At 68.1% G+C, this 112,063-nt stretch carries 109 protein-coding genes (1 of these 109 cut by a window edge); 64 read left to right on the plus strand and 45 right to left on the minus strand.

Translation table 11 applies throughout. The features are described 5' to 3' along the window. A partial coding sequence (locus ABD768_RS35990; RefSeq protein ID WP_344848383.1) for an HNH endonuclease signature motif containing protein occupies positions 1 to 715 on the plus strand: 715 nt, incomplete at its 5' end. 780 nt (positions 716 to 1,495) lie between these two features. Here the strand turns inward: ABD768_RS35990 and ABD768_RS35995 are convergent. Next, the gene (locus tag ABD768_RS35995) at positions 1,496 to 1,939 is read right to left on the minus strand and encodes a YdeI/OmpD-associated family protein (protein WP_344848386.1); all 444 of its coding nucleotides are present in this window, start codon (positions 1,937 to 1,939) and stop codon (positions 1,496 to 1,498) included. A gap of 72 nt (positions 1,940 to 2,011) precedes the next feature. Here ABD768_RS35995 and ABD768_RS36000 point away from each other — a divergent pair, with 72 nt between their 5' ends. Further along, complete coding sequence (locus ABD768_RS36000) at positions 2,012 to 2,902, plus strand: GNAT family N-acetyltransferase (RefSeq protein ID WP_344848389.1); 891 nt, start codon at positions 2,012 to 2,014, stop codon at positions 2,900 to 2,902. A 43-nt stretch (positions 2,903 to 2,945) separates the two neighbouring features. Here ABD768_RS36000 and ABD768_RS36005 read toward each other — a convergent pair whose 3' ends face one another. Then, positions 2,946 to 5,108, minus strand: coding sequence for an MMPL family transporter (locus ABD768_RS36005; RefSeq protein ID WP_343983202.1), 2,163 nt, complete (start codon positions 5,106 to 5,108; stop codon positions 2,946 to 2,948). A gap of 222 nt (positions 5,109 to 5,330) precedes the next feature. On the opposite strand from ABD768_RS36005, the gene ABD768_RS36010 reads away from it, so the two are divergent. The 7 genes from ABD768_RS36010 (at position 5,331) to ABD768_RS36040 (ending at position 12,768) form a co-directional block, all read left to right on the plus strand. Further along, on the plus strand, positions 5,331 to 6,713 hold the full coding sequence (locus tag ABD768_RS36010; protein ID WP_343983205.1) for an MFS transporter: 1,383 nt from the start codon (positions 5,331 to 5,333) through the stop codon (positions 6,711 to 6,713). Beyond that, positions 6,713 to 9,283: a nitrite reductase large subunit NirB gene (gene nirB, locus ABD768_RS36015; protein ID WP_344848393.1), complete on the plus strand. Its 2,571-nt coding sequence runs from the start codon at positions 6,713 to 6,715 to the stop codon at positions 9,281 to 9,283. The genes ABD768_RS36010 and nirB overlap by 1 nt, the downstream gene beginning before the upstream one ends. After that, positions 9,280 to 9,612, plus strand: coding sequence for a nitrite reductase small subunit NirD (gene nirD, locus ABD768_RS36020; RefSeq protein WP_343983211.1), 333 nt, complete (start codon positions 9,280 to 9,282; stop codon positions 9,610 to 9,612). Before nirB ends, nirD begins: the two co-directional genes overlap by 4 nt. Then, positions 9,605 to 10,729: a uroporphyrinogen-III synthase gene (locus tag ABD768_RS36025; protein ID WP_343983214.1), complete on the plus strand. Its 1,125-nt coding sequence runs from the start codon at positions 9,605 to 9,607 to the stop codon at positions 10,727 to 10,729. The genes nirD and ABD768_RS36025 overlap by 8 nt, the downstream gene beginning before the upstream one ends. Next, positions 10,726 to 11,436, plus strand: coding sequence for a sirohydrochlorin chelatase (locus ABD768_RS36030; protein WP_344848398.1), 711 nt, complete (start codon positions 10,726 to 10,728; stop codon positions 11,434 to 11,436). Before ABD768_RS36025 ends, ABD768_RS36030 begins: the two co-directional genes overlap by 4 nt. Before the next feature lie 9 nt (positions 11,437 to 11,445). After that, a complete protein-coding gene (locus tag ABD768_RS36035) occupies positions 11,446 to 12,117 on the plus strand; it encodes a DUF6891 domain-containing protein (RefSeq protein WP_344848401.1) in 672 nt (223 codons plus the stop codon). Positions 12,118 to 12,213: 96 nt separating this feature from the next. Continuing rightward, positions 12,214 to 12,768 (plus strand): RICIN domain-containing protein, encoded by a 555-nt coding sequence (locus ABD768_RS36040; protein ID WP_344848404.1) that lies wholly within the window; start codon positions 12,214 to 12,216, stop codon positions 12,766 to 12,768. Positions 12,769 to 12,824: 56 nt separating this feature from the next. Here ABD768_RS36040 and ABD768_RS36045 read toward each other — a convergent pair whose 3' ends face one another. Next, positions 12,825 to 13,589, minus strand: a complete 765-nt coding sequence (locus ABD768_RS36045) for a hypothetical protein (protein WP_344848406.1) — start codon at positions 13,587 to 13,589, stop codon at positions 12,825 to 12,827. Between the two features lie 90 nt (positions 13,590 to 13,679). On the opposite strand from ABD768_RS36045, the gene ABD768_RS36050 reads away from it, so the two are divergent. After that, the gene (locus ABD768_RS36050; protein WP_344848412.1) at positions 13,680 to 14,234 is read left to right on the plus strand and encodes a hypothetical protein; all 555 of its coding nucleotides are present in this window, start codon (positions 13,680 to 13,682) and stop codon (positions 14,232 to 14,234) included. A gap of 24 nt (positions 14,235 to 14,258) precedes the next feature. On the opposite strand, the gene ABD768_RS36055 is transcribed toward ABD768_RS36050, so the two are convergent. Together ABD768_RS36055 and ABD768_RS36060 are read right to left on the minus strand one after the other, a co-directional pair. After that, positions 14,259 to 15,533, minus strand: coding sequence for an exonuclease domain-containing protein (locus ABD768_RS36055; protein ID WP_344848415.1), 1,275 nt, complete (start codon positions 15,531 to 15,533; stop codon positions 14,259 to 14,261). 219 nt (positions 15,534 to 15,752) lie between these two features. After that, a complete protein-coding gene (locus ABD768_RS36060) occupies positions 15,753 to 16,145 on the minus strand; it encodes a MerR family transcriptional regulator (RefSeq protein ID WP_344848418.1) in 393 nt (130 codons plus the stop codon). A gap of 76 nt (positions 16,146 to 16,221) precedes the next feature. On the opposite strand from ABD768_RS36060, the gene ABD768_RS36065 reads away from it, so the two are divergent. The 3 genes from ABD768_RS36065 (at position 16,222) to ABD768_RS36075 (ending at position 19,802) form a co-directional block, all read left to right on the plus strand. After that, positions 16,222 to 17,388 carry an acyl-CoA dehydrogenase family protein gene (locus ABD768_RS36065; RefSeq protein WP_344848421.1) on the plus strand — a complete coding sequence of 389 codons (1,167 nt, stop codon included), beginning with the start codon at positions 16,222 to 16,224 and terminating at the stop codon, positions 17,386 to 17,388. Positions 17,389 to 17,429: 41 nt separating this feature from the next. Continuing rightward, positions 17,430 to 18,959 (plus strand): acyl-CoA carboxylase subunit beta, encoded by a 1,530-nt coding sequence (locus ABD768_RS36070; protein ID WP_344848424.1) that lies wholly within the window; start codon positions 17,430 to 17,432, stop codon positions 18,957 to 18,959. Between the two features lie 78 nt (positions 18,960 to 19,037). Then, on the plus strand, positions 19,038 to 19,802 hold the full coding sequence (locus ABD768_RS36075) for an HpcH/HpaI aldolase family protein (RefSeq protein ID WP_344848427.1): 765 nt from the start codon (positions 19,038 to 19,040) through the stop codon (positions 19,800 to 19,802). A gap of 110 nt (positions 19,803 to 19,912) precedes the next feature. On the opposite strand, the gene ABD768_RS36080 is transcribed toward ABD768_RS36075, so the two are convergent. The 6 genes from ABD768_RS36080 to ABD768_RS36105 all read right to left on the minus strand — a co-directional run bounded on the left by ABD768_RS36080 (position 19,913) and on the right by ABD768_RS36105 (position 25,840). Next, a complete protein-coding gene (locus ABD768_RS36080; protein WP_343983248.1) occupies positions 19,913 to 20,986 on the minus strand; it encodes a CobW family GTP-binding protein in 1,074 nt (357 codons plus the stop codon). A 188-nt stretch (positions 20,987 to 21,174) separates the two neighbouring features. Beyond that, on the minus strand, positions 21,175 to 22,368 hold the full coding sequence (locus tag ABD768_RS36085) for a serine hydrolase domain-containing protein (RefSeq protein WP_344848434.1): 1,194 nt from the start codon (positions 22,366 to 22,368) through the stop codon (positions 21,175 to 21,177). Positions 22,369 to 22,398: 30 nt separating this feature from the next. Continuing rightward, the gene (locus ABD768_RS36090; RefSeq protein WP_344848437.1) at positions 22,399 to 23,184 is read right to left on the minus strand and encodes an ABC transporter permease; all 786 of its coding nucleotides are present in this window, start codon (positions 23,182 to 23,184) and stop codon (positions 22,399 to 22,401) included. Between the two features lie 2 nt (positions 23,185 to 23,186). Continuing rightward, the gene (locus tag ABD768_RS36095; protein WP_344848440.1) at positions 23,187 to 23,975 is read right to left on the minus strand and encodes an ABC-2 family transporter protein; all 789 of its coding nucleotides are present in this window, start codon (positions 23,973 to 23,975) and stop codon (positions 23,187 to 23,189) included. Further along, entirely contained in the window at positions 23,972 to 24,739 is a 768-nt protein-coding gene (locus tag ABD768_RS36100) for an ATP-binding cassette domain-containing protein (protein WP_344848443.1), read from the minus strand. The genes ABD768_RS36095 and ABD768_RS36100 overlap by 4 nt, the downstream gene beginning before the upstream one ends. A gap of 111 nt (positions 24,740 to 24,850) precedes the next feature. Beyond that, positions 24,851 to 25,840 (minus strand): aldo/keto reductase, encoded by a 990-nt coding sequence (locus ABD768_RS36105; protein ID WP_344848445.1) that lies wholly within the window; start codon positions 25,838 to 25,840, stop codon positions 24,851 to 24,853. Between the two features lie 114 nt (positions 25,841 to 25,954). Between ABD768_RS36105 and ABD768_RS36110 the strand changes: the two genes are divergently transcribed. The 9 genes from ABD768_RS36110 (at position 25,955) to ABD768_RS36150 (ending at position 35,163) form a co-directional block, all read left to right on the plus strand. After that, positions 25,955 to 26,824 (plus strand): AraC family transcriptional regulator, encoded by an 870-nt coding sequence (locus ABD768_RS36110; protein WP_343983265.1) that lies wholly within the window; start codon positions 25,955 to 25,957, stop codon positions 26,822 to 26,824. Between the two features lie 75 nt (positions 26,825 to 26,899). Further along, positions 26,900 to 27,802 (plus strand): XRE family transcriptional regulator, encoded by a 903-nt coding sequence (locus tag ABD768_RS36115; RefSeq protein WP_343983267.1) that lies wholly within the window; start codon positions 26,900 to 26,902, stop codon positions 27,800 to 27,802. A gap of 121 nt (positions 27,803 to 27,923) precedes the next feature. Next, complete coding sequence (locus ABD768_RS36120; RefSeq protein WP_344848450.1) at positions 27,924 to 29,675, plus strand: proprotein convertase P-domain-containing protein; 1,752 nt, start codon at positions 27,924 to 27,926, stop codon at positions 29,673 to 29,675. Between the two features lie 100 nt (positions 29,676 to 29,775). Beyond that, on the plus strand, positions 29,776 to 30,984 hold the full coding sequence (locus tag ABD768_RS36125) for a GNAT family N-acetyltransferase (protein ID WP_344848453.1): 1,209 nt from the start codon (positions 29,776 to 29,778) through the stop codon (positions 30,982 to 30,984). A gap of 58 nt (positions 30,985 to 31,042) precedes the next feature. After that, positions 31,043 to 31,804: a DUF4129 domain-containing protein gene (locus tag ABD768_RS36130; RefSeq protein WP_344848455.1), complete on the plus strand. Its 762-nt coding sequence runs from the start codon at positions 31,043 to 31,045 to the stop codon at positions 31,802 to 31,804. Then, positions 31,801 to 32,334: a hypothetical protein gene (locus tag ABD768_RS36135; RefSeq protein WP_344848458.1), complete on the plus strand. Its 534-nt coding sequence runs from the start codon at positions 31,801 to 31,803 to the stop codon at positions 32,332 to 32,334. Before ABD768_RS36130 ends, ABD768_RS36135 begins: the two co-directional genes overlap by 4 nt. An 8-nt stretch (positions 32,335 to 32,342) precedes the next feature. Then, a complete protein-coding gene (locus tag ABD768_RS36140) occupies positions 32,343 to 33,320 on the plus strand; it encodes an AAA family ATPase (protein WP_343983279.1) in 978 nt (325 codons plus the stop codon). Next, on the plus strand, positions 33,317 to 34,618 hold the full coding sequence (locus ABD768_RS36145) for a DUF58 domain-containing protein (protein ID WP_344848461.1): 1,302 nt from the start codon (positions 33,317 to 33,319) through the stop codon (positions 34,616 to 34,618). The genes ABD768_RS36140 and ABD768_RS36145 overlap by 4 nt, the downstream gene beginning before the upstream one ends. Next, positions 34,615 to 35,163 (plus strand): hypothetical protein, encoded by a 549-nt coding sequence (locus ABD768_RS36150; RefSeq protein WP_344848464.1) that lies wholly within the window; start codon positions 34,615 to 34,617, stop codon positions 35,161 to 35,163. The genes ABD768_RS36145 and ABD768_RS36150 overlap by 4 nt, the downstream gene beginning before the upstream one ends. Here the strand turns inward: ABD768_RS36150 and ABD768_RS36155 are convergent. Beyond that, positions 35,160 to 35,702: a TetR/AcrR family transcriptional regulator gene (locus ABD768_RS36155; protein ID WP_343983285.1), complete on the minus strand. Its 543-nt coding sequence runs from the start codon at positions 35,700 to 35,702 to the stop codon at positions 35,160 to 35,162. The genes ABD768_RS36150 and ABD768_RS36155 overlap by 4 nt on opposite strands. Positions 35,703 to 35,796: 94 nt before the next feature. Here ABD768_RS36155 and ABD768_RS36160 point away from each other — a divergent pair, with 94 nt between their 5' ends. The 3 genes from ABD768_RS36160 to ABD768_RS36170 are packed head-to-tail and all read left to right on the plus strand — an operon-like array spanning position 35,797 to position 37,932. Further along, positions 35,797 to 37,212, plus strand: a complete 1,416-nt coding sequence (locus ABD768_RS36160; protein ID WP_344848467.1) for a DHA2 family efflux MFS transporter permease subunit — start codon at positions 35,797 to 35,799, stop codon at positions 37,210 to 37,212. 17 nt (positions 37,213 to 37,229) lie between these two features. After that, on the plus strand, positions 37,230 to 37,553 hold the full coding sequence (locus ABD768_RS36165; protein ID WP_344848470.1) for an MmcQ/YjbR family DNA-binding protein: 324 nt from the start codon (positions 37,230 to 37,232) through the stop codon (positions 37,551 to 37,553). A 28-nt stretch (positions 37,554 to 37,581) separates the two neighbouring features. Then, positions 37,582 to 37,932, plus strand: coding sequence for a hypothetical protein (locus ABD768_RS36170; protein ID WP_344848473.1), 351 nt, complete (start codon positions 37,582 to 37,584; stop codon positions 37,930 to 37,932). A gap of 76 nt (positions 37,933 to 38,008) precedes the next feature. On the opposite strand, the gene ABD768_RS36175 is transcribed toward ABD768_RS36170, so the two are convergent. Beyond that, on the minus strand, positions 38,009 to 39,367 hold the full coding sequence (locus tag ABD768_RS36175; RefSeq protein ID WP_344848476.1) for a neutral zinc metallopeptidase: 1,359 nt from the start codon (positions 39,365 to 39,367) through the stop codon (positions 38,009 to 38,011). Positions 39,368 to 39,452: 85 nt separating this feature from the next. Here ABD768_RS36175 and ABD768_RS36180 point away from each other — a divergent pair, with 85 nt between their 5' ends. Continuing rightward, on the plus strand, positions 39,453 to 41,144 hold the full coding sequence (locus ABD768_RS36180; protein WP_344848479.1) for a DUF885 domain-containing protein: 1,692 nt from the start codon (positions 39,453 to 39,455) through the stop codon (positions 41,142 to 41,144). Between the two features lie 8 nt (positions 41,145 to 41,152). Further along, positions 41,153 to 42,346: a Maf family nucleotide pyrophosphatase gene (locus ABD768_RS36185; protein ID WP_344848482.1), complete on the plus strand. Its 1,194-nt coding sequence runs from the start codon at positions 41,153 to 41,155 to the stop codon at positions 42,344 to 42,346. Positions 42,347 to 42,352: 6 nt separating this feature from the next. On the opposite strand, the gene ABD768_RS36190 is transcribed toward ABD768_RS36185, so the two are convergent. Further along, positions 42,353 to 42,565 carry an acyl-CoA carboxylase subunit epsilon gene (locus ABD768_RS36190; protein ID WP_344848485.1) on the minus strand — a complete coding sequence of 71 codons (213 nt, stop codon included), beginning with the start codon at positions 42,563 to 42,565 and terminating at the stop codon, positions 42,353 to 42,355. A gap of 11 nt (positions 42,566 to 42,576) precedes the next feature. Then, positions 42,577 to 44,166: an acyl-CoA carboxylase subunit beta gene (locus ABD768_RS36195; RefSeq protein WP_344848488.1), complete on the minus strand. Its 1,590-nt coding sequence runs from the start codon at positions 44,164 to 44,166 to the stop codon at positions 42,577 to 42,579. A gap of 83 nt (positions 44,167 to 44,249) precedes the next feature. On the opposite strand from ABD768_RS36195, the gene ABD768_RS36200 reads away from it, so the two are divergent. Both ABD768_RS36200 and ABD768_RS36205 read left to right on the plus strand, forming a co-directional pair. Continuing rightward, the gene (locus ABD768_RS36200; protein ID WP_343983309.1) at positions 44,250 to 44,660 is read left to right on the plus strand and encodes a hypothetical protein; all 411 of its coding nucleotides are present in this window, start codon (positions 44,250 to 44,252) and stop codon (positions 44,658 to 44,660) included. Position 44,661: 1 nt separating this feature from the next. Next, positions 44,662 to 45,870, plus strand: coding sequence for a hypothetical protein (locus ABD768_RS36205; RefSeq protein ID WP_344848491.1), 1,209 nt, complete (start codon positions 44,662 to 44,664; stop codon positions 45,868 to 45,870). Position 45,871: 1 nt separating this feature from the next. On the opposite strand, the gene ABD768_RS36210 is transcribed toward ABD768_RS36205, so the two are convergent. Continuing rightward, complete coding sequence (locus tag ABD768_RS36210; protein WP_343983316.1) at positions 45,872 to 46,339, minus strand: SCP2 sterol-binding domain-containing protein; 468 nt, start codon at positions 46,337 to 46,339, stop codon at positions 45,872 to 45,874. Between the two features lie 64 nt (positions 46,340 to 46,403). Here ABD768_RS36210 and ABD768_RS36215 point away from each other — a divergent pair, with 64 nt between their 5' ends. The 3 genes from ABD768_RS36215 to ABD768_RS36225 all read left to right on the plus strand — a co-directional run bounded on the left by ABD768_RS36215 (position 46,404) and on the right by ABD768_RS36225 (position 50,594). After that, positions 46,404 to 47,042, plus strand: coding sequence for a TetR/AcrR family transcriptional regulator (locus tag ABD768_RS36215; protein WP_343983319.1), 639 nt, complete (start codon positions 46,404 to 46,406; stop codon positions 47,040 to 47,042). Positions 47,043 to 47,145: 103 nt separating this feature from the next. Continuing rightward, positions 47,146 to 49,785: a phosphoenolpyruvate carboxylase gene (locus ABD768_RS36220; protein WP_343983321.1), complete on the plus strand. Its 2,640-nt coding sequence runs from the start codon at positions 47,146 to 47,148 to the stop codon at positions 49,783 to 49,785. Then, positions 49,785 to 50,594, plus strand: a complete 810-nt coding sequence (locus ABD768_RS36225) for a biotin--[acetyl-CoA-carboxylase] ligase (protein WP_344848496.1) — start codon at positions 49,785 to 49,787, stop codon at positions 50,592 to 50,594. Before ABD768_RS36220 ends, ABD768_RS36225 begins: the two co-directional genes overlap by 1 nt. On the opposite strand, the gene ABD768_RS43185 is transcribed toward ABD768_RS36225, so the two are convergent. Together ABD768_RS43185 and ABD768_RS36230 are read right to left on the minus strand one after the other, a co-directional pair. After that, on the minus strand, positions 50,584 to 50,691 hold the full coding sequence (locus tag ABD768_RS43185; RefSeq protein ID WP_425552256.1) for an MFS transporter small subunit: 108 nt from the start codon (positions 50,689 to 50,691) through the stop codon (positions 50,584 to 50,586). The genes ABD768_RS36225 and ABD768_RS43185 overlap by 11 nt on opposite strands. Next, the gene (locus ABD768_RS36230; protein ID WP_343983326.1) at positions 50,688 to 52,088 is read right to left on the minus strand and encodes an OFA family MFS transporter; all 1,401 of its coding nucleotides are present in this window, start codon (positions 52,086 to 52,088) and stop codon (positions 50,688 to 50,690) included. The genes ABD768_RS43185 and ABD768_RS36230 overlap by 4 nt, the downstream gene beginning before the upstream one ends. 148 nt (positions 52,089 to 52,236) lie before the next feature. On the opposite strand from ABD768_RS36230, the gene ABD768_RS36235 reads away from it, so the two are divergent. Beyond that, positions 52,237 to 52,857 (plus strand): PH domain-containing protein, encoded by a 621-nt coding sequence (locus tag ABD768_RS36235; protein WP_343983329.1) that lies wholly within the window; start codon positions 52,237 to 52,239, stop codon positions 52,855 to 52,857. Here ABD768_RS36235 and ABD768_RS36240 read toward each other — a convergent pair. Then, the gene (locus tag ABD768_RS36240) at positions 52,854 to 54,062 is read right to left on the minus strand and encodes a GNAT family N-acetyltransferase (protein ID WP_344848500.1); all 1,209 of its coding nucleotides are present in this window, start codon (positions 54,060 to 54,062) and stop codon (positions 52,854 to 52,856) included. The genes ABD768_RS36235 and ABD768_RS36240 overlap by 4 nt on opposite strands. A gap of 97 nt (positions 54,063 to 54,159) precedes the next feature. Next, the gene (locus ABD768_RS36245) at positions 54,160 to 56,736 is read right to left on the minus strand and encodes an NEW3 domain-containing protein (RefSeq protein WP_344848503.1); all 2,577 of its coding nucleotides are present in this window, start codon (positions 56,734 to 56,736) and stop codon (positions 54,160 to 54,162) included. A 165-nt stretch (positions 56,737 to 56,901) separates the two neighbouring features. On the opposite strand from ABD768_RS36245, the gene ABD768_RS36250 reads away from it, so the two are divergent. Then, the gene (locus ABD768_RS36250; protein ID WP_344848506.1) at positions 56,902 to 57,378 is read left to right on the plus strand and encodes a cupin domain-containing protein; all 477 of its coding nucleotides are present in this window, start codon (positions 56,902 to 56,904) and stop codon (positions 57,376 to 57,378) included. A 3-nt stretch (positions 57,379 to 57,381) separates the two neighbouring features. Here the strand turns inward: ABD768_RS36250 and ABD768_RS36255 are convergent, their stop codons facing one another. After that, positions 57,382 to 58,410 carry a phosphotransferase family protein gene (locus ABD768_RS36255; RefSeq protein WP_344848508.1) on the minus strand — a complete coding sequence of 343 codons (1,029 nt, stop codon included), beginning with the start codon at positions 58,408 to 58,410 and terminating at the stop codon, positions 57,382 to 57,384. A 91-nt stretch (positions 58,411 to 58,501) separates the two neighbouring features. On the opposite strand from ABD768_RS36255, the gene ABD768_RS36260 reads away from it, so the two are divergent. From ABD768_RS36260 to ABD768_RS36280, 5 genes are all read left to right on the plus strand, one after another. Further along, the gene (locus ABD768_RS36260) at positions 58,502 to 59,743 is read left to right on the plus strand and encodes a sensor histidine kinase (protein ID WP_344848510.1); all 1,242 of its coding nucleotides are present in this window, start codon (positions 58,502 to 58,504) and stop codon (positions 59,741 to 59,743) included. Then, on the plus strand, positions 59,731 to 60,381 hold the full coding sequence (locus ABD768_RS36265) for a response regulator transcription factor (RefSeq protein ID WP_343983343.1): 651 nt from the start codon (positions 59,731 to 59,733) through the stop codon (positions 60,379 to 60,381). The genes ABD768_RS36260 and ABD768_RS36265 overlap by 13 nt, the downstream gene beginning before the upstream one ends. 9 nt (positions 60,382 to 60,390) lie before the next feature. Beyond that, entirely contained in the window at positions 60,391 to 61,086 is a 696-nt protein-coding gene (locus ABD768_RS36270) for a hypothetical protein (protein WP_344848511.1), read from the plus strand. Between the two features lie 92 nt (positions 61,087 to 61,178). Then, complete coding sequence (locus ABD768_RS36275) at positions 61,179 to 61,790, plus strand: TIGR03086 family metal-binding protein (protein WP_344848512.1); 612 nt, start codon at positions 61,179 to 61,181, stop codon at positions 61,788 to 61,790. Continuing rightward, positions 61,787 to 62,224: a YybH family protein gene (locus tag ABD768_RS36280; RefSeq protein WP_344848513.1), complete on the plus strand. Its 438-nt coding sequence runs from the start codon at positions 61,787 to 61,789 to the stop codon at positions 62,222 to 62,224. The genes ABD768_RS36275 and ABD768_RS36280 overlap by 4 nt, the downstream gene beginning before the upstream one ends. A gap of 54 nt (positions 62,225 to 62,278) precedes the next feature. Here ABD768_RS36280 and ABD768_RS36285 read toward each other — a convergent pair whose 3' ends face one another. Both ABD768_RS36285 and ABD768_RS36290 read right to left on the minus strand, forming a co-directional pair. Next, the gene (locus ABD768_RS36285) at positions 62,279 to 62,815 is read right to left on the minus strand and encodes a hypothetical protein (RefSeq protein ID WP_344848514.1); all 537 of its coding nucleotides are present in this window, start codon (positions 62,813 to 62,815) and stop codon (positions 62,279 to 62,281) included. Between the two features lie 224 nt (positions 62,816 to 63,039). Next, entirely contained in the window at positions 63,040 to 63,606 is a 567-nt protein-coding gene (locus tag ABD768_RS36290; protein ID WP_343983355.1) for a GtrA family protein, read from the minus strand. A 163-nt stretch (positions 63,607 to 63,769) separates the two neighbouring features. Between ABD768_RS36290 and ABD768_RS36295 the strand changes: the two genes are divergently transcribed. The 3 genes from ABD768_RS36295 (at position 63,770) to ABD768_RS36305 (ending at position 66,751) form a co-directional block, all read left to right on the plus strand. Continuing rightward, positions 63,770 to 64,942: a 5-(carboxyamino)imidazole ribonucleotide synthase gene (locus ABD768_RS36295; protein ID WP_344848516.1), complete on the plus strand. Its 1,173-nt coding sequence runs from the start codon at positions 63,770 to 63,772 to the stop codon at positions 64,940 to 64,942. A 9-nt stretch (positions 64,943 to 64,951) separates the two neighbouring features. Beyond that, complete coding sequence (gene purE, locus ABD768_RS36300; protein WP_343983362.1) at positions 64,952 to 65,455, plus strand: 5-(carboxyamino)imidazole ribonucleotide mutase; 504 nt, start codon at positions 64,952 to 64,954, stop codon at positions 65,453 to 65,455. A gap of 75 nt (positions 65,456 to 65,530) precedes the next feature. Next, entirely contained in the window at positions 65,531 to 66,751 is a 1,221-nt protein-coding gene (locus ABD768_RS36305) for an MFS transporter (RefSeq protein WP_343983365.1), read from the plus strand. An 11-nt stretch (positions 66,752 to 66,762) separates the two neighbouring features. Here ABD768_RS36305 and ABD768_RS36310 read toward each other — a convergent pair whose 3' ends face one another. After that, positions 66,763 to 68,100 (minus strand): UDP-glucose dehydrogenase family protein, encoded by a 1,338-nt coding sequence (locus ABD768_RS36310; RefSeq protein WP_344848518.1) that lies wholly within the window; start codon positions 68,098 to 68,100, stop codon positions 66,763 to 66,765. A gap of 63 nt (positions 68,101 to 68,163) precedes the next feature. Between ABD768_RS36310 and ABD768_RS36315 the strand changes: the two genes are divergently transcribed. Further along, positions 68,164 to 69,327 carry an acyl-CoA dehydrogenase family protein gene (locus tag ABD768_RS36315; protein ID WP_343983371.1) on the plus strand — a complete coding sequence of 388 codons (1,164 nt, stop codon included), beginning with the start codon at positions 68,164 to 68,166 and terminating at the stop codon, positions 69,325 to 69,327. Between the two features lie 47 nt (positions 69,328 to 69,374). Here ABD768_RS36315 and ABD768_RS36320 read toward each other — a convergent pair whose 3' ends face one another. Both ABD768_RS36320 and ABD768_RS36325 read right to left on the minus strand, forming a co-directional pair. Then, positions 69,375 to 69,848 (minus strand): hypothetical protein, encoded by a 474-nt coding sequence (locus ABD768_RS36320; protein WP_344848519.1) that lies wholly within the window; start codon positions 69,846 to 69,848, stop codon positions 69,375 to 69,377. 145 nt (positions 69,849 to 69,993) lie between these two features. After that, positions 69,994 to 70,602, minus strand: a complete 609-nt coding sequence (locus tag ABD768_RS36325; RefSeq protein WP_344848522.1) for a TetR/AcrR family transcriptional regulator — start codon at positions 70,600 to 70,602, stop codon at positions 69,994 to 69,996. 130 nt (positions 70,603 to 70,732) lie between these two features. On the opposite strand from ABD768_RS36325, the gene ABD768_RS36330 reads away from it, so the two are divergent. After that, positions 70,733 to 71,500: a DUF6585 family protein gene (locus ABD768_RS36330; protein ID WP_344848525.1), complete on the plus strand. Its 768-nt coding sequence runs from the start codon at positions 70,733 to 70,735 to the stop codon at positions 71,498 to 71,500. Positions 71,501 to 71,566: 66 nt separating this feature from the next. Beyond that, positions 71,567 to 72,256 (plus strand): hypothetical protein, encoded by a 690-nt coding sequence (locus ABD768_RS36335; RefSeq protein ID WP_343983384.1) that lies wholly within the window; start codon positions 71,567 to 71,569, stop codon positions 72,254 to 72,256. A gap of 1 nt (position 72,257) precedes the next feature. Here ABD768_RS36335 and ABD768_RS36340 read toward each other — a convergent pair whose 3' ends face one another. The 3 genes from ABD768_RS36340 to ABD768_RS36350 form a co-directional block, all read right to left on the minus strand. After that, positions 72,258 to 72,809 carry a mycothiol transferase gene (locus tag ABD768_RS36340; RefSeq protein WP_343983387.1) on the minus strand — a complete coding sequence of 184 codons (552 nt, stop codon included), beginning with the start codon at positions 72,807 to 72,809 and terminating at the stop codon, positions 72,258 to 72,260. 44 nt (positions 72,810 to 72,853) lie between these two features. Beyond that, positions 72,854 to 74,443 carry an LCP family glycopolymer transferase gene (locus tag ABD768_RS36345; RefSeq protein ID WP_343983390.1) on the minus strand — a complete coding sequence of 530 codons (1,590 nt, stop codon included), beginning with the start codon at positions 74,441 to 74,443 and terminating at the stop codon, positions 72,854 to 72,856. 125 nt (positions 74,444 to 74,568) lie between these two features. Beyond that, positions 74,569 to 75,444 carry a helix-turn-helix domain-containing protein gene (locus tag ABD768_RS36350; protein ID WP_343983393.1) on the minus strand — a complete coding sequence of 292 codons (876 nt, stop codon included), beginning with the start codon at positions 75,442 to 75,444 and terminating at the stop codon, positions 74,569 to 74,571. A 165-nt stretch (positions 75,445 to 75,609) separates the two neighbouring features. Between ABD768_RS36350 and ABD768_RS36355 the strand changes: the two genes are divergently transcribed. Beyond that, the gene (locus ABD768_RS36355; protein ID WP_343983396.1) at positions 75,610 to 76,440 is read left to right on the plus strand and encodes an SAM-dependent methyltransferase; all 831 of its coding nucleotides are present in this window, start codon (positions 75,610 to 75,612) and stop codon (positions 76,438 to 76,440) included. On the opposite strand, the gene ABD768_RS36360 is transcribed toward ABD768_RS36355, so the two are convergent. After that, positions 76,437 to 76,991, minus strand: coding sequence for a helix-turn-helix domain-containing protein (locus tag ABD768_RS36360; protein WP_344848529.1), 555 nt, complete (start codon positions 76,989 to 76,991; stop codon positions 76,437 to 76,439). The two genes, ABD768_RS36355 and ABD768_RS36360, sit on opposite strands and share 4 nt — an antisense overlap. A 68-nt stretch (positions 76,992 to 77,059) precedes the next feature. Between ABD768_RS36360 and ABD768_RS36365 the strand changes: the two genes are divergently transcribed. The 5 genes from ABD768_RS36365 to ABD768_RS36385 are packed head-to-tail and all read left to right on the plus strand — an operon-like array spanning position 77,060 to position 80,091. Beyond that, entirely contained in the window at positions 77,060 to 77,746 is a 687-nt protein-coding gene (locus tag ABD768_RS36365) for an AzlC family ABC transporter permease (RefSeq protein ID WP_344848532.1), read from the plus strand. Next, entirely contained in the window at positions 77,743 to 78,054 is a 312-nt protein-coding gene (locus ABD768_RS36370) for an AzlD domain-containing protein (RefSeq protein WP_344848535.1), read from the plus strand. Before ABD768_RS36365 ends, ABD768_RS36370 begins: the two co-directional genes overlap by 4 nt. A 59-nt stretch (positions 78,055 to 78,113) precedes the next feature. Next, positions 78,114 to 78,842, plus strand: coding sequence for a hypothetical protein (locus ABD768_RS36375; RefSeq protein WP_344848538.1), 729 nt, complete (start codon positions 78,114 to 78,116; stop codon positions 78,840 to 78,842). 9 nt (positions 78,843 to 78,851) lie between these two features. Beyond that, positions 78,852 to 79,490, plus strand: a complete 639-nt coding sequence (locus ABD768_RS36380) for a hypothetical protein (protein WP_344848541.1) — start codon at positions 78,852 to 78,854, stop codon at positions 79,488 to 79,490. 10 nt (positions 79,491 to 79,500) lie between these two features. Then, entirely contained in the window at positions 79,501 to 80,091 is a 591-nt protein-coding gene (locus ABD768_RS36385) for a hypothetical protein (protein WP_343983414.1), read from the plus strand. A 2-nt stretch (positions 80,092 to 80,093) separates the two neighbouring features. Here the strand turns inward: ABD768_RS36385 and ABD768_RS36390 are convergent, their stop codons facing one another. From ABD768_RS36390 to ABD768_RS36415, 6 genes are all read right to left on the minus strand, one after another. Continuing rightward, on the minus strand, positions 80,094 to 81,200 hold the full coding sequence (locus ABD768_RS36390; protein WP_344848545.1) for a ricin-type beta-trefoil lectin domain protein: 1,107 nt from the start codon (positions 81,198 to 81,200) through the stop codon (positions 80,094 to 80,096). Positions 81,201 to 81,313: 113 nt separating this feature from the next. Next, positions 81,314 to 82,210, minus strand: a complete 897-nt coding sequence (locus ABD768_RS36395; protein ID WP_344848550.1) for a phosphotransferase family protein — start codon at positions 82,208 to 82,210, stop codon at positions 81,314 to 81,316. Beyond that, positions 82,203 to 84,218, minus strand: a complete 2,016-nt coding sequence (locus ABD768_RS36400; protein WP_344848552.1) for a spermine/spermidine synthase domain-containing protein — start codon at positions 84,216 to 84,218, stop codon at positions 82,203 to 82,205. Before ABD768_RS36400 ends, ABD768_RS36395 begins: the two co-directional genes overlap by 8 nt. Positions 84,219 to 84,470: 252 nt before the next feature. Then, a complete protein-coding gene (locus ABD768_RS36405) occupies positions 84,471 to 84,872 on the minus strand; it encodes a hypothetical protein (protein ID WP_344848555.1) in 402 nt (133 codons plus the stop codon). Next, positions 84,872 to 85,462, minus strand: a complete 591-nt coding sequence (locus tag ABD768_RS36410) for a nucleotidyltransferase family protein (RefSeq protein WP_343983431.1) — start codon at positions 85,460 to 85,462, stop codon at positions 84,872 to 84,874. The genes ABD768_RS36405 and ABD768_RS36410 overlap by 1 nt, the downstream gene beginning before the upstream one ends. 499 nt (positions 85,463 to 85,961) lie before the next feature. Next, entirely contained in the window at positions 85,962 to 86,828 is an 867-nt protein-coding gene (locus tag ABD768_RS36415) for a S1 family peptidase (protein ID WP_344848559.1), read from the minus strand. A 406-nt stretch (positions 86,829 to 87,234) separates the two neighbouring features. Between ABD768_RS36415 and ABD768_RS36420 the strand changes: the two genes are divergently transcribed. Both ABD768_RS36420 and ABD768_RS36425 read left to right on the plus strand, forming a co-directional pair. After that, positions 87,235 to 88,632: an LCP family protein gene (locus ABD768_RS36420; RefSeq protein ID WP_344848562.1), complete on the plus strand. Its 1,398-nt coding sequence runs from the start codon at positions 87,235 to 87,237 to the stop codon at positions 88,630 to 88,632. A gap of 7 nt (positions 88,633 to 88,639) precedes the next feature. Continuing rightward, positions 88,640 to 89,674, plus strand: coding sequence for a glycosyltransferase family 2 protein (locus tag ABD768_RS36425; RefSeq protein ID WP_343983440.1), 1,035 nt, complete (start codon positions 88,640 to 88,642; stop codon positions 89,672 to 89,674). Positions 89,675 to 89,724: 50 nt separating this feature from the next. Here ABD768_RS36425 and ABD768_RS36430 read toward each other — a convergent pair whose 3' ends face one another. Both ABD768_RS36430 and ABD768_RS36435 read right to left on the minus strand, forming a co-directional pair. Further along, a complete protein-coding gene (locus ABD768_RS36430) occupies positions 89,725 to 90,486 on the minus strand; it encodes an ABC transporter ATP-binding protein (RefSeq protein WP_344848566.1) in 762 nt (253 codons plus the stop codon). Then, on the minus strand, positions 90,479 to 91,369 hold the full coding sequence (locus ABD768_RS36435; RefSeq protein WP_343983445.1) for an ABC transporter permease: 891 nt from the start codon (positions 91,367 to 91,369) through the stop codon (positions 90,479 to 90,481). Before ABD768_RS36435 ends, ABD768_RS36430 begins: the two co-directional genes overlap by 8 nt. A gap of 91 nt (positions 91,370 to 91,460) precedes the next feature. On the opposite strand from ABD768_RS36435, the gene ABD768_RS36440 reads away from it, so the two are divergent. From ABD768_RS36440 to ABD768_RS36465, 6 genes are all read left to right on the plus strand, one after another. Further along, positions 91,461 to 93,164 (plus strand): metallophosphoesterase, encoded by a 1,704-nt coding sequence (locus ABD768_RS36440; protein WP_344848569.1) that lies wholly within the window; start codon positions 91,461 to 91,463, stop codon positions 93,162 to 93,164. 28 nt (positions 93,165 to 93,192) lie between these two features. After that, a complete protein-coding gene (locus tag ABD768_RS36445; protein WP_343983451.1) occupies positions 93,193 to 93,579 on the plus strand; it encodes a beta-class carbonic anhydrase in 387 nt (128 codons plus the stop codon). Between the two features lie 197 nt (positions 93,580 to 93,776). Then, a complete protein-coding gene (locus ABD768_RS36450; RefSeq protein WP_344848574.1) occupies positions 93,777 to 94,766 on the plus strand; it encodes an SdiA-regulated/phytase-like domain-containing protein in 990 nt (329 codons plus the stop codon). Between the two features lie 56 nt (positions 94,767 to 94,822). Beyond that, positions 94,823 to 96,046, plus strand: coding sequence for an alkaline phosphatase (locus ABD768_RS36455; protein ID WP_344848577.1), 1,224 nt, complete (start codon positions 94,823 to 94,825; stop codon positions 96,044 to 96,046). A gap of 83 nt (positions 96,047 to 96,129) precedes the next feature. After that, positions 96,130 to 96,417, plus strand: a complete 288-nt coding sequence (locus tag ABD768_RS36460) for a YiaA/YiaB family inner membrane protein (protein ID WP_343983461.1) — start codon at positions 96,130 to 96,132, stop codon at positions 96,415 to 96,417. Positions 96,418 to 96,447: 30 nt separating this feature from the next. Further along, on the plus strand, positions 96,448 to 97,455 hold the full coding sequence (locus tag ABD768_RS36465; protein WP_343983856.1) for a YihY/virulence factor BrkB family protein: 1,008 nt from the start codon (positions 96,448 to 96,450) through the stop codon (positions 97,453 to 97,455). A 274-nt stretch (positions 97,456 to 97,729) separates the two neighbouring features. Here the strand turns inward: ABD768_RS36465 and ABD768_RS36470 are convergent, their stop codons facing one another. The 4 genes from ABD768_RS36470 to ABD768_RS36485 form a co-directional block, all read right to left on the minus strand. After that, the gene (locus tag ABD768_RS36470; protein WP_344848580.1) at positions 97,730 to 99,679 is read right to left on the minus strand and encodes a glycosyl hydrolase family 8; all 1,950 of its coding nucleotides are present in this window, start codon (positions 99,677 to 99,679) and stop codon (positions 97,730 to 97,732) included. Between the two features lie 134 nt (positions 99,680 to 99,813). Next, positions 99,814 to 100,524 (minus strand): tyrosine-protein phosphatase, encoded by a 711-nt coding sequence (locus ABD768_RS36475; RefSeq protein ID WP_344848583.1) that lies wholly within the window; start codon positions 100,522 to 100,524, stop codon positions 99,814 to 99,816. 90 nt (positions 100,525 to 100,614) lie between these two features. Further along, the gene (locus tag ABD768_RS36480; protein WP_344848586.1) at positions 100,615 to 101,691 is read right to left on the minus strand and encodes an iron-containing alcohol dehydrogenase family protein; all 1,077 of its coding nucleotides are present in this window, start codon (positions 101,689 to 101,691) and stop codon (positions 100,615 to 100,617) included. A 5-nt stretch (positions 101,692 to 101,696) separates the two neighbouring features. Continuing rightward, positions 101,697 to 102,434: a phosphocholine cytidylyltransferase family protein gene (locus ABD768_RS36485; protein ID WP_344848589.1), complete on the minus strand. Its 738-nt coding sequence runs from the start codon at positions 102,432 to 102,434 to the stop codon at positions 101,697 to 101,699. A 132-nt stretch (positions 102,435 to 102,566) separates the two neighbouring features. Between ABD768_RS36485 and galE the strand changes: the two genes are divergently transcribed. The 3 genes from galE to ABD768_RS36500 all read left to right on the plus strand — a co-directional run bounded on the left by galE (position 102,567) and on the right by ABD768_RS36500 (position 107,280). Then, positions 102,567 to 103,520 carry a UDP-glucose 4-epimerase GalE gene (gene galE, locus ABD768_RS36490; protein WP_343983476.1) on the plus strand — a complete coding sequence of 318 codons (954 nt, stop codon included), beginning with the start codon at positions 102,567 to 102,569 and terminating at the stop codon, positions 103,518 to 103,520. Between the two features lie 173 nt (positions 103,521 to 103,693). After that, the gene (locus tag ABD768_RS36495; protein WP_343983479.1) at positions 103,694 to 104,110 is read left to right on the plus strand and encodes a cyclic nucleotide-binding domain-containing protein; all 417 of its coding nucleotides are present in this window, start codon (positions 103,694 to 103,696) and stop codon (positions 104,108 to 104,110) included. 11 nt (positions 104,111 to 104,121) lie between these two features. Then, on the plus strand, positions 104,122 to 107,280 hold the full coding sequence (locus ABD768_RS36500; RefSeq protein ID WP_344848593.1) for an ATP-binding protein: 3,159 nt from the start codon (positions 104,122 to 104,124) through the stop codon (positions 107,278 to 107,280). On the opposite strand, the gene metX is transcribed toward ABD768_RS36500, so the two are convergent. Both metX and ABD768_RS36510 read right to left on the minus strand, forming a co-directional pair. Beyond that, positions 107,233 to 108,441 (minus strand): homoserine O-acetyltransferase MetX, encoded by a 1,209-nt coding sequence (gene metX / locus ABD768_RS36505; protein WP_344848596.1) that lies wholly within the window; start codon positions 108,439 to 108,441, stop codon positions 107,233 to 107,235. The genes ABD768_RS36500 and metX overlap by 48 nt on opposite strands. Positions 108,442 to 108,450: 9 nt before the next feature. Then, positions 108,451 to 109,845 (minus strand): bifunctional o-acetylhomoserine/o-acetylserine sulfhydrylase, encoded by a 1,395-nt coding sequence (locus ABD768_RS36510; RefSeq protein WP_425558469.1) that lies wholly within the window; start codon positions 109,843 to 109,845, stop codon positions 108,451 to 108,453. Positions 109,846 to 110,257: 412 nt separating this feature from the next. Here ABD768_RS36510 and ABD768_RS36515 point away from each other — a divergent pair, with 412 nt between their 5' ends. After that, positions 110,258 to 110,587: a hypothetical protein gene (locus ABD768_RS36515; RefSeq protein ID WP_344848599.1), complete on the plus strand. Its 330-nt coding sequence runs from the start codon at positions 110,258 to 110,260 to the stop codon at positions 110,585 to 110,587. Between the two features lie 53 nt (positions 110,588 to 110,640). Next, positions 110,641 to 111,441 carry an alpha/beta fold hydrolase gene (locus tag ABD768_RS36520; RefSeq protein ID WP_344848601.1) on the plus strand — a complete coding sequence of 267 codons (801 nt, stop codon included), beginning with the start codon at positions 110,641 to 110,643 and terminating at the stop codon, positions 111,439 to 111,441. Here ABD768_RS36520 and ABD768_RS36525 read toward each other — a convergent pair. After that, positions 111,435 to 112,063, minus strand: the 3' portion of a protein-coding gene (locus ABD768_RS36525; RefSeq protein ID WP_344848604.1) for an SDR family NAD(P)-dependent oxidoreductase. The gene runs 148 nt beyond the window's last position; only the last 629 of its 777 coding nucleotides appear in the window; its start codon lies beyond the right edge, outside the window; its stop codon occupies positions 111,435 to 111,437. The two genes, ABD768_RS36520 and ABD768_RS36525, sit on opposite strands and share 7 nt — an antisense overlap.

A 112,063-nucleotide genomic window follows, 5' to 3' on the forward strand; every position in this document is an offset into this window, starting at 1 on the left:
GAACCAGCGCGACAAAGGCTGCGTCATCTGCCACGCCCCACCCATCTACTGCGACGCCCACCACCTCATCAGCTGGCAAGACGGCGGAGTCACCAGCCTCACCAACCTCGTCCTGCTCTGCCGGGTCGACCACAACTCACTCCACGACGGCCACTGGACCATCACCATCATCCACAACCAAGTCCACGTCACCCGCCCCACCTGGGCCAACCCACCACCCCGAAACACCAGCCAAAAACCCGACCAGCCCAGCACCACCCCCGCGACCGCACCCGCGCCGACGGCCACTACCCCCTGGCCTGCGCCGGCCCCCGCGGACATGGATCCCGCTGTGGTGGACACGCACACAGATCCGGCGGTTGTGGGTACGGGCGCAGATCCCGCGGTGGTGGATACGGGCGCAGATCTGGCGGTTGTGGGTGCGGGAGCGGATCCCGCGGTGGTGGATACGAGCGCGGATCCAGCGCTGGAGGATAGGGGCGCGGGTTCGGCGGTGGTGGATAGCAGCATCGATGCCGCGTCAGTAACCACACTCGGTCGGCCTGCGGCTTCGGGTCCTCTTCAGGTACCGAGGCTGAACCGGCCCAACAACGATGATGCTCCCTGGGGCGCCGCCGATGAGGCGGCCGGGCTCGACCCCTGGGGCGACAGATCCGCACGGGCAGCGTCTCCCGAACAGCCGGCGGTCTTCGATCCATGGGCCGACAGCGCGTAGTGATTCAACGGCCGCCAGAACGCGGTACAAGCCAACAGCTGAGCTGCCGTCTCCGGTAGTCCGCACGCATCGCCCACCGCATCGCTGTCCGCCCACTGCTGTCCGTATCACTATCCGCTGTCCGCTGTCCGCTGTCCGCCGGTCGATGTTCGCGGGTTGTTGTGTGGGTGGCTGTCTGCCTGCTGTTGTCTGGGTCGGTGCTCGCCGGCTGTTGTGCGTGTCGCTGTTCGCCCGCTGCTGTGCGCCGCTGTTCGCCTACTGCTGTCCGTATCGACGTTCGCGCCGCTGTCGCATCCGCCCAGCGCTGTCCGCACGTGGGATCCGGGCGCCGCTTTCATCGTGTGCCACTGTGCTTGCGGAGACTCAGGGTCTCTCGTCTCCGCTCGGGACCGGCTCGCCTCCGTTCGGGACCGGCTCGCCTCCGCTCGGGACCGGCTCGCCTCCGCTCGGGACCGGCTCGCCTGCGCTCGGGACCGGTTCGTCTCCGTTCGGGATCGGCTTTCGCGGGTCGTGTTCGGGGAGTTCTGCGGATGAGGGCGACAGGTGGGGGCCGCAGTTGGTCGGGTGGTTGCGATGGTGAGGCGTCGTTGCTCGACAGGATTCGCTTTGTCGGTCCGGTTGGGAGGGCGTTGGGAGGTGGATCGCGCCGATGGTGTCGATGTGCGAGCTGTGCGGCGCCTGGATGATCTGGTCGGGCGGGGCTCCGTCCAGGTCGGTGGCTTGGAGTCGGGTTTGGCTGCTACCTGGTTCAGGGGACTGAGGGGCCTAGGCGGCTCGGGGTCAGGTTTTGGGTGTTAGTAGCTCGACTGCTTTGGTGATGCGGCGGGTGCGGGTTTCTGGCTTCTTGGCTTCTTCTATTGCCTTGATGTGTTCTCGGCGGTGGCTGAAGCTCATTGCGTCGAAGGCTTCCTTCAGGCCTGCCGCCTCCAGGGCTTCCGCGAGGTCGGGCGGTACTTCGATAGTTCGTTCGGTCGTGTCGCGCTCGACTGTCACCGTCACCGGGTCGCCGATGCCCTTGGCCAGGTCAGCGCGGATTGTCTTCAGTACGCCGAGCGCCATGCAGCCGCCCATTGACGCGATCGAGCCGCGGTACACGATACCGTCGAAGGTCGCCAGGACCGGGATTCGGCCGCCGCCACCCAGGGCGGTGATTACCTCGGTCGGCACCTCGACGTAGGCGCCGCCGCCGCGGGCCTCTTCGATTACGGCCTCGAAGGTCTCCATGGTGGTCACACTAGCGCCGGGGCCGGACGAAAATCGTGGGCTCTTTGCGGCGGGCTGCGGCAGGCTGAGGGCATGACCACGAGCATTCGGACAGCGATCAGCGACGCCGACTACGAGGCCTGGCGGGCGATTCGGATCGCGGTACTGCCGTACGAGCGCTGCCCGACGGTGGCCGAGCTGCGGGACCTCGACCGGCCCGGGCGGCTGATGCTGCTGGCGGAGGTCGATGGTGCGCTGGCAGGCAGCGGACTGGCGGATCGCTCTGGCGACGGGGAGCGGGCGGCTCTGGTGCCGCGGGTTCATCCGGACTTCCGTCGTCGCGGCGTGGGGACCGAGCTGCTCCGGGTGCTGGCCGACCATGCCGTTGGCGAGGGCTATGACATGGCCGGAGCGAGTGTCGACGACGAGGAGTCCAGGCTCTTCGCTGAGCGGTTCGGGTTCGTGGAGACGAATCGGCAGGTCGAGCAGGTACGCCGGATCGGCGACGAGCCGCGGCCGGCGGGGCCGACGGAGTACCAGATCGTCTCTGTCGCCGAGCGGCCGGAGCTGTGGGCGCAGGCCTATCACCAGGTCGCGCTGCCGACGTTCCCGGACATGGATCATCCGGTCGCGCTGAAGGTCTCGGCGGACGACTGGGACAAGGAGTGGATCAACGACCCGGCCGCGATGTTCGTCGCCGTCGCTGGTGACGAGGTGATCGGTGTGGCCGGCCTGATGCTCGATAGCGATCGCCCGGAGCGTGCGGAGGTCGCCTACACCGCCGTACGCCGGGAGTGGCGGGGCAAGTCGGTCGCGTCGACCCTCAAGCGGACCAGCATGGCCTGGGCCGCCGAGCACGGCATCACCGAGATCTACACCTGGACGCAGCGCGGTAACGACTCGATGCGCCGCCTCAACGAACACCTCGGCTTCAGCTACGGCATCGTCAGCCTGACCCTGCGGGCGCCGCTTCCGCTGAGCTGAACACCTCGGGTTCAGCTACGGCATCGTCAGCCTGCGGGCGCCGCTACCCCTGCGCGGACTCCTTCGCTAGTTTGCTCGGCCACCAGATCTTGGCGCCGATGTCGTACGAGAGCGCCGGGACGAGCAGCGAGCGGACGATGGTCGTGTCGAGCAGGACGCCGAAGCCGACCATGAAGGCGATCTGGGCGAGGAAGAGGATCGGTACCACGCCCAGCGCCGAGAAGGTGGCCGCGAGGACGACGCCGGCGGACGTGATGACTCCGCCGGTGACCGCCAGGCCGGTGAGGATGCCTGGCCTGGTGCCCTGTTCGATCGACTCCTCGCGGACCCTGGTCATCAGGAAGATCGAGTAGTCGATGCCCAGGGCAACCAGGAAGACGAAGGCATAGAGCGGGATCGAGGCGTCCGCGCCGGGGAAGTCGAAGAGGTGGTTGAAGACGAGCGCGCTGATGCCGAGGGTCGCGCCGAACGACAACACGTTGCAGATCACCAGCAGAACGGCGGCGACGACCGAGCGGAGCAGCAGCATCAGGACGACGAAGATGACCGCGAGGATGGTCGGGATGATCACCTTGAGGTCGCGGTTGCTGGCGTCCATCACGTCGAGGTTGATCGCGGTGTTGCCGCCGACCAGGATGTCGGGGCTGACCGCGTCCAGTTCGGTGCGCAGGTGCTTGACGACCTTGGTCGCGTCGGGGGAGTCGGCGGCGACCTTCAGGGTCGCCTGGACCAGGACCTTGCCGTCGACGACCTTGGGCGGACTGAGCTTGTTTCCATCGGCCGGGGCCACGGAGGCAGTCGCCGTCGCGACGCCGTCGACCTTCATGGCTGTCTGGACGACTTTGTCCGCCTGGTCGACCGGGGTCAGGATCTGTACCGGCGTACCGGCTCCGGCGTCGAAGTGCTTGGCGAGTTCTTCCTGGCCGGTGACGGACTCGACCTTGTTGAGGAACAGGTCCTCCTGGGAGATGCCAGAGGCCTTGAAGGTGGGCAGGAAGAGGCCGCAGGCGATCAGGAAGAGCGCGCTGATCGCCCAGACCTTGCGTGGGCTGCGACCGACCAGGCCGGAGACGCGGCCCCACAGCTTGCGGCTGCCGACCTGGTCCTTGGCGTGCACGTGGTCGAGGCGGGGGATGGCCGGCCAGAAGATCCGGCGGCCGAAGGCGAGCAGGACCGCCGGCAGGAACGTCATCGCGGAGATCAGCGCGCCGGCGATCCCGATGGCGCCGACCGGGCCGAGGCCCTTCGTGCTGCCGAGCTGGGAGAGCAGCAGGCAGAGCAGGCCGAGGATGACGGTCGCGGCGCTGGCGGCGATCGGCTCGATGGCGGCTCGCCAGGCGACGCGCATCGCTTGGTACTTGCTCTCGTAGTCGTGCAGCTCTTCCTTGTACCGGGAGACGAGCAGCAAGGAGTAGTCGGTCGCGGCGCCGACGACGAGGATGAACAGGATGCCCTGGCTCTGGCCGTTGAGCTCGATCACGTTGTTCTTGGCGAGCGGGTAGACGACCGAGGCCGCCAGGGCCAGGCCGAAGACGGCGGTCAGCAGTACTGCGATCGGCAGTACCGGACTCCGGTACACGATCAGTAGGATCACGAACACGACGACCAGCGCGACGCCGAGCAGGATCCCGTCGATGCCACCGAAGGCGGTGACGAAGTCGGCGAACACGCCACCGGGACCGGTCACGTAGACCTGCAGGCCGGTCGGGGTGAGCGACTGTTTGATCTCGGTGCGCATCTCGTCGGCGACGGCGAACAGGGCTGTCTCACCCTGTTTGACCACGTCGTCGAGCTGGTCGCCGTTGAGTTCGAGGGTGATCAGCAGCGCCTTCTTGTCCGCCGACGGGATCACCGTCTTGGCGGGCGCGGCGAGGTACTGGCCGATGGTCTTGCCGTCGCCGAGGTCGAGCGAGGGGACCTTGGCGAGGAACTCGTTGGCCTTGGCGACGTCGGCGGGGGTGATTCCGCTGTCGCGCTCGATCAGGACGAAGTACGGCAGCGCCTTGGAGTCGACGAACTTGGCCGACTCGTTGTTGACCAGGGTGGACTCGGCCTGTTTGGGCAGGAAGTTGGCGTTGTCGTTCTCCTGGACCTCGCTCAGCTTGCCCACCGTGGGCCCGCCGATGGATCCCAGGATCAGCCAGGCGACCAGTACGGCGGCCACTCCCGCCCGCCAGGCCCACCGCTTGTTGTTCCGCCGCTCCACCGCAGTCCCCTCCCGAGTCAGACAGTTCAGTAGGCACAGTACCGAGACATCGCTCAACGGGAGGAAGGACGACCCGGGCTGGTGGAGGGGGACATCTCTCACCACTGCCCGGGAGGTGTGCGGGACCCGTTTCGACGGCGTAACAACGAGATGACCACTCGGAAACACCCCGGTCATAGCGTCCTGGCCTAATCAGTGAGGTCAGATGATCGGAGACGGAAGATGACGCTCGAGGCACGACCGGAGGTCGCTACTCTTCGCGACCGGGCCGGCGCGGTGGGTACGGTCGAGGCGCCCCGTCGTGGGCGGTGGATCGATGTCTGGGACCCCGAGGACGGCGGATTCTGGGCGGCGAAGGGGCGCCGGGTGGCCCGGCGGAACCTGTGGCCGTCGATCTTCGCCGAGTTCCTCGGCTTCTCCGTCTGGCAGCTGTGGAGCATCGTCGTCGTCTCGCTGCCGGCCGCCGGCTTCGGCTATACGACCGACCAGATGTTCTGGCTGGTCGCGCTGCCGAGCCTGGTCGGCGCCACCCTGCGGCTGCCCTACACGTTCGCGGTGCCGAAGTTCGGCGGCCGCAACTGGACGATCGTCTCCGCTCTCCTGCTGCTGATCCCGGCCTCGGGGCTGGCCTTCTTCGTCAGCCGGCCGGAGACGCCGTTCTGGCTGATGGCGCTGGTCGCGGCCACGGCGGGCGCCGGCGGTGGCAACTTCGCCAGCAGCATGACCAACATCTCCTTCTTCTTCCCCGAGCGGGACAAGGGCTTCGCGCTCGGCCTGAACGCGGCCGGCGGCAACCTCGGCGTCGCGGTGGTCCAGCTCTTCGTCCCGATCGTGATCGTGGCCGGCGCCGGGCTCACGCTCAACCGGGCCGGGCTGATGTGGATCCCGCTGATCCTGCTGGCCGCGATCCTGGCCTGGCGGCTGATGGACAACCTGTCGGCGGCCACCTCGTCCTTCCGGGCGTCGATCACGGCGGCCAAGCGGCCGCACACCTGGGTCATCTCGTTCCTCTACATCGGCACCTTCGGCTCGTTCATCGGCTTCGGCGCGGCCTTCCCGCTGCTGATCAAGACGACCTTCCCGGAGATCACGGTGGCGCACATCGCGTTCCTGGGCGCGCTCGTCGGCTCGGTCTCCCGGCCGTTCGGCGGCAAGCTGGCCGATATCGTCGGCGGCGCCTGGGTGACGGTCTGCGCGTTCGTGGTGATGGGCGCCGGGATCCTGTCGGCGATCGCGGCTCTGCACGCGGGCAGCTTCACCTGGTTCCTGCTCAGCTTCCTGGTGCTGTTCGTGGCGAGTGGCGCGGGCAACGGATCGACGTACCGGATGATCCCGGCGGTCTTCCGGCAGACGACACGGGACCTGGACGGCAAGCCTGAGCCGATCCGGGCCCGGCGCGAAGCGGCGGCCTGCATCGGGATCGCGTCGGCGGTCGGAGCGTACGGCGGGTTCCTGGTACCGCGCGGCTTCGCGATGTCGACCGGGCACTACGGCTCGCTCGTGCCGGCGCTCTACACCTTCTGCGGCTTCTATGTCGTCTGCCTGATCGTGACCTACGTCTGCTACCTGCGTCGCGGCGGCCCGCTCAGCCAGGAGCGTGTCTGATGTCCGGGCGGCATTTGGTGGTTGTCGGCGGCGGCATGGTCGCCCACCGGCTGGTCGAGGCGCTGCGGTCACGCGACACCGACGCCGCTTGGCGGATCACCGTGCTCGCCGAGGAACCGCGGATGCCGTACGACCGGGTCGCGCTGACCAGCTACTTCTCCGGCCGCGACCCTTCCGATCTCTCCCTCGGCGACCCGACGTTGTGGGACGACCCATCGGTGAGCCTGCGCAAGGGCGTCACGGTCGCTGCCGTCGACACCGCTGCCAAGACCGTACGGACCACGCGCGACGAGATCATCGGGTACGACGAACTGGTGCTCGCCACCGGCTCGTACGCGTTCGTCCCGCCGATCAAGAACAGCGACGCCGAAGGCTGCTTCGTCTACCGGACGATCGACGACGTCGCGGCGCTGCGGGTGTACGTCGAGCGGCTGCGGGCCGAGGGCAAGGACGTCAACGGGGTCGTGGTCGGTGGCGGCCTGCTCGGTCTGGAGGCCGCTGGGGCGCTGCGGGCTTTGGGTGCTGGGACCACTGTGGTCGAGTTCGCGCCGCGGTTGATGGCGCTGCAGGTCGACGAAGGCGGCGGTAGCGCGCTGGCCCGGTTGATTCGTGGGCTTGACATCGAGGTGCTGACGTCGACGCAGACGACGCGGGTCAAGACGACCTCGCAGGGTGCCGCGCGGGCGATGGCGGTTGCTGATGGCAAGGATTTGCCGGCCGATGTGGTGGTGTTCGCGACCGGTGTACGGCCTCGGGACGAGCTGGGGCGTGCTGCTGGGCTGGAGATCGGCGAGCGCGGCGGCGTTGTTGTCGATGAGGGGTGCCGGACCTCCGTGGATGGCGTCTGGGCGATCGGTGAGGTTGCGTGCATCGAGAGCAGGGTGTGGGGGTTGATCGCGCCGGGGTATGCGATGGCGGAGATCGTCGCGGACCGGCTGCTGGGTGGGTCGGCGACCTTCCCTGGTGCTGATACTTCCACCAAGCTGAAGCTGCTCGGGGTCGATGTCGCGAGCTTCGGCGATGCGTTCGGCGCGACTGAAGGCGCGCTCGACATCGTTTATGCGGATCCGGTCGCGGGCGTCTACAAGAAGCTCGTACTGTCCGACGACGCGCGCACGTTGCTCGGCGGCATCCTGGTCGGGGACGCTTCGGCGTACTCGGGATTGCGGCCGATGGTCGGGCGGCAACTCGGCGCCGACCCGGCGTCGTACCTGCTGCCCGAAGGGTCGGCGCCTGCTCAGCTGGAGCTGCCGGACGATGCGCCGGTGTGCTCCTGCAACAACGTTTCTGCGGGCACCATTCGATGCGCGGTGCGCGAAGAGGGCTGCGGCGATCTGAAGTCGGTGTGTGGCAAGACCCGGGCCGGTACGAGCTGTGGATCGTGTCTGCCGATCGTGAAGAACCTGCTCAACGCTGAGCTCGCGGCCGCTGGTGTCGAGGTAAGCAAGGCGCTTTGCGAGCACTTCGCGATGTCGCGGGCGGAGCTGTTCGACGTCGTTCGGGTGACCGGGTTGCGGACCTTCAGTTCGCTGGTCGAGCGGCACGGTACCGGGCGTGGTTGCGATATCTGCAAGCCGGTGGTCGCGTCGATCCTGGCCAGCCTCGACCCGGCCGGGCACGTGCTCGACGGTGAGCGGGCGACGTTGCAGGACACCAACGATCACGTGATGGCGAACATCCAGAAGGACGGGACGTACTCGGTCGTGCCACGGATCCCCGGTGGCGAGGTGACGCCCGAGGGGCTGATCGCGATCGGTGAGGTGGCACGCGACTTCGGGCTCTACACCAAGATCACCGGCGGGCAGCGGGTCGATCTGTTCGGAGCGCGGATCGAGCAGTTGCCGGCGATCTGGAAGCGGCTGGTCGAGGCCGGATTCGAGTCGGGGCACGCGTACGGGAAGGCTTTGCGGACCGTGAAGTCGTGCGTCGGGTCTACTTGGTGCCGGTACGGCGTACAGGACTCTGTCGGGATGGCGATCGCGCTGGAGCTGCGCTATCGCGGGCTGCGGTCGCCGCACAAGATCAAGCTCGGCGTCTCCGGATGTGCGCGTGAGTGTGCCGAGGCGCGGGGCAAGGACGTCGGTGTGATCGCGACCGAGAACGGCTGGAACCTGTACGTCGGTGGCAACGGCGGGATGACCCCTCGGCATGCTCAGTTGCTGGCGTCGGATCTGTCCGACGAGCAGTTGCTGCAGGCGATCGACCGGTTCCTGATGTACTACGTCCGCACCGGCGACCGGCTGCAGCGGACGGCCGTCTGGATCAACGAGATCGAAGGCGGCCTCGACCACGTCCGCGACGTCGTGCTGAACGACAGCCTCGGCATCGCGGCGGACCTTGATGCGGCGATGGCGGCACACGTCGACTCGTACGTCGACGAGTGGCAGGCGACGCTGCAGGACCCGGAGAAGCTGGCCCGGTTCGTGTCGTTCGTGAACGCGCCCGACCAGCCGGACGCCGACCTGCGCTACGTGGTGGAACGCAATCAACCGCGGCCGGCGACCCCGGCCGAACGCGGGCAACTGGAACCGGTCCTGCTCGCCGGTCCCCGACTGGAGGTACGCCGATGACCCTTTCGACGACGGCGGTGGTGGTGTGCCGGTACGACGCCCTGCTGCCGGAACGTGGTGTCGCCGCGTTGCTGGGTGTTCTGCAGGTCGCGCTGTTCCGGACCTTCGACGGGGAGGTGTTTGCCCTGGGCAACCAGGATCCGGTGAGCGGGGCGAACGTGATGTCGCGGGGGATCGTCGGGAGTCGCGGGGACGTGCCGACGGTGGCGTCGCCGATGTTCAAGCAGGTGTACGACCTGCGGACCGGGGTCTGCCTGGACGATCCGTCGCTGGTGCTGTCGGTGTATCCGGTGCGGGTCGTCGACGGAGAGGTGATCGTCGGTGACTAGGCCTGGTCCGCTGAGCGGCTGCACGATCGCCGTCACCGCGCACCGCCGGGCGGACGACCTGATCGCGTCGTTCGAACGCCGGGGCGCGAAGGTGCTGCACGCGCCGACGCTGCAGATCGTGCCGGCCGCCGACGACCAGCCGCTGATCGAGGCGACGCGGCGGGTGATCGCCAATCCGCCGGATGATGTGGTCGTCACCACTGCGGTTGGCTTTCGCGGGTGGATCGAGGCTGCCGACACTGTCGGGCTGGCGGCTGATCTGCTGAGCACGCTGGAGCAGTCCCGGTTGCTGGCGCGCGGTCCGAAGGCGCGGGGCGCGATTCGGGCGGCGGGGTTGGTGGAGCACTGGTCGGCGCGGTCGGAGACGACGGCGGAGGTGGTCGAGTGGTTGCGCGACCAAGGGGTTGCCGGGCGCAAGATCGTCGTACAGCTGCATGGGCTGTCTGATCCGGCGTTGCAGGATGCTTTGCGTGCTGTTGGGGCGTCGGTGCGGGGGTTGGAGGTCTATCGGTGGGGGCCGGCGCCCGATCCGTTGGCTGTTGAGCGGGTGATCGGGCAGATCTGCGCTGGTGGCGTGGATGCTGTCGTGCATACGTCGGCGCCGGGTGCGCAGGCTTTGCTGGATGCTGCTGCTTTGAACGGTCAGTACGACGGGTTGGTGTCGGCCCTGCGTACGGGCCGGGTCTTGAATGCTTGCGTCGGGCCGATCACCGCCGGTCCTTTCCTGGCGCTTGGCCTGGAACCGTTGATCCCCGATCGCTTTCGCCTCGGTGCCTTGATCCGCATCGTCACCGACCGCCTCACCGACGACAACGCCCGCTCGATCGAAACCGCCTTCGGACAACTGGTGATCCGCGGCGGCGCAGCAGTCCTCGACGGCGTAGTCCTACCGCTGGGCCCTGGTCCCCGAGCGGTACTCGCCGCCTTGGTCGCTGCAGGCGGCGACGTAGTCTCCCGCCCCGACTTGCTGGCAGTCCTGCCCGGCGCCGAAGACGTCCACGCCGTAGAAGTAACCGTCAACAGACTCCGCACCGCGGTAGGCCGTCCCGAGTTGGTCCGCACGGTCGTCCGCCGAGGCTACCGCCTAGCCGTCGAACCGGTAGGAGCTCCCACATGATCGATTTGGTGGCTGCGGCGCATGGGACTGCGGATCCTCGGGGGATTCGCGAGGTGCATGCGCTGGTTCGGCTGATTGCGGGGTTGCGGCCTTCGGTGCCTGTGTCGCTTGGGTTTGTGGATGTTGATGTGCCTGCGCTGCCCGGGTTGGTTGATCGAGTTGTTGCTGATGGCAATCAGGCTGTGGTGGTGCCCTTGTTGTTGAGCAGTGGGTATCACACGGCGGTGGACATCGGGCGCGAGGCGGAGCGGCGGCCGTATCAGGTGCAGGCGGCCTCGGCGTTGGGGCCGGATCCGGTGCTGGCGGACGTGCTGGTCGACCGGCTGCGGGCTTGTGTTGACTTGGGATCGGCGTCGGGATCGGCCTCGGTTGATCGTGTGGTGCTGGCCGCGGCTGGGTCGTCGGATCGGCGGGCTTTGCTGGATTGCTCGGCGACGGCCGCGTTGCTCGCCGAGCGAATCGACCGGCCGGTGGAGGTCGGGTACGTGTCTGGCGCTGGGGAGCGTTTGGGGTCGGTTCTCACTCGTAGTACCGGCCAGGTGGCTGTGGCGACGTACTTGCTGGCACCTGGGTTCTTCGCGGATCGGGTACGCCGGATCGCGGGCGACCTGCCGGTGAGTGCGCCTTTGGGGGCGGACCCGCGGATCGCGGCGCTGGCGCTGCATCGTTATGACGTTGCCAGGAAATTGTCGGCGGTGGCTGTCTAGCATTCGCGGGTGGGGATCTTCGACAAACTCAGCCGCCGTACGCCGCCCAACGAGCCCGAGCCCGAGCCCGTGCCGACCGCGCCGACCGCGGCGGAGCCTGGCGAGCCATCGGCGCTGGAAGAGCTGCGCGATCAGGTTGTGCTCTGGGTGCTGCCCGGGTTCAACACGCGCACCGAGGTACTGGAGCAGGCGCGCGAGTTCCGCGACGACGACGAGATGCCGGTGACCGACCAGCAACTGGAGCGCCTGGTGGACGACGTCTGGCAGACCCGTCTCGCCGAACAACAGACCTGGACCGATCCCACAGACGCAGACAGGGTCGAAGCCGCCTTCGCGGAGCTCGACGCCGCCGGCGTGATCGCCCGGATGAACTTCACCTGCTGCCAAACCTGCGGCGTAGCCGAGATCGACGACGAACGCCCCGCCGACCGCCCATCCACCGGCTACGTCTTCTTCCACCAGCAAGACACCGAACGCCTGGCAGACACCCCCGCCCACCTCTTCCTCGCCTACGGCCCGATCGACCCGACTCCACAGGATTTCGACAACCAGGCCGTAGAGATCGGCCGCCGCATCGAGTCCACCCTCCGCGCCCACAACCTCCCCGTGACCTGGACCGGCTCCACCAGCCAGCGAATCTCCGTCGGCCCCCTCACCTGGCACCGCCGCCTCCCCGCCTAGCCCCGGCTGCGGATGCTCGATGGTGAAGGTGGGTTGGGCCGCGAGCAGGTACTGATCGCTCTCCCGCTCGGCGACGTATCGCCCGAGGCTGGAGCGATGAGAAACCTGAGCAGAGTGTTCGCGGTCGTGGCCGGGTTGCTGATCTCGGCCGCGGTGGTGCAACCCGGCAGCGCCTCGGCGACGGACTGGGGTGACTTCCAGATCCGGAACATGGCAAACCAGCAGTGCCTGACCATCGGCTCCGACAACTACGCGATCGGGATCAGTGGTTGCGCCGGCGACAGGTACGCGTTCCAGGACTGGGAGGTCAACGACGACCCGGCCCCGGCGAACTACTACCGACTGATCAACTACGCCCCACCGCAGCCCGGCAAGTGCCTCGACTCGGTCTGGGGCCACGGCAGCAACGGCGCCCCACCGGTCGCCAGATACTGCGCCGACTTCAAAGGCCCCGACGAGGAGTGGTATCTGTCCTCGGTCTCAGGCAGCCGCACCTACATCCAATCCCGCGCAACCAGCCAGTTCCTCGGCCTGGGCGCCGACGGAAAACCCCACCTCTACAAGTACCCAAGCGAAGCCTACGGCGGCCAAGCCGGCGCCATCTGGTGCCTCCGCACAGACTGGACCACCAACCCCCGCCAACCCTGCTGACGCCGACAAAGTCGCGGCCTCCCAGCCTTCTGCTATGCCTTCGCCACCGGCTGAGCTCAGCCCTGCTGACTGCGGCTGTGCCAGTCGACGGCTGTTAGCAGGTCATCGCGCAGACGTTGCACGGTGCCGGCGATTCCAGCGGGCAAGGTAGACAGGTCGATCGCGGCGGTGGCGACGGCTTCGCGGAGTTCGGGCCACGTGATCCAGGCGACTGAGTCCGGGATGCGGCTGGCGAGATCTGCCCCTGGCGCCTCGAGACCGGCCGTACGGGCCAGGACCGGCTCGAGGTAGCGGGTGATGGCGTCCTCGATCGAGAGTCGGCCGTGGCCTTTGACCGGCACGGGTGGTGGGTTCGGAGTGATGAGTAGCAGGAGTGGGCGGGCCGGGCCGGCGTCTCGTAGTACGCAGACGAACTCGCGGGACAGTTGCTCGGGCTGGAATGCGGACTTGCCCATGCCCTTGGACTCGATCAGGACGTGAGTGCTCGGCGTTGTCAGGAGCCCGTCGGGTTGTACGACGGTTCCGCCGGGGGACAGCGTCGACTCGTCGGGGAGGAGGGTGATCCGAGCCTGCTCGGCCTCGGCCGCGATCAGCTCACGTGTCTCGTCGGCGCCGTGGGCTGCCCTGAAGACCGCGGCGAGGAAGGTCGACCGTGGGAGGTAGGACAGCGGACCGAGGACCTCTGCCGTCAGCACGTTCTCGCGCCCACGGCCGCCGTTCCGGTAGCCGCGGACGAGCTGGCCTTCCCAGGAGATCTCTTCGAGCAGCCGGCCGAGCATGGACGTGTTCGCCAAGGCTTCCTTGGGCGACTGATCTGGCATCGCAAGCAACTCCGTCCTGCCGAATCACACCACGATCTCACGCACGCAACGCGGGAGTCGGCGATCGCGTCCTCTGGGTGAGGTGAGGACATGCTCAGAGGCTGGTTGGGAGTGGTTGTTGCGGTCGGTGCGCTGGTCGGGTGCGGGGGCTCACATGCTGAAGGTGAGACTCCGGGGATCCCGTACGGGTCGCCGACGTGGCCGATGCGGAATGATCCGGGGCTGACGGTGGTTGCTGATCGGCTGGAGCCGGTGCTGCGGTTGCGGTTCGCTGACTCGTACGCCGGGTTGGTGCTGGAGCACGAGACAGGCACCCTCATCGTCTACCGCAAGCCCGACGCCGCACTCGACGAGCGCGTACGAGCCGAGGCGACGAACATCAACCTCGTACTGCGGAACGCCCGGATGACCCTGGTCGAGATGCGATCGCTGAGCGACCGGGTCACGGCTGACCTCGCGTACTGGGCCCGGCGAGGCATCGTCATCGGCAGCGTCGGCCCGATGCCTGATGGCTCGGGCATCGCCGTGATGACCACAAACGGCAGCGCGACCGACCACGAAAACCTGACGAAGCGCTACGGCACCGACGCGATCGTCATCTCGGCCGGGACGATCGTTCCGGCCGACGCATCTGTTGGTGGATAGATCGGGCGACACCGGTCAGTCAGATCATTCCGGATTGAGCCCGATCTCCTGCCAGAAGGCAGCTTCGGCCATGATCCGAGTGCCGTAGCTCCTGGCCTTCTTGGCTTTCCCGGACAACGAGTTGGGGTCGGCGACGATGAGCAGGTCGAGTCCTTTGGTGACTCGTTCGTGCACGACCAGACCTGCCGCACGGGCAAGGGCTTGTGCCCGCTCGCGGGTGATCAGCGCGCCGTCCAGCCGCCCTTGAAGGGTGCCGGTGAAACACACGCCCAGCCCCCGAAGACCGTCGCCGGTAGCCTCCGCGGGCTGGTGGCTGCGGACGTCCTGCAGGGCAGCCACGATCTCCTCGAGCCCGAAGCCCAGTGCCGCGGCGACATCCGCGAGATCGGTCGCTTCGAAATCGGTCAGCACGCCGTCGGCGAGGGCGGTTGTCGCGAGTGCCGACAGGTACATCGTGTGCGCCTGGTGCACGTCCTGGCGGCTGAGCCCCCATTCCCGCGCTGTGAATTCGAGAGCGTCTGTCTCGCGCTCATCGATGCGGCGGTCCTCGAGTGCCCGATCGAGAATGTCGAGGTACGCCGCGGTGTCTGCGGGGCTGTCTGCTGTGCGGAGATCGTGCGCAGGCAGATGCCGCACCAGCTGAGCGAGTGGCGAAAGTTCTGGTCGCCAACGCCCAGAGCGCGCATGGGTGCGCCCGGAGATCGGCCAACCCGCCCAACTCCGGCTGTCCGGCCAAGCCGTCGGAGCACAGCCCAGATCGTCGAGGCTGGTGATGCCTCGTTCGACCGAGCGCCTCAGGTAGGCCGTCAGCAAGCTCGCGGTGGCCGAAGCGTCTCCCAGTGCGGTGTGTGCGCCATCGTGGGAGATGCCTTCCGCGGCCACGCAATCGCCCAGCCGTCCACCGCCCAGGATCCCCAGGCGGTGGGACATGGCAAGTGTGCAGATCGTCGGCCAGCTCGGCGCGACGGCGCCGAGGCGCGTGTACTCGGCGGCCACGAAGCCGAGGTCGAAGCGTGCGTTGTGCGCGACGACCACAGCGTCATCGAGCAGATCTGCGAGGTCGCCGGCGATGTCGGCGAACCGCGGTGCGTCGAAGACGTCGGCTCCACGGATGCCGTGGATATGGGTTGGCCCCAGGTCCCGGTCCGGATTCAGCAGCGTGGTCCAGGACTTCTCGACCGTTCCGTCGGGCGCAGTCCGCACTACGGCGAGCTCGACGACCCGGTCATGCAATCGTGGTGAGAAGCCGGTCGTCTCGACATCCAGAACTGCGAAGGGTGTCGAGCCGAGTCGAGGCATCCGGGCCCTTTGAGTTTTCGGCCGCTCGAATGCATTCAATGAACCCATTACTGCCCCCAGTTCGTACCCCCTGAGCACCCGAGTGGATGCTCACCGCGCGAACTTCGGCTCATGCTAGCGATGGCCATCGACGTTGACGATGCCTGAAGGTTCCGGGTACCGGCCGGACTTCGTGCGAGTCGGCTGCCACCGATCGGAGGAGCGCGCGGGGGACAGTGCCTAGCGGGCGCGGAGGGTTTTGAGGTCGGCTTGGCAGCGGGCTTCTACCTCGGCTAGTTCGGCGAGGGTTTCGTCTATGTCGCGGCGGCGTTGTTCCAGTTCGGCGCGGCGGGTGGTGATTTGGTTGAGGAGGTAGACGAGTTGGCCCTCTTCGCCGGGCTCGCGGTCGTACATGTCGACGATGGTGGCGATTTCGTCGAGGGTGAAGCCGAGGCGTTTGCCGCGGAGGATGAGGGCCAGGCGGACGCGGTCGCGGGGGTGGTAGATGCGGACCGTGCCGCGGCGTTCGGGGGTGAGCAGGCCGCGGTCTTCGTAGAAGCGGATCGTGCGCAGGGTGACGTCGTACTCGGCGGCCAGTTCCGCGATGGACCAAGTAGAGGTTTCGGCAGGCACCCGGATATTGTGCACGCACCCCATCGTGCTTTACGTTTACGTAAGCGTCAATCACGAGAGCCTGGGAGCCACGAAGATGTCGTACGAGCTGTCCGAAGAGCACCGCGAGTTCGCCCACAGCGTGCGCGACTTCGCCCAGGCCGAGATCGCGCCTCATGCGGCCGAGTGGGACCGCAAGCACTACTTCCCGGTCGAGGTGGTCCAGAAGATGGGCAAGCTCGGCCTCTTCGGGCTGACCGCGCCGGAGGAGTTCGGCGGGTCCGGCGGTGACTTCACCAGCCTGTGCGTCGCGATCGAGGAGATCTCCAAGGTCGACCAGTCGATGGGCATCACGCTCGAGGCGGCCGTCGGGCTCGGCATCAACCCGATCCTCACCTTCGGTACCGACGAGCAGAAGCAGCAGTGGCTGCCGGACCTCATCGCGGGTCAGCGCCTGGCCGGCTTCGGCCTGACCGAGCCCGAGTCGGGCTCCGACGCCGGTGCGACCAAGACCAGGGCCGTACTCGACAACGGCGAGTGGGTGATCGACGGCTCGAAGCAGTTCATCACCAACTCCGGCTCGACCATCACCTCGCTCGTCACGGTCACCGCCCGGACCGGCGAGAGGCCGGACGGCCGCCCCGAGATCTCCACGATCATCGTCCCGACCGGTACGCCGGGATTCGTCGCCGAGGCGTCGTACGACAAGCTCGGCTGGCACGCCAGCGACACCCACCCGCTGTCGTTCAGCGGCGTACGGGTCCCCGAGGCGAACCTGCTCGGCGAGCGCGGCAAGGGGTTCGGCCAGTTCCTCGCCACCCTCGACGACGGCCGGGTCGCGATCGGCGCGGTCGCGCTGGGCTGCATCAAGGCGTGCCTGGAGATGTCGGTCCAGTACGCCGGTGAGCGCAAGACGTTCGGCGTGCCGATCGGTCAGAAGCAGGGCGTCGCGTTCCAGATCTCCGACCTGAAGGTGATGGCCGACGCGGCCGAGCTGCTCGTGTACCGGGCCGCGGCGCTCAAGGACGCGGGCGCCCCGATGCAGGAGTTCAAGCAGGCTGCCTCCGTCGCCAAGCTGTACGCGACCGAGGCCGCGGTCACCGCGACCCGGATCGCCACCCAGGTCTTCGGCGGCTACGGCTTCATGGAGGAGTACCCGGTCACCCGGTTCTACCGTGACGCCAAGATCCTGGAGATCGGCGAGGGGACCTCCGAAGTACAGCGCATGCTGATCGCCCGCGGCCTCGGCCTCCCGGTCGAGTAGACAACAGGGTGACAGACAGTGCCCTCTGACAGGATGGCCGCATGAGCAGGGATCACTGGACCGAGTTCAAGGTCGCCCGCGAGGCGACGATGACGCCGCCCGAGAAGGCGGCCGAGAAGCTCGCCAAGCAGAACAAGCTCTACGTCCGGGACCGGATCGCGCTGCTCGTCGACGAAGGCAGCTTCGTCGAGGAGGCGCAGCTGGCCAACGCGCTCAACCCGGGCCTGCCCGCGGACGGCGTGGTCACCGGCCGTGCCCTGGTCGAGGGGCGGCCGGCGCTGATCGTGGCGAACGACCCGACCGTCAAGGCCGGCTCGTGGGGTGCCCGGACGGTCGAGAAGATCGTCCGGATCACCGAGGTCGCGCTGCGCGACGAGCTGCCGATCTTCTGGCTGATCGACTCGGCCGGCGCCCGGATCACCGACCAGGTCGACCTCTTCCCCGGTCGGCGTGGCGCGGGCCGGATCTTCCACAACCAGGTCGCGCTGTCCGGCAAGGTGCCGCAGATCTGCTGCCTGTTCGGCCCGTCGGCCGCGGGCGGCGCGTACATCCCGGCCTTCTGCGACCTGGTGATCATGGTCGACGGCAACGCCTCGATGTACCTCGGGTCGCCGCGGATGGCCGAGATGGTGGTCGGCGAGAAGGTGACGCTGGAGGAGATGGGCGGCGCCCGGATGCACACCAGCGTCTCCGGCTGCGGCGACCTGCTGGCGAGCGACGACACCGAGGCGATCGAGCTGGCCAAGCAGTACTTCTCGTACCTGCCTGGTTCGTGGCAGTCGCAGCCTCCGTCGTACGACGCTTCGCCGGCCGGCCGTGATTTCACCCGTGACCTGGTGCCGGTCGAGGAGAGCGTCGGCTTCGACATCCACGACGTGATCGACGCGATCGCGGACGCGGACACGTTCTTCGAGATCAAGCCCGCGTACGCGCCGGAGCTGGTCGTCGGGTTCGGGTTGCTGGCCGGGCAGACCGTCGGGTTCGTGGCGAACCAGCCGGCCGTCAAGGGTGGCGTGCTGTTCGTCGACTCTGCCGACAAGGCAGCCCGGTTCATCTGGTTGTGCGACGCGTTCAACGTGCCGCTGGTGTACCTGTGCGACGTACCGGGTTTCATGATCGGCTCGGAGGTTGAGCGGGCCGGCATCATCCGGCACGGCGCGAAGATGATCACCGCCGTGTCCGAGGCGACGGTGCCGACCGTGTCGGTGATCGTCCGCAAGGCCTACGGCGCGGGGCTGTACGCGATGTGCGGGCCGGGCTTCTCGCCGGACGCGTGTATCGCGCTGCCGACGGCGAAGATCGCGGTGATGGGTCCGGAGGCGGCGATCAACGCCGTGTACTACAACAAGATCCAGGAGATCGCGGACGAGACCGAGCGGGTCGAGTACGTCTCCAAGCTCCGCGAGGAGTACGAGACCGACATCGACATCCTCCGGCTGGCCGCCGACCTGGTGATCGACGCGATCGTCGAGCCGGAGAACCTGCGCGACGACCTGATCGCCCGGCTGGCCGCGGCGCAGACGAAGAACCGGCATTTCAGCACCAAGCGGCACGGAGTACCGCCGGTCTAGCCGAGCGGCACGGAGTACCTGCGGTCAGACGTGGACGCGAGGCCGGGCCGGTACGGCTGGGCGTATAGCCTGCGGGGCATGACGTCCAAGGACTTCGCCGACCGGCTTCGCAGCAGGCAGACCACGCTCGGTTACTGGGTGATGATGAACGCGCCCGCGGCGACCGAGCGGATCGCGTTGACCGGCTACGACTACGTCGTACTGGACGGCCAGCACGGGTTGATCGACCAGCGTGGGTTGCTGGACGGGCTGATGGCGATCGATGCCGCAGGCAACGGTACTGCGGGGTTGGTGCGGGTCGAGGCGAACAATGCGACCCCGATCGGGCGGGCGCTCGATGCCGGGGCGGCCGGGGTGATCGTGCCGCTGATCGACACGGCCGAGGATGCGTTGCGGGCCGTGCAGGCGGCTCGGTACCCACCGAGCGGGATCCGGTCGTACGGGCCGGCGCGATCGGGATTGCGGATCGGGCCGGTGCCGGCGGAGGCTGATGCGGCGACCGTCGTACTGGCGATGATCGAGACCCGGCAGGCACTGGAGAACGTCGCGGGGATCTGCGCGACGCCCGGGCTGGACGGGATCTACGTGGGGCCGTCGGATCTTCGGTTGGGGATCGGTGGCAAGTACCCGGGCGATCCGGATGTCGCCGAGACATTCGATGCCGCGATCGAGTTGATCGCGCGGACTGCCGCCGCGGCTGGGGTTGCGGCCGGCATTCACACGAACAGCGGCACCGAAGCGGCTCAGCGGTTGGCCGGGGGCTACACCTTCGCCACGGTGTCGTCGGACCTGGATCACCTGCAAGCCGCTGCCGCCGCACATTTGGTCGCGGCGCGCGGCTGATCCCGGTGCTGCGGCACACACCAAGCCGCGGTTCGGCGCGTCCGGACGGAGCGGCTGAGCGTGAGTCGCCAGGTCGACGTGGGGTTGATGTGTGGTGGCGGTCCGGGTGCTCAGAGGACTCCGGCGAAGGGGTCTTCGAGGGATTGCCAGTCGAGGGTGGCTAGTTCTGACTCGGTGAGTAGGCAGTTGTCGAGGATGGCTTGGAGGCGGGCGGGGTCCAGGCCTACGCCGGTGGCTACGACTGTGCACTCGGCCAGGTGGTTGGTTTCGGACCATTCGCCGAGGGTGCCGAGGGAGGCGCTGTAGCCGGCGGATTCCCAGCGGACGCGTTGGGTTGGGCGATTGGCGAGCCAGACGACGCCTCGGCTGCGGACTACGTCTTCGACGATGTCCTCGAGCGCTTCGCTGAGGCGGGCGGGGTGGAGTGGGCGGCTTGAGCGCCACAGGACTGTGGTTACGCCGTCGCCGCTTGGCTGGAGGCGTGAGTCGGTGGCCAGTTCGCCGGCCCAGGCCTCGGCGGCCGCGAAATCGAAGAGACCAAGACGGCTGACTTTGCCGGCCGGTACGCCGGTGATGTCCGCGTTGACGACCGTCGTCCGCGGGTTGAGGTGCTGCAGCAAGTGGTGCAAGCGATCGGGCGCCTTGGCGCGATGAGCGTTCGCGAGCACGCAGACATCGGCGTACTCGACCTGGCGTGCGGTCAACTCCGCCACATTGCGCCGATCCGGCGGCCCGAGCGCGAGCCCGCGCTCGTCGAGCAACTCGTCCCCGGACAACTGCTCGACCAGCAATACCGCGTCGACCACGCAGGTCACCGTGTCGACCTGTACTTCGGGCATCGTCGCAACCAGAGCATTGACCAGCGACCGAGCCTCCATCGCCGGTGGCGTCGCCAGTACTACGTGTTGCCAGTGCTCCCGCGCGACGAGCGTCTCCAGCAGCGGCAGCAGTGACTCGATCAGCTGGCAGGCGCCGCAGTCGTCGCCCACGCTGAACTCGCCCGCGTCGATCGGGCCGCTCTGGTCGAACACCTTCCAGGTGAGCACTCCCCGGCCGGGCAGCTCGTCCTGGTCCACGACGACGGCCACTGTGGTGGCGTCGACCATGGCCTCCAGGACAGGCTCCCGCAGCGTGGTCGAGAGTCCGGTCAGCAGGGTCAGCGGGGTCTTCCGATGGGCGGCCATGCCTCCACTATATGAAAACGGTTTTCATCAGTAAAGAGCCGGGGGTAGACGAGTTCTCGATCCGGACCGGGAGATTTCCGCGCAGTACCGGGGAATAGTTGCTCTCCACCCATAGTGCGCTCACCCGAGCGTCCTCGCATAGCTGCGCGCGTCGGCTGTGCAACTTCTTCCCCACCCCACCGCCCCGGTCAGGCAGCCCCGAGTAACTCGTCGAGCGTCTTCCAGAAGTGCAGGATCGGCTCGCCGAGCGGTGGCAGGTGCTGCGTCATCAGCACCGCGGTCACACCGTGGTCGGGGAAGTTGTACCAAGTTGTCCCCAGCCCGCCGCCCCAGCCGTACCGCCGTGGGAGCGCAGGATCGAGCCGAACCTGTACGCCGTGACCCCAGCCCTCGCCGTCGAGGAAGATCGACGCGGACGGCCCGTCGCGTTGCTCCTCGCCGAGGTGATCACGACTCAAGTCGTCGATCGCCTCCGCACTGAGCAGGCTCCCGCCGTCGAGCGGGTCGCCCTCGCCGGGCAGGCTCCCGTCGCTGGGCAGGCTGCCGCCGTTGAGGAGTAGGCGTCCGAAGCGCAGGTAGTCGGCGGCTGTCGACACCAGGCCGCCACCGGCATGCGGGAAGACCGGTGGCTCCAGCCAGTCGCTGTCGGAAGTACCGTCGAAAACCACCAGTCCGTCGTCGCCGCTCGTGAAGCAAGGAATCAACCGCTCACGGGCCCGCACCGGCACCGAGAACCCCGTGTCGACCATTCCCAGCGGTTGGAACAACCGCTCGGCCATCAACGCAGGCAGCGGCTTCCCCTCGGCGCGTGCGAGCAGCACCCCGAGAACCGAGTAGGCGAGGTCGTACCGCCAATGCCGCCCAGGTTGCTCCATCAGAGGGAGCGTGGCGAACTGTGCGATCCACTCGTCAGGCGTGTGTTGCACGGCCGACGGCAGCGGCGGCCCCATCCCGAGCCCACGCGCGACAGCGAGATCAGCCACTGGGCAGGAGTCCACCTCGAAGGCGAACCCGAATCCGAGCCGCATCGTCAGCAGGTCCTCGACCGTCGCCTCGCGCTCAGCGGGCACCGTGTCGTCCGCCGGCCCGTCGAGCCGGCGAACCACCCGGCGGTGAGCGAGTTCAGGAAGCCATCGAGTGACCGGAGCATTCAATGCAAGCACACCGTCAGCCGCGAGTTGATGAGTGAGCGCAGCGGTCAGCGGCTTCGTCATCGAGCTGATCCGCACCACCGCATCAGCCGGCAAAGGCGCCCCACCCGGCCCGCTGCTCCCGACCGCCTCGATCCATTCGCCCGAAGGGGAGCTGATCCCGATCACGGCACCAGGCAAGGCGCCAGACGCGACGAATCCGTCCATCTCTTTCCTGAGCACCGTCATCATGCAGCCCAACGTAACCGAGCCCACGGACAGTCAACTGGTAGCGCTCGTGTACCGCCGAAGGCCCGCCCGCCAGACCCACAAGGCGATTCCGCAAGCGCCACCCGCAACGGCCACACTCACCGGCAACGCCACCAGCCCGCCGCCCCGCGCCAGCACATCAGCAGGCACCGTCGCGACGAGAGCCACCGGAAACCCATAGCTCAGAAGCAACCGCAGTGGCGTCGCGTAGAGCTGCACCGGATAGCGCCCGAACTGCCACACCGCGTCGTACACAACGTCGAGGCTGAGACCGAGCGCCCAGAAGACCACCGAGGAGAAGAGCACGCGCGTCGCCCAGGTGAGCATCGTCGCGGTCACCACGAGAATCAGCCACCCGACGACGCCGACCACAGTGACGCCGACCGCCGCATGGGCAAGGCCGTAGAAGACGACACCGAACCCTGACGCCACCTGAACAAGCGCAAGCGGCGCGTACGTCCCCAGGCTGGCCAGCAGAATCGCCGGCGCCGGCTGGATCAGCAACGCATCGAACTGCCCGTTCTTCACCTGCTCGCCGAACCACTGCAGATTCGGCTCGACCAGCGCCGCCCGCAACCCACTGACGATCTGGAAGGTCCCCAGCAGCGCGATCGCCTCACCCGCCGACCAGCCGCCGAGACTGTCCGTCCGCGTGTAGACGACCCCAAGCGCAGCCAGCGACGCAGCCCCCGCGACAACAGTCACCACGAACTCGAACAACAGATCCGCCCGGAACGTGACGCTCCGCCGGACGGACATCGAGAACAGCACCCCGAAAAGCCTGATGGTCTTGACCATTCTCACCCTCCCACAGCCGTGAATCGACGGACCCCGAGTCGCCAGACAACCGCTGCAAGGCCAGTCAGCACGACCAGCCACGCAGCCTGTACGCCGTACGCCGCCACGACTCCCGGCGTCGACAGACTGCCGGCCGCGATCTCCGCCGGCGCACCGAGCATCGACCAGAACGGGAGCAGCCGACCGACCTCCTGCAGCGACCCCGGCAGGAAGGTCAGCGGCGCGGCCGTCCCGCCGAGCAGGAAGATCAGCGTCTCGCCCATCCCCACCGCGCCGTGCGCCCGCTGCGTCCAGATGGCCGTCAGTGCGAGCGTGTAGGTGAAGACGAAACGGATCGACCCCGCGAGCAGCACAGCAGGCAAGGCAAGCAGCAGCTGCGGCAAGGCCAAATCAACAGATGCCAGGAGTCCGACGAGGACGATCAGTGGCAGCCCGAACAGCAGGTGCCAGAGCCGGATCGCGAGGTTGGTGGCGAGAAGGTCGACGACGACCGGTCGTGGCTTGACGAGTTCGGCCGCGAACTCGCCGCCGTAGATCTCGTTGGCCAGCGTGTGGTGCTCGTACGAGACGGTGAGCAGCTGTACGGCCAGCAGCACAACGTAGTACGAGGTGATTCCGGAGTTGCCGGGCAAGGCTGAGGACCAGACGAGCAGGCCGAGCAGCGGGGTGACCGCCTGCCCGATCACGAGCGTGATGACGAAGGAGCGCAGGCTCCACCACTGGACCGAGTTGCGCCAGATGCCCAGCCTGAGCAGACGGACGAGCCGGATCGGCTGCACGGCCGCCGTCACCGGTTGCCTTCGCGATCGAAGTAGTCCAAGGAGGCAAAGGAGCCGTCGTAGCGGACCCGGCTCTCCTCGATCAGGATCACCCGCTCGCACAACGACTCCACATCGGTGACGTAGTGGCTGGTCAGCAAGACGGTGGCGCCGGACTGTACGGCGTACCCGGCGATGAAGCGGCGGAGGGCGGCGGCAGCCGTGACGTCGAGGCCGATCGTGGGTTCGTCGAGGAACAGCACCTTCGGGCGGTACACGAGCGTGATGGCGAGTCCGGCGCGCATCCGCTCACCCAGGCTCAGGGCGCGGACTTGCCTGTCCAGCAGGGAGTCCAGGTCGAGCAGCTCGACCAGCTCGGCGAGGTTGGCGCGGAAGTCGGGTTTCGGGATCTCGTACAGGATCTGCTGGTAGCGCAGGGAGTCCATCACGGTGAGCTCGGCCGGGCCGCCGATCGGCTGGCTGCCGCGGACGAGCGCGATCTGTTTGAGGTAGTCGTGCTTGCGACGCCAGGGGATCTGGCCGAGGACGCGGGCCTCGCCGGCGGTCGGGTGCAGGATGCCGGAGAGGATCTTCATCGTGGTCGTTTTGCCGGCGCCGTTGGGGCCGACGAAGCCGACGACTTCGCCGGCGTGCAGATCGAAGGTGAGCTCGGACACCGCCTCGATGTGGCGGTAGTGGCGATGGACGGCCGAGCGGAGGGCGGACCGGAGCCCGGCCTCGCGGACGGGCGCCCGGTACGTCATGCCCAGGCCTTTCACAGACACAGCTGGTCTCATGCCTCTGAAACTAGGAGCTTGATGCAAGATTTTAAGGTTGCGATGAGCTGCATGCTGCCCGTAGGCCCGGCAAAGCAACGGAACCTTGAGACCTGGGTTGAAGCGTGAGGTTTACTCGCGGCCGGAAGAGATGAAGCTCGGGTCGTCCCAGCGAGCGCCGGCGACCTCCGCGGCGATCGGCTCCAGGGCGGCGAGTTCGGCGTCGTCGAGGGTGAGGCCGACAGCACCGACATTCTCCTCGACCCGCGTGCGGCTACGAGTGCCAGGGATCGGTACGACCGACGTGCCCCAGACCGCCGTGCGCTGGTGGACCCAGGCGAGCGCGACCTGCGCGACCGTTGCCTGCCGGGTCTCGGCGATCTTCCGGAGCGGCTCGAGCAACGCCTGGTTGGCCTCACCGTTGGCGCCCTGGAAGCGCGACATCGTGTTGCGGACGTCGTTGGTGGCCTTCGGGTCGACGTGGTTGACGCCGGTCAGCAGGCCGCGGCCGAGCGGCGAGTAGGGCACCATCGCGATCCCGAGCCGGGCCGCGGCCGGCACGACCTGGCGCTCGATGTCGCGGCTGAACAGCGACCACTCGGACTCGACGGCGGCGATCGGGTGGATCGCGTGCGCGGTGGCGAGTTCGTCGGCGGTGACCTCGCTCAGGCCGAGGTGCTTGACCTTGCCCGCGGCAACGAGTTCCGCCATCGCGCCAACCATTTCTTCCAGCGGTACCGCGGGATCGCGCCGATGCATGTAGTAGAGGTCGATCTCGTCGACGCCGAGCCGCTGCAGGCTCGCGTCCGCGGCGGCGCGGAGGTAGGCGGGGTCGTTGTGGATGGTCAGCTCACCATCAGGCGTGCGGTTCAGGCCGAACTTGGTCGCGATCACCAACTCGTCGCGGTGCGCGGCGAAGAAGGGCGCGAGGAAGCGCTCGTTCTCGCCGAACCCGTAGGCGTCGGCGGTGTCGAAGAGCGTGATGCCGAGCTCGAAGGCGTGCTCGAGGGTCGCCCGGGCCTCGGTCAGATCGGTGTCGCCGTAGCCGACGCTGATGCCCATCGCGCCGAATCCCTGCGCGCTGACGATCGGTCCATCGGTTCCCAGCTGAAGTGTCTTCATGGCTTCCATTCGACCACCGGGCCGCTACCGAGCGTTAGAACGATGGTGGCGCATCCTTGCCTGATTCTGCTTCTGGTGAGACTCGGGGTGGTGCCGAGTGCTTCAATCGGAGTCATGGCCGGGCTGGTGGAGTTGCGCGCGTTGATGGCCCGGCATGCGCGGCCGGACTGGGGCAGCGACCTCGACGGGGTGATGATCTCGCACTCGGACCACCCGACTCCGCCGACGGCGTCGATGACCGGGACGGTGCTCGCGGTGATGGCGCAGGGGCGGAAGTCGCTGGCGCTGGGGGATCGGGTGTACGACTACCGGGCCGGCCAGTTCCTGATCTGCTCGGTCGACATGCCGATCACCGGGCGGTTCACGGTGGCCAGCCCGGACGAGCCGGCGTTGAGCTTCGGGATGCAGCTCGATCCGGCCGAGATCGCGTCGCTGTTGCTGTCGGCGGATCTGCCGCACTGTTCGAAGGCGGCTCTGCCGGGGTTGGCGGTGTCCGAGGCGCCGGAGGACTTGCTGGATGCGGTCGTACGGTTGCTGCGGTTGCTGGATCAGCCGCGCGATCGCGAAGTACTGATGCCGTTGGTGAAGCGGGAGATTCTCTGGCGGCTGATCGTCAGCGAGCAGGGGGCGCTGGTGCGGCAGCTGGGGCTGGCGGACAGCAGTCTCACGCAGGTGGCTCGGGCGGTGCGGTGGATTCGCGATCACTATCGGGAGTCGTTCAAGGTGCAGGATCTGGCCCGGACGAGCGGGTTGAGCGTGTCGGCGTTCCATCGCAACTTCCACGCGGTCACCGCGATGAGCCCGATCCAGTTCCAGAAACAGATCCGGCTGCAGGAGGCGCGGCTGCTGCTGGCGACGCAGCCCAACGATGTGACCCGGATCAGCTACAGCGTGGGTTATGACAGTCCGTCGCAGTTCAGTCGCGAGTACCGCCGCCTGTTCGGCACCCCGCCGAGCGTGGACGCGGCCCAGCTGCGGAGTTGACTGTGCTGTTCCACAGTTAACTGTTAAGGCCCTGATGTCTTCCGTTGCCTTGGGCTGCTAACTAAGGTGCGGACTATGCCGGAGCCAGTGGTGCAAACGGATGAGTTCGCGGTGGTACTGCGAGCGGCCATCCGTGCGCGCGGGCTCGGGCTGGAGCGGATCCGGGATCGGCTGCGCGGGCAGGGGATCTCGGTCAGTCTCGCGACGCTGAGTTATTGGCAGTCGGGACGGTCCCGGCCGGAGCGACGGGATTCGCTGGCGGCTGTTCAACTGCTGGAGACCGTGCTGGAGGTCCCGGCGGGGACGCTGACGGACTCGGTCGGTCCGCCGCGCAGGCGGGGGCGCTGGCTCAGTACCGTGCCGGTACCCCCTGAAGTGGCCGCGTTCTGGGCCCGGCCGGATGCCGTCGAGGATGCGGTCAGCGAGGTCGACATCAAGTGGGACGAGCGGCTGACCCGGATCAGCCAGCACGACCGGGTGTTCGTCGGCGCCGACGGTGGCGAGCGGTCGTACCACTCGCGCCAGGTACTGCGCGCCGAAGCGGACGGACCCGACCGCTGGGTGGTGATCATGCACCTCGACGAGCACGATCGCGCGTTGCCCGAGATCCGGCCGCTACGGCATTGCCGATTGGGCCGGACGGTATTGCGGCCCGCGGACGGGTTGCTGGTCGCGGAATTGCTGTTCGACCGGCCGTTGCGGAAAGGCGAGACGGTGATCACCGAGCACGAGCTGGTGAATTCCGCGCCTTATCCGCCGGCCACGAACTACGAGCGGAAATTCCGGTTGCCGGTCCGCGAGTTCGTGCTGGAGGTCTGTTTCGATCCGGACCGGTTGCCGGTCGACTGCGTGCGCTACTCCCAGCTGGACGAGGCGGACGAGGTGGCCGTGCGGGTTGAGCCACTGGAGTCCGTCCATGGGGTCGCGCTGAATTTCGGGCCCGGGCGGTACGGATTCCGCTGGCGCTGGGCCGACTAAAGTAAAGTGAAGTGTTAAGGCTGTAGCCTTAACTGTGAAAACAGTACGACCGATATCGGTGCCTTGAATTCGTCTCTAGGGTCGGCCTGACCTCCCCCGGAGAATTCAAGGAGAACCACTGATGAAAAGGCGCAGAATGATGGCCGCCACGATCGGCTCGGCGGCGACGCTGGCCGCGATCGCGGCACTCGTCACGGTTGGCGGCCCGGCCAGCGCGAACCAGCAGCCGACGCCCACGGTCGTCCAGCAGCAGGCAGTACTGCACCAGGTATCGGACAAGTTGCCGAAGTCTCCGGCTCAGGCCGGGCGGTGGATCGCCGATGGCAAGTTGATGGTTGCCGTGACCAACGAGGCCGAGGCGGCCAAGGTCCGGCAGGCCGGCGCTACTCCGAAGTTGGTCAGCCGTAGTCAGGCTCAGTTGGACGCGTTGCTCGCCAAGGTCGACAAGATCACCCGGGCGGATCGCGGGAGTGGCCTGCAGAGTTGGGGAATCGACCCGGTCAGCAACAAGGTCGTAGTACGGGCTCGTGGTGCGTATGGGGCGCTGCGGGGGCTCGGCGACGGCGTACAGGTCGTGCAGGTCAGCACCCAGGTCGAGCAGCAGGCCGGTGAGGTCAACCCGGGTGATCCGTGGTGGCCGGGGAGCGAGACGTACTGTTCGGTCGCGTTCCCGGCGACCGATGCTCAGGGCAACAAGTTCTTCGTGACCGCCGGGCACTGCACGAACGACGCCGACCAGGCGGCGTACGGGGCGATCAACCAGGCGAACAAGCTCGGTACGTCGAACGTCGGTGGCACCCACAGCATCAACGCCCGCGAAGGCGACATGGGCGTGGTCGCGGTGACCGAGAGCGGCTGGACGCTCTCGCCGAACGTCAACACCTACGGCTCGCCGGCCGTCACGGTCAGCGGCTCGGCCGACGCGATCGTCGGCGACGCGGTCTGCCACTCCGGCAACACCGCGCCCAACTGGGAGTGCGGAACCGTCACCGCGATCAACCAGTCGATCAACTACGGAAACGTCACGGTCGACGGGCTGACCACGACCAGCGCCTGCTCCGAGGGTGGTGACTCCGGCGGCGCGTGGCTGCGTGGCGACAAGGCTGTCGGACTGCACTCGGGCGGCAACAGCAGCTGTGTCCAGGGCGACGCGGGCAACTCGATCTTCCAGCCCATCAACGAGGCGCTGGCCAAGTGGAACCTCACCCTGCTGACCGGTACGCCGGACCCGGGCGGCGACACCCAGGCGCCGACCACTCCGGGCAACCCGCGCTCGACCGGTACGACGTCCGACAGCGTCTCGCTCGCCTGGGACGCGTCGACCGACAACACCGGCGTGACCGGGTACGACGTCTACAACGGCAGCACCCTGGCGACCAGCGTCGCCGGTACGTCGGCGACGGTCTCCGGGCTGTCCGCTGACACCAGCTACTCCTTCACCATCCAGGCGAAGGATGCCGCAGGCAACAAGTCGCCGGCCAGCGCGGTTGTCACAGCACGTACGCAGCCGGGTGGACCGAGCGGCGGCCGGACGTTCGCCAACGGCACCGACTTCCCGATCCGGGACTACCAGACGGCGGTCAGCCCGATCCGCTCGACCGCGACCGGTCGCGCCAGCAGCCCGTTCCAGGTCACCGTCGAGGGCAACCACACCTGCCTCGAGGACCTGAACATCAGCGTGGTCTCCCCGAGCGGCCGGTGGTACTACCTGCAGCGCTACGGCGGCGCCACCTGCCACCCGCTGCCGGCCAGCAAGACCTACACGGTCACCCCCACCGGCTCGGAGAACGCGGCCGGTACCTGGACCCTCCGCATCGGTGACAACGGCCCCGGCGACACCGGCACCCTCACCAACTGGTCCATCGCGCTCTGATCATCACCCGGTAGACGCGCCGGCCGGCATGGGGACAGCCGGCCGGCGCCCTCCCGAAACTCCGAGGCGGAGTGGCTCGGTCGTCTGGTAGGCAGGGGGTATGACGATCGGTATCGGCCACTACGGCGGCGAATGGGACAAGTTGCGGGCGTTGATCGAGGTGGCCTTCTCGGCCCCTTGGAGCGAGGCTCAGCTGGAGACCGAGCAGAAGGTCTGGGAGCCGGGCCGGAGCATCGTCGCCGCGGACGGGGACGAGCTGGTCGGACATACCGGGGCGTTCTCGTTCGAGATGACTGTCCCTGGTGGGCAGGTCGCCGCGGCCGGGGTGACGATGGTCGGCGTGGTGGCGACGCATCGGCGCCGCGGGATCCTGCGGGACCTGATGCGGCAGCAGCTGACCGACCTGCGCGACGCGGGGGTGCCGCTCGCCGTACTGACCGCGAGTGAGCCGGTGATCTACGGGCGGTTCGGCTACGGCCTCGCGTCGGATCATCAGCAGATCACGATCAAGAAGTCCTCCCGCGAGCTGCGCAAGGTGGCTGGGGTCGAGGACGTGCAGGTGCGGTTCGCCGACCCGCAGGAGTCGCTGGAACGGACCGCCGCGTTCCACAACGCCCAGGCGCTGACCCGGCCGGGGATGTTCCAGCACAACGAGAACTTCCAGTACTACGTGACGCACGACAACGTGGTGACCGACCTCCGGGGCGCCTCGCCGCTGCGCTGCGTGCTGGCCGAGCGCGACGGCGAGCTGGTCGGCTACTCGCACTACCGGACCCGGCGTACGGACAAGGGGTTCGTCGATGTCGCCAGGGTGCACTCGAGCGACCTGGCCGCGCATGCCGCGCTCTGGCAGTTCCTGCTCGACCCTGACCTGCTGAGCGAGACGAAGTACGAGCAGTTGCCGTCCGACGACCCGCTGCTCTACCTGCTCGTAGACCCGCGGGCGGCGCACGCGACGACGCTGGACGGGATCTGGGCCCGCCTGACCGATGTCGGCCCTGCGCTGGCCGCCCGGACCTACTCGGAGGACGTGGACGTTGTCCTGGGCATCGAGGACGACTTCCTCCCGTGGAATGCCGGCTCGTGGCACCTCACCGGCAACCAGAAGGGCGCAACTTGCGAGAAGACGGACCGTACGCCGGACCTCGTGCTCGGCGTACGTGAGCTGGCGACCGTCTACCTCGGCCGGCCGTCTCTCGCGCTGCTCGGAGCGGCCGGTCTGGTCGAGGAGAAGACCGAAGGGGCACTGGAGGCGACATCGCGGGCATTCGTCTCTGCCCGTGCGCCCTGGATGGACACCGGCTTCTAGCCGTTGCAGGTTGCTGCAGCCGACCAGTGCTGATCCAGCAGCGAGTTAGTCTTCCGGGATGCAGCCGAGCCGTCGTAGCGCGTTGGCGGTTGCCGTCGTCCTAATGCTGGGAGTCGCCGCGGTCGCACTGGTCGTGCTGGCCTCGGCGGGCGGCAGCGTCCGGCCGTACAGCGAGAGCACCGCCTCGGCGGCACCGCGGGAGCTCCCGACTATCACTCCGCCCACGGGGAACCCACAGCAGCAGGGGTCGGCCCCGCCGCGGCCTGAGATCAAGCCGGTGAAGCAGCCGGCCTGGATCCAGTTCCTGTGGCAGGCCATCTTCTACACCGCGGTGACGATCCTTGTACTGCTCCTGATCCGCGCGCTCTACCGGATGATGACCAAGGTCGAGTTGCCGACGCCTGAGCGCTCTGGCGAGGCCTGGGAGCGGATGAAGGTCGACCGGCTCGCCGAAGCGGTCGAGTCGGGCCTGGCGGCGGTTGACTCCGGCACTGCGACCGACGGAGTGATCGCTTGCTGGGTGGCTCTCGAGAGAGCGGCTGCGTCCGCAGGGGTGGGGCGCTTGGACTCTGAGACGCCTGCCGAGTTCGTGGTCCGAGTACTGGGGGTTGGTGGCATCTCCGAGCCGGAGTTGCTCCGGTTGGCGCAGCTCTACCGCGAGGCGCGGTACTCGACGCACGGGTCGACTGAGGAGGCGCGGGTGCAGGCGCGGGGCGCTCTGGTGCGGCTGCGCGACGAGCTGGCTGCCGCGATCGCCCGTCGGAAGCCGGCCGAGCCTGCCGAGGCCGGGTCGGAAGGCAGCGGGGTGGCTGCGCCATGAGGCAGCGGTTGGGGCCGTTCGACAAGCTGCTGGTGCAGCATCTGCTGATCGCCGTGGCCGGCAGCCTGATACTGGTTGCGGCCTTCGCGCTCGCCGGGACCCAGCCGCGGCCACTGTGGTTCGTCGCGATGGGTCTGGCGATCGGCTTCGGCTCCCTGGCGCTGCGGCTGATCGCACCGCAGATCCTGGAGAGCTCCTGGCCGGCCCGGTACGACGAGAAGCTGACGGCCCGCCGTGGTCGCCACAGCGACAACCGGACCCAGTTCCTCGCGACCTGGATCCAGGAGTCGGACCGGGAGCGCAGGGCCGGCGAGGGATCGATGACGTTCACCCGCCGGATCCGGCCGCTGCTGCTGGAGCTCACCGTGGACCGGTTGGTGCACCGGCACGGCGTCGACCCGGAGCTGGAGCCGGACCGGGCCCGCGAGGTGGCCGGCGAGCAACTGTGGGACCTGATCAGTGGTACCGAGGCACGGACCGCGACGCGCGCGGAGATCGAGTTGGCAGTCCAGACCATCGAGAAGTTGTGAGGGAACCCGTGACTGATGAGCTGAGCCTCGGCGAGGTGTCGGCGTTGAGCCGGAAGGTGCTGGACCGGGTCGGCGAGGCGGTGGTCGGCAAGGCTGACGCGCTCGAGCTGGTGCTGGCCGGGATCCTGGCCGGCGGGCACGTGCTGCTGGAGGACTACCCGGGCCTGGCCAAGACGCTGGCGGCCCGGTCGTTCGCACAGGCGCTCGGGCTCGAGTTCCGCCGGGTCCAGTTCACTCCGGACCTGCTGCCCTCCGACGTCACCGGTGCCTTCGTGTACGACCAGCGGGACTCGCAGTTCGTGTTCCGGCCGGGTCCGATCTTCACCGGCCTCCTGCTGGCCGACGAGATCAACCGGACGCCACCGAAGACCCAGGCCGCGCTGCTGGAGTCCATGCAGGAGCACCAGGTCACTGTGGAGGGCGAGACCTTCCCGCTGCCCGTACCGTTCCACGTGCTCGCCACGGCCAACCCGGTCGAGTACGAGGGCACGTACCCGCTCCCCGAGGCCCAGCTCGACCGCTTCATGCTCCGGATCGCCTTCGGCTACCCGACAGCCAACGAGGAGTGGGAGGTGCTGCAGCGCCGGATGAGCCGCCGCTCGGAGGACCAGAAGGTCGAGCCGGTCACCGACGCCATCGGCCTGCTCGCGGCCCAGCAGGCGATCGAGACCGTCACAGTCGACGACACCGTTGGCCGGTACTGCGTAGAGCTCGCCGCTGCGACCCGTCGCGACTCCCAGGTACTCGTGGGCGCCTCACCCCGTGGCTCGCTGGCCCTGTTGCTCGCTGCCCGGTCGTACGCCGTCATCCAGGGGCGGGACTACGTAGTACCGGAGGATGTGAAGGCGGTGGCCATTCCCGCGCTGGCTCACCGGATCACCGTGCGACCCGAGCTGTGGCTGCATGAGGTGACCGGAGCCACTGTCGTCCGTACTGTCCTGGGCTCAGTCCCTGCGCCGCCTACCGTCGCGGGCGCCCGGCAGTGAGTTGGCTGCCGACACACGCGCAGGTCAGGGTGGTCGCTGTCGCGGCACCCCTGCTGCTGATCGCTGTGCTGGCTCGCAGACCGGACATGGCGGTCCTCGGGCTGCCACTGGCCTTCGTGGCTGCGTGGGGCCGGTACTTCCGTCCGCACGAGGAGCCGGTGCTCGAGACCGAGCTTGACGCCGACGTGCTGTTCGAGGGCCAGGCGACGACGTACCGGCTGAAGGTGGCGGAGGGGCTGGACCCTGACGTCGACTTGGTGGTCATGGCGCTGGTTCGGACGCCGTGGTTCCGCTACGACCCGCCGCAGGCCGCTGTGGCTTCTTCTGTCTCAGAAGGCTCGGTGACGCTGGAGGTCGGGCTGAGGTCGGAGCGTTGGGGACTTCGGCAGCTAGAGCGGCCCAACGTGATCGCTACGTCCGTGCTGGGTGCCTACCGGGTCCAGGTTCGCTCAGCTGCTGCTCAGGCCGTCAGTACGTTGCCACTGCGCGATGGGTTCGAGGCAGTGGATGCGGTACCGCGTCCTGCCGGGCTGGTCGGGTTGCACCGGTCCAGGCGGCCCGGTGAGGGGACAGAGCTCGCAGGGGTCAGGCCGTTTCGTACAGGCGACCGCTTGCGGCGGATCAACTGGAAGGTGTCGGCCCGGACGCGTGAACTACACGTCACGTCGACCTGGTCCGACCGCGACACCGAGGTCGTCATCCTGCTCGACACGGGCGCTGAGGTCGGCATCAGCGAAGGCATCGACGGCCGATCGAGCAGCCTGGACACAGCAGTCCGCGCAGCCGCGTCCATCGCCGAGCACTACCTGCGGCACGGCGACCGGGTCCGACTGATCGACACCGGTACTACGGTCGGCGGCGTGCGAGCCGGTAGCGGCAGGTCCCACCTGCGGCGGATCCTCGACGTGCTGGTGCACGCGGATCGGCGGGGGCGTCAGCAGGACGAGAACCAGCTTGCTCGGCGGCACCGGATCCGCTCCGACAGCCTGGTGATCGTGCTGAGTCCGCTGCTGCGCAAGGAGATGCTCGGCTACATCGTCACGCTGGTGCACTCGGGGTGCACGGTGATCGCGGTCGATACGCTGCCGCCGGATGTGAGCGACGTGATCGATCCGGAGGAGCACGATTCGAAGGCCTGGCCGTTGGCCTGGCGGATCCGGTTGCTCGAGCGTCGGGCGGAGCTGGACCGGCTGGGCGATCTCGGCGTACCGACCGTTGGCTGGCGCGGGGCTGGGACGCTGGACGAGGTACTGCGGGATGCCGCGCGGGTGGCCTCGGCGCCGAGGATGCGGTCATGAGCGGGGCGGACCGGATCAGCCAGTGGCTGGCGCAGTTGCAGGCGACGAATGTGGCGACCTGGGTTGCACGGTCGGCGATCGCGGTGGCCGGGCTGGTGGCGCTCATCGTGCCGGGGCTGGCGCCGTGGGATCAGATGGATGCGATCCCGGTCGCGGGGGCGTTTCTGTTGGTCGCTTGTGTGTTGTTGCCGGATTCGCTGGCGCCGCTGCTGTTCTTGATCGTCGTCTGCCTTGGGTGGTTGATGCGGGCGCCGAGTGACTTGACCTTACCGCTGGTGCTGACCGGGATCGCCTTGCTGGTGGTGCATCTGGCGTCCGCATTCGCCGGGCAGGTTCCGTCGTATGCCGTGGTCAGTCGCGAGGCGTTGCGCAAATGGTTGCTGCCAGCAACGGTTGCGATGGTGCTCGGGCCGGTGGTGGCGATCGCGGCCGGCGTGGTTCGCGGGGCCGAGGTACAGGGCTCGTTGTTCGTCACGGTCGCGGCTTTGGTGGCCGCGACCGGAGCCATCTGGTTCGCGGCCGGGCAGTCGGTGGGGGACCGCTAGCCCCCGCTCAGGCTGCCCAGTAGTTCGGTGGCCCATTCGCAGGAGATCGGGTTCTCGCCGGTCACCTGCATGGCCGCCATCACGGTCAGCAGCATGCCGGTGGCCATGAACCTGGTGACCTCCTCGGGCGTGGCGCCGGTGAGCTCGCCGACCGTCTTGTGGATCCGGCCGAAGCGCTCCCGGACGGTCTCGCCGATGGCCGGGTCGGAGCTGGCCGCGAAGCCGTGCAGCAGGACGACGAGCAGTTCGCGCTCGGGCATCAGCTCGTTGTAGGCGTCGCCCAGGCTGGCCAGCGTCGGCTCGCGGTCGGCGGCCCGCCGGAATGCCGACTCGATCTTGTCGCAGACCCGGTTGGTGGTGGCCAGGAAGAGCTGCTGCTTGGTGCCGAACAGCCGGATCACGTACGGCTGGGAGACCCCGGCCAGTCGCGCGATCTCGTCGGTCTTGGTGCCGGCGTACCCGTTGGCGCCGAACGCCACCACGGCCGCCTGGAGCACCTCTTCGCTGCGCTCGGCCGCGGTCAGCCTGGTCTTCGTCATGATCCGTCCTCTCGTCGTCGCTTGACATGTTATCAGTCAATGCATACTTTGGTCTCGACGCTAGTTATCAGTCGATAACAACAAGGAGCTGGACATGACCACGACCGCCCTCGAACCCGCCGCCTCGCCGGCGGCCGGTGAGCCCGCCGTGCGGCGCTCGCTGGCCCTCGTGCTCGCCGTGGTGGGCATCCCGATGTTCATGGTGACGCTGGACAACCTGGTGGTGACGAACGCGCTGCCGGTGATCAAGGCCGAGATCGGCGCCTCGCTGACCGACCTGCAGTGGTTCATCAACGCGTACACGCTGTCCTTCGCCGCGCTGCTGCTGACCGCCTCGGCGATCGGTGACCGGCTCGGCCGGCGGCGGATCTTCCTGGCCGGTATCACCCTCTTCACGCTCGCTTCGGCGGCCTGCGCGATGGCGACCGAGCCGTGGATGCTGATCGGCGCTCGCGCGATCCAAGGGGTCGGCGCGGCGGCGGTCATGCCGTTGTCGCTGACGTTGCTGGCGGCCGCCGTACCGGCTCGTCAGCGGAGTGCGGCGATCGGTATCTGGGGCGGCATCTCCGGCCTCGGTGTCGCTGTTGGTCCGGTCGTCGGGGGAGCGGTCGTCGACGGGATCAACTGGCAGTGGATCTTCTGGCTGAACGTTCCGATCGGGCTGATCGCGCTGCCGCTGGTGGCCCGGGTGCTGAGCGAGTCGCGCGGGGCTGCGAAGAAGCTGGATCTGCTCGGGCTGGTGCTGTCCGCGAGCTCGGTGCTCGCCATCGTGTGGGGCGTCGTGCACGGAGCGGACGACGGCTGGTCGTCGGGGCGGATCCTGACTGCTTTGATCGGTGGGGCTGTGCTGCTGGTCGCCTTCATCGTTTGGGAGCACCGGGCGCCGGCGCCGATGTTGCCGCTGCGATTGTTCCGGGTGCGGGCGTTCAGCGTCACGAACGCGACCGCGTTCACCTTCTCGGTGGGTGTGTTCGGGTCGGTGTTCCTGCTGGCGCAGTTCTTCCAGGTGGTCCAGGGGTACACGCCGCTGCAGTCGGGTCTGCGCACGCTGCCGTGGACGATGGCGCCGATGGTGGTCGCACCGCTCGCCGGGCTGGTCGTCGACCGGGTCGGGCCGCGGGTGCTGATCGCGACCGGGCAGGTGTTCCTGGCATCCGCGCTGGCGTGGATGGCGCTGGTCACCACCACCGACGTCACCTACGGGTCGTACGTCGCTCCCTTCGTCCTCGCCGGCGTCGGGATGGGGCTCACCTTCGCCCCGTCGGCCAGCGTGGTGATGGCGAGCTTCGGGGACGCCGACCGGGGCGTCGCGTCCGGCACGAACAACACGATCCGCGAGGTCGGGGTCGCGATGGGCGTCGCAGTACTGGCCTCCGTCTTCGCCTCAGCCGGGTCGTATGCGAGCCCGGCGCAGTACGTCGACGGCCTGGTACCGGCCGTCTGGGTCGGAGCGGCAATCGTGGCGGCGGGCGCAGTACTGGCCCTACTCCTCCCGGGGCGCCGTCGCTGAGCTACTAACCTGTCGTCGTGCTTGACGCAGACGACGTACGCCGGGTGGCCCTGTCGCTCCCACAGGTTGTGGAGAAGGAGCGATGGGGCCACCCGACGTTCGATGTCGCCGGCCGGATGTTCCTCACCATCCCCGACGACCAAACCTCCTTCGCCGTCCGCTGTCCGCGGCTGGAGCGAGGCGAGCTGATCGCCGCCGAACCCGAAAAGTTCTGGGTCCCACCCCACGAATCCCACTCGAGCTGGGTCCGCGCCCGCCTGGCCGCCCTCGAAGACGCCACCGAACTCCGCGACATCATCCAGGACTCCTGGCACCAAGCCGCCCCCGAAACCCTGAAATGAAGCTGGGGATTCTGGGCACCGGGCAGGTATGGCGAAGTACGAGGTCAATGAGCGGGCTGTGGAGTATGCGAAGAAGTTGATCGAGGCGCGGCAGTATGTGCTGGACAGTGACTGGGGAGCTGTGCAGCCGGGAGCCGAGGAGCAGAACAAGTACTTGGAGTCGCACTCCTGGGAGGAGTACGGGCAGTGGCATCTGGGGCTGACCGTGGGGGCTGGTGCCGAGACCAAGGGGCGGTTCGCGTTCGGGTACGGGGATCTGCGGCGGGTGCATCGGACCGGGCTGATCGCCTGTGTGTACCGGGCGGCGGAGTGGCGGCACAAAGAGGTTGAGCTGGCCGCTCACGAGTTGTTGCAGCTGCTGGACGCCAAGTCGGCGTGAGGGTGTGTTGCTGCTGCGTATTCCGGTGCCGCAGCAGCAACACACCGAGGCACTGTACGACGTGCCGGGCGATTCGTCAGCTTACGTACTTCTTGGAGGCGGCGAAGGTGTTGCAGCTGGCGGGGTTGGCGGTGACGAAGGAGCGGCCCATGAAGTGCGCCTGGCTGGACGGGCTGCCGTGGTCGCCTTGCTCGGGTTTGTCACCGGACGTGACGACCCACTTGTTCCAGACCTGGAGCATCAGGCCGTTGATCGGGTAGCTGCGTTTGTTGGCGGCCAGGAAGACGCCGGCGAAGCAGTTCGCCTGGAGTTCCATCCGGCGGGTCTGGCGCATCCGGTCGTCGTAGTTCGTCAGCTGGTACTGGATGTCGTACGACGCCTCGAGGATGCCGGTCAGCGACTGCATGGCGTGGCCGTACTCGTGCGCGATCGAGCGGGAGTACCACATCCGCGCGTAGGCCTTCGCGTCCGCGTAGGGGTACTCGTTGTAGCTCTTCACGAAGTTGTCGACCTTCATGTACATCATGTGGTTCGAGCTGCAGAAGAACGGCACCGCGACCGGGCCGTTGCCGCACGGGCTGTTCACGCTGGTGCCGGCCCAGTAGAGCATCGTCGGCGCCTTGAACTTGTACCCCGCGAGCGCGAGCTGCCGCGCCCACGACCGGTCCAGGCACGGCTTGATCGCGGCCCAGTACTTCGCCGCGTTGGCCGCGGTGTTCGGCTTGATCTTCGGTTCCCTGCAGTTCACCGAGCGCATCTGACCGGTCTTGTAGAGCCGGTTCTTGGCGACGATGTCCTGGTTCGACAGCTGCGCGGGCGGCTGCGAGGTCGCCGTCTTGGTCGGCTGCGCCTGGGTCGGCCGGGTGGCGGTCGGCCTGCCGGTCGCTTTGCCGGTCGGCGCGGTGGTCGGCAACGGCGCCTCGGTCGACCGGATGGTCGGCGCTGTGTAGACCGGCTGTGTGTAGTGGTTGTCGGCGTTCTTCTTGATCACGCCAAAGATCCACAGCCCGACGACGCCGACCAGGACGACGCCGAGGATGGCGAACAGTGGCGCCTTGGACTTCTTCCGGCGCGGCAACTGCGGCTGCCAGCCGGGCTGGAAGCCAGGGCTGGGCGGGTAGCCGGGCGGACCGGGCGGTGGCGCGAACTGCGGCCCCCAGCCGAGCCCCTGGCCCTGCTGCGGGGCTACGGAAGGCGCGGCGTACTGGTACGGCGGCTGGCCCTGGGCCTGCTGGTACCCACCCTGCTGATACCCAGGCTGCTGGTACCCGGGCTGTGGATAACCCGGCTGCTGACCACCCGACCGCTGACCGGGTTGCTGACCCGGCCGCTGGTATCCGGGCTGCTGGTACGGCGGCGGTTGGTTCGGCGGTGGCTGGTTCGGGTTCTGCCCATAGGGTCCACCCGGCTGCTGACCGTAAGGCGGCTGCGTCAACCCCATGTCCCTTCAAGTATTTCGACCGGCGAGCGAGCGACACAGTACCGGCAGCTGAGCTCAGCCGCGCGGTAGTGTCGGCCTGGTGACGGACACCACCCCACCGAACAGCCCGATCGACCAGATCTCCGAGCGGTTCCTCGAGGCGTACGCCGCGCTGGATCCGACCGAGGCGACCTTTATGGGGATCCCCGGCCACGACCACGAGCTGCCGGACTACTCGCCGGCCGGGTTCGAGGCGTTGATCGACCTGCACCGGCGTACGGTCGCCGAGGCTTCCGAAGTACAGGTGTCGTCGCCGCGGGAAGAGGCCGCCCGGGACGCGCTGCTGGAGCGGATCGGGCTCGAGCTGGAGCAGGGCGAGGCCGGTGTGCCGCAGCACCAGCTGAACGCGATCTCCTGCAAGCCGGTCGACATCCGCTCGGCCTTCGACCTGATGCCGACCGAGACCCAGGACGACTGGGAGACGATCGCCATCCGGCTCAACCTGGTCGGTACGACGCTGGACGGCTTCCGCGAGACCCTGATCGAGCAAGCCGCCGCCGGGCGGGTGTCCGCCGCGCGCCAGGTCAACGTGCTGGCCGAGCGGATCGCCAGCTGGACCGGCGCCGAGGGTGACGACTTCTTCGCCGGGCTCGCCGCGAAGGCGCCGGACACCGCGATCAAGGCCACCGTCGAGGCGGCTGCCGCCTCCGCCCGCAAGGCCTACGACCAGTTCGGCCAGTGGCTGACCACCGACTTGTTGCCGCAGGCCCCGAATCGGGACGCGTGCGGCCGGGAGGTGTACCAGCTCGCCTCGCGCAGCTTCCTCGGTGCGGCCGTCGATCTCGAGGAGACGTACGCCTGGGGCTGGCAGGAGCTGGCCCGGATCGAGGCCGAGATGGAGACCATCGCGGCCTCGCTGAACGGCGGCGACCGCAGCATCAGTGCCGTCGCCGAACTGCTCGACAACGACCCGGCCCGCAAGATCCACGGCAAGGAGGCGTTCCGGGACTGGATGCAGCAGCTCGCCGACGCCGCCGTAGAGGAGCTGGCCGGGACCCACTTCGAGATCCCGGACTCGATCAAGCAGATCGAGTGCATGATCGCGCCGACCTCTGACGGGTCGATCTACTACACGCCGCCGAGCGAGGACCTGACCACCCGCCCGGGCCGGATGTGGTGGGCCGTGCCGGCCGGTGTCGAGGACTTCGCCACCTGGCGCGAGGTTACTACCGTTTACCACGAAGGCGTGCCCGGCCATCACCTCCAGGTCGCCCAGACGATGCTGCGCACCGACCAGCTCAACCGCTGGCTGCGGCTCGGCTGCTGGGTCTCCGGCCACGGCGAGGGCTGGGCCCTGTACGCCGAGCGCCTGATGGAAGAACTCGGCTACCTCGAAGAGCCCGGCGCCCGGCTCGGCATGCTGGACGCGCAGGGCTTCCGCGCGGCCCGGGTGATCATCGACATCGGTATGCACCTGGAGCTGGCGGTGCCACGCGACAACCCGTTCGGGTGGCGTCCGGGGGAGATCTGGAACGCTGAACTCGGCTTCGAGTTCCTGCGCGCGCACTCGCGGATGGAGACCGAGTTCCTGCGGGCGGAGCTGAACCGGTACCTCGGCTGGCCGGGGCAGGCGCCGTCGTACAAGGTCGGCGAGCGGATCTGGCTGCAGGCGCGGGACGAGGCCAAGCAGCGCAAGGGGGCGGCCTTCGACCTCAAGACCTTCCACCGGGACGCGCTCAATCTGGGCTCGGTCGGCCTGGACCCGCTCCGTCGCGCCCTCGCGAAGCTGTGAGCGGCCCGGTGAGATTCGTGCTGGCCTCGCAGTCGCCTGCGCGGCTGCAGACCCTGCGCAACGCGGGGGTCGAGCCGGAGGTGATCGTCTCGGGCGTCGACGAGGACAACGTCACGGCCGAGTCGCCGGGTGAGCTGGCCCGCGCGCTCGCGGTGTTGAAGGCGCGGGCGGTCGTCTCCACGCTGACCGATCACGCGACCGTGCTCGGCTGCGACTCGGTCCTGGAGATCGACGGCGTCGCCTACGGCAAGCCCGGTACGCCGGAAGTCGCCCGGGAGCGGCTGCGGATGATGAGCGGGCGTACCGGCGTACTGCACACCGGCCACTGCCTCTTCGACACGCGCACCCGCCAGGAACTCCGCGAACTCGCCTCCACGACGGTCCGGTTCGCCGACCTCACCGAGGCCGAGATCGACGCGTACGTCGCGACTGGCGAGCCCCTGGTCGTCGCGGGCTCGTTCACCGTCGACGGGCTCGGCGGCCCGTTCGTCACCGGCATCGAGGGCGACTACCACAACGTCGTCGGCATCTCCTTGCCGTTGGTCCGCCGGATGCTCGCTCAGGTCGGCATCGACTGGCCGTCGCTGTGGACGGCGACCTCCCGCAAACTCGAGTACGACGAGGCCGAAGCCGCCCGGTACGACGAAACGCGCGGCGGCACCCAACGCGCACAAGCGGCCGCCGACGCCATCCAGGAGCTACTGCCCAAGGGCGGACGCGTCCTGGAGCTAGCCGTCGGCACCGGCACCGTCGCAGCCGAACTGGTTGCCCAAGGCAACCTGATCCACGGCCTCGACCTGTCGACCGCGATGCTCCACCACGCCCGCGTCCGCCTCCCCGGCCACGTAGCCGCCGCCGACGCCACCCAACTCCCCATCGCCGACCGCCGCTGCGACGCGGTACTAGCGATCTGGCTCCTACACCTACTGGACGACAGCGACCAGGTCCTCGCCGAAGTCGCCCGAGTCCTCCGCCCGGACGGCGTCTTCATCACCACCACCGAAAAACGCGAATCCACCCGCTACGCCTCTGGCCGCACCCCCGACAACCATCGCTCCGAAGACGCCCTACCCCTGCTCGTAGCCAGAGCAGCCCATCACGGCCTCCACCTGGACGGCGCCACAACGTTCCCCGGCCCACCCCGAGGCAACACCGCAATCCCGCTCTACCCGCTGATCCGCTTCCGCAGATCAGCTGGTTGAGAACTTTTACGGGTGGCCGCTGGCTCGCCAGCGGCCGGGGCCTGGGTGTAGGGGGCGGGTGTGGTTGCGCCAGTAGGTGGCCCAGTCGCTGGCCCGGTCTGTGGTGGTGGCGGACTCAGCGGGCGCGGCGGTGGAGCGGGCGGTGACTACGGCTAGCAGGGCGGCCAGTTCCTCGGGAGTCGGGTCGCCCTTGGTGACTCGTAGTACGGGGTCGGACATGGGGACTCCGATCAGAGGGGGATGTTGCCGTGCTTCTTGGGCGGGAGGGTGTCGCGTTTGGTGCGGAGTAGGCGCAGCGCGCGGACGATCTCGGCGCGGGTCTCGCTGGGCTTGATGACCGCGTCGATGTAGCCGCGCTCGGCCGCGATGTACGGGTTGGCGAGGTGGTCCTCGTACTCGGTGATGAACTGCTGGCGGCGGGCCTCGATGTCCTCGCCCGCTTCGGCAGCGGCGGTGAGTTCGCGGCGGTGCAGGATGTTGACCGCGCCCTGGGCGCCCATCACGGCGATCTGCGCGGTCGGCCAGGCCAGGTTGATGTCGGCGCCGAGGTGCTTGGAGCCCATCACGTCGTACGCGCCGCCGTAGGCCTTGCGGGTGATCGTGGTGATCATCGGGACGGTCGCCTCGGCGTACGCGTAGATCAGTTTGGCGCCGCGGCGGATGATGCCGTTCCACTCCTGGTCGGTGCCGGGCAGGAAGCCGGGGACGTCGACGAAGGTCAGGATCGGCACGTTGAAGGCGTCGCAGGTACGGACGAACCGGGCCGCCTTCTCCGACGCGTCGATGTCGAGGGTGCCGGCGAACTGCATCGGCTGGTTCGCGACCACGCCGACCGGCCGGCCCTCGACCCGGCCGAAGCCGACGATGATGTTCGGCGCGAACAGCGCCTGTACTTCGAGGAAGTCGCCCTCGTCGACCACCGCCTCGATCACGGCGTGCATGTCGTACGGCTGGTTCGGCGAGTCGGGGATCAGCGTGTCCAGCGCGAGGTCCGTCTCGCCGACCTCGAGATCCGCGTCGAAGTCGAAGACGGGCGGGTCCTCGAGGTTGTTCTGCGGGAGGTGCGCGACCAGCGCCTTCACCCAGTCGATCGCGTCCTCCTCGTCGCTGCCGAGGTAGTGCGCGTTGCCCGACTTGGTGTTGTGCGTCCGGGCGCCGCCGAGCTCCTCCTGCGTGACGTCCTCGCCGGTGACGGTCTTGATCACGTCGGGACCGGTGATGAACATGTACGACGACTCGTCGACCATCACGGTGAAGTCGGTGACCGCGGGGGAGTAGACCGCACCGCCCGCGCAGGGACCCATGATCAGCGAGATCTGCGGGATGACACCGGAGGCGCGGACGTTGCGGCGGAAGATCTCGCCGTACAGGCCGAGGCTGACGACGCCTTCCTGGATCCGGGCGCCGCCGGAGTCGTTGATGCCGATCAGCGGGCAGCCGATCTTCATCGCCAGGTCCATCACCTTGACGATCTTCTCGCCGAACACCTCACCCAGCGAGCCGCCGAAGACGGTGAAGTCCTGCGCGAACACGCACACCTGGCGGCCGTCGATGGTGCCGAACCCGGTCACCACGCCGTCGCCGTACGGCCGGGTGGCGTCCATCCCGAACGAGGTCGACCGGTGCCGGGCGAACTCGTCCAGCTCGGAGAACGAGCCCTCGTCGAGCAGCAGCGCGATCCGCTCCCGGGCCGTCTTCTTGCCGCGGGCGTGCTGTTTCTCCACCGCGCGCTCGGAGCCGGCGTGCACAGCCTCGTCGAGCCTGTGCTCCAGGTCCGCGATCTTCCCGGCGGTGGTGTGGATGTTCACGGTCTCTCCCATAATCGGGCACTCTAACGGGCTGCGCGCGCCTGTGAACGGTTCGCCTGAATGACGATGACCACACCGGATGGCAGGATCCTACTGTGGAGTACGACGAGTACCAGGCCGAGCGCCGGCGGATCATCGCCGCCTGGGGCACCGAGATCACCGACCCGGAGCAGCTGGCCGCGGCCGTCGCCCGGCTGCGCGCGCTGGCCGCGACGGTCGACGGCGACGAGCAGCGGGCGCGCGCGATCCGCTATCTCAAGTCGGTGGACGACCTGGTCGCCGACGCGCGGACGCCGGAGAGCGAGACAGTCGGCAAGGCGTGGGACGTGCTGCTGCAGGCCTCCAGCCCGGACGGCACGCCGGCCGAGCGCCGGGCACGCGCCCAGGAGGGGATGCGGGAGATCGCGCGGATCGCGGAGGCGGCCCCGACGCAGGCCGAGAAGCTCGCCGCGCTGAACATGAACGAGCCGCTGGCCGAGATCGCCCACACGGTCGACCCCGGCTGAGATGGCCGAGCAGCCGCGCAGGCGGCCCGATTCCGCGGTACCGGACATCGGCGACGGTCTGTGGGAGCGGATCCAGGCCGCTGTGCTGGCCGAGTCCGGTGCGGACAAGTCGCTGTGGAACGGGGAGCTCGGCTACACCGATCCGGCCGAGTCTGTCCGGGGCGAGGCGTACGGCTACGGCAAGCTGAACCTCAGTGAGGAGTCGGTGGTCCGGCCGCTGCGGGAGATGTACGAGCAGCGTGGTCAACGGGTGACCGAGGAGCAGCTGATCGCCCGGCGGAGCGCCTTTCAGGTGGTGGCGCACGAGTTCGGGCATCTGGCGGTCCCGGAGGAGTACCAACTCGCCGATCGGGCCGCCGACATCAAGCGCGGGGACCTGACGCCGATCGAGGAGGGGACGAACGAAGCCTGGAGCCAGGCCAAGACCGACGCGCTGATCGACCGGGCGTTGCCGCGTGACCTCGCGCTCCAGCTGAGGTCGGTGGACTCGCTGCGCACCTACCCTGGCTGGGACTCGGCCGCGCGTGCGTTCGCCGACGACGTCGGGGCCGAGATCGGTGTCGAGGGTGACGAGGTGCTGAGCGTGATGAACCGCGAGGCGCGCTCAGGCAAGGGCCGGGCCGCGGCTGACCTGCTCTACGAGCACTCGGAGCTGCCCCGGTTGGTGCCGGCGGATCAGCAGACCGCTGTACGGGCGGAGTTGCAGAGCAAGATCGACGAGGGCTTTGCCGCGCTGAAGCCGTTGAACGACGACAAGACGGTCAATCGTCGGGCCTATGGACGGCAGCGCGGGCAGGAGCTGGCTGAGTCGTTGGTGGGGACGGTCCAGGCCGCCGAGAAGCACTACCTGTCGCTGGAGAGCGGGCGCCAGGCGCAAGCCGCACAGCAGACCCAAGACCTGTCTGCCCTGCCCCCGCCCGATCCCGCCGACCGCCGCCCTGGGCCGGGGTCGGGCAGCTATGCGCAGCAGGCCGCGGACGACGATGCTCGCGTCGCGGCGGCGATGGCGAAGCCGGTGGACCCACGGGTCGCGTTCGCTCAGTGGATGGCGGCCGGGCAGGCGCCGGCGGCGGATGCTGTGCGGCAGCCGCGCGGGGATGGGCGGGCTGAGGATCCGCCGCTGGGCGAGCAGGCTGCTCGCGTCGAGAAGGGAGAGCGCCCAGGAGGACGGGCGGCGGCGGGGCGTAGTACAGAGTCGCCTGAGCGGTGAGCTAGGGGCCGACGGCGAAGAGTTTGGTGAGCCGCGCGGCCAGCGCGAGGTCGCCGCGGACCGAGAGGCGTTGCTTGAGGACGGCCAGTACCGGGTCCTCGTTGCCGGTGACGATCTTCAGCAGGGTGGCCGGGTCGGTGCGGACCGAGATGGCCGGCGGCTCGGCATGGTCGGTGAGTAGCCGGCAGGCGCCGTCGCTGACCCGGATCCGGAACTCGTCGAAGCCACCGGAGCCGGCCCCGGTGATCTGCCAGGCGACGATCGCGTCGAAGCCCTCGGCCCGGGCAGGACGCAGGTACTCCGGCATCCGGCGAAAGATCTCGCGCAACGCGATCTCTCGGACTCCCCCGATGAGCCGATGCCGAAGCTCCCGCTCCGAGGTCCGGTCGACCAGCCGGGCCAGCTCACCGACATCGAGCTCGGTGAAATCCTCCGACTCCAGCCACAAGGCGCTACCGCGTTCGGCCACACGACCTCCCCCGGTAGTTCCTACCAGACCGTAGGAATTTCCTACGAGCTGATAGCTTTGTCAAGTGGTCAGCCCTGAAGACCCGGTTGCGGAACCTCGCCGCCGTGCCGCGCATCTGGGTCCTGAGCGCCGGCGCCCGCTGATTCTGGACGCGGCCCTCGAGGTGTTCTCCGAGCGCGGATACGCCGGTACGACGATGCAGTCCGTCGCCGAGGCCGCCGGGGTCACCAAACCCGTCGTCTACGACTCCTTCGCGAACCGGGACGAGTTGCTGCTCGCCCTGCTGGCCCGCGAAGAGCAGCACCTGGTCGTCTCGATCGTCGCCGCGCTGCCGGCCGACCCGACCGTCGGTACGCCGGAGGAGCACGTACTCGAAGGCCTGACCGCCTTCCTCGAGACGGCGGCCAAGTCCCCGCAGTCGTGGCGAATCGTCTTCGGCGCCCAGTACGGCGCCGCCCCCGTGGTCGCCGACCGCGTCCGGGCGGCCCGCGCGTTCCTGGTCGAGGGACTGCGGTTGACCCTCGTGCAATCGTTGCCGGGTGTCACCGATCCCGACGCCAACCTGCCGGTGCTGGCCGAGATGCTCGCCTCGATGACCGAGAGCTGCGCCCGGATGCTCGTCGTCGACGGCACCGACCGCACCCCGGCCCAGCTCGCGAAGACCGTCTCGCAAGTCGTCGGCGGCGGCTTCGGCGCGGTCTAGTACTGTCGCGTCACAGCCACGGATCGTCACGTTAGGTCACGATCGGCGCTCACTAGTCGGACCGACGGGCGAGAGAGCGCGGCCCCCGATATCGTGGGCGAACGTGACCGAGACCGGCAGTCAGGCGAACGCCCGCACCCGTACCCGCGCACGCTTCGAAGTGCCCGAGGAGCTCCGCGCCGACGTCCGCCTGCTGGGCGAACTGCTCGGCCGCGTCCTGGTCGAGTACGCCGGCCAGCCGCTGCTCGACGACGTCGAGAAGCTCCGTGAGCTGACGATCGCCGGTGATGGCGCCGGGGCCGAGGCACTGGTCGCTTCCTGGCCGCATGAGCGCGCCGAGGACGTCGCCCGCGCCTTCACCTGCTACTTCCACCTGACGAACCTCAGCGAAGAGCTGCACCGCGCCCGTGTACTACGGGAGCGCGACCGCTCCAGCGACGCGCCAGCCGTCTCCGAACTGGCCCAGGCGGTCGAGAAGATCAGCGCCGAGGCTGGTGAGCAGCAGGCTCGTGCCCTGCTCAACGGACTGGAGTTCCGCCCGGTACTGACCGCTCACCCGACCGAGGCCCGGCGCCGCGCCGCACTGGCGACCATCCGCCGCATCTCCGCACTGCTGGAGGAGCGAAGCGACCCCCGCGCCGGTGACAGCGAGCTGGCCGAGAACCAGCGCCGCCTGATCGAGCAGGTCGACATCCTCTGGCGTACGTCGCAGCTGCGCACCAGCCGGCCGACGCCCTTGGACGAGGTCCGCTCGGCGATGGCTGTCTTCGAGGAGACCCTGTTCAACGTCGTCGCGAACGTCTACCGCCGCCTCGACGACGCGCTGGCCGGTGAGGACGCCGGCGTCAAGCAGCCGGTGGTGGCACCCTTCGTCCGGCTCGGCTCCTGGATCGGCGGTGACCGCGACGGCAACCCGAACGTCACCGCGGCGATCACCCGCGAGGCCATGCAGATCCAGGCCGACCACGTACTGCGTGCGCTAGAGCAGGCGACCGACCAGCTCGGCCGGGCGCTCACCCTGGACTCGCAGACCACCCCGCCCTCCGCGCCGGTCCGCCGGATCCTGGAGGACGCCCGTGCGGTCAACCCCGAGCTGATCTCCGACATCGAGACCCGCTCGCCCTCCGAGCCGCATCGCCAGCTACTGCTGCTCGCAGCCCGTCGGCTGGCCGCCACCCGGGCCAGGGACGCCGACTTCGGCTACCCGCGGGCAGCGGACTTCCTGCACGAGTTGAAGGTCCTGCAGGACTCCCTGGTCAGCGCAGGCGCTCTACGGCAGGCCTATGGCGAGCTGCAGCAGCTCATCTGGCAGGTGACCTCGTTCGGCTTCCACCTGGCCGAGTTGGAGGTCCGGCAGCACTCGTCGGTGCACACCAAGGCTCTGGAAGAGGTGCTGGGCGGTGGCGAGCTCTCCGACCAGACCGAGGAGGTGCTGGCCACGCTGCGCGTCATCGGCCAGATCCAGCAGCGCTTCGGCCCAGATGCCTGCCGCCGGTACGTCGTGTCCTTCACCCGCAACGCGGGCGACCTCGCTGCCGTCTACGAGCTGGCTGACGCCGCCATGGACGGGCGGCCGATCGAGCTGGATGTAGTACCGCTGTTCGAGACCGGTGAGGACCTGCAGAACTCCGTGGAGGTGCTGGACAACGCGATCCAGCTCACCCGGGTCCGACACCGCCTGACGGCCAACGACCGCCGCTTCGAGGTCATGCTCGGCTACTCCGACTCCGCCAAGGACGTCGGGCCCGTCTCGGCCACCTTGGCCCTGTACGACGCGCAGGCGCGGATCACCGCCTGGGCTCAGCGCAACGCGATCCGCCTGACCCTCTTCCACGGCCGTGGTGGAGCCCTGGGCCGTGGTGGAGGCCCGGCCAACCGCGCAGTACTGGCTCAGGCGCCTGGCTCGGTCTCTGGCCGGTTCAAGCTCACTGAGCAGGGTGAGGCGATCCCAGCTCGGTACGGCAACGCAGCGATCGCGCAGCGCCACATCGAGCAGGTCACCGCAGCCACGCTGCTCGCCTCCACTCCCGGCATCGAGGAGCGGGCAGTGGTCGCCGCCGAGCGCTTCTCCGTCGTGGAGAAGACCATGGACGAGGCCTCCCGGACGACGTACCACCGACTCGTACGGGCCGAGGGGTTCGCGGAGTGGTTCGGCCGGGTCACGCCGCTAGAGGAGCTCGGGCAGCTGCCGCTGGGCTCCCGGCCGGCCCGACGTGGTGTCGCCGTGTCGTCGCTGGAGGACCTGCGGGCGATCCCGTGGGTCTTCGCCTGGTCGCAGGCCCGCGTGAACGCGCCGGGCTGGTACGGGCTCGGCTCGGCGCTCTCTGCTGTCGGGGACGTCGCAGTACTGCAGGACGCGAACCAGAACTGGCCGCTGTTCCAGGTGATGCTCGAGAATGCCGAGATGTCGCTGGCGAAGACCGACCGCCGCATCCTCGGCCGCTACCTCGAACTGGGCGACCGGCCCGACCTGACCAAGCAGATGCTCGACGAGCACGAGCTGACCACCGAGTGGGTGCTCAAGGTGCTCGGCGGCGACAAGCTGCTCAGCGGCCGCCGGGTCCTGGGCCGAGCGGTCGAGCTGCGCAACCCGTACGTCGATGCGCTCAGCTACCTGCAGTTGCGGGCTCTCCGCAGCCTGCGGACCGATGAATCGCTCGACGAGCAGCAGATCGTCCGTACCAGGCGACTGCTGCTGCTGACCGTGTCCGGAGTTGCCGCCGGCCTGCAGAACACCGGCTGATGTTCGGCGATCTGGAGCGGCCGCCCCTCGACGCGAAGTACCTGCAGGGGCGGCTGGTGCGACCTGGCTCGCTGTGGAGCCAGGTCGACGTACTGGCCGAGACGGAGTCGACCAATGCCGTTGTGGCGGCTGCTGCGCGTGCCGGGGCTGCTGAAGGCCTTGTGGTGACGGCGGAGTACCAGTCGTCAGGGCGTGGGCGGTTGGGGCGCACCTGGACGACTCCTGCGCGCTCTGCGTTGCTCATGTCGGCCCTACTGCGGCCGAGGGGCATACCGGCGCATCGGTGGCCGTGGCTGGGGCTGCTGGTGCCGTTGGCGGTTGCGTCCGCAGTACGGCGGGTGGGGGAGATCCCTGCGCAGGTGAAGTGGCCTAACGACGTACTGGTCGAGGACCGGAAGCTTGCGGGGATCCTGCTGGAGCGGATCGATGGGCCGGCTGCTGTGGTCGGCATCGGCCTCAATGTCAGTCTCACAGCGGATGAACGGCCTACGGACGTGGCTACTTCGCTCGCATTGGAAGGTGCTGCGACGACTGACCGGAGCACTGTGATGACGGCTGTGCTGCGGGAACTGGCTACTCGCTATCAGGCTTGGGTGCAGGCTGACGGCGATCCTGAGGTGATCCTGCCGGACTACCGCGAGTTGTCGGCGACCTTTGGGCGACAGGTGCGGGTGGAGCTGCCCGGAGGGGTGTTCATCGAGGGCACCGCGTCGGAGCTGGACGCGGACGGCCGGCTGGTGGTGCTCACCGCCGACGGCCCACGTTCACTGGCCGCCGGCGATGTCACACACCTGAGGGCTACTGAGTAAACAGTTTTGCCGCGGTGATGAGCGTCTGGACGATGCCGTAGCCGAGCAGGACGGCGACGAGGGCCCAGGAGATGACGAGCCGGGGAGTCTGGTTCATTTCGCTGCCTCCGCTGCGGTGGTCCGGCTGGGCTCGTGGAACCGGTCGGCGACCGGGCGGATCAGCAGGTTGGCGACGAAGCCGACCGCCAGCACCCCGACCATGGTGAACAGCGCGGGCCGGTAGGCCTCGGCCGTCAGCGTGCCCGGCTTGCCTTCCCGGTCGAGGAATCCGTTGATGATGAGCGGCCCGGCGACGCCCGCGACCGACCACGCGGTCAGCAGCCGGCCGTGGATCGCGCCGACCTGGTAACCCCCGAACAGATCCCGCAGGTACGCCGGTACGGTGGCGAACCCGCCGCCGTAGAAGGACAGGATGACCGCGGCGAACAGGACGAAGAGCGCGGTGCTGTTGTGCCCGACCGTTGCCAGCAGCAAGTAGAAGATGATGCCGACGCCGAGGTACAGCGCGTAGATCGGCTTGCGGCCGATGACGTCCGACGTGCTCGACCAGGCGAATCGCCCGGCCATGTTGAAGATCGAGAGCAGACCGACGAACCCGGCGGCAGCGCCGACCGCGACCGTCGACTTGCCGCCGACGTCGCCGCGGAAGAAGTCCTGGATCATCGGGCTGGCCTGCTCGAGGATGCCGATGCCGGCCGTCACGTTGCAGAGCAGGACGACCCACAACAGCCAGAACTGCGGGGTCTTGATCGCGTTCGCCGCCGACACGTTCGAGGTGGTGACGAGCGTTTTCGCCTTCAGTTGCGAGGGATCGAACCCGGCCGGCTTCCAGCCCTCGGCCGGCACCCGGATGTTCACCACGCCGAACATCATGATCACGAAGTAGCCGATGCCGAGCGTCAGGAACAGCGCGACGAGCGCGCCGCCGCCGGCCACCGAGGTGGAGACGTTCGAGTCGTAGCCGTCGTCGTACAGGCTGAGCAGTTGCCGCGACAGCGGGCTGGCGACCAGCGCGCCGCCGCCGAAGCCCATGATCGCCAGGCCGGTGGCCAGCCCCGGACGGTCGGGGAACCACTTGATCAGCGTGGAGACGGGGGAGATGTAGCCGATCCCCAGGCCGATCCCGCCGATCACGCCGTACCCGAGGTAGACCAGCCACAGTTGCGTCGTACCGATGCCCAGGGCCCCTACCAGGAAGCCGGTGCTCCAGAAGCAGGCCGAGACGAACATCGCCTTGCGCGGACCGTTGCGCTCCACCCAGGTGCCGCCGATCGCGGCGGACAGGCCGAGCATCACGATCGCGATGCTGAAGGTGACCCCGATCGCGGTCTGGCTGGCGTCGAAGTGCTTGATCATCGACGTCTTGTACACGCTGGTCGCGTAGGCCTGACCGATACACAGATGCACCGCCAGCGCGGCCGGCGGGATCAGCCAGCGGCTGTAACCCGGTGGCGCGATCGTGTGCTCACGATCGAGTACGGACAAGATCCCCATCCCAGACTCCTCAGGTAATAGCCCCCAGCAAATACCCCGTTTGGCATCTTGGCCGACAGTATTCAGTTTGTGAAGAGTTTTTCGTGCAGTGTTCAATCAATCGTGTCCCCCGCAGACAAGCGGCCCCCGGAACTGTGAGACTGGGGGTATGGCGATCTCGGCGAAGTTGTTGGGTGAGGACGAGTACATCGTCGTCAGCACCCGGACGCACTGGAAGGCACTGATCTTCCCGGTGTTCCTGCTGCTCGTGCTGGCGGCCGGCGGCGGGTTCCTCGCCGCGGTGGTCCCGGACGGCAGCCTGCAGACCCCGGCCCGGATCGCGATCGGCGTGGTCGCGTTGCTGGTGCTGATCGTGTTCGGCGCGAAGCCGTTCCTGAACTGGTTCTTCTCCACCTACACCCTGACCAACCGGCGCCTCATCACCCGGCACGGCATCCTGACCCGGACCGGCCGGGACATCCCGCTGATGCGGATCAACGACGTCTCCTACGAGCACGGCATCATCGACCGCATGCTCGGCTGCGGCACGCTGCAGATCGAGTCGGCCGGCGAGCGCGGCCAGGTGATCCTGCCGGACGTACCGCACGTCGAGCACATGCACCTGCAGATGTCCGACCTCCTCTTCGGCGGCCCCGAAGGCAAGCCCGGCGACGGCATCCTCGACGACGAGGCCCCGCCGGAGCACCTGCGCCGCCGTGAGCCCCGCGCCACCTCGGAGGAGCCGGACAGCGAGACCCTCTTCAGCTCGGACGACAACGACCGCCGCTAGAAGATTTCCAGGCTGACTGGGGCGGTCGGCCAGCCGAAGGCTGCGGTGGCTTGGGTCAGGGCTCCTGGGGTTTGCTCGGTGACTCGGCCGGTGGTGGCGAACTCGGCTAGTTGGCGGCCGCCTAGGTAGATCGCGCCTAACTCGGTGACTGACACGGTGAGGTCGGCTGGGGATTCGGTGGGCTTGCAGCTGACGGTCTCGCCTGTGGTCAGGTGGAAGCGGCCGGTGTTGGCGGGGATCAGGTCGTCGGTGATGTCGAGGACCAGATCGACGGCAGCGGCGTACCGGCGTTGTTCCAGGGCGCGGGGGACGTCGGTGACGCGGACCCAGAGGGATTCGCTGACTCGGCGGTTGAGGGCGGTCGGGGTGGTGACGAGTTGCTGGAGTGGCTCGTCGATGGCGGCGAAGCCGAACTCCAGGGTGCCGGCCAGGTCGAGCGTCAGCAGGTGTTGCCAGAGGGTTTGGTATGCCCTCGGGGTGAGGGCGACGAGCTCTTCGAGGTGTACTTCGTTGGCCGGACCGGTCGCGGTCCAGTGCATCTTGCCGCGCCAGAGCGCGTACCCGTCGATGGTGCCGGTCTCGTCGCGGTGCACCAGGATCTGCCGCGCGGTCTTGCCGCCGCGCTCGTCCGGCTTGTCCTCCAGATGCTGCTGCCATTTGAGGTCCGACCGCCCGGACACCCCCGGCCGCCGCTCTTGCAGGGCCAGCAGCAACGGCGCCAGCTCCTTGATCGCACCCTCGGCCGGCAACTCACTGATCTCGCCCGGCCGCGCCTTCACGCTCGACGGCCCGACCCGGTGCAGGTCGATCTCGTACGACAGGCCCCACGCGGCCGCGGCGTACCCGAACCGTCCGTAGATCCCCGACTCGCTGGCCCACAACACCGCAATGGCTTCCGGTACTTCGCGCAGCTGCCGGCTGATCAACTCCGCCATGATCCCGCGCCTGCGATGGGTCGCCTTGACCCCGACCCCGGTCACATGCGCCGCCGGCACGACTGCACCCGGCACCGACAGATCCCGCGTCAGCGCCCGCGTCGTCCCGACGATCTCCGCCCCATCGGTCACCACCAACGCCCGCTCCGGCTCGAACATCCGCGGCCCGAACTCGTCCGCCCCCGGCTCGAACATCATCGCCCCAGCGAAAACGCCCCGCAGCTCCGCATAGTCCCCGGCACCAGCCGCCCGCACGGTGAAGTCACTCATCCCCGCATCCTCACACGCCCCACCGACAACAGTCAGCAGCAGATCATTCTGGCCGGCTTCGGGCCTTGTTGACCTGGCCGTGGTTCAGGCCCGCCTGTCAGGTGGTGCGGACCGTCAGGTTGCCAGTCGTGACGAGTACGTCGCCGGACTGGTAGCCGGCGGTCGGTGTGATGATGGTGACAGTGAGCCGGTCGGGCTTGTCGCCGTTGTCGTGCAGCACGGCCCGCAGGGTTGCGGATTGCCCGGCGTAGCGCCCGGTCGCTTCGAGGGTGGCGGTCGAGCCGGCGACGGCGATCCAGCGCATCGTGGTGCTGCTGAAGGTCTTGCCGTTGGACGCGAAGCCGACTGCGCCGGTCGGATCGCCGTCGCTGTATCGGGCCGAGACAGACAGCGAGAGGCTGTTGCCGGTGGTGTCGCGGCCGATGGCCGAGCCACTCGCCGAACCGTCCGGGTCGTAGACGACCGTCTCCTGCACGGCGGCCGATCCGGTGAAGTAGCCGCCGGTCAGTTCGGCAGTCGCCTTCCAGACGCCGGCCGGGGTGTTCACCGGGATCGTGGCGACGCCGTCGGCCCCCGGCGTACCGGTGAAGATCCGGGTGTCGCCGGTGCTCGATTCCATCCGGACCCGGAGTGCGGCCCGCGTCAGGTCGCCCGGTGAGCCGTCGGCCTCCTCGCTGACCTTGATCGTCATCGGGGGTTGGGCCTGGTCGGAGTACAGAGCCGGACTGGTGATGGCCAAGGTGGCCTTCTCGGCATTGACCGTGAAGCCGGCCGTACTGCGCGCTTCGGTGTAGCCATTTGCGGCTTCGGCCACGACCGTCACCGGATACTGCCCTGGCTTGTCGGGGGTCCAGTCGTACGTCGCGACGCCGTCGCTGCCCGTCTGGGCCGAGCGGGCCAGTACATCGCCGACGTCGAACCGGACCCATTGGCCCGCCAGCGGGGCGCCGGTGAACTTGTCCCGTACCAGCGCCTTGAGCTGAGCTGGGTCGGACTGATCGGCGGCGGTGTCGCCGGTGTAGGCGACGCTCGTCGGGCGCTCGACCTTGGGCAGGTACGAGTAGTCGGTGTACACGGTGGAGTCCGTCGTACTCTGCCCCCGAAGCGTGAGGCTCTGCTCGCCGATCGCAGCGTTCTCGCCGACCGTCACGGTGATCCGGACGGTGGCGCTCTCCTTGGCGGCCAGGGTCAGTTGCTTGGTGGTGCTGCTCCACCCGTCCGGGACGAACATGCCGAAGCTGAAGGTGTCGGTGGCCTCGCTGGTGTTCATCACGGTGACGTCGAAGTCCGCCGTACTGCCCGCGACCAGGGTCTGGACCGGTGCCGATCCGTCCGCCAGCGCGCCGTCGACCAGGATGCCGGGGCCGCGGACGTCGAGGTACGCCTGTTCGCGGCCGACGAAGTCGCGCCCGATCGTCCGGACGGCGACCTTGGCCTCGGTTCCGTCGGCCCAGTGCGACGTCATGGTGCGCTGTGGCGTCCGGAAGTCCGCCGGGTCCCAGGCATCGGTCCGGCTGCCGCCGTAGCAGCCGTTCTGCTGCTTGGAGTCCTCGTCGATCTTGCCGTCACCGTCGTCGTCCACCCCGTTCGGTGGATCCTCGTCGATCTTGCCGTCGAGGTCCTGATCTTGGCAGCCGGGAACGCGGACACCGTCGGGACGGACCAGCTCGACCCCGCGCAGGTGCTCCTGGTCGGAGCGGATGGTGCGTTCGTCGATCCGCCAGACGACCAGGCCGCTGTCGGGGATGTTCTGTTCGTAGGTGTTCGCTTCCTGCTTGCGTGCCTCGAGCAGGAAGTAGTCGTCGGTGCCCCGGTCGTAGTCGTAGAGCGCGTAGGTGAAGGTCGGCGACGGAAGGACGTAGCCGTCCCGGACGACGGTCTGGTTCGGGGTCCGCCCGAGGTGCAGGCGGTGGAAGGCGTTCGGCGACTGCCAGGTCTCGTTCGGGCCGGCGCAGGTCGGTCCCATCAGGTCCCAGCCGCCGACGCCGTACCCGTAGTGGTCGTACATGTCCCAGTGCTGGTGGCCTAGCTCGTGCGCGAACGTCAGCGAGTTCGTCTTCGAGCCGCCGTCCGCGGTGCGCAGCCCGATCTCCTTGCCGTCCAGCTTCCCGGCGCCGTAGACGATCCGGGTCTGGCCGCACGAGTAGGTGTCGTCGGGCGAGCTCATCAGCGTGATCACACCGAGCTCGCTGTCCTCGACGACGCCGTTGTCGTTCGTGTCGTACCGGGCGAAGTCGACGAACCGGTCGGCCAGCCGCAGCATCGCGCCGCGTCGCTTCGCGGTGTCCATCGTGAACCAGTCGCCCGTCGGGCCGAGGTCCACGGTGACGATGCCGTCCTGCTGACCGGAGGTCTCGACCGCGGGGATCAGCAGCCCGAGCCCGGTCTCGAAGTAGTAGTCGGCGACCGTGCCGAACGTCAGGACCGGAAAGAACTTGGCCCGGGTCTCGGCCTCGGTCAGGTTGGGCAGATCGTCGAACCGCCCGTACACCACCAGCAGCGGTACCGGGTCCTGGTTCCGTTTGAACAACGGCGTGTGCGGATGCTCCGGATGGCTGAAGTCCGGCCGCGGATCGGGATAACCGGACCCCGCGGCAGACGAGGCCGAAACCCCCAACGAGCCGGCCACCAAGGCCAGCACGACAACGGCAACGATCGATCGGACGATCCTCATGACACCCCCAGGTCGGCACCCTCAAGGCTGCGACATCCACCCCGGAGCAACAACGACCAGCAAGGCAGCCCCCCAGCCCGACCTACCTGCACTTTCGGTCAGAACTGTCACAGCTACCCAGACTGCCCTGTCAATGCAGCACCTACACGAGAGGATGGTTTGCGCATGTCCTATCCGGATCAGGTCTATTTCGGTGAGGCGGGCGAGGTCAGTGCTCGCTTCCGGTCCGCGAGCACCCCGATCGACACTGGTGAGCCGGACAACGGCATTCACTATCTGGCGACCACTGAGACGACGCGCGGTGAGTTCGGGCTCTATCGCGTGGTGATGAAACCCCGCGCGGGTGGCCCGGCGACGCACTTTCACCGGCGGATCTCGGAGTCGTTCTTCATCCTCGGCGGAACGGTCCGGCTGTTCAACGGCGACAAGTGGGTGGAGGCCGAGGAGGGCGACTTCCTGCATGTGCCGCAGGGTGGGTTACATGCCTTCCGCAACGACTCCGACGCACCTGCGGACATGCTGCTGTTGTTCACCCCGGGCGCGCCACGCGAGGAGTACTTCGAGCAGATAGCCCACATCGCCAAGGAAGAACGCGCCAGCTTCCTCGACAAGCACGACTCGTACTTCCCCGACCAGCCATAGCTGTTACCAGATGAGGCCGTTCAGATGGTTGTGGCCGGTGAGTAGGTGGGTGATGTGGTGGTGCGCCGCTTTGCGGATGTTGGGGTGGGGGTGGTGGGCGTAGAGGGCGAGTTCGACGTACATGTCGTAGAAGTTCAGGCGTTCGCGGAGGTGCTCGCGGTCGAAGAGCTCTGGATAAGCGTTGTGCAGCCAGGTTGGGAGCTCTGTGAGGGTGGTCTCGTCGAGGCCTTGGGCGTCGGGTGTGGGCGGGTACTCTCGCGCCCTCGCGCACCAGCGCAGGATGGTGTCTAGCTCGACATCCGCCGGTTGAGCCAGCGCCTCCGCGAAGTCGATGAGACCGGTGACGCGTCCTTGGTCGACGATCACGTTGGATCCGTGGAGGTCGCCGTGGACGAGGACGGGTATGTCGGCGGCGAACAACGCCAGGCGGTCCTGAATCCAGTCGGCGACGTCCGCGAGTAGGTGTGAGTCGTGGTTGGGCATTCGGTGAGCCGCCTCGACCTGTTGGAGTGTCGCGCTCACTACGGGCGGGTGGAACGCAGGCCAGGGCTTGCCAGACGGCGCATCGGTCAGTTCGTCGGACAGCGCGTCGGCGAGCCAGGGTGGGAGTAGGCCGGGTGGGGGCGGAATGCGGTGGAGTGCGCGTAACGCAGTACCGAGGCTTTCGATCATCGCTCGGCGCGTGGACGGGTCCGCCGCCGGCCAAGCGTCGTACAGGGTCTGTCCGGGCAGCCGTTCGGACACGTACCACGCACCGTCCGGACCGTTGCCGTGGGCAAGGTGTCGGGCGTGCGGGACGTCGGTGCCAGCGAGCAGTTCGACGACTGCGGCCTCGTGGCGATACGCGTCGCGGAACTGCCCGTTGTTCACCCGTACGACGTACTCGTCGCCGACCCACGCTCGGCTGACCCAGCCGGCCTTCGCCACAAAGCGCCCGGTCACCGGCAGACCAGCTGCCGCAAGCGTCCTCCGCAGTACCGGATCGCCATCGGTCCCGGCCGGATCGCCGTCGCTCCAGCCGCCGTCGGTCACGGGCGCGAGCCTAGTAGGTAGTGCCAGGTCTACCCCAGGAGTCCAACCAGCGCGCTGTCGGAGGTTGCGGGCGGGCGCCTAACTTGGGCGCATGACAGCAACGCTGCTTCGGGCAGTGACCGGGCGACGGTTCCTGGTCTCGGTCTGGCCCTGGCGTGGGTTCGCCTACTCCGCCACCACTGCGGTGGCCTCCGGCCTTCTGTGGCTCCTGCTGGCCGTGCCGCTGACTCCGGTGTTCGCGGCCGTGGTGGTGCTCTCCGCCGGGCGCACGGACAGCTATCTGATCCTGGCGGCCGGCCTCGGGCTCGTCGGGGTAGGCCTGCTCGCGCTGCTCGGCCCCCGGCTGGCGCTCTCAGTGGCCCGCGCCGAGCGGTGGCGACTGCGGCTGGTTGGCGATGCCCCGCTGCGCCCCGGGAGCCGCGGCGACCGCTACACCGACCTGGCCACCTGGCGAGCGGTGGCGTATCTGGTGCTGCTCGGCGCTGTCGGCCCGCTGTGGCTCGGGGCCCTCGGAGTCATCGGGCTGATCGTCGTCTCGACACCGATCGCGGTGGACCACCGGATCTCGGTCATGGACTCCATGTCGGGCATCGTCGGGCGGGCCGGTCTGGGGCTGGTACTGATCCCGGTACTGCTCTACCTGACCGCGCTGTTCGGCGGAGCGCACGCCGCGCTGGCCCGGATGCTGCTGTGTCCGGAGCCGTCCGAGGAACTGGTCGAAGTGGGCCGGTCCCGGACCCGGCTGATGAACGCGTTCGATGCCGAGCGCCTGCGGATCGAGCGCGACCTGCACGACATCGCTCAGCAGCGCCTGGTCGCCCTGACCATGCAGATCGGGATGGCCCGCCTCGATCTGCCGCCTTCGTCGCCGGCTGCCGCCGCGATGTCGTCCGCGCACGACCAGGCCAAGGCGCTGATGGCCGAGCTCCGTGATCTGATCCGGGGCATCAGCCCCCGCACGCTGCGGGAGCTGGGCCTGCGGGCGGCCGTCGAGGAGCTGGCCGCCTCGAGTTCCCTCGAAGTACGCGTCGACGTCGCCTCGTCGCGTTTCCCGGCCACCGTGGAATGGGTCGCGTACGCGGCGATCTCCGAGGCGCTGGCCAACGCGGTGAAGCACTCCGGTGCGACCGAGGCCACCGTCACCGCCCGACGCGAGGCAGCCCTGTTGCTGGTCGAGGTCCGCGACAGCGGCGGTGGCGGCGCCGACCCCGACCGTGGATCCGGACTGACCGGGCTCGCGGACCGGGCCGCCGCGGCCGGTGGCCGGCTGCTGATCTCGAGCCCTGCCGGTGGCCCGACGATCCTGCGGGTGGAGTTGCCGTGCGCGTCGTGATCGCCGAGGACTCGGTACTGCTCCGAGAGGGGCTGAGCGCGATGCTGGCCCGGTTCGGGATCGAGGTCGTCGCTGCGGTCGGGGACGGCTCCGCGCTCCGGGTCGCGGTCACCGAGCACCGACCGGATCTCGTGATCACCGATGTCCGGATGCCGCCGGACTTCACCGACGAGGGGCTGCGGGCCGCCGTCGCGCTGCGCGCCGAGGATCCCGCCCTCGCGGTGGTCGCCCTCAGCCAGTACGTGCAGCACAGCTACGCAGAGGAGCTGCTCGCCTCAGGTACCGGCCGGTCCATCGGGTACCTCCTCAAGGACCGCATCGGCGACGTGGCCGAGTTCGCGGAGCAGTTGCGCCGGGTGGCCGAGGGCGGCACGGTCGTCGACTCCGAGGTCGTCCGGCAGCTCATGCAACGCCGCAGCGACCCGCTCAAGCAGCTGTCGGCCCGCGAACGGGAGGTCCTCGCCCTGATGGCGCAGGGGCACTCGAACGCGGCGGCCGCCCGGATCCTCTCCCTGACCGAGGCCGGTGTCGCCAAGCACATCGGCAACGTCCTCACCAAGCTGAACCTGCCGGTCAGCGACGACACCAACCGGCGGGTCCTCGCCGTGCTCGCGTACCTGCGCAGCCGATCCGACTAGGAGCATCCCTTGATCAGCACCACTGCCCGGCGGCGTGACGCCGGGCTCTTCACCATGGCCGTTGTCCTGACCGCGGCGTTCTTCCTCGCGCCGCCGCTAGTCGGCCCCGACCGGCGTGACGCCTTCCCGCGCGCTTTCGGCGCCTACTGGGCCTCGGGCGGCGGTAACGGCTTCCCACCCGATCTCCAGCCCCTTGTCGACCACCAGTTCCACTACCACCTGGTGCGGGTGGTGATCGGTACGTTGCTAGTCACCGTGTTGGTGACGCTGGCTGTCCGGCTCCAGCGGTTCCGGGTGCCGATCGGGGCACTCGCCCTCGTCGCGGCTGCTCTGCTGATTCTCAACGTCCAGGGCGTCGTGTCGCCCTTCGGCACGCTGCTGCCGAATCTGGCGTCCGCCCCCGCGGACGATGTGGCCGCCATCGTGTCCCAGGCCCGCGATCAGCTCGCGAACGGCCCGCTGTCGCCGGCGCTGGACGTGATGCTCGCCGAGTACGTCCGCTGGCACGTCTTCAAGGGCATCCTGACCGGCCTCCTGGCCGTCGTCCTCATCGGCCTGTCGGTGGTGGCGTGGCGCCGGCGCCGTTTGTTCGTCCTGCTCACGGCAGTACCGGCCGTGGCCGCCCTCTTGGTCGTAGCAGCCAACGTCACCACCGTGGCCAACCCCAACCCAGGCCTCCTGCTACTCCTCCAGGGCAGCTGGTGAGGATGGCAGTGCGCACTCGTACTCCGACCGGGATGGTTTCCCGGACAGACCGGGATGGCGAACCCTGCCGGCGGGATCGGCGGAGGCGAAACATGACAGGCATGACAGACATGGCCGGCACCGCGAAGACTCTCGTACTGCTCGATGTCGCCATCGAGGAATTCGCTCGCAGACTCCGGCTCGTCGGGCCTGGCGACTGGCGACGGCCGACGCTCTGCACCGAGTGGGACGTCCGCGCGCTCGTCGATCATGTCGTCGGCGCCAATGTGCGCTATCAGCTGCTGCTCCACGGCGCCCCGACCGATCGGGTCGAGGCCACGCGGTCGGTCGACCACCTCGGCGACGACGCGCTGGCCTCGTTCGTGGCGACCGCGGACCGGATGGTCGCCTGCTTTCACGAGGACGGCGCACTCGACCGCGTTGCCCATCACGTGATCGGCGAGCGGTCCGGAGCCGAGTTGCTGTCGATGCGGATCCTCGACGCCGCGATCCACGCCTGGGACCTGGCCCGCGCGATCGGCGCGGACGAGACCCTTCCCGACGACGTCGTCGCCTTCTTGCTGGCCTACTCGCTCGATCTCGATCTCGGCCCGCGGCAAGACACGTTCGCGACGACGTCCGCCGACGTGTCCCCGGACGCGTCACCGCAGGACCAGCTGCTCCACCGGCTCGGCCGCCACCCGAACACCGAGGAGATCCGATGAACGACACCCAGCAGTTCCTCGCCGCGATGATGCCACGCATTCACGAGGCCGAGACGGCGCTGCTCAACGGCGACGCCGCACCGCGGTTCGCTCTGTGGTCGCACACCGATCCGGTCACCGTCTACGGCGCCGCGTTCAGCCCGACCGGGTGGGCTGAGGTCGCTCCCATGTTCGAGGAGCTCGCCGCACGTTTCTCCGGCTGCAGCTCGTGTGAGTGGGAGGTGGTGGCGGCGGACGTCGGCGAGGACTTCGCCTACCTGCTCGCGATCGAACGAAGCACCGCGTCGGTGGACGGCTCGGAGGCGTCGTCGTTCCTGCTCCGCAGTACGACGATCTTCCGGCGTGAGAACGGCGAATGGAAGATCGTCCACCGCCACGCCGACCCGATCGACGACACCGCGAACCTACTCTCCGGCCGCCTCGCGAATAACTGACCCAACCCACTCTTTCCGGAGCAACTGGGGCCCGCCGGCGTGGGAGCGCGACGGTCAGCGCATGGTGGGGTGGTCGCCGGTGTTGTCGGCAGCTGACAACTCAGCGACGCGGCGGCGGAGGCGGCGGCGCTCGAAAGCCATGACGCCGAAGGCGGCGGCGCCGAGGAGCTGGGGGATGGCTCTCCACCACGGGCGATCGTCGTCGAGAAGGGTCGAGACCGCGAGCAGTACGAACAGGATCGGCATCAGGATCAGCAGTACTCGCATCCAGCGGGTCCGATACCGGTCCAGTTGCCGTCGTCCGTAGTCCAAGGCCGCTGCCCGGATCGCTGGGTCAGTAGGGACGGGCCCGCGCAGAGCAGCCCGGACAGCAGCCTGGCGTTCCTTGCGGGTCAAGTCGCCGGGCAGCGACGACAGCGCGCGATCCCCTCGCCGCTTAACGAGCGCGATCAAGACCCCGAACGGTGGACCGCTCGCCGCGCCGGCGATCAACGCCGCGCTCCACCTGAGGTGCATCAGATAGTGCGTGCCCACCCCGAACAGCACGCCGTACAGAAGTCCGGACAGGATCCCGGTGAGCCATCTGCGCATGGAATGCACAGTGCCCGTCCACGCACTGGCAAGTGGCGAATTGCAGCTTGTGGCAAAGCTTGGGGGATGCGGGTCGCCCGGTTGGAGGCGATAGCTGGGCTCTTCAACGATCCCAGCGCAAGGGATTACCGCGCAACGAGGCCGGCTTGCCGGGGCTGGGGTGCCTACTCTCGCAGCCGCGCGACGGCGGAGCGAGCAGCGAGCTGGCGTGGGGAACGACGGGGCTAGCGGACAGCGGGGAGGTCGCCGGTGTTGTCGGCGTCGAGGGCTGCGGGGGTGTCGGGGGCCTTCGGGTGCTGGTGTTCGGCTTCGTCGAGGGCGAGTTCTTCCTTGAAGACGAACTTGCGGTAGGACCAGAAGCGGAACAGGGTTCCGAGGCCGAGGCCGATCACGTTGGCGGAGATGTTGTCGGCCAGCGCGTTGTGGAGGTCCAGCACGTAGCGGGAGAAGCCGAGGCAGCCGGCGGCGATCAGCAGGCCGATGCCGTTCAGGACGAAGAAGAGGACGTACTCGCGGTGCAGGCCGGTGCGCTCACGGTGCCGCCAGGTCCAGTGCCGGTTGCCGAGGTAGGTGGCGACCGTGGCGATGGTGACCGAGATGAACTTCGCGGTCAGCGGCTTGTGGTGCAGCATGCCGTCACCCGGCGTACCGAAGATCAGCGGGTTGTCGAAGACCAGCCAGTTGTAGATCGGCAGGTCGACGACCATGCCGAGCAGTCCGACCAGACCGAACTTGGCCACTTCGTGCACCAGGTGCTCCACCTGGCGGTACAGCGTTGTGACGATCTTCAACGGTCCTGGAGACTCTCTGTGAACACGGACTTCTGGGTGAGGGCAGTTTCCAAGGTACCCGGCCAGCAGTCCGACGCTGAAATCCAGCGCGAAAAGTCATCCCTAAGAGTGACCCGATCGGCCCGCCCCAGGCGGGAGCAGGTCAGCACATTAGGCTCCACCCGTGAAGTTCAAGCGTGAAGACCTGCCGGTAGGGACCCCGGTCGTGGGCATGGTCGGCGGCGGCCAGCTGGCCCGGATGACCCAGGAGTCCGCGATCGCGCTGGGCATCCAGCTGCGCGTCCTGGCCGAGGGCGAGACCGTTTCGGCCGCTCAGGCGGTCGCCGACGCCCCCGTGGGCGACTACCGCGACCCCGGGACCGTACGCCGGTTCGCCGCCGAGACCGATGTGGTGACCTTCGACCACGAGCACGTACCCACCGAGCTGCTGCGAGCGCTCGAAGCGGAGGGAGTCAAGGTCCGCCCCGGCCCCGACGCCCTCGTGCACGCTCAGGACAAGGCGGTGATGCGGCAGCGCCTCGACACCATCGACGCCCCCGCCCCGGCCCACCAGGTCGTCGCCTCCAAGGCCGACATCGAGGACTTCGCCAAGCGTATCGGCGGCTTCCCGATCATCCTCAAGACGACCCGCGGCGGCTACGACGGCAAGGGCGTCTGGGTCTGTACCAGCGCCGAGGACCCGGTCGTCGACGAGGCGTTCGCCACCAAGGTGCCGATCCTGGCCGAGGAGAAGGTCGACTTCGTCCGCGAGCTGTCCGCGATCGTCGCCCGTTCCCCCCACGGCCAGGCGGTCGCGTACCCGATCGTGGAGTCGGTCCAGAGGGACGGCATCTGCGTCGAGGTCACCGCTCCCGCGCCGGGCCTCGACCCCGACAAGGCCGCTCACGCGCAGCAGACGGCGCTGAAGATCGCCGGCGAGCTCGGTGTGGTCGGCATCCTCGCGGTCGAGATGTTCGAGGCCCGCGACGGCCGCCTGCTGGTGAACGAGCTGGCGATGCGGCCGCACAACACCGGGCACTGGTCGATCGAGGGCGCGGTCACCAGCCAGTTCGAGAACCACCTGCGCGCCGTGCTGGATCTGCCCCTCGGCTCACCGGCCGCGCGGGCGCCGTACACGGTGATGGTGAACGTGCTCGGCGGCGACGTCGAGGACATGCATCTCGGGCTGCTGCACTGCATGGCCCGCGACCCGGGGCTCAAGGTCCACTTCTACGGCAAGTCCGTGAAGCCCGGCCGCAAGGTGGGCCACGTCACGGCGTACGGCGATGACCTGGCCGAGGTCCGCGAGCGCGCGCGGCACGCGGCGGCGTACCTGACCGGCACGATCGACGAATAGGCGAACAGTATGACCGTGGGAATCCTGATGGGGTCGGACTCGGACTGGCCGACGATGAAGGCGGCCGCCGAGGTCTGCGTCGAGTTCGGCGTGCCCTTCGAGGCAGATGTTCTGTCGGCGCACCGGATGGCGGTCGAGATGATCGACTACGGAAAGGCCGCGCACGAGCGGGGCCTGAAGGTGCTGATCGCGGGGGCCGGTGGCGCGGCGCACCTGCCGGGCATGCTGGCGTCCGTCACGCCGCTGCCGGTCATCGGCGTACCGGTGCCGTTGAAGTATCTCGACGGGATGGACTCGCTGCTGTCGATCGTGCAGATGCCGGCCGGGGTTCCGGTTGCCACGGTCTCGATCGGGAACGCTCGTAATGCCGGACTGCTGGCGGTCCGGATTCTCGCCGCGTTCGACGAGCAGCTGCTGACCAAGATGACCGCGTTCCAGGAGAACCTGGCCGAGGTGGCGCGGGCGAAGGGCAGTACTGTGCGTGATGGCGCGGCAGAGCTGCGTAAAAGCTGAACCTCTTACGGTTTTCCACAGGCCTGGGGCGGGTAGCCGTGAGATTCCAACCAACGTCGTCTAAGGTCGTCGATCGTGACTCCGCCCGCAGAACCGGATACGCAGCGCATCCCGGTCCGTTACTGGATCTGGCTGTTCGGTGCTGTCGTGTCCCTGCTCGGCGATCTGACGATGACGTTCGCCATCGGCTGGTCCGCCAGCCGGCACGGCGGCCAGGTCGCCGGACTGGTGCTTCTGGTGGCCGCGGCGCCGCGTGCGGTGCTGCTGCTGATCGGCGGCGCGGTAGGCGACCGGTACGGCGCACCCAAGGTCCTGCTGGCCAGCTGTATCGCGATGTTCGCGGTCACGACCGCGCTGGTCCCGACCACCCTGGCGATCGGTGAGCCGATCAGCTTGCTGCTGGTCACGGCGTTGGTCGTCGGAGTCATCGACGCGTTCTTCCTGCCGGCGTCACGCTCGATGCCTCGCCTGCTGGTGCAGCCGGAACTGATCCCACGCGCCCTCGCCAGCTTCCAGGTCACCGGTGTCGTCTTCGCAGTCACCGGTACCGCGGTCGGCGGCGTGCTGGTCGCCTGGTCGGGACTGACGGCCGCGGCGGGCTTCGACGCGCTGACGTTCGCCGTGATGATCGTCGTGCTGCTCGCGCTGCGGAACACGCCGGCGGGGGCCACCGGGCCGCGGACCGGGATGTTCCGGTCGATCGTGGACGGCGTGAAGGTGGCCTTCGGGCGGCCGCTCACCCGGGCACTGCTGATCACGATGACGCTGGCCGCCGGCCTGCTGATGCCACTCGACGCGTTGCTGCTTCCCTTGCTGGCAAGAGATCACGGCTGGAGCGCGTCGACCGCCGGTCTGCTGGTCGCCAGCCGCAGCCTGGGCGTCGGCGTGATCGCGCTGCGCATCCTTGCCCGCGGCGCCTTCGCCCGGCCTGGTATCTTCGCCGCGCTCGGCCTGATCCTGGCCGGTGTCGGCCTGCTCGGTCTTTCGGCGCTCGACCCTTTACCGCTGACCTTCCTGGCCGGCGTGGTCAGCGGTATCGGCGTCGGCACCTTCACCGGGCACGTGCTGCCGCTGCTGATGAACTCGGTCGAGCGTGAGTACCAGTCCCGCCTGCAGTCCGTGGTCGTGCTCTGCCAGAGCCTCGCGCTCGTCGTGATGAACCCGGTACTGGGCAGCTTCGCGGACCTGGACGGGGTGGGCATCACCGGTGTCTGTCTCGGCATCGGCGTGCTGTCGGCCGCGATCGGCCTGTTCGCCCTCACCCGCCCGGTCCTGCGGAACGCGACGGTCGCGTAAAGCCCCAGGGCCTAGGGGCGGCCCGGCGCGCGGTAGATCCAGCCCGCGTCGCGCCACTTCTGCGCGTCCAGGGTGAGCCGGGCGTCGACCACGATCGGTGCCTCGACGACTCCCCGCAGCGCGGCCGGGTCGAGTTCGCGGAACTCCGGCCACTCGGTCAGGTGCAGGACGAGATGCGCGCCGTCGCAGGCGTCGGCGGCGGAGTCGGCGTACCGGAAGGTCGGCCGGACCTTGCGGGCGTTGTCCATCGCCTCGGGGTCGAAGACGGTGACGGTCGCGCCGTGCAGCTGGATCCGGCCGGCGATGTCGAGCGCGGGTGAGTCGCGCACGTCGTCCGTACCGGCCTTGAACGCCGCGCCGAGCACGGTCACGTTCTTGCCGACCCACTCGGCGCCGAGCAGTTCGTGCACCACGTCCACGATCCGCGCGCGCCGGTGCTGGTTGATGTCGTCGACCTCGCGCAGCAGCGTGATGATCTCCTCCACGCCGAGCTCACCGGCCCGGGCCATGAACGAGCGCAGGTCCTTCGGCAGGCAGCCGCCGCCGTAGCCGGGGCCGGCGTTCAGCATGCCGCGGCCGATCCGCTTGTCGTAGCCGAGCGCGTCGGCCAGCAGTGTGACGTCCGCGCCGGTCGCGTCGGCGAGTCCGGCGAGCGCGTTGATGAAGGAGATCTTCGTTGCCAGGAAGGCGTTCGCGCCGCCCTTGACGATCTCTGCGGTGGGCAGGTTGCAGACCACGACCGGCGAGCCGCCGGCGATCGGCCGGGCGAAAACCTCACGCAGCCTGGCCTCCGCGGCGGCGGACTGTACGCCGAACACCAGCCGGTCCGGCTGCAGCGTGTCGTCGACCCCGTGGGCCTCGCGCAGGAACTCGGGCTGCCAGGCGATCTCGACCTGACGTCCGGCCGGCGCCTCGGCGTGGAAGCGTGCCTCGACGATCTTCGACGTACCGACCGGGACGGTGGACCGGCCGACCACCAGGGTGGGCTTGGTCAGCAGCGGGGCGAGCATGGTGATGACCGAGTGGACCTGGGCCAGGTCGGCCGAATCGCTGCCCTCGAGCTGCGGCGTACCGACGCAGATGAAGTGCACGTCGGCCCAGTCGGCGATCTCGGTGTAGTCCTTGGTGAACCGCAGCCGGCCGGAGTCGGTGTGCTTCTTCAGCAACGGGTCCAGGCCGGGTTCGTACAGCGGGGCCTTGCCGTCGTTGAGCAGCTTCAGCCGGTGCTCGTCGATCTCGACGCCGATCACGTCGAAGCCGAACTCGGCCATTCCCGCGGCCGTGTTGGCGCCGAGGTAGTTGGTGCCGATCACCGCGATCCGCAGCGGTCGCGCAGTGCCTTCAGTCATGCGGGGGACTCTACCGATCGCGGTTATCGCCCGGTGACGGGCTCATGGCGTACATTGATACTCGTGAGTAACTCATTCGATCTGTACGCCCTGTCGGAGGAGCACCAGGCGATCCGGGAGGCCGTCCGCGACGTCTGCGACGCCAAGGTGGCCCCGAACGCCGGTGACGTGGACGAGCTCGCTGAGTTCCCCAAGGCGTCGTACGACGCGCTGAAGGCGTCGGACTTCCATGCCCCGCACATTCCCGAGCAGTACGGCGGCGCCGGCGCGGACGCGCTGGCCACCGTGATCGTGATCGAGGAGGTCGCCCGCGCCTGCGCGTCGACCTCGCTGATCCCCGCGGTGAACAAGCTCGGCTCGCTGCCGTTGCTGCTGTCGGCGTCGGAGGAGGTCAAGCAGCAGTACCTGCCTCCGGTGGCGGCCGGTGACGCGATGTTCTCGTACTGCCTGTCGGAGCCCGAGGCGGGTTCGGACGCGGTGTCGATGAAGACGCGCGCCGTCGCCGATGGCGATGGGTATGTGCTGAACGGCGTGAAGCGCTGGATCACCAACGCGGGCGTCAGCGACTACTACACGGTCTTCGCTGTGACGGATCCCGCACAGCGGTCGAAGGGCATCAGCGCCTTCGTGGTCGAGAAGGCCGACGACGGCGTCTCCTTCGGCGCCCCGGAGAAGAAGCTCGGCATCAAGGGCTCACCGACGCGCGAGGTGTACTTCGACAACGTGCGGATCCCCGCGTCGCGGATGATCGGCGACCCCGGTACCGGCTTCAGCACCGCGATGGCCACCCTCGACCACACCCGCGTGACGATCGCCGCCCAGGCGCTCGGTATCGCCCAGGGAGCGCTCGACTACGCGCTCGGCTACGTCAAGGAGCGCAAGCAGTTCGGCAAGGCGCTCGCCGAGTTCCAGGGCCTGCAGTTCATGCTCGCGGACATGGGCATGAAGATCGAAGCCGCCCGCCAGCTCACGTACGCCGCGGCCGCCCGCTCCGAGCGCAACGACTCCGACCTCACCTACTTCGGCGCCGCCGCCAAGTGCTTCGCCTCCGACGTGGCCATGGCCGTCACCACCGACGCCGTCCAACTCCTCGGCGGCTACGGCTACACCCACGACTACCCGGTCGAACGCATGATGCGAGACGCCAAAATCACCCAGATCTACGAAGGCACCAACCAGGTCCAGCGCATCGTGATGGCCCGCCAGCTCCTCAAGGGCATCAGCTGACCGTCACCTTGCTCGCGTGGCGAGGGCCAGGCGCGTCTCTTCGGCGATCAGATCGTCGTTGATCGCAGCACCGCTGTCTGGCCTTTGGCGTCGACCACGAGCGCATCGCCGTACACGAGCCCGGCTACCTCCTGAGCGGTCACCGCGAGACCTTGCTCGGTCAGGAAGCTCGCTTTGGCGCGCAGAGTGGGCTGGACCGCGAGGACGTCGCGTGGAACGACCTCGCCGCTCGCCAGCCTGACACCGGTCAGACGGCCGTCCGCTACCTCGACCTGCTCGACCATGCCTCGTACGACGGGGATCTGGCGCGCCGTGAGCTCTTCCCACTGCTCGTCGGTCGGTACTGGTGCGGTGTGCAGGAACAGCGTGACATCGTCGCTCAACTGCCGAAACAGCTGTGCCTGGTGGATACCCAGCGGACTGGTCGCCAGCACGCCGATGGCCTGGTCTCGGACCTCCCAGCCATGGCAGTACGGGCAGTGCAGCACATCCTTGCCCCACTGGGCGGTCAGACCGGTCACCTCAGGTAGTACGTCGGTCAGTCCGGTGGTGACCAGGATCCGTCGACCCCGGTACGTCGTACCGTCCGCCAGCTCGACTGTGAACAGGTCACCCCGGCGAACCGCGGTGACCGTGCCGGTCGCGAACTGACCGCCATACCCGCTGTCAGTCGTCCGGTAGGCCGAGGGTGGTGCGGAGTGTGTTGGCCCACCAGGTTCGCTGGGGACCCGGCCGGTTGGCGGCGGATTCGCTGATTCCCGCGCTGCGGCGGAAGGCGGGGCCGTAGGTGGCGTCTAGCGCGAGCGCCTGATGGAGTGCGGCCACGGCCAGCCGGGTGTCGGCCAGTGGTCCCGGCCGCCCGGCTCGGGTCCGGGTGGCGTGCAGGATCTGGACGACCGGCTCCAGGAATCCCACTCCTGGGTCTTCCCAGCCTGCCGCATGGAGCGCGACGGCGAGTTCGGCGTACCCCTGATCGTAGACGCGGGCGATGGTCCGGATCAGGCCGTTGACATCGGCCTGGCTGTCGGCCCATTCGGCGACCGCCTGTTCGATCGCGGCGCGCATCCGGCGGCCGCCGTGCCGCAGGAGTGCGACGAGGAGATCCTGGCGGCTGCCGAAATGGTGCGCGACGCCCGCGTCGGTGATGCCGATCCGCTTGGCGACGGCGCGGACGGTGACGGCGTCGAGTCCGCCCTCGACGAGAAGTTCCTCGGCTGCTTGCAGGATCGCCCGGCGAGACTCCTCAGGTGTTCTGCGGATACGAGTGGACGCCATAGCTCCGGGATTCTAGTTGCCGCAGCCGCGTACATGGCGCATCTCCATCCTCCGGCGATCTACTTTGCCTGCTCAAGGTAAGGTCTGCTACCTTCACGCCTCAAGGTAAGCCGAGGAAACGAGGACTCCGTTGTCTGACCGGATCAGTGCGGCGGTCGCCCACGCGCGGCTGGGCGAGCACCGGGCCACCCACCTGCCGAGGGAGCATTCGTCGGGGTGGGTGATCCTCAGCGTGACGGCCGTCCTCTGCGGAGTCTTCGGCTTCGGGTCGCTGCTGGCCGACGGACCCGCGTTCTTGTCGGTCGTCTTCACGCCGCTGGCCATCGGAGCCGGCTGGTGGGCCGTGCGGGCGGCGTACAAAGCCGCTCACAAGGGCAGGGTGCGGCTCGACCTGTTCGAGCACGGCATGACCTTCGTCGATCATCGCGGACAGGTGTCGGCCTTCCGCTGGGACTCGATGCAGGTGCGACAGAGCATCCTCAAGCAGACGGCGGACTTCGGCGCGGTCAGTCAGACCAGCTTCTCGTACCGGGTGGTCGGACCTGACGGAGCCGCGGCCACGATCGAGGGATCGCATGAGGGGAATACCGCCGTGGACGCCTGGGGGCCTGCCATCCAGGAGGCCGTGACCGTCGCGCAGCTGCCCGGAGCGGTTGTCCGGTTCCGGCAAGGGGACACGCTGGTGTTCGGCGATCTCACCATCAGCTGGGACCTGGTCGGCGCCAAGGGCAAGTTGACCCCCTGGGCGCAGGTCGAGACCGCGTACGTGGCCAACGGCCAGCTCTACCTCAGGACGAAGGGGAGCAAGCGCGGGAAAGTGCTCAGCCAGATCAGCCAGATCCCCAACTACTACGTGTTCTACTCCCTACTGGAGCTGCGTCTGAGCTCGCGGAAATAGCGGCAATCCGCGCGGACTGTGTTCTGCTTGGAGCATGGTGGTGGCAAACGGCCGATTGATGAGCTTGTGAGCGTGCAGGCGTCGGCGCATCCGGGGGAGACGCGGTTGCCGGCTGCTGTGGCGGTGGTGGGGGCGATCTTGTTGTACGCCGTACTGCCGAGCGCCATGCAGCTGGGGCCGCGGTTCGTTGTGCCGGGGTTGGAGCTGGCGCTGTTCGTGCCGTTGGTGCTGGCCAATCCGCGGCGGATGAGTCGGCAGAATCGCTTCCTGCGCAGGCTTTCGATCGCGTTGGTGTTGTTGATCGCGGTGACGAATCTCGCGGCGCTGGTGCAGCTCATTCATTCGCTGGTGACCGGTGAGGCGACTGCGGGAGGGCAGTTGCTGGCGGCGGGCGGGCAGGTGTGGCTGACCAATGTGCTCGTCTTCGCGCTGGCGTTCTGGGAGTTGGATCGTGGCGGTCCGGTGTCGCGGTTCCGGGTCAAGCGGCCGAACCTGCCGGACGCCGACTTCAGGTTCCCGCAGGACGAGGATCACGACGCCATCGCCGAGGTCGCCCGCCGGTCCTCGGAGAAGGCCGGCTGGGTGCCGGGGTTCGTCGACTACCTCTACGTCTCGATCACCAACTCGTCGGCCTTCAGCCCGACCGACACGATGCCGCTCACCCCGCGCGCGAAGCTCTTGATGGCGGCGGAATCCGTGTCGGCGTTGATGATCTCGGTCCTGGTCGTCGCCTTCGGAGTCGGCCTGCTCAAGTAGCTCAGCTGACCGGTCGCCACCCGTACGGCGGATCCTCGCCGACCCGGCCGTCGATCGCTTCGCGCAGCAGGTCCGTATGACCGGTATGCCGCCCGTACTCCTCGATCCGGTCGCAGATCAGCCGTCGGAGACTGGCGTGCCGCCCGTCGGGCCAGGTGATGGCGGCGGGCTGGTCGAGTCCTCCGTCGGCCAAGGCGGCCGTGACCGTCACCCGGGCGCGCGCGACCGCGTCGTCCCAGAGGCGGTACAGGGTCTGTGGGGAGTCGGCAGCGGCCGAGGCGAACTCCCAGTCCTTGTTGCCGTTCCAGCCGCTGGTGTCCCAGGGCGGGCCGATCGGCTCACCCCGGAACTTCACGGTGAACATGTTGTCCTCCTGGACGGCGAGATGCTTGAGCAGCCCGCCGATCGTCAACGAGGACGCACCGACGGTCTGCTGCAGGGCGGCCGCATCGAGCCCGTCCGCCTTCCAGCGAAACGTCGTCCGCAAGCGTTCCAGGGCACCGATCAGCTGTTCCGCCTCAGTGCCCGCGAGGGGTGGTTCCCAGGAGTCCATACGGCCACGGTAGGTCTGATCCCGGACGATCTACTTCCGGATGATCAGGGCGTCGTGACCGGGTGGTACTCGCAGGCGTTCGCGAGGTCGGCAGGGGCCGCGCTGGTCGGCGTCGAGGGCTTGCTCGTCGTCGGCTTGCTGGTCGGCTTCCCCGGGGTGGGCTTCCCGGTTGGCTTCGGCGTACCGGACGTGGCCGGCGTGGTCGGAGTCGAGACCGGCTTGGCCGCCAGCGCCGCCGCAACGGTCGCGCGCAGGCCGTCGTAGTCCGGGTGCAGGTACGCGAACTTCAGCGCATGCCCGTCCAGCGGCACCTCGGACACCTTCGCCGACTTGATCTTCAGCGCGAGCTCGAGGAAGGCCGGCAGCAGCTCCTGCGGTATGTCGGTCCGCAGCATGTTCTTACCGACCTTGGCCAGGCTGGTGTAGCTCTTCAGCAGGTTCGGCGGCGTCGCGGCCTGCGCGATGGCGTGGATGGCACACCGCTGGCGGGCGCTGCGGGCGTCGTCCGGGTTCTTGATGCCGTACCGGCCGCGGGCGTACCAGAGTGCTTCGAGACCCCAGAGGTGCTTGTTCTGCGCGGGTTTGAGGTAGTAGTTCGGCGGCCGCTTGTCGTCGTCGCTGCCGCCGACCGGGATCGGGTAGTTGATGTTGACGGTGATCCCGCCGAGCGCGTTGACGAGCTGGGTGAAGCCGGCCAGGTTGATCTGGACGTAGTAGTCGAGCTTCAGCCCGATCGCCTCACCGACCGACAGCTTGAGGATGTCGGCGCCGACGTTGTCGGACGGCCCGACGATGTCGTCGCCCTGCTGCTCGGGCACGTTCTTGTAGATCGCGTCGAGCATCCACTCCAGCCGCTCCTGCAGGCTGATGCCCTCCTTGCCGAACCCGTCCGGGTAGGCGTCGTGCAGCTTGGTGCCCTCGGGGAACGGCATGAAGGTCAGCTTGCGCGGCAGCGAGATCAGCGAGACGTTGCCGGTCACCGTGTCGATGCTCGCCACGATCACGGTGTCGGTCCGGACGCCGTCGCGGTCGGCACCGTCGTCGGCGCCGAGCATCAGCACGTTGAGCCGCGGCTTGCCGGCCCACGGATCCTTCTTGTTCTTGATCGTCGGCCGGGTCGCGCTCTTGCTGTTGCCTCCGGCAAAGACCGTCTGCACGAGATCCTGCTGGGTCCGCGCGGTCTGTACGCCGAGAGCCGTCGGTACTGCGACCGCGAAGCTGAGCAGGCCGACCAGGAGCGCGCCGCCGACCCGTGAACCAGGCGTCGCGACGCCCGACCGCAGTGCCCGGTGCGACGTGATGATGACGAGGATCCACAGCGCCCCGAGCAGGACGAGTCCGAACGTGACGTACCGGAGCTGATCCGGTGCCACGGCCAACTCGAGCATCCGCTTGCGCTGGGTGAGGCCGAGGTAGCCCGCCACCGCCAGCAGGCTGACGCTGATCGTCAGCACCGCCGCGCCGAGCTTCTTCCGGCCGGCGAACAGGTAGGCGGTGCCCGGGATCACGGATCCGAGCAGCGTCAGCCCGAGGACGGCACGGGTCCGGCGTGGCCGGCCGGCTCGTCGCCTCGGGGCCGCGCGCCTGGCTCGGCGATGCGTCGTCGGTTCCGGCTCCTGCTGATCACTCGACATCGGTGTGTCTACAACTCCGTCCAAGGGAGAGTTGGGCGCACACAATATGACGTACTCCGGGGGCAGTTGGTTGTCGGTTTACCAACCCCTGACATTGGCTGACCGATCGTGCACGCCGGATCACTTCAGGTGAAGGTCTTGGTGATCTCGGTGAGCAGCTCCTGGGTCCTGCGGGGCGTGCTGGCCGCGATCGACAGCGAGTCCATGGTGATCACGTACTCGTCCAGGTCCTCGCGCTTGTCCAGATAGACGGCGCTGGTCAGGTGCTCGATGTAGACGACGTCGGGCAGGTCGGCGTCGGCGAACCGGAGCAGCGTGAACGCGCCGCCGGTGGACGCGTACCCGCCGGAGGCGAACGGCAGGATCTGGAGCGTCACGTTCGGCAGGCGGGACATCTCGGCGAGGTGCTCCAGTTGCGCGCGCAGGACCGCCCGGCCGCCGATCGGGCGGCGCAGCACGGCCTCGTCGACGATCGCCCAGAGCCTGGTCGGCGACGAGCCTTCGAGGATTTGCTGGCGGGTCTTGCGCAGGGCGACCAGCCGCTCGATCTCTGCCGTCGGCAACGGCCGCTCGCCGCGGCCGAGCCGGGTCACCGCGCGGGCGTAGTCCGGGGTCTGCAGCAGGCCGGGCACGAACTGGATCTCGTAGGTACGGATCAGCTCGGCGGCCATCTCCAGCCCGAGGTAGGAGTGGAACCAGTTCGGCGTGATGTCGTCGTAGCGTTGCCACCAGCCCGGGTTGTTCGCCTGCTTGGCCAGGTTGATCAGCCGGGCGCGCTCGTCGGCGTCGGCGAGTTTGTACAGACTGAGCAGGTCCTCGACGTCACGGACCTTGAACCCGACCCGGCCGAGCTCGAGCCGGCTGATCTTGGATTCGGAGCCGCGGATCGCGTAGCCGGCGTCGGCGCGGCTGATCCCGGCCTGCTCGCGCATCCGGCGGAGGTGGGCGCCGAGCATGATCCGCAGCGCGGTCGGCCCGCCCGGCGTGCCCTGCTCCGTCACCGCCCGTCCTCCCTGTACTCGTCCACCCGACGCAAGCTTGGATCATTTCACGATTCGGGCCAGGCCGGGGCAGGCCGACGCGCCCCCACCAACTGGAATCGTTCCCCTACTGTTAGTAGGGTCACTCCCAACAGCGTGTTCTGCCGACGATCTGCGAGGTCGCTCATGTCCGATGCCCCGAAGTCCCCGAGCCAGGTCCCGGTCGGGGTGGACACGACGCGAGCGAGCATCGCACGTGTCTACGACGCGTTCCTGGGGGGCAAGGACAACTTCGAGATCGACCGCGAGGTGCTGCGGCAGGTGGCGACGGTGGCCCCGCAGGTGACCGACCTGGCCTGGTCCAACCGCAACTTCCTGGTCCGCGCCTGCCGGTTCCTGGCCGGTCAGGCGGGCATCACGCAGTACCTGGACTGCGGCTCCGGCCTGCCGACCGCGGAGAACACGCATCAGATCGTCCAGCGGCTGCAGCCGACGGCGAAGGTGCTCTACATCGACAACGACCCGGTGGTGCTCGCGCACGGCCGCGCGCTGCTGGAGGAGAACGACCAGACGCTGTTCATCAGCGCCGACATCTTCAAGCCCGACGAGGTGCTGAACGCGCCCGGGGTCAAGGAGTTCCTCGACTTCAGCAAGCCGATCGCGCTGATCCAGAACGGCACGCTGCACCACTACCTCGGCGACGACGCGCCCGACCTGATCAGGCAGTACGCCGAGGCGCTCGCGCCGGGTTCGTACGTGGTGATCTCGCACTTCCTCGACCCGGAGACGCCGGCCCACGCCAAGACCGCGCGGGCGCTGGAGGAGCGGTTCACCCACAGCCCGATGGGCAGCGGGCTGTTCCGCACCCACAAGAAGATCGCCGAGATGTTCGGCGACCTGGAGATGGTCGAGCCGGGCCTGGTGCTGTGCGACGAGTGGTGGCCGGACGGCCCGCGGGTGAAGCCGCTCAGCCAGATCGAGGAGTGCATCGCCGGCGGGATCGCCCGCAAGAACTAGGACGTCTCCGACACCAGTACTGCGGTGGTGTTCGGCTCGAGTGCCTTGAAGAGGTGGGCTACGTCGCCGGGATAGGCGATGTAGTCGCCGGGGTGCAGCTCGACCGGGTCCTCGAGTGGGCCGATCAGGGCACGACCAGTGCTGAGTACTACGTGTTCGACCGTGCCCGGCATGTGCGGCTGCGACTCACGGCCCGGGCCGGGGGCGACGACGATGCGGTAGAGGTCGCGCCGGGCGTGTGGCGGGCTGGCCGCGACCAGGGTGGCGCTGTAGTCCGAGCGCTCGGAGTAGATCGCCGGGCCTTCGTTCGCCCGGATCACCTGGACCTTCGGGCGTGGGGGTTCGAGTAGGTCGGCGAACTGGATCTCCAGGGCGACGCAGAGCGCCCAGAGCGTCTCGACGCTCGGGTTGCCGGTGCCCGACTCCAGCTGGGACAGGGTTGACTTCGCCACGCCCGCGCGCTTGGCGACCTCGGTGAGGGACAGGCCGCTCCTGCCCCGGGTTGCCCGCAACGAGGCCGCGATCACGTCGAGTGGTGCCTTGCTGTCCATCGGTGTTCGCTCCATCGGTCCAGGTGTTCGGGTTGACGAACGCTTGTGATCTGTTCATCATAAACTTCATGCGTTCGATATGGCGAACAGTAGATCGCGGGTTACTGCGAGACATCGGGCTGGTCTGTCTGGCCGACGGCGTGGTCGGGCTCTCGTACGGCGCGATCAGCGTCGGCGGGGGACTGCGGTTGTGGGTGCCGGTGGCCTTGTCGCTGCTCGTCTTTGCGGGGGCCTCGCAGTTTCTGTTCGTCGGGATCGTGGCGGCTGGGGGCAGTCCGATCGCTGCGACGATCGCCGGGTTGCTGGTGAATACGCGGCATGTCGCCTTCGGGCTGGCGCTGAGCGATGTGATCGGCAGCGGGTGGCGACGGCTGCCGGGTTCGCATCTGATGACGGACGAGAACGTCGCCTTCGCGCTCGGGCAGGACGAGTTGCGGCAGAAGCGGGCGGCGTACTGGGCGTGTGGGATCGGGATCTTCGTCTGCTGGAACATCGGGGTGCTGATCGGTGCGGCGGCTGGGTCTGTGATCACGGATACCGATGTTTTCGGGCTGGATGCTGCGTTTCCTGCTGTGTTGCTGGCGTTGGTGTTGCCGGCGCTGCGCGATCGGTCGACGCGGAAGGCTGCGGCGGTCGGGGTGGTGGTCGCGTTGGTGGCGACGCCGTTCCTGCCGGCTGGGTTGCCGGTGCTGTTCGCGCTGGTGGGGTTGCTGTTCTATCGCGCTGAGAAGCAGGCATTGGAGTCGGTCGGATGATGTTGCTGGCGGGGATCCTCGTACTTGCCGTTGGCACCTTTTCGCTGCGGCTCGCGGGACCGTTGCTGCGGACCCGCTTCGAGTTGCCCGAGCGGGCTCAGCAGGTGATGGCGGCTGCCGCGATCGTGTTGCTGGCCGCGTTGGTGGCGACGGCTGCGTTGACGGACGGGCATGGCGACGCCGGGATCGCGCGGCCGGCGGGGGTGCTGGTGGGCGGAGTACTGGCTTGGCGGAAGGCGCCGTTCGTGCTCGTCGTCGTCGCTGCGGCCGCGACGGCGGCGGGGTTGCGGCTGCTCGGCGTACCGTAAACGGGCTCTGCGGTTGCTCGGCGTACCGTCGAACGGGCTTTTGCGGTTAGCGTTCGGCCATGAAACGTCTTGGGATCGCCTGTTTCGTCGTCGGCGCGGCGCTGGTCGTGTTCTTCGGCGCGCTGATCCTGCGGAACCTGCCGAGCACGCCGAAGCCGATCGAGGGCGGGCTGGTGCACCTGTCCAAGCCGGGGCTGACGCTCTGGGCGTCGGAGGACCACGTGCAGGCGGAGTGCGAGGTCAAGGGGCCGGACGGGGCCGACGTGCCGCTGGTGTCCGACGAGTCCACGTCGCTGCAGATCAACGATGGTGAGTGGTACTCGATCGCCCGCTCGGCTGAGTCGGTACCGGCCGGCGACTACGCGATCAACTGCATCCCGGTCGGCCTCGCCGCTGAGACCGACGTGACCTTCTCCGCGGCACCGCGGATGTCGATCCTCACCTTTGTGCTGGCGATCCTGGGTGCCGTCTTCTCCCTGATCGGCGCCATCGCCCTCGGCTCGATCTTCCTCGCAGCCGGCGCCCGCCGCCGCAAACGCGACACCCTCCGCAACAACCCACCACCCGGCTATCCGCAGCAACCCGGCTATCCGCAGGCGCCGGGCTACCCGCAGTCCGGTCCACCCGGCTACCAGCAGCCCGGTTCGCAGCCGCGTGGCTATCCGCAGTACGGCGGCAGCAACTTCCCCGGCTATCCGCCGCCCAGTAGCTACAACCCCGGTCCCAACCCGGACCGCCCGCAAGACCGGCCTCAGGACAGACCTCAGGACGGCCCTTACGGGGGCTAGCGTTCGGCTATGAAGCGGCTTGCGATCGCCAGCGTCGCGGTGGGGGTTCTGCTGGCTGGGTTCTTTGCTGTGCTGGTGGTCAAGAACGTGCCGAGCACACCGACGCCACTCGAGACCGAGGTCGTCCAGCTGTCGAGCGACGGGCTGATGCTGTGGGCGTCGGTGGACGAGGCCGCGCCGACCTGTGAGGTGAAGACAGCGGATGGCGTCGATGTGCCGCTGACCACCTCGGGCGACGGTGAGGTGGCGAAGGCTGACATGCGGTACTGGTACCTGTTCGCGCGGTCGACGAAGCCGGTACCGGCCGGCGAGTTCCGGATCAGCTGCCGTTCCACTGCGGCCGGTGTCGATTACGCCGTCAGCCCACGAAGCTCCTTCGTGACCTTCATCGGCGGACTTCTCGGCGTCGTCTTCTCGTTGCTCGCCTTCTTCGCCCTCGGAACGTGGCTGCTGACCGTCGGCATCCGCCGCAGACGAGCGGCGAACACTCCGCCACCGGGCACCACACCACCGGGCACCACACCGTCGGGCAACCCGCCGCCGGGCGATCTGACTCCCGGTGGGCGGGGCCTCGGCGAGCTTCGTCCGGACTATCCGCCGATCACCTATCACCCGGCCGAGAGGCCGGGTCGGCCGGATGGCAGCTAGCGTTCGGGGCGTGACCGTCTATCCCGGGCAGCCGGCGGGGCCGCAGCGCAAGACGTTGCTTTGGCTCGCAATCGCTTGTTTTGTTGCGGGTCTGGCGTTGACCGGGCTGTTCGTCAACCGCGTGGTGCATACGCTGCCGCAGGAACCGCAGTGGGCGGACAGCGGGACGGTCCACCTCGACCAGGCCGGTCTGACGGTCTACTCGTCGATCCCGGTACTCCGTGCGCCCTGCGACGTCCGCGACGACAACGGCGCAGTACTGGAGCTCGTACCGCCGGCGCAGGCCGAGACGCTCACTGTGGACAACGACATCTGGTACGTCGTCGCCCGCTCGCGCGACCGAGTCCCACCGGGCGACTACATCGCAACCTGCACGGACAAGGAGACCAGCGCCGTCTACGCCTTGGGTCCGCGCAGTACGCCGACCGGCTTTGCGTACGCGGTACTGGCCGCCATTGCGTCGTTCTTGGTCGGCACTGTCCTGGCCATCGTCTTCCTGGTCCTCTTCTTCCTCCGTCGCCGGACTCCAGCGCCTACCGCACCGCCCCCGGGTCCGCAGCCGCCGGCCACGTTCCCTGGCTACTCGCCCGAGGGCGGCTGAGCTCACTGCGGCAGTGTCCAGCGCTGGTTCGCTGCACCGGTGCAGGTTGTCGCCTGTACTGCGTTGCCACTACTAGCCGGTGCTGTCAGGCAGAGGCCGGATGACCCGTTGCGGAGCGTCCCGTCGGCCTGTGCGGACCAGGACTGGTTTGCTCCGCCATGGCAGCCGTAGAGGATCACTGCGCCAGGCTGGGTAGCACTGGCGTCCAGGCAGCTGAACAGTGCGCGGATGGAGCCGTCCTCCGAGTGCACCCAGTTCTGGTTGTTCCCGCCGGTGCAGGTGTACAGCAGGATCGCCGTACCGTTGGCACTACCGCCTCCGGAGACGTCCAGGCAACCACCGCTGCCCCGAACATCACCTGACGACGAGTTGCCGATCCCGTTCTCCTGTACTGCGGTACTGCCGCTCACCGTCACCTGGCTGTCAGCGGCGCATCCACTGCTCTCCGAGTTGCCGGTGAAGTGCGCTGTCGCGGTAGGGGACGTCGGTAGCGCCATGGAGAGCTTGGAGTAGGGCTCGTCGGCACAGGTCGCGCTGTTGTTGTTCCAGTCGAAGTACTCGGTCCAGCTGACCATGCCCGACGTACTGATCGTGTTGCCCGCACCTGTCTGCAGACTGCCCAGCTTGAACGAGGTGCCGGCAGTCAGGTCCCGCACGGTCACGCCGTACCAGCCACTGCCTTCACTGGCGACGGTGAAGGCATACGTGTGCCCAGGAGTCGGTGCCTGGTCGAGACGGCAACTACCGCCCGACCCGTCCTCGGAGAACTTGATGCAGTACGTGCCGGTCGACCCGGCCTTCCAGTCGGTCGAGTTCCACAGCGAGTACAGGAACATCCCACCGCCGTCGCGATGTGTCTGCATGCCGGTGTAGCCGCCGACGTCGCCGCCGGTGAACTGGAACTGGTTCGACCAGTACACGTTGGCGCGACCGGGCGCCTGCTGAATCGTCATCCGGAACTCGGCCTGCGTCAGCGACGCGGCATCGAAGGTGTAGTTCACATACGTGCCCGGCGTGACCCCGACCGCCGCGGCCGGGCCGGCCGGCAGCAGAGCTGCCAACAGACCCAGCACAGCGACGATGGGCAGGGCGAAGCGACGAATTCTCATCTCGCAACCTCCAGACGAAGTGGGGCGAACTTCGGGGAGCGCTCGAGAAGATCATGCGCAAAACTGCCCACGCTGTCTAGACGTGAGCAGTTCTCCGCACGTTAATCGTTAAGCTAAGCGAGTATGGACGCCAGATAGAGCTCAAGGCGGTCCTGGAGAAACTCGGGTGTCAGGTCGATCCGCCCGAGATCGCGCCACGGTTCGGCGACCTTCTCCGCATCCGGCGCGAACGCGAGGGCATCCAGCAACAGCCAGTAGCGGTGGTCGTCGGCCCTCGCCAGGTCGCGCCCACCCGCGGCGGCGTACAGGCTGCTGAACTCGCGGCCGGCCTCGACTCCGTGGAGCAACGCGAGCGCGGTCGAGCAGTGGGCGACGTCGAGATCGGCCGGCCCCCACGAGGTCTCCACCCAATCGACTACACCGCTGATCCGGCCGTCGTCGAACAACACGTTCCCGGGGTGGAAATCCCTGTGCAGGAAGGCGCCTTCGTACTCCGGCGGCTCCCGCCGCAAGTAGTCGACAGCATCCGCCCAGACGCCCGGCCGTCCGGTTGCTGATGGCACCCGAACACGATCGGGCGCCGTCCACGGCTGGTACTCGCGTGGCCGCTCTGCGGGTTTGACCCGATGGATCGCGGCGAGTTGCCGCGCCAATTCATGGGTTCGGTCGGCGGCTCCTGCCTCCTCCACGTGCACTACGCCTGGTAGCAGCGTCATCAGCAGTGACGGCTGATCGCAGTACAAGGCGTCCGCGTCGACTCCGACGCAGGCAGCCGCGGGTACGTCAGTGTCGGCCAGTTGGTCGAGGACCTTGGCCTCGCGGGTCAGCAGCCCGTGCGCGTGCTTGACGAAGAACTCGTCGACGAAGGTGCGTAGTACGAAGGTCTGGGACCCGTGCGGCAGGTCGACCTCGACCCGCCGCATCTCGGACGTCCAGCCCCCGCGCAGACGTTCTGCGCGGGTGACCGTACCTCCGGTGAGTCCTTCGACCCAACGGAGTGGGTCAGGCATTGACGACGGATGATCCCTTGGGCCGGAGGAGGAACGCGCCGGCGTAGAGCAGGGCGGCGATGATCAGCAGGCCGTCGAAGCCGATGATCAGGGCCGCGTACTCGAGGCAGCCGCCGAGCATGGCGCCGAGCAGGTTGGCGCCGAAGCTCGCGGTGCCGTCCTCGGTGTCGGTGAAGCGCTTGGCGAAGATGACGTTCGCGGCGAAGATCGGGGTGAACGCGATCACCACGGCGACCAGCGCACGCAGTCCGACGGGCATCGAGAGCAGCCAGCTGTCCGGGAAGATCCAGCTCAGGAGTAGGCCTGCGCCCAGTACGGCGTACATGATCTTCACCGGTGGTGTCTTGAACCGCCGGGTCACTTCGACAGCGGCCAGGACGGCGATCAGTACGCCGGCGAAGACGATCGCGTTGACCACCCACGTAGTACCGAACAGCAGCGCGAACCCGGTGATGCTCTTCGTCTCCAGCAACATGAAGCCGGCGCCGAGCAGGAACAGGTCCGTGTACGGCCGCATCCGCCGGTACGACGAACCGCCGCCGGCGATCCCGACGCCGATCAGCCCGGCGACCAGTACCAGGCCCAGCGTCACCAGGTACAGCGACGGAATCCGGTCGGTGAACAGGTACAGGAACGGCCGGTTGTCGGTGGCCGGCGGCGGCGTGATCGCGCTCGGCCCGGCCCACGGCTTGTCGCCGCAGGTCTGGTCGGCCTCGGTCAGACCGACCGTCACGACGGCCTGCTGCAGATCGTCGCCGACCTTGTCCACGCACGGCTTGTGGCCGAACGCCTTCTCGGCCGTGAGCGCGAGCCGGTCGATCAGCCAGGTCTCGCGGTAGTAGTTGTACATCGCGAACGCGCCGCCCGGAGCCAGATGCTTCTTCGCGCTCTCGAAGGCCTGCTGCGTGAACAGGTAGCTCTCCAGCCGCAGCGAGCTCGCGCCGTTCACCAGCGTCAGCGAGTCCGGCAGGGCCAGCAGGATCAGGTCGTACTTCTTGTCGGTCCCGGACAGGTACGCGCGGCCGTCGTTGATGTACGACGTGACGCGCGGGTCCTGGTACGGGTGATCTGGGTGCCGCGCCTTGCCGATGTCGCGGATCCGCGGGTCGATCTCGACCGCGTCGACGTGCTCCGCGCCCTTCTTCAGCGCGATCGCGACGTCGGAACCCGAGCCGGCGCCGATGATCAGCACGTTCTTGGGCGCCTTGCCGACGGCCGCACGCTCGTACGGGAGCCCGTACTGCGGCTCCCACTGCAGCCGCGCGTCGGCGGGGATCGCCTGCTGGTGCGGTACGCCGTTGACCGTGATCGTCAGCAGCGGTACGCCCTGCCAGTCGAATCCGGACGTCTGCACCTTGTAGTACGGCGACCAGCTGTTCTCCGGCCGCGTCGACTCGTGGAACAACACACCGACCATCACCAGCAGCGGCGCGGCGACCAGTACGGCGCTCAGCGCGGTCGCGGTCACCTTCTGCTGCGGAACCATCAGCGCCAGGAACACGACGGTGACGATCAGCCCCCACCAGATCGGCGGCGCCCCCAGGAACGACAGCCCCGTGAACGCGACGATCCCGATCAGGCTCCCGATCAGATCGAACCGGTACGCCGTCAGCCGCGGCAGGTCGGCGAAGCACCGACCCACCAACTCGGCCGGCCCGGCCAGCACGACCGCGGCCGCGACGAAGATGATCGGCAGGATCACGTACGTCGGCGGCCCACTCGTGCTCAGGCTGGTGAAGTAGATGACGCTCGACGAACTACCCCGGTTGACCGTCACCGGCTTCCACGCGATCACCGCGACCAGCAGCCCGAGCATGATCGGCGAGTAGTACGGCAGCCGCTTGGCCTTGCCGGACCGCAGGATGCCGACCCCGATCCCGAGGAACGACCCCAGCAACACGAAGTTCGAGAAGTAACTGAGGTGCACCACGTTGGACCCGGTCCAGCGAATCAACGCAAGCTCGAGGAACAGCATCAGCGCGCTGGACAGCACAAGCCGAGGCTTCACCGAGAGCGGACTGTGCCACCGGGGCGTACTGACCTGACCGGGTGTAGACGAGTCGACTGCCATGGGCGGCGACCATACCGGATCCAGAGTGGTCTACATCACCCTGATCCCACTTTCCAGCCGCCAACCGCACAAACCACCCACCCGTACCCGCATCGCGCACGAGCGTCTTGAGCCCGCCCGAACCCTTGGGCTGGAGCGGGGTGGGTATCCGACTCGTTATGGCATGGGTATTGGCCCCATGCCGGTCTGTCAGCGTCCGAGACGCACGATCTCGATGGCTAGGTCCACCAGCGTGCGGGCTCGGCGGATCAGGGGCTCGGCCTTGATCGCGGTCACCAGGTCTGTCCCGTACTCGACGTCACCTTTGGCCGCGACCAATTCGCGCAGCGCCTTCTCGCCCGCGGCGGCCTCGGCCCGCTTGGCCAGCGACTGCCGGAGTTCCCTGGCAGCGGCGGCGTGGTCCTTTCCCTTGCTTGTTGAACCGGTGAGCGCGGTGACGATCGCATCCTTCGCGCTGATTCCGGCGTGGATCGCGTCGCCGGCGGCCGGGGTGTATCGCTCGGCGGCGAGATTGGCTTCGGCTGAGGCGAGATACTCCTCCGCTTTCTTGAGGAAGCTCTTGGCGTGGTTGCGCTGCTCGGCCGTCGCCATCACGCAGCTCCATGCTGGACTCGCGGCTTGGTGCCGATCAGCGCGACGCCGTCACGGAGTATGTCGCTGACGACCGGCTCTCCCGAAGCGGCCAGTCGATGGAAATCGGCCTCGGTCAGGACGAGGACGTCGCAACCGTTGCCGAGACGCGTACGGACGATGTCCTCAAGCTCTGCACGGTGGTCCCAGGCGGATGATGCGATGACGGCCAGGTCGATATCACTGTCCGGTGTTGCCTCGCCGCGGGCGAGCGATCCGAAGATGAGCACCGCCTGCACATCTGCGTCGATCACCGCGCTGACCGCTTCCCGGAGAGCCGCCAGTGGGTCCAGCAGAGTCCGCAGCGGAGCCACAGAGGCATGCTCCTCGTTGATGGTGTGCACGTTTGCCCGCCCTATCGTCTGCGTCTCCACCACACCGAGCTTGGTCAGCGACTTCAGGGCTTGTTGTACGGCCCACAGACCGTAGTCGTCGCTGAGTAGCCCGTGGATCTGCCGCCCCGTCAGCGGGGTGTCGGTGCGCAGCAAAACCGCGAGCACCGCGCCACTCGCTCCGGGGATGACGCCACCGAACGGCTCATTGAAGAACATGTGACCAAAGTACCAGTCATATGATTGCTGTGCCAATCATATGACTGCTGTGCCGGTCATGGATCAGGTGAAATCCGTGAGCAGTCTCTCTGATGCCGCGACCCTGCCGCTGCGGTGGGTCGGCATGAACGACCCACCCGACAGCCTCGCATTTCGGTCCGGCCGACCAGGACGTTCCGATCTGCCCCAGGCTCGGCGGTCATCTCATGAACCGGGACCCGACAGACGATCCAGGCCACTGTGTGCCTGATTGCGGCATTGCGTTCCTAGCCTCCAAGCGAGAGGTCAGCTCAATACCGGAGATCCGGCAACGGACGGAGGCCTAGTCGGACGGAATCACGTCGCCTGGGGTGGCTGCGGTGGCGGCTATTCGGGAAAGCGCGAGTCCGCCGATGGAACCTCCAGTTGTCTACCCGCTAGGCGAGTGCGGGTGGGGGTACACGTGCACCGGCGACCACCCGCGCAAGCTAGGTGGTCGCCGGTGGGTCTGTCAGTCGGGTCAGCGGGTGGGGCGAGCCAGCAGGCAGCCGGACTTGTTCAGGTCGAGGGTGCGGGTGGCGGTCAGGCAGGTGTAGAGCCACCAGGTCTGCTGGCCGTAGGCGGCGCCCTGGTCGACGGTGATGTTGCCGTTGGCGTCGACCTCGCAGGGGTTGTTCAGGGTGCAGCGTTCGCCGTCTTCGTTGCCGGTGTTGTTGACGCCGATGACCTCGCCGGTGGAGGTGCTGACGATCGGGGAGCCGGAAGTGCCGCCGATGGTCTCGCAGCCGGGCTGGAGGTACTTGATCGAGCTCTTGAAGACCCAGCCGCCTTCCCGCAGTTCGGGGATGGTGGCTTGCACGGAGCAGGTGTAGATGCGCTTCCAGTACCCGGAGACGACGGCCATGCCGGCGCCGTTCGCGGGAGCGGCCTGGGCCAGGGTCAGCGGGTCGACGTTCAGCCGGGACTTGATCGCGGCGTACGTCTCGGTCAGCCGGTACAGGGTGATGTCGGTCTTGGTCATCGTCGAGTACAGGACCCGGTTGGCGCGGACCGTACCGGCGTTGCTCGAGCTCGGGCGGAGCAGGGTGAACGAGCGGGTGGAGGACCGGTTGACGATCACCTGGCCGGGGCTGGGCATGCCGCCTTCGTAGCAGTGACCGTTGGTGAGGATCAGCGCGGGATCGGTCGACAGCGACCCGGCGTACCGGACGAGTGAACCGGAGCAGTTGCTGAGTGCCGCGATCCCGGTGTAGTCGGTGCCAGGTGCGGCGGCGACGGCCGGTCCGGAGGCCTGTGGTGAGACCTCGACGGCGAGTGCCTGGCTGCTGCCGAGCAGCGCGGCGCTGAGCGCGACGGTGGTCGCGGCAAGGGTACGGAACAGTCTCATGGGCGGTTTCCTGTCCTCACTAGTGTGCTCGCGGTCGGGGGCGGCGCGAGCAGGCCGTAGTCGGCCCAGGACTCTTCGTATCCGATGCACCCCGGTCGGGGCCATCACATATGGATGAAAAGTTCCCGTCAGGCCGTACTTCAGGGGTAAACCTGCGGCCATGTCGGTGTCTGCACCCGGTAAACGGGCTGTTACCCTTCGTCTCCGGATCCGCCCGGCTCGAACCACGGCACCACCCGGTACGTCGTACCGAATGGGAGTGGGGAACAGGAGGCAAGGCGTCGCGCCTGAGAAGGTGGAGTCGTCATGCCACGGGAGAACGGAAGGATCTATGCCGCAGGAGAAGCCAGACCTGCGCAGTCTCAGTGAGCCGGTACGTTTCAAACGGGCGCTCACATTGCTGCTGATGACCTTGCTGCTGCCCGGATCCGCGCAGATCGCGGCCGGCAGCAAGAAGGCGGGCCGGTGGGCTTGGCGGGTGCTGGCCGGGATCGTCGCGCTGGTGATCTTCGTCATCGTGCTGTCGCTGATCTGGCGGGCCGGGGCGATCAACCTGATGGTCTCGCCGAAGACGCTGCGGTTCATCCAGATCCTGCTGATCCTGCTCGCGATCGGCTGGGCGGCGCTGTTCGTCGACGCGTACCGGCTCGGCCGGCCGCTCACGCTGGAGCGCAACCACCGGCTCACCACCAGCATCATCGACGGCGTACTGATCGTCTTGGTGATGAGTGTGCTGATCTGGGGCAGCACGATCGTCTCGACCCAGCGCGACTTCGTGGCGTCGGTGTTCGGCAACGGCAAGAAGTCCGAGGCGGACAAGGGCCGGTACAACGTCCTTCTCCTCGGCGGCGATTCGGGCGCGGACCGGATCGGCACCCGGCCGGACAGCATCACGCTGGCCTCCATCGACGCGAACACGGGTCGTACCGTGCTGATCGGCCTGCCGCGCAACATGGCCCGGGTGCCGTTCCCGGCCGGTACGGCGCTGAACAAGAAGTTCCCGGACGGCTTCCACTGGACCGACTGCGCCGAGAACTGCCTGCTCAACGGCGTCTACACGTACTCCGCCGAGCACCCGGCCCTGTTCCCCGGCGACCCGAATCCGGGCGTCACCGGCACCAAGCAGGCCGTCGAGGCGATCACCGGGCTGAAGGTCAACTACCACGTACTGATCGACCTGGCCGGCTTCCGCGACCTGCTCAACGCGGTCGGCGGGATCACCCTCGACGTCGGCAAGCGGGTGCCGATCGGTGGCATCGGCGGGCCGATCAAGGGGTACATCGAGCCGGGCGCCAACCAGCACCTGGACGGCTATCACGCCCTCTGGTTCGCGCGGTCGAGGGCCGGTGCGACAGACTACGAGCGGATGACCCGGCAGAAGTGCGTGATGACGGCGATGCTGAACCAGCTCTCGCCGACGACCGTGCTGACCAAGTTCCAGGGCATCGCCAAGGCGAGCAAGAAGGTGGTCAACACGGATATCCCCGCTGGTGACCTCGGTACCTTCACGGACCTGGCGCTGGACGCGAAGAAGCTGCCGGTGTCAAGCTTCTCCGCGGTCCCGCCGCTGATCAAGACCGGCAATCCCGACTTCGCGCTGATCAAGACCAAGGTGGCCGAGGCGATCGGAAAGTCCGAAGCGCTGGACAAGTCGTCCGATGACGGAGACGGTAAGAAGACGAACGCACCGAGTAACAGCACCACCAAGAAGGCGACTACGCCGGTCAAGCCCGGCAAGAGCAGCAGTACCCCGTCCAAACCCGGTAACGACGTCGATGACGTCGCTTCGATCTGTAAGGCCTGACCTGAACATGTCCTTGTCTTCCTGGCCCCCCGTCTCCGTCGTGATGCCGGTGCTGAACGAGGAACGCCACCTCGAAGAGGCAGTAGGCCGCGTACTCGACCAGGAGTACCCCGGCGAGCTCGAGGTGGTGCTCGCGATCGGTCCGAGCAAGGACAGAACCCAGGCGATCGCCGCGCGGCTGGCCGAGGCCGACAAGCGGATCACGATCGTCGCGAACCCGACCGGCAAGACGCCGGCCGGACTCAACACGGGGATCGCGCACGCCCGGCACGACATCGTCGTACGGGTCGACGGGCACGGCGTACTGACCCAGGGCTACATCACCCGGGCGGTGGAGGTGCTGCACGAGAGCGGCGCCGACAACGTGGGCGGCGTGATGGCGGCCGAGGGGCGTACACCGATCGAGATGGCTGTCGCGTGCGCTTACCGGTCGCGGCTCGGTCTTGGCGCGTCCACCTTCCACCAGGGCGGCAAGGCAGGCCCTGCGGACACCGTGTACCTGGGTGTCTTCCGGCGTGAAGCGCTGGAGCGGGTGGGCGGCTTCGACGAGTCGATGCACCGGGCGCAGGACTGGGAGCTCAACTACCGCATCCGCAAGACCGGCGGGCTGATCTGGTTCAGCCCGGACCTGTCGGTGACGTACCGCCCGCGCTCGTCCCTCAAGGACGTCGCCAAGCAGTTCTTCCACACCGGCCAGTGGCGCCGCGAGGTCATCCGCCGCCACCCGGAGACCGCCAACAAGCGGTACCTCGCCCCGCCCGTCGCTGTTGTCCTGCTCGCACTGGGCACCATCCTGGGCATCATCGGTCTGGCCACCGGCTCCGCCATCCTCGACCTGGGCTTCCTGGCCCCGCTCGGCTACGCCCTCCTCCTGATCTTCGGCTCAGCCATGGAAGGCCGCTACCTCCCCTGGAAAGCCCTCTTCTGGCTCCCTCTGATCTGCGCCACCATGCACATCTCCTGGGGCCTGGGCTTCCTCATCGGCCTCCAAGAACGCCCCGCCCCGCCTGCCACCGCGCCCGGCGCACCGGCCTCCGCGTAGTACCGGATAGCTCCTCGTAGTGCCGGTAGCTCGTCCGCTGGGCGGGGGAGCTACCGGGCTGCGGTTGCTTCTCGGGTGTAGGCGGCTACTACTTCCTTGACGTTGCCGTCCATGCGGAGGACGCCCTTGTCGAGCCAGAGGGCCCGGTTGCAGGTGTCCAGGACTACGTCGAGGCTGTGGCTGACGAGGAAGACCGTGCCGGCCTCGGAGCGGAGGTCTTTGATCTTCTGTTCGGAGCGGATGCGGAACTCGGCGTCACCGGTCGCGAGAGCCTCGTCGACGAGCAGGATGTCGTGGGTCTTGGCGGAGGCGATCGCGAATTTGAGGCGGGCGGCCATGCCGGAGGAGTACGTCGACATCGGCAGGTCGATGAACTCGCCGATGCCGGAGAACTCGACGATCTCGTCGTACCGGGCGGCGATCTCGGCCGGTGACATGCCCATCGCCAGGCAGCCGAGGACGACGTTGCGGTCGCCGGTCAGGTCGTTCATCATCGCCGCGTTGACGCCGAGCAACGACGGCTGGCCGCCGGTGTAGATCGCGCCCGACGCGGGCGGCAGCAGCCCGGCGATCGCGCGCAGCAGCGTCGACTTGCCGGACCCGTTGCGCCCGATCACGCCGATCGCGTCGCCCTTGTACGCCGTGAACGTGACGTCCTTGACCGCGTGCACCTCACGGATCGTCGGCCGGTCCTGCCGCTTCAGGATCCGCCGGAACGCGGTCGCCGCCGTCCCCTTGCCACCCTGCCCGGCGATCACCTTGTAGATGATGTTGACGTCGTCGGCGATGACGGTCGGAATCTGCTCAGCCACGGCCGTACCGATCCTCGGCCCGCCAGAAGAACACGAACCCGCCGACCAGTACGACGACCGCCCACACGGCCGCGATCGACCACGCGTGCGGGAGCTCGTTGCGCGCGTGCTCGCGCAGCAGCGATCGGCGTACCAGATCGATGTAGGCCGAGATCGGGTTCAGCGACAGCACCTGGATCACCCAGCCCGGCGCGTCCAGCGCGCGGAGCTTGTCGGGGATCGAGAAGAAGATGCCCGAGGCGTACAACCAGGTCCGGGTCACGAACGGCAGGAGCTGGCTGATGTCGGACACGAAGGTCCCGATCCGGGCGAAGATCAGCGTCATCCCCAGGTTGAACATCGTCTGCATCGCCAGCGCCGGTACCACCATCAGCCACCGCAGGCTCGGCCCGTCGGTCAGCCCGACGAACGCGAACAGGATGGCCATCGAGACCAGCATCTGGTTGAGCTCGTTCACCACGTACGCCAGGGGCAGGGTCGCCCGCGGGAAGTGCAGGGTGCGGATCAGCGACATGTTGAGGGCGAGCGATCGCGACCCCTCGGTCATCGAGCGCTGCGTGTAGGTGAAGACGAACATCCCGCAGATCAGGAACGCGGCGTAGTTGTGGATGCCGTTCTTGGTGCCGAGCAGGACGCCGAACGCCAGGTAGTAGACGGCGGCGTTCATCAGCGGCGTGAGTACTTGCCAGACGGAGCCGAGGCGCGCACCGGCGTACAGGGCGTAGGTGCGCGCCCGCGCGTAGCTGACGATGAACTGCCGGCGTCCCCAGAGTTCCCGCAGGTAGCCGCCGAGTGGTGGTCTGGCGGAGCTTCTGGTCAGGCCATGTCGCTCTGCCAGTGCCGCCAGGTCGACGGTCTCGGCCGGCCCGGCCGCGTTAGACATGCGGGCCAATCTAGCTGCCCCTGCCGTCGACGTTCACATCGGCGGGCCGGTAGCTGTCGCGGTGCGCCCGGTTGCGCCGTAGCGTAGGCGGGTGAAGCAGAGCCGCCCTTCTGATCTTTCCGAGGAAGAACTCGGATTCCGCATCCGTGGCCCAGTGCGCTGGCTGCTGCCGTCGGTGCTCGGCAGCATCGGCGTCAAGGCTGTCCTGTCAGGCATTTTCGGCGCGTACGCCGACAAGCGCGAGCTGCAGAGCTCCTTGCCCGCGGACTTCTACCAGCACGGTACCGACGAGCTGTGGTTCGACTTCGTCGCCGATCTGGGGGACGGGTTCGACGCGACGTACTCCGTCGCGTCGTTGCTGGCCGCCCCCGAACTGGAGCCGGTCGACGGGTTGCGGCTGCCGCGCGCGTCGCTGCTGGTGATGGGCGGCGATGAGGTTTATCCGGCGGGGTCGTCCACGGCGTACGAGGATCGGACGAAGGGTCCGTACGGCGCTGCGCTGCCGGATCCCGTCGATCCGCCGACGCTGTTTGCGTTGCCGGGCAACCATGACTGGTACGACGGGTTGACCGCCTTCCTGCGCGTCTTTGCCCAGCAGCGTGCTGTCGGTGGGTGGAAGACGGAGCAGGGGCGCAGCTACTTCGCGATCGAGCTCCCGCAGCACTGGTGGCTCGTTGCCATCGACACCCAGTTCGGTGGGTACATCGATGCGCCTCAGCTCGCGTACTTCCGGGCCGCGCTGGCTGGGATGCAAGCTGGTGACGGGGTGATCCTGTGTACGCCGACGCCCGCGTGGGTGCATGCGGGGGCGGGTGAGGACACGCATGAGTACGACACGATCCGCTTCTTCGATCGCGAGATCATCCAGCCGCTGGGTGGGGTGACGCGGGTGATGCTGTCGGGGGATTCGCACCACTACGTCCGGTACGCCGAACGCGACGGGAGCGGTCAACGGATCACCAGCGGCGGGGGAGGGGCGTTCCTCTCGGCGACTCACCTGCTGCCTGCGTCGCTGACTCTGCCGCCGAAGGTTTCCCGGGTCGCTGATGTCAATGAGGTGGCGACGTTCGACAAGGTTGCGTCGTACCCGACGGCCCGTGAGTCCGCGCGGTTGGCGAAGGGGATCTACAAGCTTCCCTTCCGCAATCCCGGCTTCTGGGGGCTCACTGCCGGGCTGCAAACGGTCCTCGCCGTGCTGGTCCAGTTCGGCCTTGCTGACTCGCCGCACGGCATCTTCGCGGAGATGGCTGCTTGGACTCCGGCCTTCTTCGGTGTGGTGTTCACGATCTTCGCCGGAGTCCTCTTCGCCCGCTTCGGCCTCAAACGCAGCGGTCTCGCCGCCGGGGTTGCCGGCTTCCTGCATTCCCTGGCCCACTTGGCGTTGATGGTCGCCTGGGCCGCCGTCCTGTACCGGTTGAGCCAATCCGCGGCCGACTGGATAACAGTCCTCGTCACCCTCGTGCTGACCCCTGTCGTCGTCGGCTTCATCGACGCCGAACTGGTCGCCGCGTACCTCCTCATCGCCGGCAGATTCGGCTTCAACGTGAACGAACTCTTCGCCGGCCAGAGCATCGAGGACTACAAAGGCTTCCTCCGTCTCCACATCTCCCGCAACGGCGACCTCACCATCTATCCGCTGAAGGTCCCCAAGGTCTGCCACAACTGGAAAGCCGCCCCCGACGCGCCCCCGGAAACCCCGTGGCTGATCCCCACCCGGGGCACCCTCCACACCTCCCTGATCGAACCCCCCATCTCAGTCCCCCGCAAACGCAACCCCACCACCGCCGTCCTCTAACACCCACGCCAACTCCAACGCCCGCTGCATGGATGCCCGCCTCAACCCGTACGGCCTGCTCGGGCTGAGTGAGGGCGACGCGCACGTCATCCGCAACGCCGGCGGGGTGATCACCGCCGACGAACGCCGCAGCCTGGCGATCAGCCAGCGCCTGCTCGGCACCAAGGAAATCATCCTGATCCATCACACCGACTGCGGCATGCTCACCTTCACCGACGACGAGTTCAAGGCGAGCATCCAGGCCGAGACCGGCCTCAAGCCCGACTGGTCCGCCGAAGCCTTCCCGGACCTCGACGAAGACGTCCGCCAGTCCCTCCAGCGCATCGCCGCCGACCCCTTCATCCCCGTCAAGGACTCGGTCCGCGGCTTCGTCTACGAGGTGGAGACCGGCCGCCTCCGCGAGGTCAAGAACTAAGACCTCCAGCACGCCCCAAGAGCCCAGGTCGCTTCGGTGACCTGGGTTTCTTATGTCCGCGCACAGCGGATCCGCACCGCCCAGACGGTTGCCACCCGAAGGCCGGATCGCTACAGTCAGATTCTGTTAGTAAAGTTTCCTAATAGTTTCGTTGCTGTTCACCGAGCCCCGCCCCCGTAGGCCGGAAGGAGCGCGACATGTCCCCGTTTCGTCGTACCGCCATCTCCACCGCAGTTGTCGCGGTGCTGATCTCATCCCTGGTGTCCGCGCCGTCCGGCGCCGCGAGCCGGTCCGCCTGGCCCGGTGGGTCCGCAGTATCCGTTGCCGACGGCAAGAATGTGTTCGGTGAGAATCTCAGCGGCCTCTCCTTCGAGAGCCCGGACGTCTTGTGGGCGGCGAAGAACGGGCCCGGTACGTTGTACCGGCTCGTCCGCGACGGCGCCCTCTGGAAGCCCGACTCGGTCGGCGGCCGGACGCTGAACTACCGCGACGGCAGCGGCGATCCCGACGCCGAAGGGGTAGTGCGTACGCCGGACGGGTTGCTGGTGGCAACCGAACGCGACGGCGACGACAGCGACACCAGCCTCGCGAAGGTACTCCGGTACGACCCGAAGTCCACCGCCAAGTCGCTCAACGCGACCGCCGAGTGGGACCTCACCGACGATCTGCCCGAAGTCGACGCCAACAGCGGTCCCGAGGCGATCTCGTGGATCCCGGACGCGTTCCTCACCGCGAAAGGCTTCCGGGACGAGCGTACGAAGGCCGCCTACAACCCCAGCTCCTACCCCAACCACGGCACCGGCCTGTACTTCGTCGGGCTCGAGGACAACGGCACGGTCTACGCCTACGCGCTGAACCGGTCCGGCGGATCGTTCACCCGGGTAGCAACCTTCCCGGGCGGATTCCCGGCGATCATGGATCTCGAGTTCGACCCGGAGACCGGCCTGCTGTGGTCGACCTGCGACGACACCTGCCAAGGGCGCAGCGCGACGCTGTCGATCACGGCCGGCAAGTTCACCGTCGCCAAAACCTACGACAGGCCGGCCCAAATGCCCGACTACAACAACGAGGGCTTCGCGATCGCACCGCCGTCGACCTGTACTTCGGGACGCAAACAGACCGTCTGGGCCGACGACGGCAACGACGGCGGCCATGCCCTGCGTACCGGGTCGCTGCCCTGTACGTAATACCGATGCCGTAGTGCCCATCGGCAAGTTCTGATCACATCTAGCTGGGAGACGATATGCGCGGTCTGGCCGTGGTGGTGGCGTTGACGGTACTCGGCGGAAGTACGGCGATGGCCGTCGGGCGGACGCCGAAGGGGCCGGAGGCAACGAGTCACCGGATCGCGAAGAACATCATCTACATCCAGGGCGATGGCATGGGGCTCGGACAGCGCGACCTGATCCGGCTCGCGCTCAAGGGCCGGTACGGCGAACTGGAGCTCAACAAGCTGCCCGTCGCCGGACTCGTGCGCACCACCTCGGAGGACCCGGAAGAGATCGTGACCGACTCGGCGGCCTCGGCGACAGCGCTGGCGACCGGGCACAAGACCCGCAACGGCGTGGTCGGTATGGACTCCAAGGGCCGCCCGGTCGAGACGGTCCTGGAGCGGGCGAAGCGGGCCGGGAAGTCGACTGGGCTGGTCACCACGGCCCAGGTGACCGGCGCGTCGCCGGCGGCGTTCGCGGCGCATGTGCCGAGTCGTGATCTGCAGAGTGACATCGCCAGGCAGTACATCGAGAACAGCCGGCCGGACGTGCTGCTCGGGGGTGGCGAGGACTGGTGGTACCCGAAAGGCAACCCCGGGCTGTGGCCAGACAAGCCTGGTGAGGAGGAGAGCCGCAGCCCGTACGGCAATCTGGTCGAGAAGGCGCAGCGTACGGGGTACACGTACGTCCGCAACGCCACCGAGCTGCGCAACTCTCGCTCGGACCGGCTCCTTGGGCTGTTCGCGAACGAGGACATGGTCGACTACGGGCCGGATGGCGTCGGCCGTTATGCGCCGCGGGTGCCGTTGCAGCTGATGGCGCGTAAGGCGCTGGATGTGCTGTCGCAGAACCCGCGCGGCTTCTTCCTCTTCCTGGAGGAGGAGGGCATCGACGGGCTGTCGCACGAGAACAACGCCCATGGAGTGATCGACGCGGGCCGTGCGCTCGACAGTACGGTCGCCGAGGTGATGCGCTTCGTCGCCACTCATCCGGACACGCTGGTGATCATCAACGGCGATCACGAGACGGGCGGTCTGAGCATCGAGAACTACGACAGCGACGAGAAGGATCCCCGCCAGGACGGCCCGTTCCCGATTCCCGGCTCGAAACTGCGCTTCACCGTCGACTGGACCACCAACAGCCACAGCGGCTCCGACACTCCATTGACCGCGAGCGGACCGGGCTCGGATCGCTTGGGCCGGGTCCAGGACAACACCGAGGTGTACTACGCGATGCGAGCCGCCGCCGGCTTGTGACGACGGGCGGGCCAGGTCGGCAGCCGTCGCCTTGAGTAGTTCCTCTCATGCGCCGGCCCCACGCCCGCGCCGACGATAAGCGCATGACGAAACCGATCCAGCCCTCGCAGACCTCAGCGTTCTACCTCCAGGCGATCCTCTCGTTCGCCCTCTCGATGACCGCCATGACGATCGCCATCGTGTACCTCCCCGCCGCCGGCTGGATCCGCGCCTTCCTGGCCCTCGGCCTCCTGTACCTCGTCACGTCGACCGTCACGCTCTGCAAGGTGGTCCGCGACCGCCAGGAGCTGTCGGAAGTCACCAACCGGGTGGACCAGGCCCGCCTCGACAAGCTGCTCTCCGAACACGACCCCTTCAAGGTCGATGCCTGACCGGGGCCGTACCGTTGGGGGGTGAATGGGATGGCGGGGCGGGTCGATTCCGTGCAGCGGAAGCGGCGCGTGCTGGGGTTTCCGTTGGCTGTGATCTACAAGTTCTTCGATGACCAGGGCAGTTATCTCGCGGTGATCGTCACGTACTACGCGTTCGCGGCGATCTTCCCGATGCTGCTGATCTCGTCGTCGGTGCTCGGGTTCGTGCTGCAGGGGAACGAGGATCTGCAGCACGCCGTGTTGCAGTCGGCGCTCAAGGAGTTCCCGATCGTGGGGACTCAGTTGGCGACGCCGCAGGGGCTGCAGGGGAGTACGGCGGCGGTAGTCGTCGGAACGCTGGCGGCGCTGTACGGCATCATCGGGCTCGGGCAGGCAGTACAGAACGCTGTCAACGTGACGTGGGGAGTTCCCCGCAACGGCCGGCCAGATCCGTTCCGCGGGCGGCTCCGGTCCGGCGCGCTGCTCGCGCTGGCCGGTCTGACGGTACTCAGTTTCGCGACGCTCACCGTGCTGGCCTCAGGCAAGGCGCCGCTTCCGGGCGGTGTCGCGGAAGGCATGGGGTGGCTGGTCTCGATCGGCTCGGTCCTGGTCCTGACAGCCATGCTGACGCTGGTACTGCGCCCCGGCGCCCGGCCGCGGCCGCCGCTCCGCCAGATCGTTCCCGGGGCGTTCTTCACCGCAGTCGGCTGGCACCTGCTCGAACGCCTCGGCGGCATCTACGTCGACGACGTCCTCGCCAAGGCCAGCGAGGTGAACAGCGTCTTCGCCCTGACCCTCGGCCTGATCGGCCTCATCTACGCGGCATCCGTCATCGCCGTCATCGGCGCCGAACTCAACTCGGTCATCGTCCATCGCCTGTACCCGCGCTCCCTCCTTGCGCTCTTCACGGACTCGGCCGTCAACCTGACCCCGGCCGATCACCGGGCATACGCGATGTACGCCCAGGCGCAACGCCACAAATCAACGGAAACAATCGACGTCACCTTCAACCACCCCGACGTAGACCCACCCCACAACCCCGACCCCTCAGCCGACTGACTCCCCCACACGCCAAGCTTCGAGCGTCAAGCACCGAGCGGCCGCCCGGCTGCCGGGAGCCCCGGCGATGGAGGTTGGGGAGGATCCTGCCCCCGATGCGGGCGAAAAGGCTCCTCGATCACCAGGAAAATCCTCCCCAAGCCCGGGGCCGGGGAGGGGTGGCCGTCCGCGTGGTGGGGCGAAGGCGTGAGGGCCGGCTGTCGCAGGCAGCGGGTACATGCGACGGAGCGCCCACCGAACGAGTCGGCGGGCGCTCCGGCGTACCAGGTAGGGGTTACGGGACCCAGTGGTTGTGGGTGACGGTGATCATCACCTGGAGTTGGATGCTTGCGGCGTAGTAGCTGTTGGTGGCGATCGGGGTCGCCAGCATCTTGTTCCAGATGGCGTCGAGCCAGGCCTGGCTACCAGAGTCGGTCATGGCGGTGACGGCGAAGGGGGCGAAGAAGGCGGCGTCACTGCTGGTGTCGATCGCGGTGCCGTTCAGCTTGTAGCCGGTGGCGATGCTGTTGGCGTTGCCGCCGGTCTTGGACTTGATCCAGGTGTTGAGCTTGCGGGCGGCGGCCAACGAAGCGCTGTCGCCGCTGGTGACGGCGTCGGCGCCGATGCGCCATGGGTCGCGGCAGGCGTTCCACCAGAACTGGCCGTCGTTCGGGTCTTCGAGGACCTGGCCGGCGGCCGGCTTCGGGGTGGTGTTGGTGTTGATCACGAAGTCGGGGAGTAGGCCGGTGTTCGGGGCATACCCCGATTGCAGGTTGGCGGTGACGGTCTGGTGCTTGGTGCGGATGGTGTCCCAGACCGAGTTGCCGGTGGCGGCCCGGAAGGCGCGGAAGTGGTCGATCATCCAGTCCGACGTACGGGACATGTTGTACGTCGAGTCGCCCGAGGTGCTCCAGTCGCCGAAGGTGAGCAGGTTGGTGTTCGGGTTGATCTCGCTCGCCTTGATCGCGTTGATGTGCTTGATCGCGAGCTGCTTGTAGTTGTACGTCCCGGCGCTGCCCCATTGCCGGTCGGCCAGCAGCAGGCCGTAGGCGACGTCCATGTCGCCGTCGGTCGCGCTGTCGGAGCCGTTGACGCTCTTGCACGAGGTGTCCTGCTCGGCGGCCAGCAGGTCGGCGTTGTTCACCGAGGGGTGGGCGAGCATGTACTTGACCAAGCCGTCGAAGATCGTCTTCGCGGCCGGGTCGGCGCCGGCCATGGTCGCGGTGATGACCATGCCGTAGCCCTGCGCCTCAGCGACGTACGGGTGATCGGCGTCGGGGGAGATGATCTGGTACCAGCCGTTGCCGCAGTTCTGCTTGACGAACGCCGACTTCCACTGGGTGTAGTAGTCGATCACCTTCTGGTCGAGCGCCGACTGGCTGCCCGACGGCGTCAGCATCCCAGCCGCGTAGGGGATCGTGTGACTGCCGAACGGAACGGCCGGTCCGCCGCCACCACCGGCCTGCGTGGTCGCGGTGACCGTGTTACTCGCCCCGGAGGTGTTGCCGGCCGCGTCGCGTGCCTTGACCGTGTACGTGTAGGAGGTCGAGGCGGTACGACCGGTGTCGGTGTAGGTGGTACCGGGGACGGTCGCGACCTCCGTGCCGTTGCGGGAGATGACGTACCCGGTGACGCCGACGTTGTCCGTGGATGCGTTCCAGGCAAGGGAAACGCTGCTCGAGGTGGTGCCGGTCGCGGCGAGGCCGGTCGGCGTACTGGGCGGTGTCGTGTCGCCACCACCGCCACCGATCGAGCCGTACACCTCGAACTCGAAGAGCGAGTATCCGTACGCCGTACCGCGCGCAGTGCCGTAGACGCGAACGTACCGGCCGCTACCCGACAGCGTCAGGTCGTCGGTCGCGCCGTTGCCGGTCGTGGTCGAGAAGACGTCGGTCCAGCCCGTCGAGCCGTCGGCCGAGGTCTGGATCTTGTACGACTTCCCGTACGCGGCCTCCCAGCTCAACTTGACCCGCGAGATGGTCGCGGTGGCGCCGAGGTCGACCCGGATCCACTCGGGATCGTGGCCCTCGACGCTGGCCCAGCGAGAACTGGCGCTACCGTCGACGGCCTTCGAGGCCTCGAATCCGGTGCCCTCGACCGACGACGCGGTGGCGGGCTTTCCCTGCGAGAGCAAGGTGTCAGCGGCCACTGCATCGGTCGACGCCGAGCTGGCCACCATGGGTATGGCGAAGAGAAGTGAGGTGGCGACCGCGGCAGCAGTCAACCCTCGAGTCAGATACGACATCAGCGTCCTCCGGGCGGTGGGGGAAAGGACCTGCAAGTGCTCGATCGTTAGGAAACCTTCCTAACGATTAGCTGAAGGTAAATCCCCACCCCGCCGAGTGCAAGACCTCGGCGCAGATCGAGTTCGCCGCGGGGCTATTCGGTGAGGCGGGCGCGGAGGGCGCTGAGGTCGGCCGGGGTCAGGCCGGCTTGTTCCAGGTACGGGAGCGGGCCGCCGTAGGTGGTGTCGAGGTGGCGGAGGATGGCGGTGAGGGATTCGGGGCGGGTGTCTCGGTACTCGATCATCTGGGGGTGGAGGGACTCGTCGGGTTCGGCGGCCAGTTGTTCGGCGAGCATGGCGGCCAGGCGGGTTTTGGTGAGGGCGTAGTCGGCGACGATTTCGTCCTCGGGGACGCCGGCGATGATGAGGGCGAGGGCTACCAGGACGCCGGTGCGGTCTTTGCCGCCGTAGCAGTGGACGACCACTGGGCCTTCGGGGGCTTCGGTGATGGCGCGGAGGGCCATGGCGAAGCTGTCGGGGTGGAGGTCGAGCATTTCGGTGCAGGCGCCGACGATGGTGGTGTGGTCGTGGGGGTCGGCCGGGTCCTGGACCGGGATGTGGAGGGTGATCGGGTCGTTGGTGAAGGACGTGGGGAAGGTGGAGATCTCGCCCGCGGAGCGCAGGTCGATGATGCGGCTCACGCCGGTACTCCGAACCGCCGCGACCCCCTCGTCGGTCAAGTGCTGCAGGCTGTCGGTGCGGATCAAGGCGCCGGCCCGGATCGACCCGCCATCCGCCGTGGGCAGTCCACCGAGGTCCCGGGCGTTGTGGCAGTTCGGCCAGTCGAGGTGGCGATCGACGGTCACAGGTCCTCCGGGGCGACGATGCGGGCGGCGGTCATGGGCTCCTCCGAAGCGTGGCGGGCGATCGTCACGGGGACTCCCAACCGGCGGTGATCACCGGGACTCCAGGACGGCGGTGATTCGGGTGTCGAACGCGTTTACTTTCGCCGTGATCCGGGATGGGGTCAATGCGGATTCTTCGAGGACGGTGAAGCGGCCGGGGCGGGTTTGGGGTGCGTAGCCGACCACGGCCTCGAACTCCTCCAGAGTGAAGCCGAGGTCCGACGGGCGTACCGGCAGGCCGTGGCGGTGCAGGCAGTGGACGGTTGCGTCGAAGGCTGATGAGTCCCCGCGCAAGAACCAGGCGAAGGCCGCCCCGACCCCGACCTGCTCGCCATGAAACGCACGCCGCGAGGGATGCAGCAGGTCGATGGCATGCGAGATCTCATGGCACGCCCCCGACGACGGCCGCGAGGTCCCCGCCACGACCATGGAGATCCCCGACAGGATCAGACCCTCGGCCAGTACGGCCAGAAAGGCATCGCCGGAGACGGAACCAGGATGGTTCATCACCGCCTCGGCCGCGGTGCGAGCCAGCGAGATCGCCAGCCCGTCGATCTCCTCGCCCCGCAACGCATGCGCGGCCTGCCAATCGGCGATCGCCGACAGGTTCGAGACGATCTCGCCGATCCCCGAGCGCACCGACCGCACCGGCGCGGCAGCGATCAGGTCGAGATCGACCAGGACGGCCAGCGGTGCCGGTACGCCGTACGAACCGCGCCCGGCGTCGTTGTCCAAGGTGCTGATCGGCGACGCGATCCCGTCATGCGCGAGATTGGTGGCCACGGCAACCATCGGCAGCCCGAGCCGCGCCGCCGCGAACTTGGTGACGTCAAGCACCGTCCCGCCGCCGATCCCGACGACAGCGTCGTACCGCTCCCGCCGGATCTGCTCGACCAGCTTGATCGCCGTGTTGATCGTCCCGCCGTCAACGGTGAACCAGTCGGCCCCCGCCAGCCCGTCCCGGAAGGTCGACTGCACGATCGGCCCGTACGTCGACCCGACCGCGATGGCGACCCGCCCCGACGTCGAGATCCGCTGGTCGGCCAGGATCGCCCCGAGCTCAGCCAGCGCCCCGCGCCGTACGTCGACCACCAAGGGCGCCGGAATCATCCGCGCGAGCAAAGGCATGAACGCTAGCCGAACCCGAGAATGCGCCGAGCCTTCGCCAGATCGTCATGATTGTCGATCTCGACCCAGTCGACCGTCCCGATCCCCGCGACGTCGATCCGATGCCCCTGATCGACCAGCAGCTGGTACCCGTCCTCGTAATACAGGTTCGGATCCCGCTCCCAGGTCGCCTTCAACGCGTCCGCCAGCACAACCGCAGCCGACGGCTCGAGCAACGTCACCCCGATGTACTCACCGGTCGCCGAAGCAGGATCCATCAGCTTGGTGATCTGCTCGACCCCACCTGACGCCGAGCAGATCACCTTCATCTCCTCGTCGGCCAGCGACTTCTCGGTGTCCAGCGCGAGAATGATCGAGCGATCCCCACCGCGAGCGGAGAGCAACGCCTGCTGCACCGACACGGGATGCACGGTGTCCCCGTTCGCCAGCATCACGCCACTGGAAAGCAGGTCCCGCGCACACCACAACGAGTACGCGTTGTTCCACGTCTCAGCCTTGTCGTTGAAGACCAGCTCGAGCTGTACGCCGTACCGCTCCTCGAACCCGGCAACCCGCGACTCGATGGCCGCCGCCGCATACCCCACCACGATCGCCACGTCCGTGATCCCGACCGCCGCGTAGTTGGCCAGCGTCAGGTCCAGCACCGTCGTCTCCGGCGAGATCGGGACGAGTGCCTTGGGCAACGTGTCCGTGTACGGGCGCAGGCGGCGGCCGGTACCGGCGGCAAGGACGAGTCCGATCATCCGCGCATCCTAGGCGGGTCCCACCGCAAACGAGACTGCTTCATCCACAGATGATCGATTATGTTTAAACGTGGGTGTTTGTGTGGTTAAATGACACTGAGAAGACCACGCAGCGGATGGGAGCATCGGGATATGACATGGCTGGTGACTGGCGGGGCCGGATACATCGGATCGCACGTCGTGCGCGCCTTCAGGGCGGACGGGATCGACGTCGCGGTGATCGACGACCTGTCCAGCGGCAAGGCTGAGTTCCTGCTCGACGGCGTACCGTTCACGCACGCCAGCCTGCTCGACGGCGACGCCACCCGGCGCGCGCTCGAAGGAGTCAGCGGCGTCGTCCACCTCGGCGGTTTCAAGTACGCCGGCGTCTCGGTCGAGCGCCCGATGCACACCTACACGCAGAACGTGACCGCCATGGTCAGCCTGCTCGAGGCGATGGCCGAGCAGGGCGTCGGCAACATCGTCTTCTCCTCCAGCGCGGGCGTCTACGGCACGCCGAAGGACGAGGTGGTGACCGAGGCGACCGCTCCGGACCCGCAGAGCCCGTACGGCGAATCGAAGCTGATCGGAGAGTGGCTGCTCAAGGACCAGGCCAAGGCCGTCACCCTCAACCACACCGCGCTGCGCTACTTCAACGTGGTCGGCTCCGGCGACCCCAAGGTCTACGACGCCAGCCCGTACAACCTGTTCCCGATCGTCTGCAACCTGCTCACCCAGGGCAAGGTCCCGCAGATCTACGGCACCGACCACCCGACCCCGGACGGCACCTCGGTCAAGGACTACGTGCACGTCGCCGATCTGGCCCGGGCGCATGTCGCCGCCGCGCGGATCCTCGACGACGGCAAGACCCTCGAGCCCGTCTACAACCTCGGCAGCGGCACCGGTACCTCCGTACGCCAGATCATGGACGCGGCGCGCCGGGTGACCGGCATCGACTTCACCCCGACCGAAGGCCCCCGCCGCCCCGGCGACCCCTCCCGCGTGGTCGCCTCGGGCGAGCTGGCCGCCCGCGACCTGGGCTGGAAGAACACCTACACCGTCGACCAGATGTTCGCCACCGCCTGGGAAGCCTGGCCGAAGCCCTGACGCCGATCGACCCCCCGCCGATCGACCCCGCCGATCGACCCCCGCTGAGCGTGCCGCAGCGGGCTCGAAGCGCCCGGCCAGGAAATCATGGTCGGGCGGTCCTTCGCGGTTGTAGCCTGTGCCGCAGTTCCACTGTTGTCCGACTGGCGGACACCGATCGAGGGGTGCGGTCCATGAGTCACGAGAGCCTGCCGAGTTTCCTGGCGAAGGTCGACCTCTTCGCGGGGCTGTCCAAGGAGACCCTGTCCGACCTGATCAGCCGCGGCTCCACGCTGTCCATCAACCCGGGCGCCCACGCGACCGAGCAGGGCAGCGACGACGCCGGCCTGCAGGTCGTCCTGGAGGGCTCCGCCGAGGTCTCGGTCAACGGGGTGGACCGCGCGCCGCTCGGCCCGGGTGACTACTTCGGTGAGATCTCCCTGGTCGACGGGAAGCCGCGGTCGGCGACCGTGGTGGCCGGTCCGGACGGGCTGACCACCTTCGCGCTGTCCTCGCTGGCCTTCGCGCCGGTCGTCCGGGAGAACGCGGACGTCGCCGAGGCGCTGCTCAAGGCACTGGCCGCGCGCGTCCGCTTGCTCGAGCAGGGCTGACCAAGCGCCTCATGCCGCCGGCGGAGGAGCGCAAGGTCGTCTCGGTGCTGTTCTGCGACCTGGTCGGGTTCACCGCCGCGGCCGAGGCGGCTGATCCGGAAGACGTCCGGCGCTGGCTGACGCCGTACCAGCGAACCCTCAAGACCACGGTCGAGCGGTTCGGCGGTACGGTCGAGAAGTTCGCCGGCGACGCGATCCTGGCCGTCTTCGGGGCGCCGCTGTCCCGCGAGGACGACGCCGAGCGGGCGGTCCGGGCCGGCCTGGCGATCCTCGACGAGCTTGCCGGGGGCACCCTTCAGGTCCGGATCGGCATCGAGACCGGCGAGGCGCTGGTGGAGATCAACGCCAGGCCGGAGCTGGGCGAGCCGTTCGTGACCGGTCTGGTGGTCAACACGGCCGCCAGGTTGCAGACGTCTGCCCCGATCGGCGCGGTCGTCGTCGGCGCTGCGACGTACGCGGCAACCAGCCGGGTCTTCGAGTACGAACCCCTGGAACCCGTTGCAGCCAAAGGGATTCGCCGTCCACTGCAACGCTGGCAGGCCGGCGAAGCCCGCGCCCGCGTCGGCGCCGATGTGATCCGCGACCTCACCACGCCGATGGTCGGCCGGCAACGCGATCTCTCCCTGCTCCGGATGGCGTTCGACAAGGCCGTCGCCGAGCGGTCGCCCCAGTTCGTCACCTTGCTGGGCGAACCGGGCATCGGCAAGTCCCGCCTGGTCGCCGAGCTCGGCGCGGAGCTGGACAAGCTCGACGACATGATCATCTGGCGCGAAGGCCGCTGCCTCCCGTACGGCGAAGGCCCGTTCTGGCCGATCGCGGAGATCGTCAAGGCCCAGGCCGGTATCCGCGAAAGCGACCCGCCCGCCCGGGCCGCCGAGAAGCTCGAAGAGATCCTGCCCGAGGCCGACCGTTCCTGGTTGCGGGCCCGGGTGCGCCCGCTCGTCGGCGCCGAGGCCGACGGCAAACCGGTTGCGGTAGCGCAGGAGGAGTCGTTCGCAGCCTGGCGGGAGCTGCTGGAGAGCTTCGCCGAGTCGTACCCGACCGTGCTGGTGCTGGAAGACCTGCACTGGGCCCGCGACGCACTGCTGGCGTTCGTCGACCACCTCGTCGAGTGGGTGAAGGAACTGCCACTCCTCGTCGTCATCACCGCCCGCCCTGAACTCCTCGAACGTGGCGCGCACTGGACTCGTGGTCAGCAGAACGCCTGGATGATCGGCCTCGCGCCACTGTCCGGCTCCGAGACCGACCAGCTCTTCGGCGAGCTCCTGACCGGCGACCGACTCCCGCCGCGGACCAGAGCCGATCTGGTCGGCCGCGCTGACGGGAACCCCTTGTACGCCGAGGAACTCGCGCGGATGGTCAACGAGCTGGGTCCCGGTTCGGTCGCGCTACCGTCCGGGATCACCTCGATCATCGCCGCTCGGCTGGACACGCTCGAGCCGGATCGCAAGGCGCTGCTGGCGAACGCGGCGGTGATCGGTCGCGTCTTCTGGGCCGAGGCCGTTGCGGCGCTCGTGGATCGCGAGCCGGCGGACGTAGTACAGGAACTGCAGGAGCTGGCGCGCAAGGAGTTGGTCCGGCCGATCCGGCAGTCGTCGTTGGAGGGGCAGCGGGAGTACAGCTTCTGGCATTCGCTGACTCGCGATGTCGCGTACAGCCAGGTGCCGCGAGCAGCTCGGTCGGCCAGGCATGTTGCAGCTGCGGACTGGCTCGAGTCGCAATGCAGTGCTGGGCAAGGCGATACGACCAGTGTCATCGCTCATCACCTTGGTACCGCGTTGCAGCTCGCCGATGCCGTTGGGGATCTCGAGCTGGTGGAGCAGCTGGCGCCTCGTGCGCGCGGGTATCTGCGACGGGCGGCCGAGCAGGCGATGAACCTGGATGCGACTGAGGCGATGGAGCTGCTCGACCAGGCGCTGGGGTTGACGCCGGAGGGCGATCCCGACCGGCCTGAGGTGCTGGCTCGGTGGGGTTGGGCGGCGTTCTTGACCGGGCGGCTGGACGATGCGCTGGCGGCGTACCGGTCGGCTGTTGCCGGGTTCGATGCCGTTGGCGACCTTGTCGGCGTGGCTCGGGCGCTGCGGGCGTCGACGTACGCGATGAGCAGTATGGAAGAGAGCCTGGCGACGATCGACCGGGTGGTGTCGATCTTCGAGAGCCTGGGGCCGAGTGAGGATCTGGTCGGTGCGCTGGCGGGGCAGGCGGTCATTCTGACGGTTGCCAGTCGGCGCAACGAGGCGATCGCGGCGGCCAATCGGTCGCTGCGGATGGCTGAGGAGTTGGGGTACGGCGTACCGCAGCGGGCGTTGGAGGCGCGCGGGCTGTCGCGGGTCGGCAACGGTGATACCGGCGGTGTCGTCGACATGAAGGACGCGTTGAGTGCGCTGCTCGACCAGGGGAAGGCTCGCGACGCGGCGGTGACCTGGCTGAACTACGGGTTCGTGGTCTGGCAGATCGAAGGGCCGCGGGCGGCGCTGGAGACGCTGAAGGAGACCGAGGAGTTCACTCAGCGGCGACGGCTGGCGGAGTTGCGGCAGCAGCTCAGTTGCACGGTGCTCGAGCTGATGATGGAGCTGGGGCAGACCGAGGAGGTCATCGCTGCTTGCCGTGCGCAACTGGATGATCCGGGGCCGGCCTTCATCACGTTGCGGCGGATCGAGGTGCTCGCTGCGCTCTCCCGTGCTGAGCTCGAGCTGGGTGTCGCCGGGGCACGTGCCTCGGCAGAAGAGGCTTATCGGTTGGGGATCGAGACCGATTGGCCGGACTTCCAGGCGATCGGTGGGGCGCCGGCGGCCACGGCTCGGGCTGCTGATGGGGATCGGGCCGGAGTACAGGAAGTTCTGGAGCGGTTGCTTGGGTTGGAAGTGCTGACTGGGAGCCATGAATTTGCTGCCCGGTTGCCGACCTTTGTGCGGGCTGGGTTGGCTGTGGATCTGCCTGAGCTGGCCGAGCGGGTTGCAGGGTTGATTGTGCCGTTGTTGCCGATGCGGGAGTATTCGCTGGCGACGGCGGCCGCGCTGCTGGCGGAGTACCGGGGTGATACCGGTGCGGCGATCGCGGGGTTTGGAAAGGTCGCGGCGGACTGGCGGACCTTTGGGAACCTGCTGGAGGAGAAGTACGCGCTAGCGGCTGTTGAGCGTCTCCGCGATCAGAGCGCCGACCTGGTCTAGCTCGATCAGGAAGCCGTCGTGGCCGTACGGGGACTTGATCAGGTGGAGTGGGCCGGCGTCGATGCGTGCGTCGATGAGCTCTGTGGAGAGTCTGCTCGGGTAGAGGCGGTCTGAGTCGACTGCGGCTACTACTAGGCGGGATTCCAAGCCCTGTAGAGCGTTTGTGAGTCCGCCGCGATCGCGGCCGATGTCGTGGGTGTTCATTGCTCGGGTGAGTGTCACGTAGGAGCCGGGGTCGAATCGTCTGGCCAGCTTGCCGGCGTGATGGTCGAGATAGGACTCGATGGCGAACCGGCCGTCGCCTTGCGGGTTGCGGCCGAAGCGGGTGGCCAGCTCGTACTCGCTGCGGTAGGTGACGTGGGCGATTCTTCTCGCGATGCCCAGGCCGGTGGTGGGTGCTTTGCTGGTGTCGTAGTAGTCGCCTTGGTTCCAGGCGGGGTCTGACTCGATCGCGGCGAGTTGGGGTGAGCACCAGGCGATCTGCTCGGCTGATGCGTAGCCGGTCGAGGCCAGGACGATTGCTGTGTCGACTCTTTGGGGGTGGAGGAGTGGCCATTCGAGGGCGCGCATGCCGCCCATCGAGCCGCCGATCACTGCTGCCCACCTGTCGATGGTGAGCTGGGTGGCGAGGGCTGCTTCGGCTGCTACCTGGTCTCTGATCGTGATGGCGGGGAATCGGCTGCCCCAGTGGTTGCCATCGGGTGCCGTCGACGACGGGCCGGTGGTGCCCTGGCAACCACCCAATACGTTCGCGGCGACGACGTACCAGTCGGCGGGATCGACGTACCGGCCGGTGCCGATCAAGCCGTCCCACCAGCCCGGGGTCAGTTGCCCCGGGCCGGCCGGGCCGACCACATGTGCGTCCCCGGTCAGGGCATGACAGATCAGGACGGCATTGTCCCGGGCCGCGTTCAGCCGGCCCCAGGTCTCATAAGCAACCACTACTCCGGGCAGCTCTTCTCCGGACTCCAGCCTCAAGTCACCGATCTTCGCGAACTGCCGCCCGGCCACCGGATCCCCCGGCCGCCAACCGCCCCCAACTCGGTCAGGATCGCCCGCCCTCCACGTACCGGCCACCTGACCTGGTACGTGGAAAACCTCGTCATCGATGTCCCGCCCCCGGGCATCGACGGGTGAGGCAGGCGGGCGATCCTGAGTCATCGGGGGTGCTCAGACCGACTTGGCCGCGGCGAAGCCGACCTCTAGGTCGGCGAGGATGTCGTCGATGTGTTCGAGGCCGACGGCGAGCCGGACCAGGCCGGGCGTCACGCCGGAGGCGAGCTGGTCCTCGGCGGAGAGCTGGCTGTGCGTCGTCGACGCGGGGTGGATGACGAGTGAGCGGACGTCGCCGATGTTGGCCACATGGCTGTGCAGCTGCAACGCGTCGACGAATCGCTTGCCTGCGTCGACGCCACCCTTGATCTCGAACGCGACGACGGCGCCGGCTCCGCGGGGTGTGTATTTCTGCGCCAGCTCGTAGTACTGGCTGGAGGGAAGGCTGGCATAGGCGACGCTGTCGACCTCGTCGCGCGCTTCGAGCCACTGGGCGACCTTGAGTGCGTTGTCGAGGTGACGCTCGATCCGCAGCGACAGGGTTTCCAGGCCCTGGGCGATGAGGAACGCGTTGAACGGCGACACCGCAGTACCGAGGTCACGCAGCCACTGGACCCGCGCCTTGAGGATGTACGCGAGGTTGCCGAGGTCCGAGCCGACGCCGAGCGCGGTCGCGTAGGTGAGCCCGTGGTAGCTGTCGTCGGGCTGGTTGAAGCCGGGGAACCGCTCCGGGTTCTGCGCGTAGTCGAACTTGCCGGAGTCGACGATGACGCCGGCGATCGCCGTACCGTGCCCGCCCAGGTACTTCGTCGCCGAGTGCACGACGACGTCGGCGCCGTGCTCCAGCGGGCGCAGCACGTACGGGGTGGCGACGGTGTTGTCGACGATCAGCGGTACGCCGAACTCGTGCGCGACGCCCGCGATGCCCTCGATGTCGAAGATCTCGCTCTTCGGATTGGCGATCGTCTCGCCGAAGAACGCCTTCGTGTTCGGCTTGATCGCGGCCTTCCACGACTCCAGGTCGCTCGGGTCCTCGACGAAGCTGACCTCGATGCCGAGCTTGGGGAACGTGTAGTGGAAGAGGTTGTACGTGCCTCCGTACAGGCTCGGGCTGCTGACCACGTGATCGCCCGCCTCGGCGACGTTGAGCAGCGCAAGCGAGGTCGCGGCCTGGCCGGAGCTCACCAGGAGCGCTGCCGTACCGCCTTCCAGGCTGGCGATCCGCTGCTCGACGGCGTCCTGGGTCGGGTTCTGGATCCGGGTGTAGATGTTGCCGAACTCCTGCAGCCCGAACAGGCTCGCGGCGTGATCGGTGCTGTCGAAGGTGTACGACGTGGTCTGGTAGATCGGCAGCGCCCGCGCGTTGGTCGTCGCGTCGGACGTCTGGCCGGCGTGGATCTGCCGGGTCTCGAAAGACCAGCTGGGGGTGTTCTGGCTCATGACGGTCCTGTTCTCGGGTACGACGGCGCAGCCCATCGACTCCGCCTCTTTTCTCTGCGGAACGATCGGCACGCCTTGTGGGTAAGGGTTTTCAGCTCACAACAGGCGCTGGCGGCAACAACACTCGCTCATAGCAGCTCCTGGCTCCCCGGGCCGCCGCTGACGGACCGCCCTCGTACGAAAGACGATAACGTCACTAGACATTGACCCCCGGTAATCGTCCACATGCTGAGCAACCTTCAGTCCCGGGAAGTGGGGACTTCTGTACCTGCCCCCGGGCAGCTCCGAGTCGGCAGGCTGAGCAGCATCGAGCGGATGAGGCAACGCCTGAGCCGCGGAGCGGAGAGGAGCAGGTCATGAAACGCACTCAGGTGAGGATCCAGCGCCCACAGCGGCCGCGGCGTCCCACGAGGCTGGATCTGCGCACGCCGTCCGGGCGCGTGCTGCCGTTCTGACCTCGAAAATGCCCACCGCGGGAGGAACGATGGCGACAGCGGCCGAGCGAACCCGGCGATCGCCGAGGGCGTCCGACGTGATCGACCCGGTGCTGTTCAGCCGGCTGTTCGAGATGCTGATCGATGTGGGACGCGAACTCGGCCGCGAAGACCTCGGCGCGCCGGCCCGCCGCCGCGCCGGACTGCTGCTGGAACAGGCCCGGCTCCGTCTCCGGGACGCGCTGTCACCGGCCGTCCGCACCGAGTTCGAGAGCATGGAACCACGGCTCACCGAGGAGCCGACCGTCGCCGAACTGAGGCTCGCATACCGCGCAACCCTCGCCTGGCTCGCCGCCCTCACCTGGCCGCCCAGAATCTAGACACGACGCTCGTTCGGAGCGGCTGTTGGGCCTGGGGTGGGGTTGGATGGGGTGTGGCTGATGCGGAGACGTTTGAGGTGGTTCGGTCGGATGGGGCGGTGCTTCGGTACTGCATTTATGGGCCGGACGGCGGGTATCCGGTGGTGTCGCAGAACGGGGTGCCTAGTAGTCGGTGGAAGTGGCCGGCGTTGGCTGAGTCGATGCGCGGGAGTGGGTTCAGGTACTTGGTTTATGACCGGCCTGGGTATGGCGGGTCTACGCGGCGGCCGGGGCGGACCGTCGCCGACGCGGTGGAGGATGTGCGGGCGTTGGTGGATGCTCAGGGGTGGGAGCGGTTTGCGGTGAGCGGGGGCTCAGGTGGGGCGCCGCATGCGTTGGCTTGTGCGGCGTTGATGGGGGATCGGGTCAGTTCTTGTGTGGTGATCTCGGGCGTCAAGCCGGCGGATTCGACGAAGGCTGTGCCTGGGGAGGCGGAGCTGCGGGCGCAGGTTGCTGCGGTGGCCGCGGAGATCATGGGGTTGGTCGAGGAGGGTGGGCCCGAGTTGCCTGGTGGGGAGGGGGCGGCGCGGGATGATCCGGACGCGATGGCGCGGTTGCGGGCGACCTTCGTCGAGGGGATGGACGGGTGGGTTGACGACAGTTTCGCGCTCGCGCGGCCGTGGGGATTCGAGCTGTCGGATATCAGGGTGCCGGTGGGGTTGTGGCGTGGGACGAGCGACACCAACGTGCCGTCGTCGGACGCCGAGTACCTCCTCAAGCACATTCCCGGCATACAGGGGCATGTGTTCGAGGGCGGGCATCTGCCCGGGCCGGCGACGTATGAGGAGATCTACGGCTGGCTAAGAGATCAGTAGTCCTTGCGGAAGGGCCCGGTGGGGGTCAGGTCCAGTAGGCCGGGGCCGGTGAGGACGCCGCCTTCTACCGGGAGGGTGTGGCCGGTGATCCAGGAGGCGTCGTCGGAGGCCAGGAAGGCTACGGCGGCGGCGATGTCCTCGGGTCGGCCCACCCGGCCAAGCGGGTAGAGAGCCTTGAACTTCTCCAGGGTGTCCGGCTGGTTGTCCCAGTTCGGGGTGTTGATGGTGCCGGGGGCGACGACGTTGAAGCGGACGCCCATGCCGCCGTAGCGGGCGGCGAAGTTCTGGGTCATGGCGATCTGGCCGGCCTTCGCGGCGGCGTACTCGAGGTTGCCGAAGGCGGCGAGCCCGTTCACCGAGCTGATCGTCACGACGTTGCCGCGCGTCTGCACGAGGTGCGGCAGCGACGCCTGGATGCAGCGCGCCGCGCCGACCAGCGTGAGGTCGAGCTGCCGGTGCCACTCCGAATCGCTCGTGTCCTCGGGGACCGTACTGACGATGCAACCGCCCGCATTGTTGACCAGTACGTCGAGCCGCCCGAACCGCTCGACAGCCGCCGCAACGGCCGCGTCGACCTCGTCCCGCACGGTCACATCAAGACGGACGGCGAGCGCGTCACCCA

The organism is Kribbella ginsengisoli (assembly GCF_039537185.1).
Lineage (GTDB): Bacteria > Actinomycetota > Actinomycetes > Propionibacteriales > Kribbellaceae > Kribbella > Kribbella koreensis.

Excerpts from the sequence above, each read along its gene's own strand:
- ABD768_RS36190 (WP_344848485.1), bottom strand. The coding sequence starts at position 42,565 with ATGTCCGACCCCGTACTACGAGTCACCAAGGGCGACCCGACTCCCGAG.
- ABD768_RS36170 (WP_344848473.1), top strand. The coding sequence starts at position 37,582 with ATGGCGAAGTACGAGGTCAATGAGCGGGCTGTGGAGTATGCGAAGAAG.
- ABD768_RS36225 (WP_344848496.1), top strand. The coding sequence starts at position 49,785 with ATGTTCGGCGATCTGGAGCGGCCGCCCCTCGACGCGAAGTACCTGCAG.
- ABD768_RS36360 (WP_344848529.1), bottom strand. The coding sequence starts at position 76,991 with ATGGACAGCAAGGCACCACTCGACGTGATCGCGGCCTCGTTGCGGGCA.
- ABD768_RS36250 (WP_344848506.1), top strand. The coding sequence starts at position 56,902 with ATGTCCTATCCGGATCAGGTCTATTTCGGTGAGGCGGGCGAGGTCAGT.
- ABD768_RS36370 (WP_344848535.1), top strand. The coding sequence starts at position 77,743 with ATGATGTTGCTGGCGGGGATCCTCGTACTTGCCGTTGGCACCTTTTCG.
- ABD768_RS35995 (WP_344848386.1), bottom strand. The coding sequence starts at position 1,939 with ATGGAGACCTTCGAGGCCGTAATCGAAGAGGCCCGCGGCGGCGGCGCC.
- ABD768_RS36000 (WP_344848389.1), top strand. The coding sequence starts at position 2,012 with ATGACCACGAGCATTCGGACAGCGATCAGCGACGCCGACTACGAGGCC.
- ABD768_RS36285 (WP_344848514.1), bottom strand. The coding sequence starts at position 62,815 with ATGCGCAGATGGCTCACCGGGATCCTGTCCGGACTTCTGTACGGCGTG.
- ABD768_RS36030 (WP_344848398.1), top strand. The coding sequence starts at position 10,726 with ATGATCGATTTGGTGGCTGCGGCGCATGGGACTGCGGATCCTCGGGGG.
- ABD768_RS36420 (WP_344848562.1), top strand. The coding sequence starts at position 87,235 with ATGACCTTGCTGCTGCCCGGATCCGCGCAGATCGCGGCCGGCAGCAAG.
- ABD768_RS36090 (WP_344848437.1), bottom strand. The coding sequence starts at position 23,184 with ATGGTCAAGACCATCAGGCTTTTCGGGGTGCTGTTCTCGATGTCCGTC.
- ABD768_RS36500 (WP_344848593.1), top strand. The coding sequence starts at position 104,122 with ATGCCGCCGGCGGAGGAGCGCAAGGTCGTCTCGGTGCTGTTCTGCGAC.
- ABD768_RS36465 (WP_343983856.1), top strand. The coding sequence starts at position 96,448 with ATGGCGGGGCGGGTCGATTCCGTGCAGCGGAAGCGGCGCGTGCTGGGG.
- ABD768_RS36160 (WP_344848467.1), top strand. The coding sequence starts at position 35,797 with ATGACCACGACCGCCCTCGAACCCGCCGCCTCGCCGGCGGCCGGTGAG.
- ABD768_RS36245 (WP_344848503.1), bottom strand. The coding sequence starts at position 56,736 with ATGAGGATCGTCCGATCGATCGTTGCCGTTGTCGTGCTGGCCTTGGTG.
- ABD768_RS36495 (WP_343983479.1), top strand. The coding sequence starts at position 103,694 with ATGAGTCACGAGAGCCTGCCGAGTTTCCTGGCGAAGGTCGACCTCTTC.
- ABD768_RS36120 (WP_344848450.1), top strand. The coding sequence starts at position 27,924 with ATGAAAAGGCGCAGAATGATGGCCGCCACGATCGGCTCGGCGGCGACG.
- ABD768_RS36445 (WP_343983451.1), top strand. The coding sequence starts at position 93,193 with ATGGATGCCCGCCTCAACCCGTACGGCCTGCTCGGGCTGAGTGAGGGC.
- ABD768_RS36115 (WP_343983267.1), top strand. The coding sequence starts at position 26,900 with ATGCCGGAGCCAGTGGTGCAAACGGATGAGTTCGCGGTGGTACTGCGA.
- ABD768_RS36075 (WP_344848427.1), top strand. The coding sequence starts at position 19,038 with ATGACGTCCAAGGACTTCGCCGACCGGCTTCGCAGCAGGCAGACCACG.
- ABD768_RS36235 (WP_343983329.1), top strand. The coding sequence starts at position 52,237 with ATGGCGATCTCGGCGAAGTTGTTGGGTGAGGACGAGTACATCGTCGTC.
- ABD768_RS36415 (WP_344848559.1), bottom strand. The coding sequence starts at position 86,828 with ATGAGACTGTTCCGTACCCTTGCCGCGACCACCGTCGCGCTCAGCGCC.
- ABD768_RS43185 (WP_425552256.1), bottom strand. The coding sequence starts at position 50,691 with ATGAACCAGACTCCCCGGCTCGTCATCTCCTGGGCCCTCGTCGCCGTC.
- ABD768_RS36450 (WP_344848574.1), top strand. The coding sequence starts at position 93,777 with ATGTCCCCGTTTCGTCGTACCGCCATCTCCACCGCAGTTGTCGCGGTG.
- metX (WP_344848596.1), bottom strand. The coding sequence starts at position 108,441 with ATGACTCAGGATCGCCCGCCTGCCTCACCCGTCGATGCCCGGGGGCGG.
- ABD768_RS36240 (WP_344848500.1), bottom strand. The coding sequence starts at position 54,062 with ATGAGTGACTTCACCGTGCGGGCGGCTGGTGCCGGGGACTATGCGGAG.
- ABD768_RS36105 (WP_344848445.1), bottom strand. The coding sequence starts at position 25,840 with ATGAAGACACTTCAGCTGGGAACCGATGGACCGATCGTCAGCGCGCAG.
- purE (WP_343983362.1), top strand. The coding sequence starts at position 64,952 with ATGACCGTGGGAATCCTGATGGGGTCGGACTCGGACTGGCCGACGATG.
- ABD768_RS36230 (WP_343983326.1), bottom strand. The coding sequence starts at position 52,088 with ATGGGGATCTTGTCCGTACTCGATCGTGAGCACACGATCGCGCCACCG.
- ABD768_RS36515 (WP_344848599.1), top strand. The coding sequence starts at position 110,258 with ATGGCGACAGCGGCCGAGCGAACCCGGCGATCGCCGAGGGCGTCCGAC.
- ABD768_RS36460 (WP_343983461.1), top strand. The coding sequence starts at position 96,130 with ATGACGAAACCGATCCAGCCCTCGCAGACCTCAGCGTTCTACCTCCAG.
- ABD768_RS36080 (WP_343983248.1), bottom strand. The coding sequence starts at position 20,986 with ATGGCCGCCCATCGGAAGACCCCGCTGACCCTGCTGACCGGACTCTCG.
- ABD768_RS36065 (WP_344848421.1), top strand. The coding sequence starts at position 16,222 with ATGTCGTACGAGCTGTCCGAAGAGCACCGCGAGTTCGCCCACAGCGTG.
- galE (WP_343983476.1), top strand. The coding sequence starts at position 102,567 with ATGACATGGCTGGTGACTGGCGGGGCCGGATACATCGGATCGCACGTC.
- ABD768_RS36310 (WP_344848518.1), bottom strand. The coding sequence starts at position 68,100 with ATGACTGAAGGCACTGCGCGACCGCTGCGGATCGCGGTGATCGGCACC.
- ABD768_RS36100 (WP_344848443.1), bottom strand. The coding sequence starts at position 24,739 with ATGAGACCAGCTGTGTCTGTGAAAGGCCTGGGCATGACGTACCGGGCG.
- ABD768_RS36455 (WP_344848577.1), top strand. The coding sequence starts at position 94,823 with ATGCGCGGTCTGGCCGTGGTGGTGGCGTTGACGGTACTCGGCGGAAGT.
- ABD768_RS36045 (WP_344848406.1), bottom strand. The coding sequence starts at position 13,589 with ATGCCAGATCAGTCGCCCAAGGAAGCCTTGGCGAACACGTCCATGCTC.
- ABD768_RS36055 (WP_344848415.1), bottom strand. The coding sequence starts at position 15,533 with ATGCCTCGACTCGGCTCGACACCCTTCGCAGTTCTGGATGTCGAGACG.
- ABD768_RS36130 (WP_344848455.1), top strand. The coding sequence starts at position 31,043 with ATGCAGCCGAGCCGTCGTAGCGCGTTGGCGGTTGCCGTCGTCCTAATG.
- ABD768_RS36435 (WP_343983445.1), bottom strand. The coding sequence starts at position 91,369 with ATGTCTAACGCGGCCGGGCCGGCCGAGACCGTCGACCTGGCGGCACTG.
- ABD768_RS36205 (WP_344848491.1), top strand. The coding sequence starts at position 44,662 with ATGGCCGAGCAGCCGCGCAGGCGGCCCGATTCCGCGGTACCGGACATC.
- ABD768_RS36155 (WP_343983285.1), bottom strand. The coding sequence starts at position 35,702 with ATGACGAAGACCAGGCTGACCGCGGCCGAGCGCAGCGAAGAGGTGCTC.
- ABD768_RS36280 (WP_344848513.1), top strand. The coding sequence starts at position 61,787 with ATGAACGACACCCAGCAGTTCCTCGCCGCGATGATGCCACGCATTCAC.
- ABD768_RS36340 (WP_343983387.1), bottom strand. The coding sequence starts at position 72,809 with ATGGACTCCTGGGAACCACCCCTCGCGGGCACTGAGGCGGAACAGCTG.
- ABD768_RS36355 (WP_343983396.1), top strand. The coding sequence starts at position 75,610 with ATGTCCGATGCCCCGAAGTCCCCGAGCCAGGTCCCGGTCGGGGTGGAC.
- ABD768_RS36405 (WP_344848555.1), bottom strand. The coding sequence starts at position 84,872 with ATGGCGACGGCCGAGCAGCGCAACCACGCCAAGAGCTTCCTCAAGAAA.
- ABD768_RS36390 (WP_344848545.1), bottom strand. The coding sequence starts at position 81,200 with ATGAGAATTCGTCGCTTCGCCCTGCCCATCGTCGCTGTGCTGGGTCTG.
- ABD768_RS36365 (WP_344848532.1), top strand. The coding sequence starts at position 77,060 with ATGCGTTCGATATGGCGAACAGTAGATCGCGGGTTACTGCGAGACATC.
- ABD768_RS36425 (WP_343983440.1), top strand. The coding sequence starts at position 88,640 with ATGTCCTTGTCTTCCTGGCCCCCCGTCTCCGTCGTGATGCCGGTGCTG.
- ABD768_RS36110 (WP_343983265.1), top strand. The coding sequence starts at position 25,955 with ATGGCCGGGCTGGTGGAGTTGCGCGCGTTGATGGCCCGGCATGCGCGG.
- ABD768_RS36395 (WP_344848550.1), bottom strand. The coding sequence starts at position 82,210 with ATGCCTGACCCACTCCGTTGGGTCGAAGGACTCACCGGAGGTACGGTC.
- ABD768_RS36470 (WP_344848580.1), bottom strand. The coding sequence starts at position 99,679 with ATGTCGTATCTGACTCGAGGGTTGACTGCTGCCGCGGTCGCCACCTCA.
- ABD768_RS36410 (WP_343983431.1), bottom strand. The coding sequence starts at position 85,462 with ATGTTCTTCAATGAGCCGTTCGGTGGCGTCATCCCCGGAGCGAGTGGC.
- ABD768_RS36135 (WP_344848458.1), top strand. The coding sequence starts at position 31,801 with ATGAGGCAGCGGTTGGGGCCGTTCGACAAGCTGCTGGTGCAGCATCTG.
- ABD768_RS36125 (WP_344848453.1), top strand. The coding sequence starts at position 29,776 with ATGACGATCGGTATCGGCCACTACGGCGGCGAATGGGACAAGTTGCGG.
- ABD768_RS36010 (WP_343983205.1), top strand. The coding sequence starts at position 5,331 with ATGACGCTCGAGGCACGACCGGAGGTCGCTACTCTTCGCGACCGGGCC.
- ABD768_RS36480 (WP_344848586.1), bottom strand. The coding sequence starts at position 101,691 with ATGCCTTTGCTCGCGCGGATGATTCCGGCGCCCTTGGTGGTCGACGTA.
- ABD768_RS36070 (WP_344848424.1), top strand. The coding sequence starts at position 17,430 with ATGAGCAGGGATCACTGGACCGAGTTCAAGGTCGCCCGCGAGGCGACG.
- ABD768_RS36050 (WP_344848412.1), top strand. The coding sequence starts at position 13,680 with ATGCTCAGAGGCTGGTTGGGAGTGGTTGTTGCGGTCGGTGCGCTGGTC.
- ABD768_RS36485 (WP_344848589.1), bottom strand. The coding sequence starts at position 102,434 with ATGATCGGACTCGTCCTTGCCGCCGGTACCGGCCGCCGCCTGCGCCCG.
- ABD768_RS36195 (WP_344848488.1), bottom strand. The coding sequence starts at position 44,166 with ATGGGAGAGACCGTGAACATCCACACCACCGCCGGGAAGATCGCGGAC.
- ABD768_RS36085 (WP_344848434.1), bottom strand. The coding sequence starts at position 22,368 with ATGATGACGGTGCTCAGGAAAGAGATGGACGGATTCGTCGCGTCTGGC.
- ABD768_RS36345 (WP_343983390.1), bottom strand. The coding sequence starts at position 74,443 with ATGTCGAGTGATCAGCAGGAGCCGGAACCGACGACGCATCGCCGAGCC.
- ABD768_RS36380 (WP_344848541.1), top strand. The coding sequence starts at position 78,852 with ATGAAGCGGCTTGCGATCGCCAGCGTCGCGGTGGGGGTTCTGCTGGCT.
- ABD768_RS36040 (WP_344848404.1), top strand. The coding sequence starts at position 12,214 with ATGAGAAACCTGAGCAGAGTGTTCGCGGTCGTGGCCGGGTTGCTGATC.
- ABD768_RS36150 (WP_344848464.1), top strand. The coding sequence starts at position 34,615 with ATGAGCGGGGCGGACCGGATCAGCCAGTGGCTGGCGCAGTTGCAGGCG.
- ABD768_RS36260 (WP_344848510.1), top strand. The coding sequence starts at position 58,502 with ATGACAGCAACGCTGCTTCGGGCAGTGACCGGGCGACGGTTCCTGGTC.
- nirB (WP_344848393.1), top strand. The coding sequence starts at position 6,713 with ATGTCCGGGCGGCATTTGGTGGTTGTCGGCGGCGGCATGGTCGCCCAC.
- ABD768_RS36325 (WP_344848522.1), bottom strand. The coding sequence starts at position 70,602 with ATGGCGTCCACTCGTATCCGCAGAACACCTGAGGAGTCTCGCCGGGCG.
- ABD768_RS36275 (WP_344848512.1), top strand. The coding sequence starts at position 61,179 with ATGACAGGCATGACAGACATGGCCGGCACCGCGAAGACTCTCGTACTG.
- nirD (WP_343983211.1), top strand. The coding sequence starts at position 9,280 with ATGACCCTTTCGACGACGGCGGTGGTGGTGTGCCGGTACGACGCCCTG.
- ABD768_RS36375 (WP_344848538.1), top strand. The coding sequence starts at position 78,114 with ATGAAACGTCTTGGGATCGCCTGTTTCGTCGTCGGCGCGGCGCTGGTC.